89 protein-coding genes and 1 riboswitch (1 of these 90 running past the window's edge) are annotated in these 98173 nt (G+C 69.4%); of the genes, 56 read left to right on the top strand and 33 right to left on the bottom strand.

The window, feature by feature from the left end; translation table 11 throughout:
* Together JR065_RS08930 and JR065_RS08925 are read left to right on the top strand one after the other, a co-directional pair.
* A partial coding sequence (locus JR065_RS08930) for a hypothetical protein (protein ID WP_206233714.1) occupies positions 1-732 on the top strand: 732 nt, incomplete at its 5' end.
* Between the two features lie 2 nt (positions 733-734).
* Positions 735-3062, top strand: coding sequence for a CocE/NonD family hydrolase (locus JR065_RS08925; protein ID WP_343237258.1), 2328 nt, complete (start codon positions 735-737; stop codon positions 3060-3062).
* A 484-nt stretch (positions 3063-3546) separates the two neighbouring features.
* Here JR065_RS08925 and motB read toward each other — a convergent pair whose 3' ends face one another.
* The 4 genes from motB to msrB all read right to left on the bottom strand — a co-directional run bounded on the left by motB (position 3547) and on the right by msrB (position 7087).
* Entirely contained in the window at positions 3547-4812 is a 1266-nt protein-coding gene (motB, locus tag JR065_RS08920; RefSeq protein WP_206233712.1) for a flagellar motor protein MotB, read from the bottom strand.
* Positions 4813-4822: 10 nt separating this feature from the next.
* Positions 4823-5677, bottom strand: a complete 855-nt coding sequence (motA, locus tag JR065_RS08915; protein ID WP_206233710.1) for a flagellar motor stator protein MotA — start codon at positions 5675-5677, stop codon at positions 4823-4825.
* 147 nt (positions 5678-5824) lie between these two features.
* Positions 5825-6214 (bottom strand): MliC family protein, encoded by a 390-nt coding sequence (locus JR065_RS08910; protein ID WP_206233709.1) that lies wholly within the window; start codon positions 6212-6214, stop codon positions 5825-5827.
* A 408-nt stretch (positions 6215-6622) separates the two neighbouring features.
* Complete coding sequence (gene msrB, locus JR065_RS08905) at positions 6623-7087, bottom strand: peptide-methionine (R)-S-oxide reductase MsrB (protein WP_206233708.1); 465 nt, start codon at positions 7085-7087, stop codon at positions 6623-6625.
* 136 nt (positions 7088-7223) lie between these two features.
* On the opposite strand from msrB, the gene JR065_RS08900 reads away from it, so the two are divergent.
* Together JR065_RS08900 and JR065_RS08895 are read left to right on the top strand one after the other, a co-directional pair.
* Positions 7224-7658: a hypothetical protein gene (locus tag JR065_RS08900; RefSeq protein ID WP_206233707.1), complete on the top strand. Its 435-nt coding sequence runs from the start codon at positions 7224-7226 to the stop codon at positions 7656-7658.
* A gap of 121 nt (positions 7659-7779) precedes the next feature.
* Positions 7780-8157 (top strand): host attachment protein, encoded by a 378-nt coding sequence (locus JR065_RS08895; RefSeq protein ID WP_206233706.1) that lies wholly within the window; start codon positions 7780-7782, stop codon positions 8155-8157.
* A 230-nt stretch (positions 8158-8387) separates the two neighbouring features.
* Here JR065_RS08895 and JR065_RS08890 read toward each other — a convergent pair whose 3' ends face one another.
* Complete coding sequence (locus tag JR065_RS08890) at positions 8388-8867, bottom strand: AsnC family transcriptional regulator (RefSeq protein WP_145705095.1); 480 nt, start codon at positions 8865-8867, stop codon at positions 8388-8390.
* A gap of 146 nt (positions 8868-9013) precedes the next feature.
* Here JR065_RS08890 and JR065_RS08885 point away from each other — a divergent pair, with 146 nt between their 5' ends.
* Together JR065_RS08885 and alr are read left to right on the top strand one after the other, a co-directional pair.
* Complete coding sequence (locus JR065_RS08885; RefSeq protein WP_206233705.1) at positions 9014-10321, top strand: D-amino acid dehydrogenase; 1308 nt, start codon at positions 9014-9016, stop codon at positions 10319-10321.
* Positions 10300-11373, top strand: coding sequence for an alanine racemase (gene alr, locus JR065_RS08880; protein WP_206233703.1), 1074 nt, complete (start codon positions 10300-10302; stop codon positions 11371-11373). Before JR065_RS08885 ends, alr begins: the two co-directional genes overlap by 22 nt.
* 89 nt (positions 11374-11462) lie before the next feature.
* Here alr and JR065_RS08875 read toward each other — a convergent pair whose 3' ends face one another.
* Positions 11463-12032: a DUF3016 domain-containing protein gene (locus JR065_RS08875; RefSeq protein ID WP_206233702.1), complete on the bottom strand. Its 570-nt coding sequence runs from the start codon at positions 12030-12032 to the stop codon at positions 11463-11465.
* 194 nt (positions 12033-12226) lie between these two features.
* Between JR065_RS08875 and JR065_RS08870 the strand changes: the two genes are divergently transcribed.
* The 5 genes from JR065_RS08870 (at position 12227) to JR065_RS08850 (ending at position 16934) form a co-directional block, all read left to right on the top strand.
* Positions 12227-12697 carry a hypothetical protein gene (locus JR065_RS08870; protein ID WP_206233701.1) on the top strand — a complete coding sequence of 157 codons (471 nt, stop codon included), beginning with the start codon at positions 12227-12229 and terminating at the stop codon, positions 12695-12697.
* Between the two features lie 12 nt (positions 12698-12709).
* Positions 12710-12958, top strand: coding sequence for a hypothetical protein (locus JR065_RS08865; RefSeq protein WP_206233700.1), 249 nt, complete (start codon positions 12710-12712; stop codon positions 12956-12958).
* A 174-nt stretch (positions 12959-13132) separates the two neighbouring features.
* On the top strand, positions 13133-15133 hold the full coding sequence (locus tag JR065_RS08860) for a PAS domain-containing hybrid sensor histidine kinase/response regulator (RefSeq protein WP_206233699.1): 2001 nt from the start codon (positions 13133-13135) through the stop codon (positions 15131-15133).
* Between the two features lie 68 nt (positions 15134-15201).
* A complete protein-coding gene (locus tag JR065_RS08855; RefSeq protein WP_206233697.1) occupies positions 15202-15525 on the top strand; it encodes a DUF3247 family protein in 324 nt (107 codons plus the stop codon).
* Positions 15526-15599: 74 nt separating this feature from the next.
* Positions 15600-16934 carry a PQQ-dependent sugar dehydrogenase gene (locus JR065_RS08850; RefSeq protein WP_206233696.1) on the top strand — a complete coding sequence of 445 codons (1335 nt, stop codon included), beginning with the start codon at positions 15600-15602 and terminating at the stop codon, positions 16932-16934.
* 373 nt (positions 16935-17307) lie between these two features.
* On the opposite strand, the gene JR065_RS08845 is transcribed toward JR065_RS08850, so the two are convergent.
* Positions 17308-17571 carry a hypothetical protein gene (locus JR065_RS08845; RefSeq protein ID WP_206233695.1) on the bottom strand — a complete coding sequence of 88 codons (264 nt, stop codon included), beginning with the start codon at positions 17569-17571 and terminating at the stop codon, positions 17308-17310.
* 144 nt (positions 17572-17715) lie between these two features.
* Here JR065_RS08845 and JR065_RS08840 point away from each other — a divergent pair, with 144 nt between their 5' ends.
* Both JR065_RS08840 and JR065_RS08835 read left to right on the top strand, forming a co-directional pair.
* Entirely contained in the window at positions 17716-18789 is a 1074-nt protein-coding gene (locus tag JR065_RS08840) for a class I SAM-dependent methyltransferase (protein WP_206233694.1), read from the top strand.
* Positions 18786-19499, top strand: coding sequence for a pseudouridine synthase (locus JR065_RS08835; protein WP_206233693.1), 714 nt, complete (start codon positions 18786-18788; stop codon positions 19497-19499). The genes JR065_RS08840 and JR065_RS08835 overlap by 4 nt, the downstream gene beginning before the upstream one ends.
* Before the next feature lie 234 nt (positions 19500-19733).
* On the opposite strand, the gene JR065_RS08830 is transcribed toward JR065_RS08835, so the two are convergent.
* On the bottom strand, positions 19734-20291 hold the full coding sequence (locus JR065_RS08830) for a DUF1415 domain-containing protein (RefSeq protein WP_241093494.1): 558 nt from the start codon (positions 20289-20291) through the stop codon (positions 19734-19736).
* 75 nt (positions 20292-20366) lie between these two features.
* On the bottom strand, positions 20367-20849 hold the full coding sequence (locus tag JR065_RS08825) for a YajQ family cyclic di-GMP-binding protein (RefSeq protein ID WP_206233691.1): 483 nt from the start codon (positions 20847-20849) through the stop codon (positions 20367-20369).
* Between the two features lie 81 nt (positions 20850-20930).
* On the opposite strand from JR065_RS08825, the gene JR065_RS08820 reads away from it, so the two are divergent.
* From JR065_RS08820 to JR065_RS08800, 5 genes are all read left to right on the top strand, one after another.
* Positions 20931-21821, top strand: a complete 891-nt coding sequence (locus JR065_RS08820; RefSeq protein ID WP_206233690.1) for a DMT family transporter — start codon at positions 20931-20933, stop codon at positions 21819-21821.
* Between the two features lie 246 nt (positions 21822-22067).
* Positions 22068-23075 carry an ATP-binding cassette domain-containing protein gene (locus tag JR065_RS08815; protein WP_206233718.1) on the top strand — a complete coding sequence of 336 codons (1008 nt, stop codon included), beginning with the start codon at positions 22068-22070 and terminating at the stop codon, positions 23073-23075.
* Positions 23072-23767, top strand: a complete 696-nt coding sequence (locus JR065_RS08810) for a methionine ABC transporter permease (protein WP_206233689.1) — start codon at positions 23072-23074, stop codon at positions 23765-23767. The genes JR065_RS08815 and JR065_RS08810 overlap by 4 nt, the downstream gene beginning before the upstream one ends.
* 200 nt (positions 23768-23967) lie before the next feature.
* The gene (locus tag JR065_RS08805) at positions 23968-24774 is read left to right on the top strand and encodes a MetQ/NlpA family ABC transporter substrate-binding protein (protein ID WP_206233687.1); all 807 of its coding nucleotides are present in this window, start codon (positions 23968-23970) and stop codon (positions 24772-24774) included.
* Positions 24775-24794: 20 nt separating this feature from the next.
* A complete protein-coding gene (locus JR065_RS08800) occupies positions 24795-25358 on the top strand; it encodes a DUF1453 domain-containing protein (RefSeq protein ID WP_206233686.1) in 564 nt (187 codons plus the stop codon).
* Positions 25359-25442: 84 nt separating this feature from the next.
* On the opposite strand, the gene JR065_RS08795 is transcribed toward JR065_RS08800, so the two are convergent.
* Positions 25443-26075 carry an OmpW/AlkL family protein gene (locus tag JR065_RS08795; RefSeq protein ID WP_206233685.1) on the bottom strand — a complete coding sequence of 211 codons (633 nt, stop codon included), beginning with the start codon at positions 26073-26075 and terminating at the stop codon, positions 25443-25445.
* A 183-nt stretch (positions 26076-26258) separates the two neighbouring features.
* On the opposite strand from JR065_RS08795, the gene JR065_RS08790 reads away from it, so the two are divergent.
* Positions 26259-26840 (top strand): DNA-deoxyinosine glycosylase, encoded by a 582-nt coding sequence (locus JR065_RS08790; protein ID WP_206233684.1) that lies wholly within the window; start codon positions 26259-26261, stop codon positions 26838-26840.
* On the opposite strand, the gene JR065_RS08785 is transcribed toward JR065_RS08790, so the two are convergent.
* Positions 26802-27560, bottom strand: coding sequence for a hypothetical protein (locus JR065_RS08785; RefSeq protein WP_206233683.1), 759 nt, complete (start codon positions 27558-27560; stop codon positions 26802-26804). The genes JR065_RS08790 and JR065_RS08785 overlap by 39 nt on opposite strands.
* Before the next feature lie 264 nt (positions 27561-27824).
* On the opposite strand from JR065_RS08785, the gene aceF reads away from it, so the two are divergent.
* A complete protein-coding gene (gene aceF / locus JR065_RS08780) occupies positions 27825-29603 on the top strand; it encodes a dihydrolipoyllysine-residue acetyltransferase (RefSeq protein WP_206233682.1) in 1779 nt (592 codons plus the stop codon).
* Between the two features lie 132 nt (positions 29604-29735).
* Complete coding sequence (gene lpdA, locus JR065_RS08775; RefSeq protein WP_206233681.1) at positions 29736-31538, top strand: dihydrolipoyl dehydrogenase; 1803 nt, start codon at positions 29736-29738, stop codon at positions 31536-31538.
* 255 nt (positions 31539-31793) lie between these two features.
* Here lpdA and JR065_RS08770 read toward each other — a convergent pair whose 3' ends face one another.
* Complete coding sequence (locus JR065_RS08770) at positions 31794-32606, bottom strand: hypothetical protein (protein WP_206233680.1); 813 nt, start codon at positions 32604-32606, stop codon at positions 31794-31796.
* Between the two features lie 438 nt (positions 32607-33044).
* Here JR065_RS08770 and JR065_RS08765 point away from each other — a divergent pair, with 438 nt between their 5' ends.
* The 11 genes from JR065_RS08765 to JR065_RS08715 all read left to right on the top strand — a co-directional run bounded on the left by JR065_RS08765 (position 33045) and on the right by JR065_RS08715 (position 42020).
* Positions 33045-33410, top strand: coding sequence for an ATP synthase subunit I (locus JR065_RS08765; protein ID WP_206233678.1), 366 nt, complete (start codon positions 33045-33047; stop codon positions 33408-33410).
* Between the two features lie 24 nt (positions 33411-33434).
* A complete protein-coding gene (gene atpB, locus JR065_RS08760) occupies positions 33435-34229 on the top strand; it encodes a F0F1 ATP synthase subunit A (protein WP_206233677.1) in 795 nt (264 codons plus the stop codon).
* Positions 34230-34305: 76 nt separating this feature from the next.
* Positions 34306-34605 carry a F0F1 ATP synthase subunit C gene (gene atpE, locus JR065_RS08755; protein WP_206233676.1) on the top strand — a complete coding sequence of 100 codons (300 nt, stop codon included), beginning with the start codon at positions 34306-34308 and terminating at the stop codon, positions 34603-34605.
* A gap of 116 nt (positions 34606-34721) precedes the next feature.
* Positions 34722-35192 (top strand): F0F1 ATP synthase subunit B, encoded by a 471-nt coding sequence (locus JR065_RS08750; RefSeq protein WP_206233675.1) that lies wholly within the window; start codon positions 34722-34724, stop codon positions 35190-35192.
* A 1-nt stretch (position 35193) separates the two neighbouring features.
* The gene (locus JR065_RS08745; RefSeq protein ID WP_206233674.1) at positions 35194-35721 is read left to right on the top strand and encodes a F0F1 ATP synthase subunit delta; all 528 of its coding nucleotides are present in this window, start codon (positions 35194-35196) and stop codon (positions 35719-35721) included.
* A 147-nt stretch (positions 35722-35868) separates the two neighbouring features.
* Positions 35869-37416: a F0F1 ATP synthase subunit alpha gene (gene atpA, locus JR065_RS08740; RefSeq protein WP_206233673.1), complete on the top strand. Its 1548-nt coding sequence runs from the start codon at positions 35869-35871 to the stop codon at positions 37414-37416.
* Between the two features lie 138 nt (positions 37417-37554).
* A complete protein-coding gene (gene atpG, locus JR065_RS08735) occupies positions 37555-38418 on the top strand; it encodes a F0F1 ATP synthase subunit gamma (RefSeq protein ID WP_206233672.1) in 864 nt (287 codons plus the stop codon).
* 94 nt (positions 38419-38512) lie between these two features.
* Positions 38513-38890, top strand: coding sequence for a hypothetical protein (locus JR065_RS08730; protein ID WP_206233671.1), 378 nt, complete (start codon positions 38513-38515; stop codon positions 38888-38890).
* Positions 38891-39002: 112 nt separating this feature from the next.
* Positions 39003-40421 carry a F0F1 ATP synthase subunit beta gene (atpD, locus tag JR065_RS08725; protein ID WP_206233669.1) on the top strand — a complete coding sequence of 473 codons (1419 nt, stop codon included), beginning with the start codon at positions 39003-39005 and terminating at the stop codon, positions 40419-40421.
* Positions 40422-40592: 171 nt separating this feature from the next.
* Positions 40593-41015 (top strand): F0F1 ATP synthase subunit epsilon, encoded by a 423-nt coding sequence (locus JR065_RS08720; protein ID WP_206233668.1) that lies wholly within the window; start codon positions 40593-40595, stop codon positions 41013-41015.
* Positions 41016-41447: 432 nt separating this feature from the next.
* On the top strand, positions 41448-42020 hold the full coding sequence (locus JR065_RS08715) for a chorismate mutase (protein ID WP_206233667.1): 573 nt from the start codon (positions 41448-41450) through the stop codon (positions 42018-42020).
* Positions 42021-42060: 40 nt separating this feature from the next.
* Here JR065_RS08715 and JR065_RS08710 read toward each other — a convergent pair whose 3' ends face one another.
* A complete protein-coding gene (locus JR065_RS08710; protein ID WP_206233666.1) occupies positions 42061-42444 on the bottom strand; it encodes a GtrA family protein in 384 nt (127 codons plus the stop codon).
* Between the two features lie 128 nt (positions 42445-42572).
* On the opposite strand from JR065_RS08710, the gene glmU reads away from it, so the two are divergent.
* Together glmU and JR065_RS08700 are read left to right on the top strand one after the other, a co-directional pair.
* Positions 42573-43937: a bifunctional UDP-N-acetylglucosamine diphosphorylase/glucosamine-1-phosphate N-acetyltransferase GlmU gene (glmU, locus tag JR065_RS08705; protein WP_206233665.1), complete on the top strand. Its 1365-nt coding sequence runs from the start codon at positions 42573-42575 to the stop codon at positions 43935-43937.
* 196 nt (positions 43938-44133) lie between these two features.
* Positions 44134-45069: a right-handed parallel beta-helix repeat-containing protein gene (locus JR065_RS08700; RefSeq protein ID WP_241093493.1), complete on the top strand. Its 936-nt coding sequence runs from the start codon at positions 44134-44136 to the stop codon at positions 45067-45069.
* Between the two features lie 23 nt (positions 45070-45092).
* Here JR065_RS08700 and JR065_RS08695 read toward each other — a convergent pair whose 3' ends face one another.
* From JR065_RS08695 to JR065_RS08660, 8 genes are all read right to left on the bottom strand, one after another.
* Positions 45093-46448 (bottom strand): sensor histidine kinase, encoded by a 1356-nt coding sequence (locus JR065_RS08695; RefSeq protein ID WP_206233662.1) that lies wholly within the window; start codon positions 46446-46448, stop codon positions 45093-45095.
* Positions 46445-47782, bottom strand: a complete 1338-nt coding sequence (locus JR065_RS08690) for a sigma-54-dependent transcriptional regulator (RefSeq protein WP_206233661.1) — start codon at positions 47780-47782, stop codon at positions 46445-46447. Before JR065_RS08690 ends, JR065_RS08695 begins: the two co-directional genes overlap by 4 nt.
* A 157-nt stretch (positions 47783-47939) precedes the next feature.
* A complete protein-coding gene (locus tag JR065_RS08685) occupies positions 47940-49112 on the bottom strand; it encodes an FtsX-like permease family protein (RefSeq protein WP_206233660.1) in 1173 nt (390 codons plus the stop codon).
* Between the two features lie 16 nt (positions 49113-49128).
* On the bottom strand, positions 49129-50358 hold the full coding sequence (locus JR065_RS08680; protein WP_206233659.1) for an ABC transporter permease: 1230 nt from the start codon (positions 50356-50358) through the stop codon (positions 49129-49131).
* A 100-nt stretch (positions 50359-50458) separates the two neighbouring features.
* Positions 50459-51697 (bottom strand): ABC transporter permease, encoded by a 1239-nt coding sequence (locus JR065_RS08675; protein ID WP_206233658.1) that lies wholly within the window; start codon positions 51695-51697, stop codon positions 50459-50461.
* Positions 51698-51749: 52 nt separating this feature from the next.
* Positions 51750-53051, bottom strand: coding sequence for an ABC transporter permease (locus JR065_RS08670; RefSeq protein ID WP_206233657.1), 1302 nt, complete (start codon positions 53049-53051; stop codon positions 51750-51752).
* A gap of 10 nt (positions 53052-53061) precedes the next feature.
* Positions 53062-53790, bottom strand: a complete 729-nt coding sequence (locus tag JR065_RS08665; protein ID WP_206233656.1) for an ABC transporter ATP-binding protein — start codon at positions 53788-53790, stop codon at positions 53062-53064.
* Between the two features lie 164 nt (positions 53791-53954).
* Positions 53955-55226 carry an efflux RND transporter periplasmic adaptor subunit gene (locus JR065_RS08660; protein ID WP_206233655.1) on the bottom strand — a complete coding sequence of 424 codons (1272 nt, stop codon included), beginning with the start codon at positions 55224-55226 and terminating at the stop codon, positions 53955-53957.
* 206 nt (positions 55227-55432) lie between these two features.
* Here JR065_RS08660 and glmS point away from each other — a divergent pair, with 206 nt between their 5' ends.
* The 3 genes from glmS (at position 55433) to JR065_RS08645 (ending at position 58931) form a co-directional block, all read left to right on the top strand.
* The gene (gene glmS / locus JR065_RS08655) at positions 55433-57265 is read left to right on the top strand and encodes a glutamine--fructose-6-phosphate transaminase (isomerizing) (RefSeq protein WP_206233654.1); all 1833 of its coding nucleotides are present in this window, start codon (positions 55433-55435) and stop codon (positions 57263-57265) included.
* 465 nt (positions 57266-57730) lie between these two features.
* Positions 57731-58360, top strand: coding sequence for a hypothetical protein (locus tag JR065_RS08650; RefSeq protein WP_206233653.1), 630 nt, complete (start codon positions 57731-57733; stop codon positions 58358-58360).
* Between the two features lie 97 nt (positions 58361-58457).
* On the top strand, positions 58458-58931 hold the full coding sequence (locus JR065_RS08645; protein ID WP_206233652.1) for a hypothetical protein: 474 nt from the start codon (positions 58458-58460) through the stop codon (positions 58929-58931).
* Between the two features lie 66 nt (positions 58932-58997).
* Here the strand turns inward: JR065_RS08645 and JR065_RS08640 are convergent, their stop codons facing one another.
* The 3 genes from JR065_RS08640 to JR065_RS08630 form a co-directional block, all read right to left on the bottom strand.
* A complete protein-coding gene (locus tag JR065_RS08640) occupies positions 58998-60275 on the bottom strand; it encodes a copper resistance protein B (protein ID WP_206233651.1) in 1278 nt (425 codons plus the stop codon).
* The gene (locus tag JR065_RS08635; protein WP_206233650.1) at positions 60272-62098 is read right to left on the bottom strand and encodes a copper resistance system multicopper oxidase; all 1827 of its coding nucleotides are present in this window, start codon (positions 62096-62098) and stop codon (positions 60272-60274) included. Before JR065_RS08635 ends, JR065_RS08640 begins: the two co-directional genes overlap by 4 nt.
* A gap of 121 nt (positions 62099-62219) precedes the next feature.
* On the bottom strand, positions 62220-62627 hold the full coding sequence (locus tag JR065_RS08630; RefSeq protein WP_241093492.1) for a CopL family metal-binding regulatory protein: 408 nt from the start codon (positions 62625-62627) through the stop codon (positions 62220-62222).
* 143 nt (positions 62628-62770) lie between these two features.
* Between JR065_RS08630 and JR065_RS08625 the strand changes: the two genes are divergently transcribed.
* Positions 62771-63874, top strand: a complete 1104-nt coding sequence (locus tag JR065_RS08625; protein WP_206233648.1) for a PLP-dependent cysteine synthase family protein — start codon at positions 62771-62773, stop codon at positions 63872-63874.
* Positions 63875-63935: 61 nt separating this feature from the next.
* Positions 63936-65960: a M3 family metallopeptidase gene (locus tag JR065_RS08620; RefSeq protein ID WP_206233647.1), complete on the top strand. Its 2025-nt coding sequence runs from the start codon at positions 63936-63938 to the stop codon at positions 65958-65960.
* 264 nt (positions 65961-66224) lie between these two features.
* Here the strand turns inward: JR065_RS08620 and fabB are convergent, their stop codons facing one another.
* Both fabB and fabA read right to left on the bottom strand, forming a co-directional pair.
* Positions 66225-67436 carry a beta-ketoacyl-ACP synthase I gene (gene fabB, locus JR065_RS08615; RefSeq protein WP_206233646.1) on the bottom strand — a complete coding sequence of 404 codons (1212 nt, stop codon included), beginning with the start codon at positions 67434-67436 and terminating at the stop codon, positions 66225-66227.
* Positions 67436-67951 carry a 3-hydroxyacyl-[acyl-carrier-protein] dehydratase FabA gene (fabA, locus tag JR065_RS08610; protein WP_206233645.1) on the bottom strand — a complete coding sequence of 172 codons (516 nt, stop codon included), beginning with the start codon at positions 67949-67951 and terminating at the stop codon, positions 67436-67438. The genes fabB and fabA overlap by 1 nt, the downstream gene beginning before the upstream one ends.
* A gap of 209 nt (positions 67952-68160) precedes the next feature.
* Here fabA and dinB point away from each other — a divergent pair, with 209 nt between their 5' ends.
* The gene (gene dinB, locus JR065_RS08605; RefSeq protein WP_206233644.1) at positions 68161-69219 is read left to right on the top strand and encodes a DNA polymerase IV; all 1059 of its coding nucleotides are present in this window, start codon (positions 68161-68163) and stop codon (positions 69217-69219) included.
* Positions 69220-69297: 78 nt separating this feature from the next.
* Positions 69298-69951: a phosphoglycolate phosphatase gene (gene gph, locus JR065_RS08600; protein ID WP_206233643.1), complete on the top strand. Its 654-nt coding sequence runs from the start codon at positions 69298-69300 to the stop codon at positions 69949-69951.
* Positions 69952-70450: 499 nt separating this feature from the next.
* Here gph and btuB read toward each other — a convergent pair whose 3' ends face one another.
* The 3 genes from btuB to JR065_RS08585 all read right to left on the bottom strand — a co-directional run bounded on the left by btuB (position 70451) and on the right by JR065_RS08585 (position 73713).
* Positions 70451-72322 carry a TonB-dependent vitamin B12 receptor gene (btuB, locus tag JR065_RS08595; RefSeq protein ID WP_206233642.1) on the bottom strand — a complete coding sequence of 624 codons (1872 nt, stop codon included), beginning with the start codon at positions 72320-72322 and terminating at the stop codon, positions 70451-70453.
* A gap of 114 nt (positions 72323-72436) precedes the next feature.
* Positions 72437-72651, bottom strand: a riboswitch (cobalamin riboswitch).
* A gap of 184 nt (positions 72652-72835) precedes the next feature.
* Positions 72836-73234 (bottom strand): TfoX/Sxy family protein, encoded by a 399-nt coding sequence (locus JR065_RS08590; RefSeq protein WP_206233641.1) that lies wholly within the window; start codon positions 73232-73234, stop codon positions 72836-72838.
* On the bottom strand, positions 73231-73713 hold the full coding sequence (locus JR065_RS08585; RefSeq protein ID WP_206233640.1) for a GAF domain-containing protein: 483 nt from the start codon (positions 73711-73713) through the stop codon (positions 73231-73233). The genes JR065_RS08590 and JR065_RS08585 overlap by 4 nt, the downstream gene beginning before the upstream one ends.
* Positions 73714-73834: 121 nt before the next feature.
* Between JR065_RS08585 and bioD the strand changes: the two genes are divergently transcribed.
* Positions 73835-74518 carry a dethiobiotin synthase gene (gene bioD, locus JR065_RS08580; RefSeq protein ID WP_206233639.1) on the top strand — a complete coding sequence of 228 codons (684 nt, stop codon included), beginning with the start codon at positions 73835-73837 and terminating at the stop codon, positions 74516-74518.
* A 371-nt stretch (positions 74519-74889) separates the two neighbouring features.
* On the opposite strand, the gene JR065_RS08575 is transcribed toward bioD, so the two are convergent.
* Both JR065_RS08575 and queD read right to left on the bottom strand, forming a co-directional pair.
* Positions 74890-75264, bottom strand: a complete 375-nt coding sequence (locus tag JR065_RS08575; protein ID WP_206233638.1) for a phasin family protein — start codon at positions 75262-75264, stop codon at positions 74890-74892.
* A gap of 203 nt (positions 75265-75467) precedes the next feature.
* Complete coding sequence (queD, locus tag JR065_RS08570; protein WP_206233637.1) at positions 75468-75833, bottom strand: 6-carboxytetrahydropterin synthase QueD; 366 nt, start codon at positions 75831-75833, stop codon at positions 75468-75470.
* Positions 75834-75984: 151 nt separating this feature from the next.
* On the opposite strand from queD, the gene JR065_RS08565 reads away from it, so the two are divergent.
* The gene (locus JR065_RS08565) at positions 75985-78621 is read left to right on the top strand and encodes a TonB-dependent receptor plug domain-containing protein (RefSeq protein WP_343237257.1); all 2637 of its coding nucleotides are present in this window, start codon (positions 75985-75987) and stop codon (positions 78619-78621) included.
* Between the two features lie 32 nt (positions 78622-78653).
* On the top strand, positions 78654-80930 hold the full coding sequence (locus tag JR065_RS08560; RefSeq protein WP_241093491.1) for a transferrin receptor-like dimerization domain-containing protein: 2277 nt from the start codon (positions 78654-78656) through the stop codon (positions 80928-80930).
* Between the two features lie 245 nt (positions 80931-81175).
* Here the strand turns inward: JR065_RS08560 and JR065_RS08555 are convergent, their stop codons facing one another.
* Positions 81176-82534 carry a DEAD/DEAH box helicase gene (locus JR065_RS08555; RefSeq protein WP_185824478.1) on the bottom strand — a complete coding sequence of 453 codons (1359 nt, stop codon included), beginning with the start codon at positions 82532-82534 and terminating at the stop codon, positions 81176-81178.
* A gap of 355 nt (positions 82535-82889) precedes the next feature.
* On the opposite strand from JR065_RS08555, the gene JR065_RS08550 reads away from it, so the two are divergent.
* Both JR065_RS08550 and maiA read left to right on the top strand, forming a co-directional pair.
* A complete protein-coding gene (locus tag JR065_RS08550) occupies positions 82890-83879 on the top strand; it encodes a fumarylacetoacetate hydrolase family protein (RefSeq protein WP_206233634.1) in 990 nt (329 codons plus the stop codon).
* A gap of 89 nt (positions 83880-83968) precedes the next feature.
* Positions 83969-84637 carry a maleylacetoacetate isomerase gene (gene maiA, locus JR065_RS08545; protein WP_206233633.1) on the top strand — a complete coding sequence of 223 codons (669 nt, stop codon included), beginning with the start codon at positions 83969-83971 and terminating at the stop codon, positions 84635-84637.
* A gap of 105 nt (positions 84638-84742) precedes the next feature.
* On the opposite strand, the gene JR065_RS08540 is transcribed toward maiA, so the two are convergent.
* Positions 84743-85882 carry a PilT/PilU family type 4a pilus ATPase gene (locus tag JR065_RS08540; RefSeq protein ID WP_206233632.1) on the bottom strand — a complete coding sequence of 380 codons (1140 nt, stop codon included), beginning with the start codon at positions 85880-85882 and terminating at the stop codon, positions 84743-84745.
* Positions 85883-85981: 99 nt separating this feature from the next.
* Between JR065_RS08540 and JR065_RS08535 the strand changes: the two genes are divergently transcribed.
* The 10 genes from JR065_RS08535 to JR065_RS08490 form a co-directional block, all read left to right on the top strand.
* Positions 85982-86374 (top strand): DUF4398 domain-containing protein, encoded by a 393-nt coding sequence (locus tag JR065_RS08535; protein WP_206233631.1) that lies wholly within the window; start codon positions 85982-85984, stop codon positions 86372-86374.
* On the top strand, positions 86371-87273 hold the full coding sequence (locus tag JR065_RS08530; RefSeq protein WP_206233630.1) for an OmpA family protein: 903 nt from the start codon (positions 86371-86373) through the stop codon (positions 87271-87273). Before JR065_RS08535 ends, JR065_RS08530 begins: the two co-directional genes overlap by 4 nt.
* 339 nt (positions 87274-87612) lie before the next feature.
* Positions 87613-87834 (top strand): YdcH family protein, encoded by a 222-nt coding sequence (locus JR065_RS08525; protein ID WP_206233717.1) that lies wholly within the window; start codon positions 87613-87615, stop codon positions 87832-87834.
* Between the two features lie 214 nt (positions 87835-88048).
* The gene (locus JR065_RS08520) at positions 88049-89419 is read left to right on the top strand and encodes a pyridoxal-phosphate dependent enzyme (protein WP_206233629.1); all 1371 of its coding nucleotides are present in this window, start codon (positions 88049-88051) and stop codon (positions 89417-89419) included.
* Between the two features lie 80 nt (positions 89420-89499).
* Positions 89500-90723 carry a cystathionine gamma-synthase gene (locus JR065_RS08515; RefSeq protein WP_206233628.1) on the top strand — a complete coding sequence of 408 codons (1224 nt, stop codon included), beginning with the start codon at positions 89500-89502 and terminating at the stop codon, positions 90721-90723.
* 5 nt (positions 90724-90728) lie between these two features.
* The gene (locus JR065_RS08510; protein ID WP_206233627.1) at positions 90729-91571 is read left to right on the top strand and encodes an ABC transporter permease; all 843 of its coding nucleotides are present in this window, start codon (positions 90729-90731) and stop codon (positions 91569-91571) included.
* Positions 91561-92931: an ABC transporter ATP-binding protein gene (locus JR065_RS08505; protein WP_206233626.1), complete on the top strand. Its 1371-nt coding sequence runs from the start codon at positions 91561-91563 to the stop codon at positions 92929-92931. Before JR065_RS08510 ends, JR065_RS08505 begins: the two co-directional genes overlap by 11 nt.
* Positions 92932-92934: 3 nt before the next feature.
* Positions 92935-95370: a methyltransferase domain-containing protein gene (locus JR065_RS08500; RefSeq protein WP_206233625.1), complete on the top strand. Its 2436-nt coding sequence runs from the start codon at positions 92935-92937 to the stop codon at positions 95368-95370.
* A gap of 138 nt (positions 95371-95508) precedes the next feature.
* Positions 95509-96438 carry an NAD-dependent epimerase/dehydratase family protein gene (locus tag JR065_RS08495; RefSeq protein ID WP_206233624.1) on the top strand — a complete coding sequence of 310 codons (930 nt, stop codon included), beginning with the start codon at positions 95509-95511 and terminating at the stop codon, positions 96436-96438.
* Positions 96438-98173: the 5' portion of a glycosyltransferase gene (locus tag JR065_RS08490; protein ID WP_206233623.1), read on the top strand. Its footprint extends 313 nt past the window's final position; the window shows 1736 of its 2049 coding nt (coding positions 1-1736); its start codon is at positions 96438-96440; the stop codon falls past the right edge of the window. Before JR065_RS08495 ends, JR065_RS08490 begins: the two co-directional genes overlap by 1 nt.

Here is a 98173-nt window from a genome sequence, read left to right as displayed (position 1 = left end):
CCCCCCGCCATTCCCGCGCCTGCGGCCGCACCGTCGCCGCCGGCTCCGCCGCGCCCGCCGATGCCGCCGAAGGCGCCCCCGCCGCCGTCGCCCGGATCGGCATCGAACGTCACCATCTACTCGAGCGACCACCGCGACGGCTCGGTGATGCTCGAGGGCGGCCATGTCCACGTCTACGGCAGCAGCGACGACCTGCGCGAGGCGCGGCGCCTGCGCCGGGGCGGCGAAACGCTGTGGTGGTTCCGCCAGGGCGACCGGCGCTACGTGGTGCGCGACGCGGCGACGATCCAGAAACTCAAGGCGGCCTACGCGCCGGTGACGGCGCTGGCGCAGCAGCAGGGGCAACTGGGCGAGCAGCAGGGACGGCTCGGCGAACGCCAGGGCGCCATCGGCCAGCAGCAGGGCGAACTCGCGCAACGCCAGGCGGCGTTCGCGGCCGACGATGCGCGATTGGCGGCGGCCGACGCGGCGCGAGCGGCGAACGGGCAGGGCGGTGGGAGCGGCGAACGGCAGCGTTCGGCCGACGACGGCAAACGCGCCGACCTGGACCGGCGGATGGCGGAACTGGGGCGGCGCCAGGCCGAACTGGCAGCGCAGCAGGTGCCGCTCGCCCGGCAGCAACAGGCGCTGGCGCAGCGGCAGCAGGCGGCCGAGCTCGCGCTGCGCGGCGAACTGGCGCGCATCACCGCGCAGGCCGTGGCCCAGGGCACGGCGCAGCCGGTGCCGCATTGAGCGTGCATTCGCTTGGCGGGTGTAGCGCGCACGGGCCGCGCCTGTTCCCGAACCTGCTGCCGGCGCTGCTGAAACGCTTCGCCCTGACGCTGCTCGCGCTGTGCGCCTGTATCGTTGCCCACGCGCAGACGCTGCCGTGGCAGGCGCCGCACGATGCGACGCAGACCGACGCGGCGATCGCCGCGCTGGCCCAGGCGCTGCTGGCGCAGACCCCGGACGACGGCAGCGACGCCGCGCTGGCGCAGCGCTTCCGCCTGCAACTGGCCAGTGGCGATGCGCGTGCGGCCTTGGCGAGCCTGCAGCGGCTGAGCGCACTGCGCCGCGACGCCGCCTCGCCGCAGCGGCGCGCCGACGATCTGCTCTACCTGGTCCATGCGCGCGCATTGCTCGCCGCCGACTTCGAGCGCGGCTACCGCGACGCATTCGCTTCGACCTATGCCGCGCTCGACGATCGCGCCGCGGCGCTGGCGATGCGCGCGCTGAGCATCGATCCGGCGGAGCTGCGCCAGTCGCTGCAGCAGAGCCTGCAGGCGGCTGCCGCGCGCTCGTCGCTGCCGCGCGATACCGCGCTGGCCCTGGTGCGCCTGGCGGTGGCCGCGCGCGCCTTCGAACGCGCGGCTGCGCTGGTCCCGGCGCTGGTCGCGCAGGACGACGCGCGGCGCTACCTGATCCAGCGCGACGTGGTGGTGCCGCTGCGCGGAACCGACGCGGCGCTGTGCGCGCTGATCGTGCGCGGCCGCGGCGCCGCGCCGCCGCGCCAGCCGACCCTGCTCAACTTCACCATCTACGCCGATCCGGTGGCGAACTTGAACGAGGCGCGGCGCAGCGCGGCCAACGGCTACGCCGGCGTGATCGGCCTGAGCCGTGGCAAGGGCTGCGGGCGCGGCACGGTGACGCCCTACGAACACGACGGCGAGGACGCGGCGGCGCTGATCGACTGGATCGCCGCGCAGCCGTGGAGCGATGGCCGCGTCGGCATGTACGGCGGCAGCTACGAGGGCTTCACCCAGTGGGCCGCGGCCAAGCACCGGCCGCGCGCGCTCAAGGCGATGATGGCCTCGGTCAGCGCCGCGCCCGGCATCGACGTGCCGATGGAAGGCAACATCTTCTACAGCTTCGTCTACTACTGGCCGTTCTACGCCGCCAGCGGCAAGGGCCTGGACAACGCGGCGATGCAGGACCGCGCGCGCTGGTCGGCGATCTTCGCCAGCTGGTATGCGCAAGGCGGCGCGTACCGCGAACTGGACCGGCTCGGCGGCCCGCCCAATCCCTGGTTCCGGCGCTGGCTCGCGCATCCGGGCTACGACCGCTACTGGCAGGCGATGATCCCGTACCGCCGCCAGTTCGCCGCGATCGACCTGCCGGTGCTGACCACCACCGGCTACTACGACGACGCCCAGCCCGGCGCGCTGTACTACTTCCGCGAACACCACGCCTGGCGGCCCGGCGCGAACCACTACCTGCTGATCGGCCCGTACGATCACATCCGCGCGCAGCGCGGCACGGTCGGCCCGCTGGGCGAGGCACGCGGCACGCTGCGCGGCTACGCCACCGATGCGGCGGCGCAGCTGGATCTGGGCGAGCTGCGCTACCAGTGGTTCGACCATTGGTTCAAGGGCGCGCCGCGGCCGGCGCTGTTGCGCGACCGGGTCAACTACCAGGTGATGGGCGCGAACCGGTGGAAGCACGCGCCGAGCCTGCAGGCGATGGGCCGGCCGCAGCGCTTTTACCTCGACGCGCAGCGCGACGACGCCGGCCGCTACCGGCTCGCCACCGCGCCGCCGGCGCCGGGCGAGGTGGCGCAGCGTGTGGACCTGGCCGACCGCCGCGACGCCGGCCAGGACGCGGTGGGCGGGGACATCGTCGACCGCGAACTGGACCAGCACAATCGCCTGGTCTACGCCAGCGCGCCGTTCGCCACGCCGGTGGAGATCAGCGGCCTGTTCTCCGGGCGGCTGCAACTGGTCCTCAACAAGCGCGACGTGGACCTGAGCATCGCGCTGTACGAGCAGACCGCCGCCGGCGACTACGTGCAGTTGTCCTATCGGTTGCTGCGCGCGAGCTACCTGCACGACCGCAGCCGGCGCCGGCTGTTGCATGCGGGCGTGCCGCAAACGCTGGACTTCGCCGCCGAACGCCTGACCAGCCGGCGCCTGCAGGCCGGCAGCCGCCTGCTGGCGGTGGTCGGGCCGATCAAGCAGGCGCAGCTGCAGATCAACTACGGCAGCGGCAAGGACGTCAGCGAGGAGACCGTGGACGATGCCGGCGTGCCGCTGCAACTGCGCTGGTCCTCGCGCAGCTACCTGCAGATTCCGCTGGCGGTGCCGTAGGGCGCGTCCCGCACACTACGGTGCCGGCGATACCGAGGCGGGGAGCTGGTCTGCCCGAATCCCGCATCGATTCCGGCATCACTGCGTCTTGATCGGCAACGCCGCTGCGAAGGCGGCGCTCGCGTGCGCGCGTCGCGTCTCGTCGCCTGGAAGAATGTCATTGCTCGCCCGCGCACGAACGGCGCTACGTGCTGCGGGAAGGGAAGCGCGAGCACCGGATTTTGCAGTCAGCAAATGCTATGGGAGCGGCTTCAATCGCACGGGTTTGCCGGTAAAGCCCGTCGCGACTGAAGTCGCTCCCACAATGGCATCGTCCGCACCGAAGTGCTCCAGCGGCCGCTTCGCCGATCCGCGGCGGTCGATCGTGAACGGCTTCTGCAGCGAACGGGTTCGCTGGTGATTCGCGCCGAGCGTGCGGCCTGGACGTCAGGGCCGCTCCTTTCACGTTCGACCTGCGCCTGCGGGCCGTGCGACGGAATGCGCGCTAGCGCTGCACCGCGACGTCCGCGACGTCCGCGCCGGCGGCGGGCGCGGCTGGCGCCGCGACCGAAACGTTGCCGCTGCGCGATGGCGTGCCGGAGATGCGGTTGACCGCGCGGATGGCGTCCATCGCCGCGGCCGCGGCCGCTTCCGGGCTGGTCGTGCGCGGTGTCGCCACCGCGGCGGCAGGCGCCGCGGCGGACGGCGGCGTGCGCGCCGCAGGCGCGGGCGCGCCGGCGCCAGGCGCTGCCGCCGTTGCGGTCGCCGCCGTGGCCGCGGCGCGCTTGTCCGCCGCCGCCGCCGCCGGCGCCTGCGCCTGCGCCGCCGTCGCGCCGCTCAGGTCCGGCACCTTGGTGTCGGCATCGGTCTGCGGCGTGCCCAGCGCGACCGCCTGGTCGCTGCCGGCCAGCGCGGCGTCTTCGGCGTCCTTGGTCATCACCACGATGCTGATGCGGCGGTTGATCGGATTGTCCGGCACCTGCTTGTCGAACAGCACCGACGACGCCAGGCCGACCACCCGCGACACCTTCTCCGCACCCATGCCGCCGGTTTCCAGCTCGCGGCGCGCGGCGTTGGCGCGGTCGGCGCTCAGCTCCCAGTTGCTGTAGCCGTTGCGCCCGCTGTACAGCGTGGTGTCGGTGTGGCCGGTGATGCTGACCCGGTTGGGCACCTGGTTGATGAAGGCCGACAGCTCGTGCAGGATGCTGCGGGTATACGGCTTGAGCACCGCGCTGCCTAGGTCGAACATCGGCCGGTTCTCCTTGTCCACGATCTGGATGCGCAGGCCGTCCGGGGTCAGGTCCAGCAGCAGCTGGTCCTTGAACGGCTCCAGCGCCTGGCTCTTGTCGATCGCCTCCTTCAGTTCCTGCATCAGCGTTTCCAGGCGCTGCTTCTCCTTCTCGCGTTCGGCCGCCTTGTTCTCGGTATCGCCCTTCAGGCTGCGGCTGCCGAACGGATCCTTGTTGTCGCCGCGCTGCAGGTCCGATGCGCCGCCGAGCTTGATCATCGAGGTGCTGGCGCCGCCGGGGCCGGCCATGCCCGGGCTGGGCGCGGTGCTCTTGCCCGACAGCGGGCTGGGATTGCGGAAATATTCGGAGATCGCCGCGCGCTGCTCCTTGCTGGTGGCCGCGACCAGCCACATCACCAGGAAGAACGCCATCATCGCGGTGACGAAGTCGGCGAACGCCACCTTCCACGCGCCGCCGTGATGGCCGCCGCCCTGGACCTTCTTGACCCGACGGATGACGATCGTGGGCTTGGCTTCGGCCATGACCGCGGCCCTACTTGATCGTCTTCAGATGCTGCTCGAACTCCGAGAAGCCCGGGCGCACGTCCGACGGCAGCGTCTTGCGCGCGAATTCGAGCGCGATCTTCGGGTTGTAGCCGCGCAGGCAGGCCAGCAGCGCGGTCTTCACCGATTCGTAGATGCGGCTGTCCTGCTCGGCGCGCGCGCCCATCGCGGTGGCCAGCGGGGCGACGAAGCCATAGGCCAGCAGGATGCCGAGGAAGGTGCCCACCAGCGCCGCGGCCACGTGCGCGCCGACTTCCTCGATCGGCCCGCCGATCGAGCCCATGGTGATCACGATGCCCAGCACCGCCGCGACGATGCCGAAGCCGGGCAGGCCGTCGGCCACCGTAGTCAGCGCGTGCGCCGGCGCCAGCGCCTCGTGGTGGTGCTTCTCCAGTTCCAGCTCCAGCAGCGGCTCCAGTTCGTGCGGCTCGATGTTGCTGCCGATCATCAGGCGCAGGCAGTCGGTCATGAAGTCGAGCAGGTGATGGTCGGCCACCACCTTCGGGTAGTTGCCGAAGATCGCGCTCTCGCTCGGCTTCTCCACGTGGTCTTCCAGCGCCATGAAGCCGTCGCGGCGCGCCTTGTTGAGCAGCTCGTAGACCAGGGTCAGCACTTCCTTGTAGTCGGCGGCCTTGTACTTGGGCCCCTTGAACACGGCCAGCGCACCGACGAAGGTTTCCTTGACGGTCTTGGCCGGGGTGCTGACCAGGAACGCGCCGAGCGCCGCGCCGCCGATGATGACCAGCTCGAACGGCTGCCACAGTGCGCCCAGCTTGCCGTGCGAGGCGACATAGCCGCCCACGACGCTGAGGATCACCACAAGGAAGCCAACGATGATGAGCATGGCGGAAGCCGGTCGACGCGGAAGGGATATTCAAGTTTCGGCGCGCGCGCGGCTTTCTGAAGGGGCGGGCCGGCCGGCGGCGGGCGCCGAACGTGAATCGGCGGCCCTGTCGGCCGCCGATCCGGGGCATGGCGTGGCCGCGTCGCCTCAGCCGGTGACGCCGCTGGCCTGCTTGCTGCACTTGAGCGCCTCGCCCCCGGCCAGGGTCAGCGTGGCCTCGCCCTGGTGCTCCTGGAACGTGTTGCCCTGGGCATCGGCATAGCGCGCGCCGGATGCCGTTTCGGTGCTGTGCATGGACAGGCGCAGGCCATCGACGGCCAGCTGGACGCGCTCCTCGGCCGGTTCGAACACTGCCTCGACCGGTTTGTCGCCGCACAGCCAGCGCGTGGCCAGGCCATCGTCGGCGCTGGGCGTGGCGGCGGGGCGGTCGGTGGCGCCGGGTACGCCGGTGGGGATGGCCGGTGCCGCCGGACGCGGCGCCGGTGCCGTGGCCGGATCCGCCGCAGGTGCGCGCCGATCGCAACCGGCCACGCTCACGGCCGCGGCCAATGCGACGGCGAAAGATGTGGGTAAGTGACGAAACATGGCGACCTCTCTGGCTTCGGGAGAGGCCGTCCAGCCTAGGCGTGCCGACGTAGCGGCACGTGAACGGTGATTGCCATCCCGCCAGCGTTGACAGGCTAGGGCTTGTCAGCGCTATCGGAATAGGCCACGCCGCGCTTGGGCGCGTGCGGGGCAAGGAAGAGCGAGGGAGCTTATGCCGATAAGCGACCGAGCGATGACGCTGCACCGTGCGCGCCCAAGCGCGGCCCTTCGGGTTGCCATGTCCGGCGCCCAGGCGGCCGCGCGCGGCTTGGACAGGCGGCCAGCCTGCCGCGGCGCCACGCACGACCACCTGGACGCCGGACATGACAACGTGGCCTATTCCGATAGCGTTAACAGGCCCTAGGCCGGCTCGGTCTCGCCGCCGCCGCGGTGCAGCGGGTTGGGCAGCGCCTGTCCCTGCTCGGTGAAGCCTAGCGACACCGAATTCAGGCAATGCCGCTCGCCGCTGGGCGGCGGGCCATCAGGGAACACATGGCCCAGGTGGCTGTCGCAGCGCGCGCAGACGATCTCGGTGCGCACCATGCCGTAGCTGGTGTCGCGCAGTTCGCGCACGTGCTGGGGGTGGTAGGGGGCGAAGAAGCTGGGCCAGCCGGTGCCGGAGTCGAACTTGGCGCTGGAGCGGAACAGCGGCAGCCCGCACAGCCGGCAGGTGTAGACGCCTTCCAGCTTGTTGTCCAAAAACACGCCGCAGAACGGCGCCTCGGTGCCGTGCTGCAGCAGCACGCGCCGTTCCTCGTCGTTGAGGCCGGCGATCAGCTGTTCGCGTTCGCTGGGACTGGGAGGCGTGAGGTCGAATCGGCTCATGGCGGGCGGGCCTTCGATGGAGAGGGATGCGCTGAAGATGAGGGCGGGCGCGATGGCGATCAAGCCGCGCCGCGTTCACCGCATGCGCAGGTGCCGCGCGCTAGCCTGCGGTTCCACACAACGCTTCGGAACCGCCATGTCCGTTTCCCGCCTGTGGCTGCTGTCGCTGGTCCTGCTGGCGCCCATGGGCGCGGCGCAGAGCCTCGATCCGGCCCCCAGATCGCCGACCGCCACGCGCCAGGCCACCGCGCTGAAGCCGCCGCCGGCGCCCGCCGCCACGCCCGCGCCGCCGACTTCGCCGATGTCCAGCGGCGTCGGCCAGCGCGCGCAGCCGGCGCCGATCCCGCAGCAGGGGCCGGCGCAGCCGACGCCGTCGCCGCTCGGCAACACCGCGCCGTCGGCGGCCAAGCCGGCAGCGCCGGCGGTACGCACCCCGTCCAAGGTCTACGACCGCAGCGGGCGCCTGGTGCCCGGCGCGGTGCAGGTCGCGCCCAACCGGGTGCTGGATACGCGCACCGGGCGCTACTACAACACCTTGCCCAGCGGCGACGGCCAGCGCATCGCCGAGTAGGCCGCGCAGCGCGCGCGATGGCGCCGCCGCGATCCGTGGCCGCGATCCTCACGGGCCGCTGCCTAGACTCGACGGCCCAGGCACCGCCGGTGCCTGCGGGCAACCCGCATGAGGAGAACCGATGAGCAAGCTTCCCGACAACACCCTGGTGGTGGTCGCCGATGGCGTCAGCGCGCGCATGTTCCGTACCAACCTGGCAGGCGAGGCCAGCCTGCTGGAGCAGAAGGAAGTGCTGGCGCCCACGCCGATCGAGGGTGTCGAGGACGGCGACCGGCCGATGACCATGGACGAGGCCGGGTTCGTGCGCCAACTGGCCGAGCGGCTGTACCAGGACGCGCTGCGCGGCGACTACGCGCACCTGGTGCTGGTCGCCGATCCGCAGACCCTGGGCCAGCTGCGCCCTTTGCTGCACAAGGAAGTGCAAAAACGCGTGGTGTCGGAACTGGCCAAGAACCACGCGCACACCTCGCGCGACGATCTGGAAAAGCTGCTCGCATAACAAACCCAGCGCGCAGGCCGATGCGGCAGGGCGCTACGCATCGCGCCCACTTCCTTCTCCCTTCGGGAAAGGTGCCCGAAGGGCGGATGAGGGTACGGACATACCGGCGTGCCACCAAACGTCGCGCGCGTTTCGGGACGACAACGGCGTGCTTCCCGGCCCGCCACGTCCCAGTGCCGCCGTACCCTCACCCCTACCCCTCTCCCGCAGGGAGAGGGGAATCATCATGCTCAATCGGCGATCGGCAAGCTCAGCGTCTCCTTCACTTCCTCCATCACGATGTAGCTCTTGGACTCGCGCACGTGCGGCAGGGTCAGCAGCGTGCTGCCCAGCAGCTTGCGGTAGGACGCCATCTCGCTGATCCGCGCCTTGATCAGGTAGTCGAAGTCGCCGGAGACCAGGTGGCACTCCAGCACGTTCGGCAGCTTCAGCGCGGCGCGGCGGAACTCCTCGAAGATGTCGCCGGACTTGTAGGCCAGGCTGATCTCCACGAACACCAGCAGGCTGGCCTTGAGGTAGTGCGGGTCCAGGCGCGCGTAGTAGCCGGTGATCGCGCCATCGCGCTCGAGCCGGCGCACCCGCTCGGTGCACGGGGTGGTCGACAGGCCGACCCGCTCGCCGAGCTCGGTGAAGGAGATGCGGCCTTCCTGCTGCAGGATGCGCAGGATCTTGCGGTCGATCTTGTCCAGTTCGCGGGCACGTGCGGCCATGCGGCGGAATTCCGGGGTCGTTGACAGGGCATCTGCCTGCTGTCGGGAGAAAAATCGGGAAAAAATCCTGGATAGCGGCGCATATACTGCGCCGAAACGCATGCCTGGCGCTATCCAGCCAGGGATTGATCCGGTGGAGGCGAGCGATGCGGGTTCTGGTTCTCGGCAGCGGTGTGATCGGCACGACGACGGCGTGGTACCTGGCCCAGTCCGGCTGCGAGGTGACGGTGGTCGACCGTCAGCCCGGCCCGGGCCTGGAGACCAGCTACGCCAACGCCGGCCAGGTGTCGCCCGGCTACGCTTCGCCGTGGGCGGCGCCCGGGGTGCCGCTGAAGGCGCTGAAGTGGCTGTTCCAGCGCCATGCGCCGCTGGCGATCTCGCCCACCCTGGACCTGGCCCAGTACCGCTGGCTGCTGCAGATGCTGCGCAACTGCACCGCCGAGCGCTACGCGGTGAACAAGGCGCGCATGGTGCGGCTGTCCGAATACAGCCGCGACTGCCTGGATCAGCTGCGCGCCGACACCGGCATCGCCTACGAGGGCCGCCAACTCGGCACCACCCAGCTGTTCCGCACCCAGGCGCAGCTGGACGGCGCGGCCAAGGACATCGAGGTGCTGCAGCAGTACGGCGTGCCGTACGAACTGCTGGACCGGGACGGCATCGCGCGCGTGGAGCCGGCGCTGGCCGCCGCGCCGGCCACCCTGGTCGGCGCGCTGCGCCTGCCCAACGACCAGACCGGCGACTGCCGGCTGTTCACCCAGCGCCTGGCGGCGCTGGCCGCCGTGGCCGGCGTGCAGTTCCGCTACGGCGAGACGATCGACGGCCTGGTCGGCGACGGCGACCGCATCGGCGGCGTGCGCATCGGCGGTCGCATCGAGCGCGCCGACCGTTACGTGGTCGCGCTGGGAAGTTATTCTCCGCAGCTGCTCGCGCCGCTGGGCCTGCGTCTGCCGGTGTATCCGCTGAAGGGCTATTCGCTGACGCTGCCGATCCGCGACGCGGCGCAGGCCCCGACCTCCACGATCCTGGACGAAACCTACAAAGTGGCGATCACCCGCTTCGACGACCGCATCCGCGTCGGTGGCATGGCCGAACTGGCCGGCTTCGACCTGTCGCGCCCGGCGCGGCGCCGCGCCACGCTGGAAAAAGTGGTGAACGACCTGTACCCGCGCGGCGGCGACCTGGCCGCGGCCGAATTCTGGACCGGGCTGCGCCCGGCCACCCCCGACGGCACGCCGGTGGTCGGCGCCACCGGCTACCGCAACCTGTTCCTCAACACCGGCCACGGCACGCTGGGCTGGACCATGGCCTGCGGCTCCGGCCGCTATCTGGCCGACGTCATCGTCTCGCGCCAGCCGCAGATCAGCGGCGAGGGCCTGGACATCTCCCGTTATTCGCGCAGCGCCACGGCGCTGACCGCAGAGCCGACCTCGTGCGCCCAGCTCGCGCGCTGATCGATCTGGACGCGCTGCGCCACAACTACCGCCTGGCCAAACGGCTGGGCGGCGGCAAAGCGCTGGCGGTGGTCAAGGCCGACGCCTACGGCCACGGGGCGGTGGCCTGCGCGCGCGCGCTGGACGCCGAGGCCGACGGCTTCGCGGTGGCGTGCATCGAGGAAGCGCTGGAACTGCGCCAGGCCGGCATCGCCGCGCCGATCCTGCTGCTGGAAGGGTTCTTCGACGCCGCCGAACTGCCGCTGATCGTCGAGCACCGGCTGTGGTGCGCGGTGGCCTCGCCCTGGCAGGTGGAGGCGATCGCCGCCTACGCCGCGCCGCGGCCGCTGTGCCTGTGGCTGAAGCTGGACAGCGGCATGCACCGGCTCGGCCTGGCGCCGGACGCGTTCCGCGCCGCGCACGCGCGGCTGAGCGCGCTGCCGCAGGTGGAGCGGGTGGTGCTGATGAGCCATTTCGCGCGCGCCGACGAGCTGGACAGTGCGCGCACCGGCGAACAGCTGGAGGTGTTCCGGCAGGCCAGCGCCGGCCTGGCCGGCGAGACCAGCCTGTCCAATTCGCCGGCGCTGCTGGGCTGGCCGCAGGTGCGCAGCGACTGGGTGCGGCCCGGGCTGATGCTGTACGGCGCCGATCCGTTCGCGGCCGGCGCCGCGCTGCCGGGCACGCTGCGCCCGGTGATGACCCTGCAGTCGCAGGTCATCGCGGTGCGCGAACTGGCCGCCGGCGAGCCGGTCGGCTACGGCGCGCGCTTCGTCGCGCAGCGCCCGACCCGGGTCGGGGTGGTGGCGATGGGCTATGCCGACGGCTATCCGCAGTTCGCGCCGAACGGCACGCCGGTGCTGATCGACGGCGTGCCGGGCGAGCTGATCGGGCGGGTGTCGATGGACATGCTGACGGTGGACCTGACCGACCACCCGCAGGCCGGACATGGCAGCAACGTGCAACTGTGGGGTGCGCAGCCGCCGATCGACACCCTGGCCGCGCGCTGCGGTTCCAGCGCCTACCGGCTGCTGTGCGGGCTCAAGCGCGCCCCGCGGCAGTACCTGGGCGGCTGAGTCCGGAAGGCCTTCGTGCGCGCCGGCCGCCTGCGGCGCGTTCGCCGCCGCACCCTCGGGCACGGCGGCCGCGCGCCGCTGAGTTGGCCTCAGCGTTCGGCCACGTCGCGGCCTTCGCGGAACTGGCGGCGCAACCAGTCGTCGAGCATGCGCTTCTCGTAGCGCAGCGGATCGGTGCTCAAGCCCACCGAGCTGTTGAGCAGGTAGCTGCTGTCGCGCAGCTTGCGCTCGCCCTGGTCCAGCACCTGGCCATCGGCGCCGTACAGGGTGAAGTTGAAGCTGATCAGCGGCGGGTAGATGTCGCGCATCACCCGCACGTCGTCCCATTGGGTGCCGTGCCACGGCTCGTAGTCGCCGGCGCGCTTGATGTCGGTCAGCTCGATCTCCAGCCGCTGGCCGGGCGCCAGCTGCTTGGCGGCGCGGGTCTGCAGGTACTCGGCGATCTGCCGTACCCAGTCGCCGCGCTCGGCTTCCCAGCGGTTGCGGCTGTGGCGCAGCTCGGTGAACTTGGACGGATCGGTCCAGCGCACCTGCACCGGCCCGTCGCCTTCCACGCTGCGCGCGGCGGCCGGATCGGTGACGGTGCGGGTCGCCGCGGAGGCGCCGCCGGCCAGCAGGCAGGCCAGGGCCAGCGCCGTCCAGGCATATCGGATCTTCATGGCAGATCTCCGCAGTGGATGGGTCCACCAGTGTGTGCCTGTCGGCACGCGCCCGCAATCGCGTGCGCGCCGGCGGCGGCGGCCGTTTGCAACGATTCAGCCATCGCCCGTGTGACGGGCGGTTCACGCCGCCTCGCCGCGTGCTTCACGGCCCACGCGCCAGGATGCAGGCTGTCACAGCACCGGGGGACCAAATGAAGATGCCGCTGTATCACCATGCGCACGCGCAGTCGGATGTGCGCCTGCAGTTCATCGACTGGGCCAAGCAGAACGGGCACAGCCCGGCCAGCGGCGCGGCCAGCTTTGTCGATCAGCAGGCCGACCTGGACAGCGCGGCGCGGCACCTGAAGCTGCGTCCGGGCGAGGACGTGCGCCAGGAGCTGCGGCGCTATCTGGCCGCGCTCGGCGAACAGTCGGACGTCGCGGTGCAGTTCCCGCCGATCTACGCGTTCCGCAATCCGCAAGGGCAGTCGTTCCGCTATTCGCTGACGCTGGTGCTGGCCGAAAGCGGCGTGGAGTGGAAGGCGCGGGTGTGGAGCGGCACCGAGTACCTCGGCCTGATCACCGGGCGCGGCGCCGGCCCGCGCGCCAACTACAACCGACTGGCGCGGATGGCGGTGGAGCACGAACTGACCCGCGACATCCCGCGTTTCACCCTCGGCTAGGAGGCTCTTCGCATGGCGCACGTGCTGGCTCCAGAGGAATACGCGAGCGCCGAGGACTGCCGGCAGCAGTGCCGGCGGCTGGGCGTGGCGCGGGTGCGCGAGATGCTCGACGACCCGGCGCCGTCGTCGTGGCGGCAGGAGGCCGAACAATGGCTGGAAGAACAGACGCTGCACCGCGCGCGGCTGACGTTCTGGGCGGTGGTGGCGGGGATCGCGACCTCGCTGCTGGGGATCGTGCTGGTAGTCACTTTTTTCTGGTGAATCGCGCTGCAGCAGGCGCGCGCGGCCGCCGCGCGGCTTGACGCGGGCGGAACGGCTTAACAAGATGCCGGTCTCCAGCCTCGCCATCCTGCCTTGGGCAGGCTCATCACGCCGACGGGTCCGACAACGCGGCGTCTCGCCTCGCCCCAGGCAGCCTTCCGAGCAAACCGCCTTATGCATGTCAGTACCGAACCTTCCTCGCCGCCGCTGACGCGGGCGTCGGACCTGCACTATCGCGAGATCTTCGACAACATCGATTCGGGTTTCTGCGTCGTGGAGGTGCTGTTCGAACACGGGCGCGCGGTCGACTACGTATTCCTGGAGATCAACGCCGCGTTCGAGCGCGCCTCGGGATTGCGCGACGTGCTCGGCCGGCGCATGCGCGAGCTCTCGCCCACCCACGAGGAGCACTGGTTCCAGCTATACGGCGAGGTGGCGCTGAGCGGGCGCTCGATGCAGTTCGAGCATCACGCCGAGGCGCTGGGCCGGTGGTGGGCGGTCAATGCGTTCCGGGTCGGCGCGCCGGAACTGCGCCAGGTCGCGATCCAGTTCATGGACATCACCGGGCGCAAGCGCATCGAACGCGAGCTGGCCGAGAGCGAGGCGCGTTTCAGCGCGCTAGCCGAAGGCCTGCCGATGCCGGTGTGGGTACTCGACGCCACCGGCCAGCTGCGCTTCACCAACACCGCCTACGCCGAGTTCTTCGGCATCGACCTGGCCGCCGGCAGCGACAATCCCGGCTGGGGCGACGTGCTGCATCCGGAGGACGCGGGCGTGTTCGCGTTCGAGCTGCGCAATGCGCTGGACGAGCAGAAGAACCTGCGCGCGCTGGTGCGCGCGCGGCGCCACGACGGGCAATGGCGCTGGATCGAGATGACCGCGGTGCCGCGCTACTCGGCCGAGGGCGATTTCATCGGCTTGGCCGGCAGCAGCCCCGACGTCACCGAGCGCCGCGACATCGAGCTGGCGCGCGAGCAGCTGCTGGAAGCCGAGCGCAGCGCGCGCAACGCCGCCGAGAGCATGGCGCGGCTGAAGGACGAGTTCCTGGCCACGCTGTCGCACGAACTGCGCACCCCGCTGACCACGATCCTGGGCTGGAGCGACCTGCTGCTGCAGCGCCTGCCGCCCGGCGATCCCAGCAGCAAGGGCCTGTCGGTGATCGCCAGCAGCGCGCGCGCGCAGCAACGGCTGATCTCGGACATGCTGGACCTGAGCAGCATGCTGCTGGGCAAGGTGCAGCTGGAAGTGGAAACCCTGGACCTGACCGAACAGGTGCAGGAGGCGCTGCGCGCGCAGGAGCCGGCCGCCGAGGGCAAGGACCAGACCCTGACCCTGCTGCCGCCGCCGCGTCCGTGCCTGGTGCTCGGCGACGCCACCCGTTTGCAGCAGGTGTTCTGGAACCTGCTGTCCAACGCGATCAAGTTCACTCCGGCGCACGGCCACATCGAGATCGCGATCGACCTCGACGCCGACGGGGGGCACGTCACCGTGGAAGTGCGCGATTCCGGCGACGGCATCCCGGCCGAGTTCCTGCCGCATCTGTTCGGACGCTTCCGCCAGGCCGACAGCACCACCACGCGCCTGCACGGCGGCCTCGGCCTGGGCCTGGCGATCGTGCAGCAGCTGGTGGAGATGCACGGCGGCCAGGTCAGCGCCGCCAGCGAGGGCCGCGGCTGCGGCGCGGTGTTCAGCGTGCGCCTGCCGCTGCACGTGGCCGAACCGGGCAAGCGCCCGCTGCGCGAAGTGCGCGCGTTCGCGATGGCCGAGCAGGTGGTGGAGGCGCATGCGCTCAAGGGCATGCGCCTGCTGGCGGTGGAGGACCAACCGGACATGCTCGACTACCTGCGGCGGCTGCTCGAGGAGCAGGGCGCCGAGGTGATCGCCGCCGGCTCGGCCAGCGAGGCGCTGGCGGCGTTGGACGATGGCGGCCATGCGCGCATCGACGTGATGGTGACCGACATCGGCATGCCGGGCATGGACGGCTACGGCCTGATCCGCACCATCCGCGAGAACATGGGCCTGGACGCGCAGGAGCTGCCGGCGGTGGCGGTGACCGCGCTGGCGCGCGAGGACGACCGCCGCCGCGCCCTGCAGTCCGGCTTCCAGGAGCACCTGGCCAAGCCGTACAGCGTGGCGCAGCTGGTGTCGGCGGTACGTTTCGCGCGGCAGCGTTGACCGCGGTCTTGCCTGCGGGCTCACGCCGCCGGCGCTAGCGTGAGGGCTCCTCCACAGGAGTCCTTGCGATGACCAAGTATGCCAAGCACGTGTATACCGACCAGGCGCAGATCCAGGCGATCGAAGGCCTGATCCTGCAGCTGCCGGAGCAGTCCAACGTGCGCATCGAGCTCAACGACGGCAGCACCGTGCTGGGCACGGTGACGATGCGTCCGAGCATCCAGATGTACCGCGACGAGAACGAGCAGGAAGGCAGCAATGCGCTGGTGCGCATCGACGGGCTGGACGATCCCGCCGAGCACCACTACCTCTGGCTGGACGAGATCCGCAGCGTGCGGCAGCTGCCGGCGCGGCCGTGGGACCAGGATCCGCGCGGCGACCAGGCGTCTTGACGCATCTTTCACTCTTGCTGCGGCGCGGCTGGGCATCATCGCAGGTCCCCAGGCTCCTTGGACGCCCACCCAGCATGACCATTTCCTTCCCCAATCGCGCTCGCTGGGCGCTGTGTGCGCTCAGCGTTTCCCTGCTTGCCGCGTGCGGCGATACCGCCAAACACGCCATCGAAGAGGGAATGGGCCCCGACCCGGTGCTGCCCGAGCCGGTGAAGCGGATGATTCCGACGGTCAAGGTCGCCGAGGTCAAACGCTGGGCCGACGGCGCCGCGCCGGTGCCGGCGGCGGGGCTGGCGGTGCAGGCCTTCGCCCGCGACCTGGACCACCCGCGCTGGCTGTACGTGCTGCCCAACGGCGATGTGCTGGTCGCCGAGACGGCGGCGCCGCCGGCGCCGGAAAAGGAGAGCAGCGGCCTGCGCGACAAGATCCAGGCCTCGATGATGGAAAAGGCCGGCTCGACCGTGCCCAGCGCCAACCGCATCACCTTGCTGCGCGACGCCGACGGCGACGGCGTGGCCGAGGTGCGCACGCAGTTCCTCAAGGGCCTGTATTCGCCGTTCGGCATGGCGCTGGTCGGCGACCGCCTGTACGTGGCCAATGCCGACGCGCTGGTCAGCTTCCCCTACAAGGACGGCGACACCCAGATCAGCGCCACGCCCAGCTTCGTGGCCAACCTGCCCGGCGGCATCAACCACCACTGGACCAAGAGCCTGCTGGCCAGCCGCGACGGCAGCAAGCTCTATGTCGGCGTCGGTTCCAACAGCAACGTCGCCGAGAACGGCATGGAGGCCGAACTCAACCGCGCCGCGATCCTGGAAGTGGACGCGCAAAGCGGCGCGACCCGGGTCTTCGCCAGCGGCCTGCGCAACCCGGTGGGCATGGCCTGGCAGCCGGGCACCGACACGCTGTGGGTGGTGGTCAACGAGCGCGACGAGATCGGCAGCGACCTGGTGCCCGACTACCTGACCTCGGTGCGCGAAGGCGGCTTCTACGGCTGGCCGTACAGCTATTACGGCCAGCATGTGGACGAACGCGTGCAGCCGCAGAACGCCGAACTGGTGGCCAGCGCGATCAAGCCCGACTACGCGCTGGGCGCGCACACCGCCTCGCTCGGCCTGACCTTCTACGAAGGCGCGCTGTTGCCGCCGCAGTACCGCGGCGGTGCCTTCATCGGCCAGCACGGGTCGTGGAACCGCGACCCGCCGTCCGGCTACAAGGTGATCTATCTGCCGTTCGCCAACGGCAAGCCCAGCGGCAAGCCGCAGGACGTGCTGACCGGCTTCCTCGATGCCGAGGGGCGCGCGCAGGGCCGCCCGGTCGGGGTGGCCGCGGACAAGGCCGGCGCGCTGCTGGTGGCCGACGACGTCGGCAACATCGTGTGGCGGGTGACGCCGAAGACCGGGCCCTAGGCCCGGCTGGGCTGGTCGTGCCGCTGGCTAGGCTCGCCGGTCGCGCGCGACCGGCTGCCAGCGATGCGTTGCGATCGGCGGCATCCCCTGTCGCGACCTGCGCCGGCCGGTCATGAGTGCTACACGCTGCTCGGCCACGCCCACGGCTCATAGCATGCGTCGCGCCCGCGACGCTGACACCCAGCATCGGCAGCGCATCGACTCCGTCCAGCACGCGCGGCGCGCCACGCCCGATCCCGGCGTCGAACACGCCGCGCTCGCTGGCAGAGATCTCCGGCATGGTTACGCACGCTCGGCGCGGTAAGCACAGCAAAAGCCGGCCTAATGGGCCGGCTTTTGCACCTTGGGAGTCGCGCGGCCCCTGGGTCAGGGCTCAGTGCTCGACCGGCGCAGGCTCCACGCCGAAGCGGCGCGCGTAGCCGCGTTCGTTGAACACGCGCTGGATTTCGGCATCGGCCAGGTCCGGCGCGCCGTAGACCGCGTAGACGATGGTGCCGTCGTCGCCTTCGCCGACCTGGTGCAGACGGTAGCGGGGACGGCCGGTGCCGGTGTTTTCCGGGTAGTGCAGCGGCGGCTGGTTGCCTTCGAGGTCCACTTCGCTGTTGTCTACGACACCGCCGATGAACACTGCACGCATGATGCCTCTCCGCTGTTGGGTGACTTGCAGCCTAGGACCGCGCATGTTGCCGTCGCATCAATGATGCGTTGCGTAAGCGCAAAAACCGGACCGGTGCCGGGGTGCCGGTAGAATGCGCGTCCCACTCCGATCGATCCCGACCCGATGCCGGCTCCGCAAGACGCTCCGCTCGAAACCCTGTTCCTGCCGTTCGCGCAAGGCGCGCTGCGCTGGCCCGACGGCAAGGTGCTGTTCCTGCGCGCGCGCGACGGCTGGCCGCTGCGCCAGCACGCGCAGCCGGCGCAGCTGGTGTGCGAGCAGGGCTATCGCCCCTTCGCCGAGGCGCTGGAGCAGGCCGGCTGGCAGGTGCGCGCCGAGGACGCGGCCGACCACGACGATGCCGGCGGCTACGCCGTGGTGCTGGTGCTGCCGCCGCGGCAGCGCGAGGAGGCGCGCGCGTTGCTGGCCCGTGCGCTGACCCTGGCCGCGCCGGGCGGGGTGGTGGTGGCCTGCCAGGCCAACAACGAGGGCGCGCGTTCGGGCGAGGACGACCTGCAGCAGCTCGCCGGCCTCGGCGGCAAGCTGACCAAGCACCATTGCCGCGTGTACTGGACCGCGCCGCTGCACGGCGCTCACGACGCGGCGCTGCTGCAGCGCTGGGCCGCGCTGGACGCGCCGCGGCCGATCCTGGACGGGCGCTTCCACAGCCGGCCCGGCGTGTTCGCGTGGGACCGCATCGATCCGGCCTCGGCACTGCTGGCCGAACACCTGCCGGCCGACCTGTCCGGCGCCGGCGCGGACCTGGGCGCCGGCTACGGCTACCTGTCGGCGGAACTGCTCGCGCGTTGCCCCAGGATCGCCGCGCTGGACCTGTTCGAGGCCGACGCGCGCGCGCTGGCGCTGGCCCGGCGCAACCTGGCGCAGGCGGCGTCCACGGTGGCGCTGGGCTATCACTGGCACGACGTCACCGCCGGGCTGCCCGCGCAGTACGACTTCATCGTCAGCAATCCGCCGTTCCACGCGCCCGGGCGCATGGAGCGCCCGGACATCGGCCGCCGCTTCATCGCCGTGGCCGCGCAGGCGCTCAAGCCCGGCGGCCGCCTGTGGCTGGTGGCCAACCGCCACCTGCCATACGAGGCGGTGCTCGACGCGAGCTTCGGCCAGACCGAGGTGGTCGCCACCCGCGACGGCTTCAAGCTGATCCTGGCGGTGCGCGCGCGGGCGACGGTACGCCGATGAAGCTGGTCAAGCATCTGGCCAACCTGGGCTACGGCAGCCGCAAGCAGGTGACGATGATGTTCCGCGAAGGCCGCATCACCGACGCCGCCGGCGACGTGCTGTACGCCGACGACCAGGTCGGCCACGACACCATCCGCGTCGACGGGCAGCCGCTGGACCCGCCGCCCGGGCTGATCCTGGCGCTGCACAAGCCGGTCGGCTACACCTGCTCGACCAAGGACACCGGCCGCATCGTCTACGACCTGCTGCCGCCGCGTTTCCGCCTGCGCTCGCCGCTGCTGTCCACCGTGGGCCGGCTCGACCGGGACACCAGCGGCCTGCTGCTGATGACCGACGACGGCGCGCTGCTGCACCGCATAGTCTCGCCGAAATCGCATCTGGCCAAGGTGTACGAGGCGACGCTGGCCGAGGACCTGCGCGGCGACGAAGCGGCCCGCTTCGCCAGCGGCGCCCTGATGCTGGAGGCCGAAACCACGCCGCTGCTGCCGGTGGAGATGGAGGTGCTGGGCCCGCGCCAGGCGCGCGTCACCCTGTACGAAGGCCGCTACCACCAGGTGCGGCGCATGTTCGCCGCGGTCGGCAACCACGTGCAGGCGCTGCACCGCAGCCGCATCGGCGGCCTGGCGCTGGGCGAGCTGCCGGCAGGGCAATGGCGCGTGCTGGACGCGGCGGATCTGGTGCAGGTGTTTGGGGCGGGGATTCGGGATTAGGGATTGGCAACGGCGCGGGCTGCCAGATTGCACCAAAGCTTGCTTTTACCAATCCCGAATCCCCAATCACCAATCCCGGCTCTCGAGCACGCGCATCGGCGGCCTGGCGCTGGACGCGGCGGATCTGGCGCAGGCGTTTGGGGCCGGGATTAGGGATTAGGGATTCGGGATGGCAACGGCACGGGCTGCCAGATCGCACCGACCGCGCTTTTACCAATCCCGAATCCCCAATCCCTAATCCCGGCCCTCGAACAATCGCTTCCAGCCCTCCAGGCCCAGGTTTTCCAGCGTCTGCACGTTGCGCTCGACGATCACGTCCGGGTCCGGGAACGCGGCCACCGCGCGCTCGACGCTGTCCTCGCGCAGCAGGTGCAGGATCGGGTAGGGCGCGCGATTGGTGTAGTTGGCGATGTCGTCGGGGGCGGTGCCGGCGAACTGGTAGTGCGGGTGGAAGCTGGCCACCTGCAGGATGCCCTGCAGGTCCAGCGCCTCGACCACCGCGTCGGCGTTTTCCAGGAAATCGTTGTAGTCCAGGAAATCGCCGAGCACCTGCGGGTGGATCAGCAGCGTGGTGTCGATCCGCTCGGCGGGCGTGTCGCGCAGCAGCAGCAGTTCCTCGGCCAGCTCCTCGAGCAGCGCCTCGGACGTGGTCGCGTCGCTGAGCACGTAGCGCACCTGTTCCTTGGCGTGGACCGCCTTGGCGAACGGGCACAGGTTCAGCCCGATCACCGCGCGCTCCAGCCACAGGCGGGTCACGGCGATCGGGTCGGCGGCGGGATGCGGTTCGTCCAAGGCGGTTCCAGCGGGCAGGGGCGGACAGGCGGGGGGGCGGGGCGACGCGGCGAACGGCCGCATGCCGCCGCGGTGTCAGTCGCGGAAGTTCTCGAACTGCAGCGGCAGTTCGAAGTCGCTCTTGCGCAGCAGCGCCATCACGTCCTGCAGGTCGTCGCGCTTCTTGCCGCTGATACGCAGCTTGTCGCCGTTGATCTGCGCCTCGACCTTGAGCTTGGCGTCCTTGATCGCGGCGACGATCTTCTTGGCCAGCTTCTGCTCGATGCCCTGCTTGACCGTGACCTTCTGCCGCGCCCCGGCCAGGTTGGTCTCCACGTCGCCGAACTCCAGGCAGCGCACGTCGATGCCGCGCGCGATCAGCCGCGCGCGCAGGATGTCGGTCATCTGCTTGACCTGGAAGTCGCTCGGCGCCGACTGCTCGATGACCTGGTCGTCGAGTTCGAACTTCGCCTCCACGCCCTTGAAGTCGAAGCGCGTGGACAGTTCGCGATTGGCTTGGTCGACGGCGTTGGTCAGTTCGTGCTTGTCGACTTCGGAGACCACATCGAAGGAAGGCATGGCGCATACATCCAGGCAAAGACAGGCGCCCATTTTAACCGCAGCGGCTGCGCAAGGCGCTGCGGGCGGCGATAATGGCGCATGTCCCCGCGCACTTCCTCCCTGCCCGCCATCGGCTGCATGCTGCTGGCGGTGGCGTTCTTCTCGCTGATGGATGCCGGCATGAAGCTGCTGTCGGCGCACTACCCGCCGTTGCAGGTGACGATGCTGCGCGGCGCCGCGTCGCTGCCTTTCGTGCTGCTGTGGGTGCTGGCCGGGCCCGGCCTGCGCTCGCTGCGCCCGGTGCGCTGGTCGCTGCACCTGCTGCGCGGCGCGCTGGGGCTGGCGATGATCGGCTGCTTCGTCTACGCGCTCAAGCGCCTGCCGCTGTCCACCGCCTATGCGATCTACTTCGTCGCCCCGCTGCTGGTGACCGCGTTGTCGGTGCCGCTGCTGGGCGAGCACGTCGGGCCGCGGCGCTGGACCGCGATCGGCATCGGCCTGGTCGGCGTGCTGGTGGTGCTGCGTCCGGGCGTGGACGGCCTCGTCTCGCTGCCCGGGCTGATGGTGCTGCTGGCCGCCACCGCCTATGCGGTCGCCGCGATCAGCGTGCGCATGCTGACCCGCACCGACACGCCGCAGGCCATGGTGGTGTGGTTCCTGGCGATCATGGCGCTCGGCGCCGGGCTGCTGGCGCTGCCGGACTGGGTGCCGCTGCGCGCGCGCGACGGCTGGCTGATCGCCGGCATGGGCCTGGCCGGGGCGCTGGGCCAGGTGGCGCTGACCCGCGCGTTCCAGCTCGGCGAGGCCTCGCTGATCGCGCCGCTGGAATACACCGGGCTGGTGTGGGTGATCGCCTGGGACCTGCTGATCTGGCAGGTGCTGCCGGACCGGCCGACCTGGATCGGCGCGGCGATCATCGTCGGCAGCGGCCTGTACCTGCTGCGCCGCGAGCGCATCGTCGGCGCCGGTGGCCGCGCACCGGGCAAATAGACGCCTCCGTCGCGCGGGCCTGTCCGCGCGGCCCGTGGCGATGACGGCACGGCCGTGGCGCCCACGTCCCTCGGTCCCTGGCTACCGGTTTGCGGTGCGCCGCGACCAGGGAGGGCCGGAAATCGCCGCCAGCGACACAGCCGGCTTAGAACCAACCGGCATAAGGCCGTCGCGCGCCGGGCAGGCGGCCGGCGCGGCGCGCTGGTAGGCTGCACACCCCTTTGCCCCGTGTCGGTTCCGCCCTCGGTGATCGCGTTCCAGCAACTGCACAAGTCCTACCAGGTCGACGGCCGCGCGGTCGTCGCGCTGCACCCGCTCGACCTGGAGATCCGGGCCGGCGAGGTGTTCGGCATCATCGGCCATTCCGGCGCCGGCAAATCGACCCTGATCCGGCTGATCAACCGGCTCGAGGAACCCAGCGGCGGGCGGCTGCTGATCGACGGCGACGACGTCACCGCGCTCGACCGCGCCGGGCTGCGCACGCTGCGGCGGCGCATCGGCATGATCTTCCAGCACTTCAACCTGCTGTCCTCGCGCACCGTCGCCGGCAACGTCGCCTTCCCGCTGGAACTGGCCGGCGAGCCGCGCGCGCAGGTCGACGCGCGGGTGGCCGAACTGCTGGCCAGGGTCGGACTGGAGCAGCACGCCGGCAAGTACCCGGCGCAGCTGTCGGGCGGGCAGAAGCAGCGCGTGGGCATCGCTCGCGCGCTGGCCACGCGGCCGCAGATCCTGCTGTGCGACGAGGCCACCAGCGCGCTGGACCCGCAGACCACCGCCTCGGTGCTGAGCCTGCTGGCGCAGATCAACCGCGAGCTGGGCCTGACCATCGTGCTGATCACCCACGAGATGGACGTGATCCGCCGGGTCTGCGACCGGGTCGCGGTGCTCGACGCCGGGCATCTGGTCGAAAGCGGGCCGGTGACGGAGGTGTTCCTGCATCCGCAGCATCCGACCACGCGCCGCTTCGTGTCCGAGGCCGAACACGTCGACGAAGGCGAGCTGCACCGCGACTTCACCGCGGTGGCCGGGCGCATCGTGCGCCTGACCTTCGTCGGCGGCGATACCTACGCACCGCTGCTCGGGCGCATCGCGCGCGAGACTGCGGTGGACTACAACATCCTGTCCGGGCGCATCGACCGGATCAAGGACACCCCGTACGGCCAGCTCACCGTGGCGCTGGTCGGCGGCGACGTCGACGCGGCCCAGGCCGGGTTCGCCGCCGCCGGCGTGCACGTGCAGGAGTTGCGCCGATGAACCTTCTCGCCACCGCGGCCGGCGGCTTCTTCCAGAACCTCGATGCCGGTAAGTGGCGCGAGATCGGCGGCGCCACGTTCGACACCTTGCTGATGCTCGGCGGCTCGCTGCCGCTGACGCTGCTGATCGGGCTGCCGCTGGGCGTGCTGCTGTTCCTGACCGGGCCGCGGCAGACGCACCAGCGGCCGCTGCTGTACGGCGGGCTGGCGCTGGTGATCAACCTGCTGCGCTCGGTGCCCTTCATCATCCTGATGATCGCGATGATCCCGCTGACGCTGTGGGTGATGGGCACGTCGCTGGGCGTGCGCGGGGCGATCCTGCCGCTGGTGGTGGGCGCGGCGCCGTTCTATGCGCGGCTGGTGGAAACCGCGCTGCGCGAGGTGGACCGCGGCGTGGTCGAGGCCAGCCTGGCGATGGGCGCCACCACCTGGCAGCTGGTGGCGCGGGTGCTGCTGCCGGAAGCGCGCCCCGGGCTGATCGCCGGCGCCACGGTCACCACCATCGCCTTGATCGGGTTCACCGCGATGGGCGGCGCGATCGGTTCCGGCGGGCTCGGCGACCTGGCCTACCGCGACGGCTACCAGCGTTCGCACGCCGATGTGGCGCTGGTCACGGTCGCGGTGCTGCTGGTGCTGGTGCAGGGCCTGCAGATGCTCGGCGACCGCCTGGTCGCGTACTACAGCCGGCGCTGACCGCGCCGTATGCTCTGCAGGAGCGGCTTCAGCCGCGACCGCTGCACCGGCAACACCCGGTCGCGGCTGAAGCCGCTGCTACAAAAAAATCCGCGCCGTGGTCGCCATCGCGCGTTCGCGCACGCCGCGGCCCGGTCTGCTAGCTTGCTCGCATCGCGGCCCCGGGCCGCGCTTCTCCCTCACGTTTTCGGATCCTTGCCATGAACAGACTTCCGCTTCGTCTCCTGCTCGCCGCCGCCGCCGCGTTGGCCCTGGCCGCCTGCGGCAGGTCCGGGTCCGGCGCCGACAACGGGCGGCTCAGCGTGGCGGCCACGGCGGTGCCGCATGCGGAGATCCTGGAGGTGGTCAAGCCGATGCTGGCCAAGCAGGGCGTGGAGCTGGACGTGCACGTGTTCAACGACTACGTGCAGCCCAACGACCAGGTCGCGCAGAAGCTGATCGACGTGAACTACTTCCAGACCGAGCCGTACCTGGATGCGTACAACCGCGACCGCAAGACCGACCTGGTCATCGTCACCGGCGTGCATATCGAGCCGTTCGGCGCCTACTCGCGGCGCTACAAGTCGCTCGACGCGCTGCCGGAGAAGGCCTCGGTGGTCATCCCCAACGATCCGAGCAACAACAGCCGCGCGCTGATCCTGCTCGACAAGGCCGGGGTCATCAAGCTCAAGGATCCGAACAACAAGCTCGCCACGCTGCGCGACATCGCCGCCAATCCCAAGCAGCTGCAGTTCCGCGAACTGGACTCGGCGATGATGCCGCGCGTGCTCGAGCAGGTGGACCTGGCGCTGATCAACACCAACTACGCGCTCGACGCCGGGCTCAATCCGCAGCGCGACGCGCTGACGATCGAGGACAAGCAGTCGCCGTACGTCAACTTCCTGGTCGGCCGCCCCGACAACCGCGACGATCCGCGCGTGCAGAAGCTGGCCAAGGCGCTGACCAGCCCGGAGGTCAAGGCGTTCATCGCCAGCAAGTACCACGGCGCGGTGCTGCCGGCGTTCTGAGCGGCCACGGCGCGCGCCAGATGCCTGTGCTGCTGGCCATTCCGCTGGCCATCGTCATCGCGCTGGCGGTGACCGCGGTGCTGTTGCCGCTGTCGCTGCTGCAGCGCTTCCGCTACGGCACGTCGCGGCGCCAGGCGCGCGGGTGGCTGGCCGGGGTGCAGTTCTGGTCGGCGCTGGTGTCCAGCGCGTTGCTGCTCGGCTTCGCCGCGGTGGCCGGCCACTGGTGGCCGAACGCGGGAAGCTACGCGCTCGCCGGCTGGGGCGGCGGGCTGTTGCTGGGATGGCTCGGAATCGCCTCCAGCCGTTTCGAGCCCACCCCGCAGGGCCTCTACTACACGCCCAATCTGTGGCTGGTGCTGGCGTTGACGCTGATGGTGGTGGCGCGCATCGTCGCCGGCCTGGTGCAGGGCTGGCGGACATGGACGCAGGACGCGGCCTGGCCGTTGCACGGCTGGATGAGCCATGCCAGCCTGCTCGCCGCCGGCGCGCTGCTGCTCGGCTACGCCAGCGCTTACGCGTGGCTGCTGCGGCGCCGGGCGCGCCGTTTCGATCGCTACCGCGGCTACGACCGCTCGCCGCGGTAGCGCGCCGCAGGCGTCGCACGCGCGGCGCGCAAAAGAAAACGGGCCCGTTCGGGCCCGTTTTTTTGTCCGGCGGAAGCCGCGTGCTTAGAAGCGCGCGCCGACGCCGAAGCTCACCAGCCACGGATCCAGCTTCAGGTCCTGGCCGGTGCCGTTGCCGGCCACCTGCAGCTCCGGGCGCGAATGCATGTAGCGCGCGTCGGCCCGTGCGAACCAGGTCGAGTTGATGTTCAGGTCCACGCCGACGGTGCCGATCGCGCCCTTGGCGGTCTCCAGGCCCACGTGCTCGCCGCTGGCCGACAGGCCGCCGATCTTCTCGTTGCTGAAGTTGGACTCGTAGTAGCCCACGCCGACGAACGGACGGAACACGTTGTCCGCCTGGCCGAAGTGGTACTGGCCGCTCAGCGCCAGCGGCTGCTGCTCGACGGTGCCCACCTTGCCCACGCCGCTGGCGTTGACGCGGTGGTTGAACTTGTCGGCCGCGCCCCACAGTTCCAGCGCCCAGTTGTCGTTGATCAGCCAGCTGGCGCTGATGGTCGGCGCCGGGCCGCCGTCGATGTCCAGGCCATTGGCCGGCTTGGAATGGGGTTCGAGCAAGGTGGCGCTGCCGACCACGGCGAAGCGCTTGCCGGACGCGGTATCGGCATCCTGGGCGAAAGCGGCGGGCGCAAACGCAAGGGCGGATACAGCAGCCAGGCTCAGAATCTTAAAGGACCGCATTGGATGTTCTCCTCAGGTTTTTCTTATGGGGCCACCGAAGTGGGCGCGCACACCGTATCGATGAGAAGATGAATCGACGCCGACCTTCGCCGGACGAATGCAGCCGTTGTTCATGCTGCGCGGCCGAGTGCTTGAAATAACGGGGTTTTAATAAATTTCGCGATTCATCGAGGTGTGTCGCAGGTGACGACGCAAACGCTGTTGCAAGGCCTGCCGGCGCAGATCCGCGACGACTGCCGCGTGTTGATCCTCGGTTCGATGCCGGGCGAGCTGTCGCTGGAGCACGCGCGCTACTACGCGCATCCGCGCAACCGGTTCTGGCCGTTGCTCGGCGCGCTGTGCGGCTTCGATCCGGCGCTGGACTACGACGCGCGCCTGCGCGCGCTGCATGCCGCCGGCGTCGGCCTGTGGGACGTGATCGGGCAGTGCCGGCGCCGCGGCAGCCTGGATGCATCGATCGTGCGCGGCAGCGAAGTGGCCAATCCGTTGCCGCAGCGCATCGCGCACCTGCCGCAGCTGCGCCTGATCGCCTGCAACGGCGCCACCGCCGCGCTGGCCTTCCGCCGCTTCGTGCAACCGCAGCTCGGCGCTACCGCCGCGGCGATCGAACTGCTCGCGCTGCCGTCCACCAGTCCGGCCAACGCCTCGTTCTCGCTGCCGCGGTTGCAACAGGCGTGGTCGCCGCTGCGGGCGTACCTGGCGCCGTGCGCGCCGGCGCGGCCGGCGTCAGGCCTGCGCGCCCCGCGCCGGCGCACGCAGGCGTAGCCACAGGGTCTGCGCGAGCAGCGCCGCCGCCAGCGCCACCGCGATCCACGCCGCACTGCGCGCGCCCGGCAGCGGGCTGGCCGCCTGCTTGGCGTAGACCGCCGCCAGCGCCCACAGCGCCGCCGCGGCATAGGCCAGGTTGCCGCGCATCGCGCGGTTCAGGCCCAGCAGCAGCGCGCCGGCCAGCGCGAACAGCGCCAGGCTCCACGGCAGCATGCGCCCGGTCGGCAGCCAGCCATGCGCGACGATCACCTGGGCGGTGTTGAGGAACACCGCCAGCGACAGCCAGCCGGCGTGCAGCGACAGCGGCAGCCAGGCCCACAGCGCCTGCCGCGGTTCCGGCGCCGGGTCGCGCGACAGGCGCAACGCGGCCAGCGCCAGGCATGCCAGCGCGGCCCAGATCACCGCCAGCGCAGGCAGGAAGTGCTGCTGCGAGAACACCGGCATCCACAGCGCGGTCAGCGCGAAGCCGAACGCGGCCGGCCCGCGCGTTTCGGCCACCGCGCCACCGCGGCCGCGCCGTGGCGACAGCTGCCACAGACCGAAGCCGACATCGAGCAGGAAGATCACGCCCCAGATCGCGAACGCATAGCCGGCCGCGACGATCAGGGTCGGATAGCGGTCGGAGATCGCGCCGTTGGTCGGGCCGAACGCGCCGCGCTGCGAGAACCAGGCGACCACGGGCATCGCCAGCGACATCAGCAGCACGAGCAGGCGCATCGAAGGGCATCCGGAAAGCGTGCCGCGATGCTAGCCGCGCGTCGGTGAAGGCCCTGCGCCGGCGCCGGCGGCCCGCATCCGCCGCCTGGCGCGGACAATGCGCCTGCGTACAGTCGGCCGCGGCGCCCGCCGCCCGGCCGTTTGCGCCTGGCGCGGCGGCCGCGACGGCGGCGGCGCGGCACTTTTTGCCGGGCAAAGGTTGGCGCTACGGCTGCGGGCCGCCACAATAGGGGTTTCCCCTACTTAGTTGCCGGAGTTCCCCGCATGGCCGAAATCAAGGAAGCACTTGTCCCCGATATCGGTGACTACAGCGACGTCCCGGTGATCGAAGTGCTGGTGGCCGTCGGCGATACCGTCAGCAAGGACCAGAGCCTGGTGACGCTGGAGTCGGACAAGGCGACGATGGAAGTGCCGTCGCCATACGCCGGTGTGATCAAGGAACTGAAGGTCAAGGTCGGCGACAGCCTGTCCGAGGGCAAGGTGGTGGCGCTGATCGAGGTGGCCGGCGCCGGCGCCGATGCCGCCGCGCCGGCACCCGCCGCCGCCAAGGCCGCGCCCGCCCCGGCCAAGCAGGAAGCGGGCACGCAGGCGCCGGCCAAGCCCGAATCGGTCAAGCCCGCGCCGGCCTCGGCCGCGCCCGCCAGCGGCGGCGGCATCGTCGAAGCGCGCGTGCCGGACATCGGCGACTACAGCGAGGTGCCGGTGATCGAGGTGCTGGTCGCGGTCGGCGACACCGTCGCCAAGGACCAGAGCCTGGTGACGCTGGAGTCGGACAAGGCGACGATGGAAGTGCCCTCGTCGGTGGCCGGCGTGGTCAAGGAACTGAAGGTCAAGGTCGGCGACAGCCTGTCGGAAGGCAAGGTGGTGGCGCTGATCGAGGTGGCCGGCGCCAACGCCGACGCGCCGTCGGCGAACGCGGTCCAGCCCAGCGCCGAGACCGGCGGCGGCGTGGAGCCGGTGCCGGCCTCGTCCGCGCCGGACAAGCTGGCCCAGCGCGAGATCGCGCAGGTGCAGAGCTCGGCCCCGGCCAAGGCCGCCGCGGCCGGTGCGTCCGCCGGCACCCCGAGCAGCCCGCCGGTGGAGTTCAACGCCGACAGCGTGCTGCCGCAGAAGGTGCCCTACGCCAGCCCGGCGGTGCGCGTGTTCGCGCGGGAACTGGGCGTGGACCTGTTCCAGGTCACCGGCACCGAGCAGGGCGGCCGCATCACCAAGGACGACGTGCAGCGCTACGTCAAGGCCGCGCTGTCCGGCGGCGCGCCGGCCGCGTCGGCGGGCGGCGCGACCGCGGCAGGCGGCGGCAACGGGCTGAACCTGCTGCCGTGGCCGAAGGTCGACTTCGCCAAGTTCGGCGAGATCGAGACCCGGCCGCTGTCGCGGATCAAGAAGATCTCCGGCGCCAACCTGGCGCGCAACTGGGCGATGATCCCGCACGTCACCCAGTTCGAGCAGGCCGACGTCACCGACCTGGAAGCGCTGCGCGTGGCGCTGAACAAGGAGAACGAGAAGGCCGGCATCAAGCTGACCATGCTCGCGTTCCTGCTCAAGGCCAGCGCCGCGGCGCTGAAGCAGTTCCCCGACTTCAACGCCTCGCTGGACGCGGCCGGCGAGACCCTGACCCTGAAGAAGTACTTCCACATCGGCTTCGCCGCCGACACCCCCAATGGGCTGGTGGTGCCGGTGATCCGCGACGTGGACAAGAAGGGCGTGGTCGAGCTGGCGCGCGAAAGCGGCGAGCTGGCCAAGAAGGCGCGCGACGGCAAGCTCGGCCCGGCCGAGATGAGCGGCGGCTGCTTCTCGATCAGTTCGCTCGGCGGCATCGGCGGCACCGCGTTCACGCCGATCGTCAACGCGCCGGAAGTGGCGATCCTGGGCGTGTCCAAGTCGTCGATCCAGCCGGTCTGGAACGGCAAGGAATTCGCGCCCAAGCTGCTCCTGCCGCTGTCGCTGAGCTACGACCACCGGGTCATCGACGGCGCCGCGGCGGCGCGCTTCACCAGCTACCTGAGCCAGGTGCTGGCGGACATGCGCCGCGTGCTGCTGTAAGTCCTGCCGCAACGGCGCCGCGCCCGGCGCGGCCCGTGTTTTCCCCCACCTGCGTGCGCCGCGCCCTTGCGCGGCGCCGCCGAAGAACTGCAATCGCCCGCCGGCGCGCCGTCGGGCCACAGGAGAAGCCCCATGGCGGTCATTGAGGTCAAGGTCCCGGATATCGGCGACTACAGCGACGTTCCGGTCATCGAAGTGCTGGTCGCCGTCGGCGACACGGTCAAGAAGGACCAGGGCCTGCTGACGCTGGAATCGGACAAGGCCACGCTGGAGGTGCCCGCGGCGGCGGCCGGCGTGATCAAGGAGCTGAAGGTCAAGCTGGGCGACACCCTGTCCGAAGGCGCGGTGATCGCGCTGCTGGAAACCGAGGATGCCGCCGCCCCGGCCGCCGCGCCCGCCGCGGCCAAGGCCGAGGCGCCGGCGAGCAAGCCGCCGGTGGCGCCGTCGCATCGCGCCCCGGCCGAGCCGCCGGCGCCCAAGCCGGCGCTGGTGTCGGGCAAACCGGCGGACATCGAGTGCAAGATCGTGGTGCTCGGCGCCGGCCCCGGCGGCTACACCGCCGCGTTCCGCGCCGCCGACCTGGGCCTGGACACGGTGCTGATCGAGCGCTACGCCAGTCTCGGCGGCGTCTGCCTCAACGTCGGCTGCATCCCGTCCAAGGCGTTGCTGCATGCCGCCGCGGTGATCGACGAGGTGGCCCACGCCGGCGACTTCGGCGTGGATTTCGGCCAGCCGAAGATCACCCTGGACAAGTTGCGCGACTACAAGGAAAAGGTGGTCGGCAAGTTGACCGGCGGCCTGGCCAGCATGGCCAAGCAGCGCAAGGTGCGCACCGTGCAGGGCGTGGCCACGTTCGTGTCGCCGAACGAGCTGGAGATCGCCGGCGACGACGGCAAGACCCAGCTGCTGCGCTTCGAGCAATGCATCATCGCCGCCGGCTCGCAGGCGGTGAAGCTGCCGAACTTCCCGTGGGACGACGAGCGGGTGATGGACTCCACCGACGCGCTGGAACTGCAGGACATCCCCAAGACCCTGCTGGTGGTCGGCGGCGGCATCATCGGCCTGGAAATGGCCACCGTGTACAGCGCGCTGGGCAGCAAGGTGACCGTGGTCGAGTTCCTGGACCAGCTGATGCCGGGCGCCGACAAGGACCTGGTCAAGCCGCTGGCCGAGCGGCTGAAGAAGCAGGGCGTGGAGGTCCACCTCAAGACCAAGGCCGCCGACGTCAAGGCCGGCAAGGACGGCATCACCGTCGCGTTCGAGGCCGCCGCCGAGGGCGAGAAACCCACCCTGGGCGCGACCACCTACGACCGCGTGCTGGTCGCCGTCGGCCGCTCGCCCAACGGCAAGAAGATCGGCGCCGACAAGGCCGGGGTCAACGTCACCGAGCGCGGCTTCATCCCGGTGGACCGGCAGATGCGCAGCAACGTGCCGCACATCTTCGCCATCGGCGACATCGTCGGCAATCCGATGCTGGCGCACAAGGCCACCCACGAAGGCAAGCTGGCCGCCGAAGTGGCCGCGGGCGAAAAGAAGGAATGGGTGGCGCGGGTGATCCCGTCTGTGGCCTACACCAACCCGGAGATCGCCTGGGTCGGCGTCACCGAGACCGAGGCCAAGGCCAAGGGGCTGAAGGTCGGCGTGGCCAAGTTCCCGTGGGCGGCCAGCGGCCGCGCGATCGGCATCGGCCGTACCGAGGGCTTCACCAAGCTGATCTTCGACGAGGAAACGCACCGCATCATCGGCGGCGCCATCGTCGGCGTGCACGCCGGCGACCTGCTGGCCGAGATCGGCCTGGCGATCGAGATGGGCGCCGAGGCCGAGGACATCGGCCACACCATCCACGCCCATCCCACGCTGAGCGAATCGGTGGGCATGGCCGCGGAGGTGTACGACGGCACCATCACCGACCTGTACATCCCGAAGAAGAAATAGGCCGGCGCAACCCCGGCCAGCAAAGCCCCGGCACCTGCCGGGGTTTTGCGTTCATGCCCCGGCATGTCCCCGGCGATGCGACGGCGGCCTTAAATCGGCGGGGGCAAGCGCTGCGCGACGTCGGCCGCAACGGCCAAGGTGGCGAAGCACCACGATTTGGGTCGTTCCCCATTTCGACCGCTGAAACGACAGAACCCCGCATCGCTGCGGGGTTCTGCAAAACTTCCTTACGAGTCCCGAGTCCCGAGTTCCGGCTCAGAACGCGAAGGTGACGCCCGCCACCGGCCCCTTGAATTCCTGCTTCAGGCCGATGTTGCCGTCGTTGCCGGAGCGGTCCACGTCGAGCTTGAACCAGTCGTAGCCGGCGAAGATGCCGAAGTTCTTGGTGAAGCGGTACTCGGCGATCGCATTGGCGCGGCTCAGGTCGCCGTCGTAGTCGCCGAAATCGCCCCAGTCGGTGTTCATGTACTGGCCCTGCACGTTGAACAGCCAGTGCTCGCTGGGTTGCGCGGTGAAGCGCAGGCCGACCACCGGCGCGTAGCCGTCTTCCTTCTCGTCGGCGAAGGTGCCGGTGTACAGGTCGCCCAGGTCGGCATAGGCGTTGGCTTCGACCCTGGCCCACTCGGCGCCGATCTGCAGGCCGACGCTGAACTGGGGGGTGTCGACGACCGAATAGTCGTACACCAGGCTCGCCACCTGGTACTTGAGCTCGCCCTTGACGAAGCTGCCCGCCGGCACGGTGAAGTCGCCGTAGCTGACCGTCTCGCCCAGTTCCTCGCGGCGGTCCTTGTCGTACTTGAAGTAGTCGAAGATCAGGCGCTGGCGGGTGCTGATGCGGAACACGCCGTCCAGGCGCGGTTCCCATTCCTTGCCGCCGAAGTCGAAATCCTGCGAGCCGGACAGTTCCTCGCCGTTGATCGAGGTGCTGCCGCGCAGGGTGTTGTCGTTGTCGATGTTCATCGCACCCAGGCGCAGCGTGAAGCGGTCGTCGCTGTCTTCGGCGTGGGCGGGGAGGGCGTAGGCGGCGGCCAGGGCGCAGGGCAAGGCCAAGGCGAGCAAATGTTTCATGGGGCAATGGGCTCCGTCATCTCAGGGGGGCGTCGATGGCCAGTGCCACCGCGTGGCGCCACTATGGGAAAGACCGTGTCCACCATCCGTGAAAGTATGGAGCGCGCAAACGCGCGCTTTGTCCCAATATCGCCCGCAAAAGAAGAAGCCCCGGGGGGACCGGGGCTTCGTGGGCCTGCGTGCGCGCCGACGAGGATGTGCGCAGACCGTGACCGTGTGACCGTGGGCGGTGGCGGAAGTTCCGTCGCAAAGCGCTGCTGCGATGCACCAGCGCGCACGCCTGTGGCGGTGCCGGACGTGCTACCGTAAGCGGTTCACAGTCCCGCTGCCGCTGCCGCGACCTTTGGCGGTTGTCTCGGAAATTGTCCCGTTGCTATAATTCCGCGGCTCGACGGGGCGCATCGACGTCCTCACCCACCACCAACTGCAGGATTTTCTGTGCTGAACTCCGTTGACGCGGGTCGGCGACTGATGCTGCGCGCAGCGATTTACCCGCTGGTGGCGGTGGCAGTGGTCTCGCTGGCTTTCCTGCTGCTGGGGCCGAAATACGCCATTGGCGCCGCCGCTACCGGGCTGGCGACGGTGGCAGGGGGCTGGCTGGCGGCGCGGACCGCGCTGGGCGGTGGCGTGCAGCCGGCGGGATCGGCGATGGCGCGGCTGATCGTGGCGATGGTGCTGAAGTGGGTGTTGGTATTCGCGGTACTGCTGCTGGGCTTCGCCTGGTGGCGGCTGCCTCCTCTGGCCCTGTTGGCGGGTATCGCCACCGGGCTGATGTTCCAGGTTCTGGCTCTGGCCAGACGTTGATCGAATAAAAAAGGCTCAGGACTCATGGCGGGCGAGGCGTTAACCCCTACCTCCTACATCCAGCACCACCTGAAAAACCTCACCTTCCAGGTGCAGGAAGGCGGTTTCTGGCAAGTGCACGTCGACACCCTGGTGATGTCGGTGCTGATGGGCCTGCTGATGGTGTTCGGCTTCTGGCTGGCCACGCGCAAGGCCACCGCCGGCGTGCCGGGCAAGTGGCAGGCGTTCGTGGAGATCCTGCTGGAGTTCGTCGACCGCCAGGCCAAGGACACCTACCACGGCACCAGCAAGCTGGTGACCCCGATCGCGATCACGCTGTTCTTCTGGATCCTGATGATGAACCTCATCAAGATGATCCCGGCGGACTTCATCGCCATGCCGCTCGAACTGGCCGGCGTGCACTACTGGAAGCCGGTGCCCACCGCCGACGTCAACGCCACCTTGGGCATGTCGATCAGCGTGTTCTTCCTGATGCTGTTCTTCGGCCTGCGCTCCAAGGGCGTGGGCGGCTTCACCAAGGAATTCCTGACGGCGCCGTTCGGCAAGTGGATGCTGCCGTTCAATCTGATCCTCAACACCGTCGAATGGCTCAGCAAGCCGATTTCCCTGGCGATGCGACTGTTCGGCAACATGTTCGGCGGCGAGATCGTGTTCCTGCTGATCTGGGTGCTGGGCGGTGCCGGTATCTTCGGCGCCTTGGCCGGTGGCGCGTTCGGCTTCGGCTGGATGCTGTTCCACCTGCTGGTGATTCCGCTGCAGGCCTTCATCTTCATGATGCTGTCGATCGTGTATTTGAGCCTGTCGGAAGACAGCCACTGATAGGTTCCTGTTTCACGCGTCTTTTCACCTTCGTCCGATTCACCATCCTTAAGCAACTTTGTTCCTGGAGAAAACCATGTACTTCGCCGTCCTGACCAACCTCGCCCAAGTCCAGAGCTCCACCGTCCTCGCCGTCGGCATCATGATCGGCCTGGCCGCGCTGGGTGCCGGTCTCGGTCTGGCCATCATGGCCGGCAAGTTCCTGGAGTCGGCCGCGCGCCAGCCGGAACTGATCCCGGTGCTGCAGGTGCGCATGTTCATCACCGCCGGCCTGATCGACGCCGCGTTCATCATCAGCGTCGCGGTCGGCCTGCTGTTCGCGTTCGCCAACCCGATGGTCGGCGAATTCGTGTCGCGTCTGCCGCAGGGCGGTTGATCCGTTGAGACTGCGGGCGGCCGCATCGCGCGGCCGCCGCTGTGGATGAAGGTTCGGATGCGTCCGCCGTCGCGGCGGCGCATCCACACCCCGTCACCTTTGGCTGAGCGTACCCCATGAATATCGGTCTCACCCTCTTTGCCCAGGCGCTGGCCTTCGCCGGTCTGATCTGGATCGTCGCGACCAAGATCTGGCCGCCGCTGATGAAGGCCATCGAAGAGCGCCAACAGAAGATCGCCGAAGGCCTCGCCGCCGCCGATCGCAGCCAGAAGGATCTGGCGCAGGCGCAGGAAAAGGTCAACGAAGCGTTGAAGGACGCCCGCGTCAAGGCCAACGAGATCATCGACCAGGCCCACGCGCGCGCCAACCAGATCGTCGAGGCGGCCAAGAACGAGGCCATCGCCGAGGCCAACCGGCAGAAGGACCTGGCCCAGGCCGAGATCGATGCCGCCGCCAACCGCGCCCGCGAGGACCTGCGTCGCCAGGTGTCCGCGCTGGCGGTCAGCGGTGCCGAGAAGCTGCTCAAGCGCGAGATCGACGCCAGCGCCCACAAGGCGCTGCTGGACGAGCTGGCGGCGGAGATCTGAGATGAGCCAGTCCCTCACCCTGGCCCGTCCGTACGCGCGCGCCGCCTTCGCGGCCGCCAGCGACGCCGGCAAGCTCGCGCCGTGGTCGCAGGCGCTGGCGTTCTCGGCCCAGGTCGCGGCCGACCCGCGCGTGGCCGCGCTGCTGCACAACCCGCAGCTGCAGCGCGAGCAGGCGGTGACGCTGCTGGCGCCGGAAGCGGCCGACGAGCAGTACGGCCGCTTCCTGAGCCTGCTGGCCGAAGGGCAGCGGCTGTCGCTGCTGCCTGAGATCGCCGGCATGTACGATCAGCTGCGAGCGGAAGCCGAACGCGTGGTCAAGGCCAACGTGACCTCGGCCGCGGAGCTGAGCGAAGCGGAGGTGGCGTCGCTGAAGGTCGCGCTGAAGCAGCGCTTCGGCCGCGAGGTGGAGATCACCACCGCGGTGGACGCTTCGCTGATCGGCGGCGCGGTGATCGATGCCGGCGACGTGGTCATCGACGGTTCGCTGAAAGGCAAGCTGTCGCGCCTGCAATCCGCCCTGGCCCACTAAGAAGCGGGAATGGCGAATAGAGAGTAGAGAGTCCGGCAGCGGCGGCGACGCCACCTGCGGTTCCCCATTCCCCATTCCCGATTCTCAAAGAAGCTAACCAAAGTCGCCATCCGCCTTCGCGCGGTGGACGATCCGAAGGAAACCAAGATGGCAACCACGCTCAATCCCTCCGAAATCAGCGAACTGATCAAGAACCGCATCGAGCAGGTCAAGCTGGCCGCGGAGTCGCGCAACGAAGGCACCGTGACCAGCGTGTCCGACGGCATCGTGCGCATCTTCGGCCTGGCCGACGTGATGCAGGGCGAGATGATCGAACTGCCGAACGAGACCTACGCCCTGGCGCTGAACCTGGAGCGCGACTCGGTCGGCGCCGTGGTGCTCGGCGACTACGAGAACCTGCGCGAAGGCGACGTGGCCAAGACCACCGGCCGCATCCTCGAGGTGCCGGTGGGCAAGGAGCTGCTCGGCCGCGTGGTCAACGCGCTGGGCGAGCCGATCGACGGCAAGGGCCCGCTGGGCACCGTGCAGACCGCGCCGGTGGAGCGCGTGGCGCCGGGCGTGATCTGGCGCAAGTCGGTCGACCAGCCGGTGCAGACCGGCTACAAGTCGGTCGACGCGATGATCCCGATCGGCCGCGGCCAGCGCGAACTGGTGATCGGCGACCGCCAGACCGGCAAGACCGCGCTGGCGATCGATGCGGTGATCAACCAGAAGGGCACCGGCATCAAGTGCGTGTACGTGGCGATCGGGCAGAAGGCCTCGACCGTGGCCAACATCGTGCGCAGGCTGGAAGAGAACGGCGCGCTGGCGCACACCATCGTGGTCGCCGCGACCGCGTCCGAGTCGGCCGCGATGCAGTACATCAGCGCCTACGCCGGCTGCACCATGGGCGAGTACTTCATGGACCGCGGCGAAGACGCGCTGATCGTCTACGACGACCTGTCCAAGCAGGCCGTGGCCTACCGCCAGATCTCGCTGCTGCTCAAGCGCCCGCCGGGCCGCGAAGCCTACCCGGGCGACGTGTTCTACCTGCACAGCCGCCTGCTCGAGCGCGCCGCGCGCGTATCCGAGGACTACGTGGAGCAGTTCACCAAGGGCGAGGTCAAGGGCAAGACCGGCTCGCTGACCGCGCTGCCGATCATCGAGACCCAGGCCGGCGACGTGTCCGCGTTCGTGCCGACCAACGTGATCTCGATCACCGACGGGCAGATCTTCCTGGAAACCGACCTGTTCAACGCCGGCATCCGTCCGGCGGTGAACGCCGGCATCTCGGTGTCGCGCGTCGGCGGCGCCGCGCAGACCAAGATCATCAAGAAGCTCTCCGGCGGCATCCGCATCTCGCTGGCGCAGTACCGCGAGCTGGCGGCGTTCGCGCAGTTCGCCTCGGACCTGGACGAAGCCACCCGCAAGCAGCTCGAGCGCGGCCAGCGCGTCACCGAGCTGATGAAGCAGAAGCAGTACCTGCCGATGTCCATCGCCAACCAGGCGCTGTCGATCTATGCGGTCAACGAAGGCTTCCTGGACGACGTGCCGGTCAACAAGATCGGCGCCTTCGAGGAAGGCCTGCACGCGCATTTCGCCAACACCGCCGGCGAGCTGGTCGCCAAGGTCAACGAGACCGGCGACTGGAACGGCGAGATCGAAGCGGCGTTCAAGAAAGGCATCGGCGAGTACAAGAGCACGGGTAGCTGGTAAGCGAGCCGGGACTCGGGGCTCGGGACTCGGGACTCGCGAAAGCGGGTTCCAGTTCCGGGAAACGGGATCCGGAAAAGTAGAAACGATTCGTGAGCGGGCTTTTCCGCGTCCCGAGTCCCGAGTCCCGACGAGAAGAGAATGGCAGGCGGACGCGAAATCAAAACCAAGATCAAGAGCGTGCAGAACACCCGCAAGGTGACGCGCGCGCTCGAGATGGTCTCGGCCTCCAAGATCCGCAAGGCGCAGGATCGGATGAAGACCTCGCGCCCCTATGCGCAGGCGATGAAGCAGGTGATCGGCCATCTGGCGCAGGCCAGCACCGACTACCCGCATCCGTTCCTGGTGCAGCGCGACGAGGTCAAGCGCGTCGGCTACATCGTGATCTCCTCCGATCGCGGGCTGGCCGGCGGGCTCAACAACAACCTGTTCCGCAAGATGCTCGGCGAAGTGCGGCAGTGGCAGGACAAGGGCGCCGGCATCGACGTGGTCACCATCGGCCAGAAGGCGTCGGTGTTCTTCCGCCGCCTCAAGGTCGACATGATCGGCAGCGTCAGCCATCTGGGCGACGTGCCGCACGTGGAGCAGCTGGTCGGCGTGATCAAGGTGATGCTGGACGCGTTCACCGAGGGCAAGGTGGACCGCGTGTATCTGGTCTACAACCGCTTCGTCAACACGATGACGCAGAAGGCCAGCTTCGATCAGCTGCTGCCGTTGCCGGCGGCGGAGAACCAAGTCGCGCACCACGACTGGGACTACCTGTACGAGCCCGATGCGGCGACCGTGCTGGAGCACGTGATGACCCGCTACATCGAGTCGCTGGTGTACCAGGCGGTGCTGGAGAACGTGGCGTCTGAGCACGCCGCGCGCATGGTCGCGATGAAGGCGGCCAGCGACAACGCCAACAAGCTGATCAGCACGCTGCAGCTGGTCTATAACAAGGCGCGGCAGGCGGCGATCACCCAGGAAATTTCCGAGATCGTCGGCGGCGCGGCCGCGGTGTGAGGTTCGTCGGACTCGCCGCCGCGCACGGCGCTTCCGTTGTTGGAGCAACACGTTTCGCGCATCGGTCGCCACCTAAACTACCCAAGGAAATGGAATGAACAAGGTTCTGCTCTCGCTCGCGCTGTGTGCAACCCTGGCTGCATGCAAGAAGGAAGAGGCCGCCCCTGCCGCCGACACCGCGACTCCGGCACCGGCTGCCGAGGCCGCCGCTCCGGCCACGCCGGCAACCGATGCCGCTGCTGCCGCGCCGGTCGCCGCCGGTCTTCCGAAGGAATGCGAAGACTATCTGGCGCGCGCGAAGGCGTGCTTCGCCAAATCCGGCGGCAACGGCGCCGCTGCCGCGTTCCAGCAGGCGATCGACCAGTCCAAGGCACAGTGGGAAGCGATGGCCGACAAGAGCGCGCTGCCGGCGGCCTGCAAACAGGCCAGCGACCAGTTCGCGCAAACCGCTACGATGCTCAAGTGCGAGTGATGCGGTAAATCGGATTCCCGGCCGTAACCTGGCCGGGAATCTCTCCCGGATGTTGCGGAAAGCCGCCCGGTTTTCCAGAACACCCGAAAAACTTCGATAAGCGAGTAGTCACATGAACGCCATCAACACCCAGGGCAAGATCGTTCAGATCATCGGCGCGGTCGTCGACGTCGAATTCGCGCGCGCCGATGTGCCGAAGATCTACGACGCGCTGAAGGTCGAAAACACCGCCATCACGCTGGAAGTGCAGCAGCAGCTGGGCGACGGCATCGTGCGCACCATCGCGCTCGGCTCCACCGACGGCCTGAAGCGCAACCTGCTGGCGACCAACACCGGCCGCGCGATCTCGGTGCCGGTCGGCGCCGGCACGCTGGGCCGCATCATGGACGTGCTCGGCCGCCCGATCGACGAGGCCGGCGACGTGCAGGCCACCGACCATTGGGAGATCCACCGCGCCGCGCCGAGCTACGAAGACCAGTCCTCGGCTACCGAGCTGCTGGAAACCGGCATCAAGGTCATCGACCTGATGTGTCCGTTCGCCAAGGGCGGCAAGGTCGGCCTGTTCGGCGGCGCCGGCGTCGGCAAGACCGTCAACATGATGGAACTGATCAACAACATCGCCAAGGCGCACTCGGGCCTGTCGGTGTTCGCCGGCGTGGGCGAGCGCACCCGCGAGGGCAACGACTTCTACCACGAGATGAAGGACTCCAACGTCCTGGACAAGGTCGCGATGGTGTACGGCCAGATGAACGAGCCGCCGGGCAACCGCCTGCGCGTCGCGCTGACCGGCCTGACCATGGCCGAGTACTTCCGCGACGAGAAGGACGCCTCGGGCAAGGGCAAGGACGTGCTGCTGTTCGTCGACAACATCTACCGCTACACGCTGGCCGGTACCGAAGTGTCGGCGCTGCTGGGCCGCATGCCGTCGGCGGTGGGCTACCAGCCGACCCTGGCCGAGGAAATGGGCGTGCTGCAGGAGCGCATCACCTCGACCAAGACCGGCTCGATCACCTCGATCCAGGCCGTGTACGTGCCCGCCGACGACTACACCGACCCGTCGCCGGCCACCACCTTCGCCCACCTGGACTCCACCGTCGCGCTGTCGCGCAGCATCGCCTCGCTGGGCATCTACCCGGCCGTCGATCCGCTGGATTCGACCTCGCGCATGATGGATCCGAACGTGATCGGCCACGAGCACTACGACACCGCGCGTCGCGTGCAGATGACCCTGCAGAAGTACAAGGAACTGAAGGACATCATCGCGATCCTGGGCATGGACGAGCTGTCCGAAGAGGACAAGCAGGCCGTGTCGCGCGCGCGCAAGATCGAACGCTTCTTCAGCCAGCCGTTCCACGTGGCCGAAGTGTTCACCGGCTCGCCGGGCAAGTACGTGTCGCTGAAGGACACCATCCGCGGCTTCAAGGGCATCGTCGACGGCGAGTACGACCACCTGCCGGAGCAGGCGTTCTACATGGTCGGCAGCATCGAAGAAGCGGTCGAGAAGGCCAAGAAGATGGCCGAGAAGGCCTGATCCGGGTCCTGGCCGCGCTGCGGCCGGGATGCGGAAGTACCAATCGCAAATCGAGCATCGTCAGGGCGGATCGCTGGAGCGTCGAAGAACCGGGAACAGGAGGCGGCCGCCGAGCCGCTTTCCGAGTCCCGAGTCCCGAGTCCCGAGTCCCGCCCCACCCAGTGAGGCACCATGAGCACCATCCGTTGCGACATCGTCAGCGCCGAGCAGGAGATCTACCGCGGTGAGGCCACCCTGGTGGTCGCCACCGGCGAACTGGGCGAGCTGGGCATCGCGCCCAAGCACGCGCCGCTGATCACCCGGCTCAAGCCCGGCAAGGTGGTGGTCACCACCGCCAGCGGCGAGCAGCTGGATTTCGCCATTTCCGGCGGCATTCTCGAGGTGCAGCCGCAGGTCGTCACCGTGCTCGCCGACACCGCGATCCGCGCGCAGGACATCGACGAGGCGGCGGTGCGCAAGGCCAAGGACGAGGCCGAGCGGATGCTGGCCAACCGCGGCGAAGGCATGGACGTGGCCGAGGCGCAGGCCAAGCTGGCCGAGGTCACCGCGCAGCTGCAGGCGCTGGAGCGCCTGCGCAAGAACCTCAAGCACTGAACCGCGCGGCGCCGCAAGGCGCCTGCACGCGATACCGACGCCGGCGCATGCCGGCGTTTTTCGTTGCTCCGCCGGCATTGCGCCTGCCGCGGGCCCGGCCGCCGCGCCGGAGCGTGTCCGACGGTATCGGTGCGGTGGGCCCCGGGTCGTGGGCGGCCGGTCGGCCTCGTGCGGCCGTCGACAAGCGGCCACCGAATGCCCTGTCTATCGATGGACCGAGACCGCCCCGGTGGTCCTGCGCGGGGGCTTGGTGTGGAAGGAGGGAACGGGCGCCGTGGACGCCAAGGTGCGACGCGGCCTTGCCGTCGACGCCGCTCCGATACCTCGCCACGACAGGACGGGAACGCAGTGCAACGAAATCGCCCGCGGCCTTTGGCAAGATGGACGCGACCGGCGCGCACCCCGTGCGCCGACGGATGCCGGAACCGCCCGATGCGCAGCTCGCTTCCGAACAGAGTCGCCCACGCGATGGCCGCGCTGCTCGCTTGCGCCGCACTGTGCGGCTGCGCCGCGCCGGTGCGCGGCGACGGCCCGCTCGAGCCCCTGCTGGAGCGCATCGTCGAGCGCAACGCGATCGGCGACCAGGTCGCGCTGAGCAAGTGGGACAGCGGCAAGCCGGTCCTGGATGCGGCGCGCGAAGCCGCGGTGCTGGCTCGCGTGCGCGAGCAGGCGCGCGGGCACGGCCTGGATGCGGACGACGCGGCGCGCTTCTTCGCCGCGCAGATCGAGTCCAACAAGCTGGTGCAGTACCAGCTGCTCGATGGCTGGCGGCTGGGCGGCCGGGCGCCGGATCTGCCGCGTCCGGACCTGGCCGCGCTGCGCCTGCGCCTGGACCAGTTGCAGGGCGAGATGCTGGACGCGCTGCAACGCAGTGCGGCGCTGCGCGATGCCGCCGACTGCCGTGCCCGCACCGCGCATGCGGCGCAGGCCTACGCGCAGCGCCGGCGGCTGGACCCGGTGCATCGCGCCGCGCTGGTGCGCGGGCTGGGCGAATTCTGCCGCTGAAGCGGCGCCATCGCGCGGCCGCCACAAGCGCCGCGCCGCGTCAGCGGTAGACCACGTGCCGCCACAGGAAGAACGACAGCAGCGACAGCGCGCCTTCCACCAGCGGCTTGGCCAGCCATGCCATGCGCAGGCCCAATGCGTCGGCGCACAGCGTCACCAGCCAGGTGCTCAGCAGGGTCAGCCCGATCCACATCAGCATGAAGCGCCCGAAGCGGTGCCAGCCCAGGCGCGCGTCGTCCTCGCTGGCGAAGGTGATGCGGCCGTTGAGCCAGAAGCCGAGCAGCGCGCCGCTGATGCGCCCGAACAGGTTGCTCGGCGCGATCGGCATGCCCAGGTGGCTGGCGACGACGAACACGCTCCAGTCCAGCAGCAACTGCAGCATGCCGACCAGCGCGAATTGGCTGCCTTGGCGAAGTAGACTCATGGGCGTCCGTGGTGCGATGCGAATGCGGCATGCTACCGGCTGCGATGCTTAAACGGACGTTATGCCGGCGCCCGCCGCCGGCCCAGCCGCTAGAATCGCGCCCATCCCCCAGGAAACGGAACGCCCGCATGAGCCTGCCCCTGCATGTCGTGATCCTCGCCGCCGGCGAAGGCAAGCGAATGAAGTCCGTCAAGCCCAAGGTGCTGCAGCCGATCGCCGGGCGGCCGATGCTGGCGCATGTGGTGGACACCGCGCGCGCGCTGCAGCCGGAGGCGATCCATGTCGTCTACGGCCATGGCGGCGACGCGGTGCGCGCCGCGTTCGGCGACCAGCCGGACCTGGTCTGGGCCGAGCAGGCGCAGCAGCTGGGCACCGGCCATGCGGTGCAGCAGGCGATGGCCGAGGTGCCCGACGCGGCGACGGTGCTGGTGCTGTACGGCGACGTGCCGCTGATCCGCGCCGACACGCTGCTGCGGCTGCTGCATTCGCCGGGGCGGCTGGCGGTGCTGGTGGCCGAGCCGGAAGAGCCCGCCGGCTACGGCCGTATCGTGCGCGACGCCGAAGGCAAGGTCGCGGCGATCGTCGAGCACAAGGACGCCGACGACGAGCAGCGCCACATCCGCACCATCAACACCGGCATCGTCACCGCCGAGTCCACCGCGCTGCGGCGCTGGCTGACGCAGCTGCGCAACGACAATGCGCAGGGCGAGTACTACCTCACCGACGTGTTCGCCGCCGCCGCCGCCGAGTTCACCCCGGCCGAGATGGTGCTGGTGGCCGATCCGCTGGAGGCCGAGGGCGCCAACGATCCGTGGCAGCTGTCGCAGCTGGAGCGCGCCTGGCAGCAGCGCGCCGCGCGCGCGCTGTGCGTGCAGGGCGCGCACCTGCTCGATCCGAACCGCTTCGACCAGCGCGGCCGGGTGCGCGTGGGCCGCGACGTGCGCATCGACGTGGACGTGGTGCTGGAGGGCGACGTCGAACTCGGCGACGGGGTCAGCATCGGCCCGTTCGTGCGCTTGAAGGACGTGACCTTGGCCGCGGGCACCGAGGTGCGCGCGCACTGCGACCTGGAAGGCGTGGTCACCCAGGGCGCGGTGCAGATCGGCCCGTTCGCGCGGCTGCGCCCGGGCACGGTGCTGGCCGACGGCGTGCACATCGGCAACTTCGTCGAGACCAAGAAGGTCGTGCTCGGCGTCGGCAGCAAGGCCAACCACCTGACCTACCTGGGCGATGCGGTGATCGGCAGCGGGGTCAACATCGGCGCCGGCACCATCACCTGCAACTACGACGGCGTGAACAAGTGGCAGACCACGATCGGCGACCGCGTCTTCGTCGGCTCCAACAGCGCGCTGGTGGCGCCGGTGACGCTGGGCGACGGCGCCACCATCGGCGCCGGTTCGGTGATCACCCGCGACGCGCCGCCCGAGCAACTGAGCGTGGCGCGCGCGCGCCAATCCACGCTGGAAGGCTGGACGCGGCCGAAGAAGAAATAGCCCGCCGCAACGGACATCGCGTCCGCGCGCCGCGTCGGTACGCAACGCAGCCTTGCCCGGCTTGGGACCGGCGTCGCAGTGCCGCCGCGGGACCCGGGGTAAGGTGCGGCTACCGCCGGCGCGGCATGCCGACGGCAGCCAATCACTCGTGAGGTGCAGGATGCGGGCTCGACGCTGGACGATCGCGGTTCTCCTGATGCTGGCCTTCGCGATACCGGCGCTGGCGCAGGCCCAGGCCTATCGCCTGTACCTGGCCCCGGACGGCGACGATACCGCCACCGGCACCAGCGCGGCCGCGCCGCTGCAGAGCCTGTCCGCGGCGCACGCGCATCTGCTGGCCGCGCCGCCACCGCAGGACGCCAGCGCGGTGGAGATCGTGATCGCGCCCGGCACCTATCTGGGGCAGTCGGTGAACTGGACCTTCTTCAACGGCAAGCCGATCAGCCTGGTCGCCGCCGCCGGCGCCAGCGCGCGCCCGCTGTTCGACGGGCGCGGCGGCGGCACCTGGTTCACCCTGTACAAGGGCGCCAACCGGGCCACGCAGTTGCGCTTCGTCGGACTGAAGGTCAGCAACTACTGGATGGCGATAGACCTGGGCACCACCACCCTGGACAAGGGCGGCAACAGCGGCAACGAGATCCGCGACATGGTGTTCGCGCGCATCGGCGGGCTGCACGGCGTCGGCGAGCAGGCATACTCGTTCGCCGCGGTGCGGCTGCGCAATTCGCGCGACAACGTGATCGCGGACAACCAGTTCGTCTCGGTCGAGAACGACGAAGAAACTTCCGGCTACATCCACGCGCTGTACCTGTCGCAGCGTTCGTCGGGCAATCTGGTCCAGGGCAACACCTTCACCGACGTCAACGGCGACGTGATCCGCACGCGTGATGCGTCGGACGACACCGAGGTGCGCGGCAATACCTTCGTCCGCGCCGGCAAGTACGCGGCGTTCTCGGACTGGATCAAGGAGGCGGACGGGGAATGCCCTTCGCAGGGCGGCCTGTTCGTCGACAACACGGTGGGCGCGGGCTACTACGGCCAGATTCCGGCCACCCGCACCTGGGGCGCCGACGACGCCTGCGGTGCGTTGAACGCGCCGCGCATCACCGAAAGCGGCACCGTGCGCAACTGATCCGCACTGCGCCGCCGGGCGGGTCAGTCCGGCCGGCTCAGCGGCAGCTGCACTGCCACGCACAGCCCGCCCTCGTCGCGGTTCTGCAGCGACAGCCGGCCGCCATGCGCCTCGACGATCTCGCGGGTCAGCGCCAGGCCCAGGCCGGTGCCGTTGCGCTTGGTCGAATAGAACGGCATCAGCGCGTTCTGCAGCACCGCCTCGTTCATGCCGCCGCCGCGGTCGAGCACTTCCAGGCGCAGCCACTCCGGGCGCACCGACACGCGGATGCGCACGTCGTCCTGCGGCGTGTGCCCGTCGGGGCTGGACTCGTGCGCGTTCTTGATCAGGTTGAGCAGCGCCTGCTGCATCTGCGCCGGGTCCACGCGGCTGTGCAGGTCGGGCGCCTCCAGTTCCAGCGCGAACGGGATCTGCTGCTGCAGGCCGTCGAGGAACTGCGCCCATTGCACCGTCTGCAACTGCGGCTGCGGCAGCTTGGCGAAGCGCGCATAGCCGCGGATGAAGCCCTCCAGGTGCCGCGCGCGCTCCTCGATGGTGCCGAAGACCTCTTCCAGCCGCTCGGTCTTCTGTCTGCGCACCAGCTCGGCGCCCGAATGCGCCAGCGAGGCGATCGGCGCCAGCGAATTGTTCAGTTCGTGGCTGATCACCCGGATCACCTTCTTCCAGGTATGCACTTCCTGGCGGCGCAGCTCGGCGGTGAGCAGGCGGATCAGCAGCAGCTCGTGCGGGCGCCCGTTGAGCCGGAAGCGGCGCCGCGCCAGGTGGTAGACCTGCTCCTCGTCGGGGTCCTCGTCGTCGCCTTCGATGGTGAACAGGCTGTCTCCGCCGCGCGCGACGGCCTCGCGCAGCGGCTGCGGCATGTCCTCCAGCAGGTCGTCGATGCGCTGGCCTTCCAGCTTCCAGCCGCCGCGCAGCAGCTTGCGCGCGGCCAGGTTGGAGAACGCCACGCGGCGGATGCCGTCGCCGCCGGCGGCGGTCAGCAGCATCGCCACCGGGGTGTTCTGCACCATCGTGTCCAGCATCAGTTCGCGCTGCGCCAGGCCCTGGCGCTGCTCGCGCAGCACCTCGCCCAGTTCGCTGTGCGCCCTGACCATCTCGCCCAGTTCGTCGTTGCCGGACCAGTGCACGCCGAAGTTGTACTCGCCGTCGCGGTAGCTGCTGACGGTGCCGGCCAGGGCGCGGAACAGCGAGCGCATCGGCGCGGTGGCGCGGCGCAGCGTCCACCACATCAGGCCCAGCAGCAGCAGCGACGAGCTGGCGATCACCTCCCAGCCCCGGTCGATCCAGTAGGCCAGCAGCCACGGCGTCGCCGCCGCCAGGGCCAGCACCGGCAGCAGGCGCAGGAACAGCGAGAACGTGAACGAGCGGCGCAGCTTCATTCGCGCGGGATCCCGTAGCGGTCCATGCGCCGGTACAGCGCCTGCCGGCTCATGCCCAGGTCCGAGGCGGCCTGCGCGATCACGCCATGGGCGCGGCCGAGCGCCCCGACGATGCGCTCGCGGTCCGGTTCCTCGCCGGCGGCGGCGCGTTGCGGCGCCGGCTTGGGCAGGTTCAGGTCGACGGCCTCGATCTGCCGGCCGAGCGCCAGCAGTTCGGCGCGCTGGATCACATTGCGCAGCTCGCGCACGTTGCCCGGCCAGGCGTGGCGCAGCAGCGCGTGGCCGGCGCCGGCCGACAGCGGCTTGTCGCCGGACAGGAAATGCTCGGCCAGCGGCAGGATGTCGCCGGGCCGCTCGGCCAGCGCCGGCAACGCCAGCTCCACCGTGTTGAGCCGGTAGTACAGGTCCTCGCGGAAGCTGCCGTCGCGGATCATCGCGGTCAGGTCGGCGTTGGTCGCGCTGATCACCCGCACCTTGACCTTGCGCTCGCGGTTGGAGCCCAGCCGCTCGAAACGGCCGGTCTCCAGCACGCGCAGCAGCTTCATCTGCCCGGCCAACGAGAGGTTGCCGATCTCGTCGAGGAACAGCGTGCCGCCGTCGGCGGCTTCGAACTTGCCCTCGCGCGCCTTGTTGGCGCCGGTGTAGGCGCCGGCGTCGGCGCCGAACAGCTCGGCCTCGATCAGGTCGGCGGGGATCGCGCCGCAGTTCAGCGCCACGAACGGGCCCTGCTTCATCGGCGAGTTGGCCTGGATGATCTCGGCGATCTTCTCCTTGCCGCTGCCGTTGGGGCCGGTGATCAGCACCGGCAGTTCCGAACGCGCGACCTGGCAGGCCAGGGCGATCGCACGCTCGCTGGCCGGGTCGGCGAACACCGCGCCGCGCAGGTCGTAGCGCTGGATCAGCTGCTCGCGGTGGCGCCGCTCGCCGTCCATGCGCCGCTCCAGTTCGCGCCGCGCCTCGGACAGTTCCAGCAGGTTGTTGACCGTGGTCAGCAACTTGCGGTCGTCCCACGGCTTGGCCAGGTAGTCGGCCGCGCCGCTCTTGACCAGCTCCACCGCGCTGCTCAGGTGCGTCCAGGCGGTGAGCAGGATCACCGGCAGGTCGGGGTAGCGCGCGCGGATCGCGCCGAACAGCGCTTCGCCTTCCTCGCCGGAGGTGGTGTCGGCGCTGAAGTTCATGTCCTGCAGCACCAGGTCGATATCGCCCTCGGCCAGGCGCCGCAGTCCGCCCTCCGGGGTCTCTTCGTACACCGTGTCGATGTCGTGCAGCGAGAACAGCACTTCCAGCGCAGTGGCGACCGCGGGGTTGTCGTCGATGATCAGCAGGCAGGGCATCGGGAACCTTGTGGCATGGCCGGGACGGTGGCGAGGCAGGGCGGGCGAGGCGGCATCATCGCAGTCCTGGCGCGGCTTGTCGTGCGTGGCCTCGGGCGCGTCTTGCCGCGTGCGGCAATGCGTGCCGGGGCCGGTTTTCGTGCCGCGACCACGCGCGTCACCGGTACGCCGCGGGCGACAGCCGCGCCGCGCGGGCGGCCGGGCCGCGCATCGCCAGCCAGCCCGCGCCGAGCAACAGCAGCGCGGTCGCCAGCGCATACGGCGGCGGCGCAGACAGTGCCGCCGGATCGAGCAGCGCGCGCCGCAGCAGTGCGGTGGCGGCCACGCCCGCGGCGATGCCCAGCCCGCACAGCAGCAGGTTCTCGCGGCGCAGGTGCCAGCGGATCTGCGCCGCGCGCGCGCCGAGCGCGCGCCGCAGCGCGATCTGCCGGTAGCGCTGGCGCACCATCGCCTCGGTGAGGGCGTAGACGGCCGCGACGGTGCCCGCCAGCCACAGCGCCGCGCCGGCGGCCAGCAGGGCCAGCCGGTGGCGATGCGTGCGCAGCTGGCGACTGCGCACATCGCCGGCGCTGCTCAGCTCGTGCATCCGCCCCGGCGCGATCCGGTCCGCGTTCGCCTGCAGGCGTGCGCGGACCGGCGCGGCGTCGCCGGGTGCGACCCGCAGCGCATACAGCGTCGCGCCCTGGCCATGGATGCGCAACGGCAGGATGACGCTGTCCTCGTCGCCGTCGCCCGGCGCGCGCAGCCGCTCGACGATGCCGACCACGGTCGCGGGCGGTTCGTGGCCCAGGTGCACCGCCTGGCCCAGCGCATCGCCGCGGGGGAACATCCGCGCCGCCAGCGCCTGGGTCAGGATGATCCGCGGCGCGACCACCAGCGCGTCGGGCGAGTGGATGTCGCGATAGTCGTCGCCGGCGAAGTCGCGGCCCTGGCGCAGGCGCAGGCCCAGCGTCTCCAGCAGTCCGGGACCGCCGAGGTAGGCGGCCACCGGGAACTGCCCGCCGCCGCCGCCGGCACGCGGCCCGGCCAGCGTGTTCCAGCGCTCGGGCCCGAAGGGCAGCTGGTTGATCGCCGCCACGCTCATGATGCCGGGCACCGCGCGCAGCGCGGCCGCCTCGCGCTGCGCTGCGGCGGCGGACACGCGGCCGCTGAGCCGCAGCGTCAGCAGATGCGCCTCGTCGCCGATGCCGCTGGCCGCGTGCATGCGCGCGTGCGCCTGCCAGGCCAGCGTGCCCATCGCCAGCAGCAGCGGATAGCTGAGCGCCATCTGCACCACGATCAGCGTTGCCAGCAGCTTGTGCCCGCGCAGCGATACCAGGAACCGGTCCATGGGCGAACCGCTCCGCTCACGCGCTGCGCGTGGCCACCGCCGGCGGCACCGCGGCGGCGCGCAGGGCCGGCGCCAGCACGGCGACCTGGCCGAGCAGCCACAGCGCCGCCGCGCCCACCGGCAGGTACGACAGCGGCAGCCGCGGCAGTTCGTAGCGGCTCATCAGCCACAGGTTGATCGCATAGGCCAGCAGCATGCCGAGCACGATGCCGGCGCTGGCCAGCAGGAAGTTCTCGGTCTGGAAATAGCGCAGGATCTGCCGCCGGGTGGCGCCGAGCGCGCGGCGGATGCCGATCTGCCGGGTGCGTTGCTGCACCCAGAAGCTGGCCAGGCCGACGATGCCCAGCGCGGTGACCACCAGCAGCGCGACGGACACCGCGCCCAGCAGCCACACCATCGCGCGGTCGCCCTGGAAGTACCGGTCGCGGATTTCGCTGTAGGTCTGCTGGCGCGTCACCAGGCGGCTGCTGTCCACCTTCATCAGCGCCGCCACGCACGCGGCCAGCACCTCGCCGCGGCGTGCCGGATCGGCGACGCGGACCAGGTAGCGTCCGCGGGTGTACGGCAGCCGCCACGGCAGCAGGAACGCATAGGCCGCCTGGTTGGCGCCGTTGACGTCGGGATCGGGCCGGGCCAGCTGGTCGACCACGCCGACGATGCTCAGCGGCATTTCGCCCATGTAGACGGTCTTGCCCAACGGGTTCTGCCCGGGGAACATCTTCTCGGCCGTGGCGCGGCTGACGATGGTGGCCACGCGCCTGCCGCGCATCGCCTTGTCGTCGCGCGCGTCGGCCAGGTCGATGTACTCGTCGGCGGCGAAATCGCGCCCGGCGCCCAGGCGCAGGCCGAACGTGCGCAGCATGTCCTCGCCGCCGATGTAGCGCGCTGCATCGAGCGTGGGTTCCTCCTGGTCGGCGCTCAGCGACAGGCCGCTGTTGGAAGAGGAGCCCAGGAACGGCACCTGGTTGACGATGGTCGCGCTGCGCACGCCCGGCACGCCGCGCAGCGCGGCCAGGTCCTCGCGGGTATGCGCTTCCGGATTGGCCTGTTCGCCGATGCCGCTGAGCCTGATCGAAAGCAGTTCCGACTCGGCGATGCCGCTGGGCTGGTGCAGCGTCTCGATGCGATTGCCGATCAGGAACAGCGCGTTGCAGACGATGGCGCAGGCCAGCGCGATCTCCAGCACGATCAAGCTGGCCGCGGTGCGATGGCGGCCGAGCGTGGACAGGATGGGTCCGATTTCCATGGCGGGTTCCGTTGGCGTACGAAAGACGACGGCGTGGACGGCACCGACGCACTGCGGCCGCCGCGAGGTCCCGCGGCGGCCGCAGCTTCGGCGCGAAGGCTCAGGCGCTGCGCGTGGCCACCGCCGGCGGCACCGCGGCGGCCTTGCGCGCCGGCGCGAACACCGCGACCTGGCCGAGCAGCCACAGCACCACCGCGCCCACCGGCAGGTAGAACAGCGGCAGCCGCGGCAACTCGTACCTGCCCATCAGCCACAGGTTGATCGCGTAGGCCAGCAGCATGCCGAGCACGATGCCGGTGCTGGCCAGCAGGAAGTTCTCGGTCTGGAAGTAGCGCAGGATCTGCCCGCGGGTGGCGCCCAGCGCGCGGCGGATGCCGATCTGCTTGGTGCGCTGCTGGACCCAGAAGCTGGCCAGGCCGACGATGCCCAGCGCGGTGACCACCAGCAGCGCGATGCACACTGCGCCGAGCAGCCACACCATCGCACGGTCGCCCTGGAAGTACTCGTCGCGGATCTCGCTGTAGGTCTGCTGCTTGAGCACCAGGCGGCTGCTGTCCACCTTCATCAGCGCCGCCACCGCCGCTTGCAGGACCTCCGGGCGCCGCGCCGGGTCGCTGACGCGGATCACGTACTGGCCATCGGTGTAGGTCACACGCAGCGGCAGCAGCATCGAGTAGTTGATCTGGTCGCCGCCGTTGCCGCCGCCGCTGTTGGGATTCGGGCGCGCCAGCGTCTGCACGACGCCGACGATGCGGAACGGCGTATCGCCCATGTAGACGTTCTTGCCCACCGCGCTCTGGCCGGGGAACAGCTTGTCCGCGGTGGCCTGGGTGACGATCATCGCGGTGCCTTTCTCCTGCACCGTCTTGTCGTCCTGGGCCGCCTTCAGGTCGAGGTATTCGTCGGAAGTGAAGTCGCGCCCGGCCGCCAGCTGCACGCCGAGCGCCTGCAGCGTGCCCTCGCCGACCATGTACTGCGCGGCGTTGAGTGTGGGCCGTTCCTGCTCGGCGGTCAGCGCCAGGCTGCTGTTCCAGGAGTAGCGCACGAACGGCACCTGGTTGGTGACGATCGCATCGCGCACGCCGGGAACGTTGCGCAACGCCGCCAGGTCCTCGCGGGTACGCGCCTCGGCGTTGACCTGGGTGCCGATGCCGCCGAGCCTGATCGAGAGCAGCTCCGATTCGGCGATGCCGCTGGGCCGCTGCAGCGTCTCCATGCGATTGCCGATCAGGAACAGCGCGTTGCAGACGATGGCGCAGGCCAGCGCGATCTCGAGCACGATCAGCGCCGCGGCGGTCTTGTGCCGGCGCAGGGTGGAAAAGATGGGACGGATGTCCATGGCAGTAACCTTCGATGAGGGACCGTGCCCGCCGCGTGCGGCGGAAGCGAGGTCAGGACGATTTGAGCTGCAGCGCCGGCGCGACCTGGATCGCGCGCCAGGACGGCAGCAACCCGGCCAACAGGCTGGCCACCAGCGCCAGCACGAAGGTCAGCAACAGCATCTTCGGATCCAGATGCGCCAGCTTGGCGTAGTCGGCCGGCTGCTGCCGCACCGCCCACAGGCCCAGCATCGCCAGGCCCAGCCCGGCGATGCCGCCGGCCAGCCCGACCGTGCCGGCTTCGACCAGGCACTGGGCGAAGATCGCCCCGCGCGAGGCGCCCAGCGCGCGGCGCACGCCGATCTCGCCGCTGCGGCGCAGGAACTTGGCCAGCAGCAGGCCCACCGTGTTGAGCAGGCATACCAGCAGGAAGCCCATCGCCAGCCACAGCTGCAGGCGCACGTCGCCGGGCACCACCTCGTTGTGGTCCAGCCACTCCATCACGTTGCGCAGACGGGTGTTGGCCGGGCGTTCGAAGCGCCCGGCCGCGCGCTGCTGTTGCGAGTAGTTGTCCAGGTAGGCCTTGTAGTCGCCGGCCTGCGCCGGGCTTTCCAGTTCCACCCAGTACTGGATCCAGGTGCACGGCGCGTTGAGCGCGGTCTGATCGCCGTTGGAGGTGTTGCCGAAGCAGTTCATGCTGCCGTTGCGTTCCATCTTCAGGTCCATCGCCACCGAGAACGGCAAGTAGACCTGCTCGGCCGAGCCGTAGCTGTTGGTGATGTCGTAGAAGCGCGGATTGGCTTCCCACTTGTCGAGCACGCCGACGATGCGGAAGGTGTTCTTGTCCATGCGCATTTCGCGGCCGACGCTGTCGGCGCCGTCGAACAGCTTCTCGTTGAGCTCCTTGCTGATCACCGCCACGCGCTCGTGCCGCTCGTCTTCGCTGGCCGACCAAGCGTGGCCATAGAGGAACGGCGTGTCGAACATCGGGAAGAAGTCGGCCGAGGTGTAGCGCGCTTCGGACTTGAACGCGGTGAGGCCGCTCTTGGTCGGCTCGATCGCCAGGTCGCCGCCGGTCATCAGCGCCTGGCGCTTGGCGCGTTTCTCGCGCAGCAGCGCCTCGGCGTCGAAGCGGGTGACCTGGAAGTCCGGCTCCTCGCCCGGCTGGTAGCCGGCCTTCGGCTGCGGGTCCAGCTGCACGTAGAACAGCCGGTCGCTCTTGTGCGGGATCGGGTCGCCGGACAGCACGTAGAACACCGTCAGCGTGGTCATGCTGGCGCCGATGCCCAGCGCGATGGCCAGCACCATCAACGCGGTCAGCACCTTGTTGCGGCGGAAGCTGCGCAGGGCGAGATTGAAGTAGTAGCCGAACATGGGCGAGCCCTCAGGGATGGGTGGCGGCGGTGTCGGCCGCATCGGCGCGCGGCGAGGCCAGCACCGGCCCGCGTTCCAGGTCGGTGGCCTGGCCGTCGACGATGTGCACGTTGCGCTGCGCGCGCGCGGCCAGCTCCGGATCGTGGGTGACCATGACGATGGTCGAGCCCTGCGCGTTGATCTCCTCCAGCAGCTCCATCACCCCGCGCGCCATCTGCGAGTCGAGGTTGCCGGTGGGTTCGTCGGCCAGCAGCAGGCGCGGGCTGCCGGCCAATGCGCGAGCGATCGCCGCGCGCTGCTGCTGGCCGCCGGACAGCTCCGACGGGTAGTGCTTCATGCGCGAGGCCAGCCCGACCCGTCCCAGCGCCTCCTCGATGCGCTGCCGGCGCTCGGCCGCGGCCATGCCGCGATAGCGCAGCGGCACGTCGACGTTGTCGAACAGGTTGAGGTCCGGGATCAGGTTGAAGCCCTGGAAGATGAAGCCGATCTTCTGGTTGCGCATCCGCGAGCGCGCGTCGTCGTTGAGGCCGCTGACGTCCTGCCCATCGAGCACGTACTGGCCGCTGGTGAACGTCTCCAGCAAGCCGGCGATGTTGAGGAAGGTGGTCTTGCCGGAACCGGACGGCCCGGTGACGGCGACGAATTCGCCCTCGCGCACATGCAGGTCCAGCGAGCGCAGAGCGTGCGTCTCGACCTGTTCGGTGCGGAAGACCTTGGAGACGGAGCGCATTTCGAGCATGAAGTGGTTCCTTCGCTAGGAGTGATGTTGCCGGGACTCGGGACTGGGGACTCGGGACTCGAAAAGCTCACGCTTCGTTGTCCGTCTCCCCGCCGAAATTCAGTCGTTCTGCATCTTGCGTTTGCTTTTCCGAGTCCCCGGTCCCGAGTCCCGAGTCCCGACTTTTAATGCAACGTCACCTGCGCCGCATCGCCGAACTGCTCGCTGCCGGAGACCACCACGCGGTCGCCCGGTTGCAGGCCCGAGCGCACCTCGACCTCGCCCAGGCTGGTGACGCCCAGCTCCACCGGGCGGCGGATCGCCGAGTTGCCGGACATCACGTAGGCGTAGCGTCCGCCGGACTGTTCGACGAACGGGCCGCGCTCGACCTTGAGTACGTTGCGGCGCGTATCCAGCAGCACCCGCGCGCTCATGCGCTGGCTCTGGCGCAGCCCGGGCGGCTGCTTGTCGGTGAAGCGGATGCGCGCGTTGACCTCGCCGTTGACCACTTCCGGCGACACCGCCGAGATCGCGCCGGCGAACGGCTCGCCGGCGCCGCTGGTCAGCTGCGCCGGCATGCCGATCGCCAGGTCGCGGGCGAAGCTCTCGGGCACCTTGATCTCCAGTTCGAACTTGGACAGGTCGACCACGCCGAGCACCGGCGCGTTGGCGGCGATGTTGGTGTGCTGCGACACCTGCACCTGGCCGACCTGGCCGTCGAACGGCGCGCGCAGGGTCAGCAGGTCCACCTGCCGCTTCACCTCGGTGACCACCGCGCGCTGGCGCTCGGCCAGCAGGCGCTTGTTGCGCGCGTCCAGGCCGGCGCCCTGGGTCTGCAGGCCGGAGTCCTTCTGCGCATGGCTCATCGCGATTTCGGCCTTCTTCAGCGAATCCTGCGCCTGGGCCAGTTCCACCTGCGGCACCGCGCCGCCGTCGAAACCGCGCTGGTAGCGCTCCAGGTCGCGCGCGGCGGCCTGGCGCTCGATCTGCGCCTGGTCGACCAGCTTGCTGGCATTGGCCCGCGCCAGCACCGCGTCCAGGTCGGCGCGGCTGGCTTCCGCTTCCAGGCCGGCCAGGGTGGCCTCTTCCTGGGCCAGCTTGCTGCGCAGTTCGGGGCTGTCGATCTCGGCCAGCGCCTGGCCCTGCTTGACCACGTCGCCGGCCACCACCTTCAGGGTCACGGTGCCGCCGGAGATGGCGTACAGGGTCGGGCTGTTGGCCGCGATCAGGCGCCCGTCGGCGGAGATGTCGCGGACCAGGTCGCCGCGGCCGACTTCGGCGATGCGCACCCGTTGCGCGTCGAAGGAGCGGCTGCCGGCCAGCCAGCCGCGCGCGGCGAAGGCCACGCCGAGCAGCAGCGCCGCGCCGATCAGCGCCGGCCACAGCCAGCGGCGCCAGGCGGCGGTGGAGCGGGGGGAGGCAAGGACCTGGTCCTGGGCGGAGGTGTCGCGGATCATCGGGTAGTGCTTGGCTGCGGAAGTTGGTGAATCTTCAGCACACCGCGTGCCAACCATAACTTACTGAATTAATTGGATATCTCCGTGGACGATTGGGTGTCCGCGTGTCCGCGGACACGTGCGCGGACACCCTGTCCGCAACCGGTCAGGCGCAGGACAAGTGGCGGACACGGCTAGAATGGGCCTCTTTGGCAGCGGATTCGGCTATGTGCGGCATCGTGGGTGCGATCGCGGATCGCGATGTGGTTCCGGTCCTGATCGAGGGCCTGAAGCGGCTGGAATACCGCGGCTACGACTCCTCCGGCATCGCCGTGGTCAGCGCCGACGACGTGCGCCGGGTGCGCCGCACCGGGCGCGTGGCGGAGATGGAAGGCGCGGCGCTGGCCGAAGGCGTGCATGCGCAGCTGGGCATCGGCCATACCCGCTGGGCCACCCACGGCGGGGTCACCGAGGCCAACGCGCACCCGCACATCAGCCATGGCGACCTGGCGCTGGTGCACAACGGCATCATCGAGAACCACGAGCAGCAGCGCGAGCGCCTGCGCGCATTGGGCTATGCGTTCGAATCGCAGACCGACACCGAGGTCATCGCGCACCTGATCCACTACTACACCACCCAGGGCCGCGACCTGCTGACGGCGTTGCAGGCGGCGGTGAAGGAGCTGACCGGCGCCTACGCGCTGGCCGCGGTCAGCCGCTCGCGCCCGGACGTGCTGGTCTGCGCGCGGATGGGCTGCCCGCTGCTGATCGGCCTGGGCGAGGGCGAGAACTTCATCGCCTCCGACGTGTCGGCGGTGATCCAGGCCACGCGCCGGGTGATCTTCCTGGAGGAAGGCGACACCGCCGAACTGAGCCGCGACGCGGTACGCATCTACGACGCCGACGACGCGCCGGCCGCGCGCGAGGTGCATGTCTCCGACGTGTCGCTGGCATCGCTGGAGCTGGGCCCGTATCGCCACTTCATGCAGAAGGAGATCCACGAGCAGCCGCGCGCGCTGGCCGACACGCTGGAGGCGCTGTTCGACGCCGGCGGCTTCGACACTACGCTGTTCGGCGGCAACGCCGACGCGCTGCTGGGCGACATCGACGGCGTGCAGATCCTGGCCTGCGGCACCAGCTACTACGCCGGGCTGACCGCGCGCTACTGGATCGAGTCGATCGCCGGCGTGCCGTGCAGCGTGGAGATCGCCAGCGAGTACCGTTACCGCGCCGCCTACGCCAATCCGCGCCAGCTGATCGTCACCATCTCCCAGTCCGGCGAAACGCTGGACACGATGGAGGCGCTGAAATACGCCAAGTCGCTGGGCCACGCCAAGACCCTGTCGATCTGCAACGTGCCCGAGAGCGCGATCCCGCGCGCCAGCGCGCTGGTGCTGTACACCCGCGCCGGCGCCGAGATCGGCGTGGCCTCGACCAAGGCCTTCACCACGCAGCTGGCGGCGCTGTTCCAGCTCACCTGCGTGCTGGCCAAGCTGCGCGGGCGGCTGGGCGCCGAGCAGGAAGCCGACTACCTGGAGCAGCTGCGCTACCTGCCGGGCAGCGTGCAGCATGCGCTGAACCTGGAGCCGCAGATCGCGGTGTGGGCCGAGCGTTTCGCCGACAAGGCCAATGCGCTGTTCCTCGGCCGCGGCCTGCACTACCCGATCGCGCTGGAAGGCGCGCTCAAGCTCAAGGAGATCACCTACATCCATGCCGAAGGCTATCCGGCCGGCGAACTGAAGCACGGCCCGCTGGCGCTGGTGGATGCGAGCATGCCGGTGGTGGTGATCGCGCCCAACGACACGCTGCTGGAGAAGGTCAAGTCCAACATGCAGGAAGTGCGCGCGCGCGGCGGCGAGCTGTTCGTGTTCGCCGACCAGGACAGCCACTTCAGCGAGTCCGAAGGCGTGCACGTGATCCGCACGCCGCGCCACGCCGGACTGCTGAGCCCGGTGGTGCACACCATCCCGGTGCAGTTGCTCGCCTACCACACCGCGCTGGCGCGCGGCACCGACGTGGACAAGCCGCGCAACCTGGCCAAGTCGGTGACGGTGGAATAGCCGCGGCCCGCGCCCGGTGCGCCGGTGCGCCGGCGCGACCGCCTGAGGGGCGTCATCCCGCCTCCTTCGCGACGCGCGGGAGGCAACGGGCTCCGCCATACGGGAAGGACATTCCACGATATTGGAACGCATTGCAGACGGAGTGCCGGCTGGGCGCCTTGCGCCGGCTTTCGCATGGCGCTGCCACGCTGCCGCGCGGCCCGCTCCGGCGCCGTGCTGTCGGGATTTTCCCGAGCGCTGTCGGGAATCTGCCGATTGTCCATGCGCGCGCCTGATCCGATAGTGGCGGCACAAGGGCAGTAGGAAACACGTACCGAAGGATCGAAGCTCGGACACGGATCGTCGTGGCGCATGCTGCGCCAGCATGCGCATTGCGCTGCATCGCTCATCCGCTCTCCGGCTGACGCTTTGGCCCGTGGTTGCCTGCCGTGCTCGGCCGGCCCGCCACTTTCGAGGAGAGAACCCATGCACCCCCACTTGTCGCGCATCGGCCTTGGCCTGCTGCTGACGCTCGCCGCGTCGGCCGTTCGGGCCGATGCCGAAGCCCTCGCGCCGCTGCCGGCCGGCTACTCCGGCCATGGCGGCATGACCGTCTACAGCATCAAGCCGGAGGTCTACGCCTACCACTACGACCACGGCTTCAGCGGCGACGATGCAATGGGCTGGGACCCGCATCTGCAGTTCGTCTGGTCGCGGGTGGCTGCGGCCAAGGCCTGCGGCGCCGATGCGGTGCCCGAGACGGAGATCGTGGCGAAGCTGGTGGCGCGCTACGGCCAGTCCGACACCGTGCACGAGATGGTCGGGATCGGTTTCCATCAGGCGCAGATCGAAGCGGCGAAGGGCGCAGTTCTGCACCCCGACGCGGTTGGATCAGGTGCGGGCATTGCTGCCCCGGTTCGCCCAGGGGCAGTTCGATGGGGGCGCCGCTGCGGCGACGCCATCCGAAGCCGGCGCTGCCGCGGCAACGGGCGGGATCGTGCCGGGCGCACCGGCGGTGCCGACGATGTGAGCCAGTGCACGCAGCAGTTTCGCGCAGCGGCTGCCTGCGGTGTTCCCGGACCCGGCGGCGGCTGGTGGATCATGACGACCGCGTAAGGCCACGCGGCTGGCAGACGCCGGGTCTGTCTGCCAACGGTGTGGCCCAGCTTATGCATAAGCTCCTGGCGAGGGTTCCAACCACGCAGGAGGACATATGTACGAGTCTTTCAGACAGGGGGCGCCGGCCGAGTTGTGGCAGGCGTTGGTACGCGAAGCGGGGCAGCGGCTGGGCCGCCCGCTCGACGAATCGCGCGAGAGCTATCTGGTGTTCGTGCTGCTGCGCTACCAGCGCGACGAGCAGCTGCTGTCGCGGACCCAGGCGCTGGCGTGGCTGCATGCGCAGGACCAGGTCGGGCGCGCGCGCGCCGATGCGTTGCGCGAGGTCGGCGACGGCTGCCTGCTGATCGCCGGGCTGTTTCCCGGCGTGGCCGAGCGCCGCCGGGTCAGCGTCGACTACTTCATCGACCTGGGGCGCGGCGCCTACTACGAAGTGGCCGAGACCCGTGCCAGCGATGCGGGGCTGTTCGGGCAGCTGGCGCGCAGTTACCAGGAACTGGTGAAGACGCTGGGCGCGCTGCGCACGTTGCGGCAATGGACGGCACCGCGCGGCGCCATCCAGCCGGCGTGACCGCCGGTTCGATGGCCGGCCGCGGCCTGCGACGACGCAAGCTCGTCGCAGGCGCGTGCCACGGTGTCAGAACCACACGCGCACGCCGGCGACGATGCGCGTATCGCGCGCCGACTCGCCTTCGGCGCGACGGTAGTCCGCGCTGTCGCCGAAGCTGCGTTCGTGCACCAGGCCGACGTAGGGCGCGAAGCGGCGGGTGACCTCGTAGCGCAGCCGCAGGCCGGCTTCGACGCCGCCCAGGCCGCGGCCGATGCCGCGCTCGCGGTCCTCGCGCAGCGCCACGTCCGCTTCCAGCCGCGGTTGCAGGATCAGGCGGTTGCTCAGCAGCACGTCGTACTCGCCTTCCAGGCGCACGCTGGCGTCGTCGTCGCCGAGGTAGAGCGTGGCCGCCACCTCGAACTTGTACGGCGCCATGCCCTGCACGCCGAACGCGGCGGAACCGCGCGCCCGGCCCGGCTCGAAGTCCTGCTTCATGCCGACCAGCAGGTCCCACCACGGCGACACCGCGCGTCCGTACAGCACTTCCAGGTCGGCCGCTTCGGTGCGCCCACCGCCGCGTTCGCCTTCGCTGCGCAACCACAGGCGGTTGATGTCGCTGCCGTACCAGGCGCTGGCTTCCCAGGCCTGGCCGCTGCCGGAATCCGTGTCCCAGGCTTCCAGCCGGTCGAACAGCAGGTAGCCCACGCGCGGCGGCACGTGCGCCATCGGATGGCGCAGCGGCGCGAACGCGGCGGCGCGATCGGCGGCGGTGATCGGCGGGATCGGCACGCGCGGCAGCGCCGGCGCCGCGCTCGTGCAGGCGCACGATGCGCAGGCGTGCGCCGTTGCGTGGCCCATCGTCGCGTGCTCCGCGTGGGCCGGCGGCGGCGGACTGGCCGACGCCGGCGCCGCCTGCCCAGGCTCACGTGCCGCGCTGCCGTGGTCCATCTGCGCGTGGTTCATCGCGGCGTGATCCATCTGCGCATGGTCCATCCGTGCATGGTCGGTGGTGGCGTCGGTCGTCGGCACATCGCCGGATGCCGTGACCTGCGCCGGTCCGTGGCCCATCGCGGCATGGTCGACCGCGGCAGGCGCGTGTGCGGCGTGCGCCCCGCCGGCATGGGCCATGGCCGCGTCGCCGGCCGTGCCTGCGGTACCCGCATCCGTGGACGCGTTCGGCGGGCACGCGCAGGCCTCGGCCGCCGCAGTGCCGCGCGCATGCGGGCGATGCGCGGCATCCGTCGCCGGCGCCGGCGTTGCCGCGTGGTGCTGCGCGTGGTCGTGCTGCGCCTGCGCGGCGCCGTGCAGCGCCAGCAGCGCCAGTCCGCTGGCCAGGGCGAGCGCGATGGGCGAAGGGCGGTTCATGCGTCCACCCGCACTTCGCGCATCATCCCGCCTTCCATGTGGTACAGCAGGTGGCAGTGGTAGGCCCAGCGCCCCAGCGCGTCGGCGCGCACGCGGTAGCTGCGGCGCGTACCCGGCGGCATGTCCACGGTGTGCTTGCGCAACTGGAACCGCCCTTGCGCGTCTTCGACGTCGCTCCACATGCCGTGCAGGTGGATCGGGTGCTGCATCATCGTGTCGTTGACCAGCACGATGCGCAGCCGCTCGCCGTAGTTCAGCCGCAGCGGCTCGGCGCCGGCGAACGGGATGCCGTCGAACGACCAGGCGAACTTCTCCATGTTGCCGGTGAGGTGCAGCTCGATCTCGCGCCCGGGATCGCGCCCGTCCGGATCGTCGAACAGGCTGCGCATGTCGGCGTAGCACAGCACCCGGCGGCCGTTGTCGCGCAGGCCGATGCCCGGATCGTCGAGCCTGGGCGAGGTGGCCATCGACTGCATGTCCACCAGCGGATTGCCGCGTTCGCTGCGCGGGTGCGCCGGTGCGGCGCCCGCAGGCGCGGCGTGGCCCATCGCCGCGTGGTCCATCGCCTGGCCGCCGCCTGCCGGGGCTGCGCGATCCATGCCGGCCATGCCCATGCTGGCGCCGCAGCCGCCTTCCATGCCCTTCATCGCGCCCATGTCGTGCGCGGCGCCGTGGCCGCCGCCCATGTCGTGGCCCATGTCGCTCATGCTCAGCAGCGGCCGCGGGTCGCGCGCCGGCAGCGGCGCCTGCAGGCCGTCGCGCACGGCCAGCGTGCCGCAGGCGTAGCCGGTGCGGCCCATGTCCTGGGCGAAGATGGCGAAGGCGTCCTGGCCGCTGGGTTCGACCAGTACGTCGAAGGTCTCGGCCGCCGCGATACGGAATTCGTCCACCGTCACCGGATGGATGTACTGGCCGTCGGCGGCGACCACGGTCATCTTCAGCCCGGGAATGCGCACGTCGAAATACGTCATCGACGAGCCGTTGATGAAGCGCAGCAGCACCTTCTCGCCGGACCGGAACAGCCCGGTCCAGTTGCCGGCCGGCGCGGTGCCGTTGAGCAGGTAGGTATAGGTGTTGGCGTTGACGTCGGACAGGTCGGTCGGGGTCATTCGCATCCGCCCCCACATGCCGCGGTCGGCCAGGGTGTCGCGCAGGCCGTCGCGTCGCGCGTCGTGCAGGAAATCGCCGACGGTGCGCTGGTAGGTGTTGTCGTGGCTGGGCATCTTCTTCAGCCGCCGGAACAGCGCCGCCGGTTCCAGGTCGGTCCAGTCCGACAGCAGCACCACGTGCTCGCGGTCGTGGCGGTACGGCGGCGGCGCCAGCGGGTCGACGATCAGCGCGCCGTACAGGCCGGCCTGTTCCTGGAACATCGAATGGCTGTGGTACCAGTAGGTGCCGGACTGTTTGAGCTGGAAACGGTACTGGTAGGCCTCGCCGGGGGCGATGCCGTCGAAGCTCATGCCGGGCACGCCGTCCATGTCGGCCGGCAGCAGGATGCCGTGCCAGTGGATCGAACCGGGCTGGTCGCGCAGCGCATTGGCCACGCGCACGTTCACCGTGTCGCCTTCGCGCCAGCGCAGGATCGGCGCCGGCAGGCTGTGGTTGACGGTGATCGCGGTGCGGGTGCGGCCGGTGAAGTCGACCGGGGTGCGGCCGATGGTCAGGGTCAGGTCGGTGTCGCGCAGCACCGCCGGCGGCGCGGTGCCGCTGGCCAGCGCCGGGCGCCACAGGCCGGCGCCGGCGGCGACGCCGCCAAGCGCCAGGCCCTGCACGAAGCGGCGGCGGCTGAGCCCGGATGCGGGCGGGGAAGGGAATCGGGTCATCGGCAAGTCCTGGCGGCGGCGCGGGCGCGAAACGCCTGGCGCGCGGCCTGATCGCAAGAGGGGGCGCGCCGGCGGCAGGCGCCGGCGCACGCTGGGCGCGCGGGCAGCGGCCCGCGGCAGCTCAGCCGATCGGCGGACGGATCGGGCGGTACGGGGCCGGGCAGCCGCGCCCGTGCCGGCAGTGCGGGTTCAGCGCGGCGTGCGCGACGGCCACGCCGGGCGCGGCGGCGGCTAGCAGCGGCGCGCCGGCGTGCTGCAGGCAGTCGCAGCCGTTGCCGCAACAGTGCTTGAAGGCGCCGTCGTGGTCGGGTGCGGGCGCCTGCTGGTCGCGGTCGGATGCGTGCGCGGCGGCCATGGTGTCATGGCAGTCGGCGTGCGCCGCCATCGCTGCCGGCGTCGCCGGCGAGCCCGCCGCCTTCGCGCCGGCCGCCGGCGCCGCCATCGCCACCGACGCCCAGGCGCTGCCCACCGTGTTCACGGTCAGGCTCAGGCACAGCAGCAGCCGGAGGAGCGTGCGCAACCAGGGCATGGATCGAATCGTGGGCATCCGGGACGAGGCGAAAGGATAGCATCGGCCACTGTGGACCCGGGTCCAGGCCGGCGCATGCGCTGCGGGCGGACCTGCGCGGCAGCGTAGAATCGCGGTCTCGCCGCCAGGTCCCGCCCACGCCCATGTCGCATCGCGATTGGGTGGCCAACGCCATCCAGAAGATCGAAGCCGATTTCAACCGTTCGGCCGATACCCACCTGATCCCGCTCGACCTGCCCGGCTTTCCCGGCATCGACCTGTACTTCAAGGACGAGTCCAGCCACCCCACCGGCAGCCTCAAGCACCGCCTGGCGCGCTCGCTGTTCCTGTACGCGCTGACCAACGGCTGGCTGCGCGAAGGGCGGCCGGTGATCGAGGCCTCGAGCGGTTCCACCGCGGTGTCCGAGGCCTATTTCGCCCGCCTGCTGGGGCTGCCGTTCATCGCGGTGATGCCGGCCTCGACCTCGCCGGAGAAGATCGCCGCGATCGAGTTCCAGGGCGGCCGCTGCCATCTGATAGAGCGCGCCTGCGACCTGCACGCCGATTCGGTGCAGCTGGCGCGGGAGAGCGGCGGCCACTTCATGGACCAGTTCCTGTACGCCGAACGCGCCACCGACTGGCGCGCCAACAACAACATCGCCGAGTCGATCTTCCGGCAGATGCAGCAAGAGCCGCACCCGGTGCCGGAATGGATCGTGTGCAGCCCCGGCACCGGCGGCACCGCGGCCACGCTCGGCCGCTACGTGCGCTACCGCCGCCACGCCACCCGCATCCTGTGCGCCGATCCGGAAGTGTCGGTGTTCTTCGACGGCTACTGCGAGGCGCTGGCCGGACGCGCGCACGACGGCCTGGCGATCACCGGCGGCTCGCGCATCGAGGGCATCGGCCGCCCGCGGGTGGAATCGAGCTTCATCCCCAGCTGCGTGGACGCGATGGTCAAGGTGCCCGATGCGCTGAGCCTGGCGGCGATGCGCTACGTCAGCGCGCGGCTGGGCCGGCGCGTGGGCGGCTCCACCGGCACCAACTTCGTCGGCGTGCTGCAGGCGGCCGAGCGCATGCGCGAGCAGGGCACGCGCGGCGCCATCGTCACCATCCTGTGCGACAGCGGCGAGCGCTATGCGCACAGCTACTACCAGCCGGACTGGTACGTGCAGCGCGGCATCGACGTGACCGGCGCCGACGCGCAGCTGGCCGCGGCCGTGGCCGGCGAGGGCCTGCCGCCGCTGCCTTGTGCCGCGATGCCCTGATCGCCATATCCGTTGCATGGCCGGCGCCGCCGGCCGCCCCCACGCCTGCGAGAACGCCACGATGACCAATCCCCTGCTCGATTTTTCCGGCCTGCCGCACTTCGACGCCATCGCGCCCGAGCACGTCGGTCCGGCCATCGACCGCCTGCTGGCCGAGGCCGAGGCTGCGGTGAAGGCCGCCGAGCAGGTGCCAGTGCCGGACTGGGACAACTTCGTGGTGCCGCTGGACGACGCCACCGAGCGGCTGTGGCGCGCCTGGGGCCAGGTCAACCACCTGCAGGCCGTGGTCAACACGCCGGCGCTGCGCGAGGCCTACAACGCCAACCTGCCCAAGGTGACGCGCTTCTCCAGCGCGCTGGGGCAGAACCTGGCGCTGTTCGCGCAGTACCGCGCCATCGCCGCCTCGCCGGCCGCGGCCGGTTTCGATGCGGCGCGGCGCAAGGTGCTGGACAACGCGCTGCGCGACTTCCGCCTCGGCGGCGCCGAGCTGGGCGAGGCCGACAAGCAGCGCTTCGCGGCGATCCAGGAGGAACTGTCGGCGCTGTCGGCGAAGTTCTCGCAGAACGTGCTCGACGCCACCGATGCCTGGTCGTTGCCGATCGACGACCCCGCGCGCCTGTCCGGCCTGCCCGACGACGTGGTCGCCGCGGCGCGCGCGGCCGCCGAGAAGGACGGCCAGGCCGGCTGGAAGCTGACCCTGCAGATGCCGTGCTACCTGCCGGTGCTAATGTATGCCGACGACCGCGGGTTGCGCGAGACGCTGTACCGCGCCAACGCGATCCGCGCCTCGGAGTTCGGCGACGCCGCGCTCGACAACAGCGCGGCGATCGACCGCATCCTGGCGCTGCGCGGCGAACTGGCCGCGTTGCTCGGCTTCGCCAGCTACGCCGAATACTCGCTGGCGACGAAGATGGCGCAGAGCCCGGAGGAGGTGCTCGCGTTCCTGCGCGACCTGGCCGCGCGCGCCAAGCCCTACGCGCAGCGCGACCGCGCCGAACTGGAGGCCTACGCGCGCGAACACCTGGGCCTGGAAGCGCTGGAGGCCTGGGACCTGGCCTATGCCGGCGAGAAGCTCAAGCAGGCGCGCTACAGCTTCTCCGAGCAGGAGGTGAAGCCGTACTTCACCGAGCCCAAGGTGCTGGCCGGGCTGTTCGGCGTGATCCACGATCTCTATGGCCTGAGCGTGGAAGCCGACAGCGCGCCGGTATGGCATCCGGACGTGCGCTTGTTCCGCGTCGTCGATGCCGGCGGCCGCCTGGTCGGGCAGTTCTACCTCGACCTGTACGCGCGCGAAGGCAAGCGCGGCGGCGCGTGGATGGACGATGGCCGCAACCGCCGCGACCGCGCCGACGGCGTGCAGACCCCGCTGGTGTACCTGGTATGCAACTTCGGCCGCGGCGCCGACGGCAAGCCCGCCACCTTCACCCACAACGAAGTCACCACGCTGTTCCACGAGATGGGCCACGGCCTGCACCAGCTGCTGACCCAGGTCGGCGAGCTGGGCGTGGCCGGCATCAATGGCGTGGAGTGGGACGCGGTGGAGCTGCCCAGCCAGTTCATGGAGAACTTCTGCTGGGAATGGCCGCGGCTGCAGGCGATGACCGCGCACGTGGACAGCGGGCAGCCGCTGCCGCGCGCGTTGTTCGACAAGATGCTGGCGGCGAAGAACTACCAGAGCGGCATGTTCACCGTGCGCCAGCTGGAGTTCGCCTTGTTCGACATGCAGCTGCATCACCGGTTCGACGCGGCCGGCGACAGCGTGCTGCAACTGCTCGAACGCGTGCGCGACGAGGTGGCGGTGAACCGCCCGCCGGCCTGGAACCGCTTTCCGCACCAGTTCAGCCACATCTTCGCCGGCGGCTACGGCGCCGGCTACTACAGCTACAAGTGGGCCGAGGTGCTCAGCGCCGACGCCTACGCCGCGTTCGAGGAAGCGCCCGATCAGCTGGCCGACACCGGCGCGCGCTTCCTGCGCGAGATCCTCTCGCGCGGCGGCAGCCGTCCGGCGCTGGAGAACTTCACCGCCTTCCGCGGCCGCGCGCCGGACCTGGACGCGCTGCTGCGGCACAGCGGCATGGCGGGATAGGGGTTATGTTCGGGACTCGGGACTCGGGACTCGGGACTCGGGATTTTCGCAGGTTCTTCGCTTTGCGCTTTTCTGTAGGAGGGGCTTCAGCCCCGACGCCTTACCGGTAAGGCGTCGGGGCTGAAGCCCCTCCTACAGAAAGCCGTCGTGCCGAAGCTGCTGGAAAAGCGTCGCTTTTATTGAAAATAAATGGCACTTTTTTCATCAAATCGCTCGACAGCGATTTGCTCCGGGACATCATCCTGCCGTCCCGAGTCCCGGCCCTCAATCCACCTTGCCGAACACCAGCGCCGCGTTGGTGCCGCCGAAGCCGAAGCTGTTGGACATCACCGTGCGCAGCGCCGCGTCGCGGCTTTCGCGCACGATCGGGAAGCCCTCGGCGCGCGGGTCCAGCGTATCGATGTTGGCCGAGCCGGCGATGAAGCCATCGCGCATCATCAGCAGGCAGTAGATCGCCTCGTGCACGCTGGCCGCGCCGAGCGAATGCCCAGACAGCGCCTTGGTCGAGGACAGCGGCGGCACCGCGTCGCCGAACACCTCGCGCACCGCGCCCAGTTCGGTGACGTCGCCCAGCGGCGTGGAGGTGCCGTGCGTGTTGAGGTAGTCGATCGGCGCGTCCACGCCCTGCATCGCCATCCGCATGCAGCGCACCGCGCCTTCGCCGGACGGGGCGACCATGTCGGCGCCATCGGAGGTCACGCCGTAGCCGAGCAGTTCGGCATGGATGCGCGCGCCGCGCGCCACCGCGCGGTCGTAGTCCTCCAGCACCAGCATGCCGCCGCCGCCGGCGATGACGAAGCCGTCGCGCTCGGCGTCGTACGGGCGCGAGGCCGCCGCCGGACGGTCGTTGAAGCCGCTGGACAGCGCGCCCATCGCGTCGAACATCACGCTCATGGTCCAGTCCAGTTCCTCGCCGCCGCCGGCGAACATCACGTCCTGCTGGCCGTGGCGGATCAGGTCGGCGGCCGCGCCGATGCAATGCGCCGAGGTCGCGCACGCGGCCGACAGCGAATAGCTCACGCCCTTGATCTTGTACGCGGTGGCCAGGCTGGCCGACACCGCCGAGCACATGGTGCGCGGCACCATGTACGGGCCGACCTTGCGCACGCCGCGCTCGCGCATCAGGTCCGCCGCTTCCACCTGCCAGTGGCTGGAACCGCCGCCGGAACCGGCGATCAGCCCGGTGCGCACGTCGCTGATCGCGGCCTCGTCCAGGCCCGCATCGGCGATCGCGTCGCGCAGCGCCAGGTATGCGTACGCGGACGCATCGCCCATGAAACGCTTGAGCTTGCGGTCGATCTGCGCGTCCAGGTCGATCTCCACCGCGCCGCCCACCTGGCTGCGCATGCCGCGCTCGGCATAGTCGGGGATCGCACGGATGCCGGCGCGGCTGTCGCGCAGCGCGCGCGAGACCGTGTCCAGATCGTTGCCCAGGCACGAGGTGATGCCCATTCCGGTGACGACGACGCGGCGCATCAGAAGGCCTCCGTCGAGGTGAACAGGCCCACGCGCAGGTCCTTGGCGGTATAGATCTCGCGTCCGTCCACCGACATGCGCCCATCGGCCACCGCCATCACCAGCTTGCGGTTGATCACGCGGCTGATGTCGATCTCGTAGACCACCTGTTTGGCGCTGGGCAGCACCTGCCCGGTGAACTTCACCTCGCCCACGCCCAGCGCGCGGCCGCGCCCGGGCGCGCCGATCCAGGTCAGGAAGAAGCCGGTCAGCTGCCACATCGCATCCAGGCCCAGGCAGCCGGGCATCACCGGATCGCCGATGAAGTGGCAGTGGAAGAACCACAGGTCCGGGCGCACGTCGAGCTCGGCGCGGATCACGCCCTTGCCGTACGCGCCGCCGTCGTCGTCGATGACGGTGATGCGGTCGAACATCAGCATCGGATCGGTCGGCAGGCGGCCGGCTTCCGGCCCGAACAGTTCGCCGCGCGCGCTGGCGAGCAATTGCTCGCGTGAATACGAAGATTGGCGACTCATAGACGCGGTATTCCCAGGCGAGAGACAGTCGGAGGCGCGCAGAGTGCACGAGCCCGGCGCATTCAATCAAACGTTTTATCCGTACGCACGCGTAGCGTAGCCGGCGCATCGCTATCGCGCCGTGAGCGAGATCGAGCCGCGTTCGCCGGCGCATGCGCAGGCGTGGCTTATCATTCGCGCACCGTTCGCTGGCGTAGGGTGTGGCTTCGATGCGCAAGATCATTCACGTCGACATGGACGCGTTCTACGCGTCCGTGGAGCAGCGTGACGATCCCGCATTGCGCGGCAAGCCGGTGGTGGTGGCGTGGCGCGGCATGCGCTCGGTGGTGTGCGCCGCGTCCTACGAGGCGCGGGTGTTCGGCGTGCGCTCGGCGATGCCGGCGCTGCGCGCCGAGCGGCTGTGTCCGGACGCGATCTTCGTGCCGCCGGATTTCGCGCGCTACAAGGCGGTGTCGCGGCAGGTGCGCGACATCTTCCATCGCCATACCGACCTGGTCGAGCCGCTGTCGCTGGACGAGGCCTACCTGGACGTCACCGCGCCCAAGGGCGACGTCGCCACCGCCACCGAGATCGCGCAGATCATCCGCGCGCAGATCCGCGAGGAAACCTCGCTGACCGCGTCGGCCGGCATCGCCCCGAACAAGTTCCTGGCCAAGATCGCCTCGGACTGGCGCAAGCCCGACGGCCAGTTCGTGATCCGCCCGCATCGCGTGGAAGCGTTCCTGACCCCGCTGCCGGTGAGCAAGGTGCCGGGCGTGGGCAAGGTGATGCAGGCCAGGCTGGCCGAGCTGGGCGTGGTCACGGTCGGCGACCTGCGCGCGTTGCCGCTGGAGCAACTGCAGGCGCGCTTCGGCGCGTTCGGCCACAGCCTGTACCGGCGCGCGCGCGGCATCGACGAGCGCCCGGTGGAGGCCAACCAACTGGTGCAATCGATTTCCGCCGAGGACACCTTCGCCACCGACCTGCCGTTGTCGCAGCTGGGCCCGGCGATCGAGCGCATGGCCGAGAAGGCCTGGCTGGCCACGCGCAAGACCGAGCGCGTCGGCCATACCGTGGTGCTGAAACTGAAGACCGCGCAGTTCCGCATCCTCACCCGCAGCCATACGCCGGAGTCGCCGCCGCAGTCGCTGGAAGCGTTCACCCGGATCGCGCTGGGGCTGTGCGAACGCGTCGCGCTGCCGCCGGACACGCTGTACCGGCTGGTCGGCGTCGGCCTGTCCGGCTTCCGCGAACGCGGCGAGATCGAACTGCAGCACAGCCTGTTCTAGCGCGGCATGGGCGCGCTCGCCGGGATTGAGGCCGGGCCTGCGCCTACAATGCAGGCCGGCAACCGGCAGCGAGGCGACATGGACTATCCGTATGCAGTGGTCGTATTCGACCTGGACGGCACGCTGGTGGACAGCGGCGCGGACATCGCCGAATCGCTCAACCGCACGCTGGCCGATTTCGGCCTGCCCACCGTGCCCGAGGCGACGGTGCTCGGCTGGATCGGCGAAGGCGTGCGCAAGCTGGTGGAGTCCGCATGGCGGCATGCGCACGATCCCACGCCGGTCGATGCGGTGATGCCGACCTTCATGCGCCACTACGAGGCCTGCCTGCTGCGCAGCCCGCGCCTGTACCCGGGCGTGCGCGAGGCGCTGCCGGCGTTGCGCGCGCGCGGCACGACGCTGGCGTTGTGCACCAACAAGCCCGCCGCGCTGGTGGCACCGCTGCTGGATTACCTGGGCGTGGTGGACGAGTTCTCGGCGCTGCTCGGCGGCGACAGCCTGCCCGAACGCAAGCCCAGCGCGGCGCCGCTGCTGTACCTGGCGCAGCGTTTCGGGCAGGCGCCGTCGCGTTGCCTGATGGTGGGCGATTCGGGCACCGACCTGCAGGCCGCCCAGGCCGCCGGCATGCCGTGCGCGCTGGTGCGCTACGGCTATCCGCGCGACCTGGACCTGGCCAGCGCCGACACGGTGCTGCTGATGGACGACATGCGCGAGCTGCTGACGCTGGGTTGATGCGGGCCGTGGCGCATGCCGCACATGCCGCCGTCATTGCCGTCGGCGTGGCGATCGATCGCCCCCTGTAGGAGCGGCTTCAGCCGCGACGCTTTACCGGGAGAGCCCGGTCGCGGCTGAAGCCGCTCCTACAACGTCACGCAGGGGCGCGCAGCCGCCCGGTATGGCCGACGAAGCGCTCCCCGTGCAGCTGCAGGCACGAAAACCTGTGGGAGCGCTGCGCGAAGACGCAGGTGCCATGCGCATCCGAATTCGAATCCTGTAGGAGCGGCTTCAGCCGCGACCGGAGGGAAGCGGCAAAGCGTCGCGGCTGAAGCCGCTCCTACAGGGGCGCGCAGCCCGCCTGGTATCGCCGAAGCGCTCCCTGTGCAGCTGCAGGCAGGAACACCTGTGGGAGCGACTTCAGTCGCGACGCGCCTTGCCGGGGCCGCCCGCGGCGACTGAAACCGCTCCCCAAGTGAAGCGGGTCGCGCCAGAGGGCGCAGCCCGCTTCGTTTCCTCAGCGCGCCGCCGGCGCGTAGCGCAGGCTCAGCGCGTATTCGCGGCCGGGCTGGTTGTACCAGTTGACCGTCTCGTAGTCGCGGTCGAACACGTTGCTGGCCTTGGCCTGCAGCGTCCAGTCCGGCGCGAACGCGTATTCCACGCGCACATCCAGCGTGCCGTAGCCGGCCAGGCGCACGCGATTGGCCGCGTCGTCGTAGCGGCCGCCGCTGCCGAAGGCGGTCACCCCGAGCCTGACCGGGCCGAACGCGCGGTCCACGTCCAGCCGCGCAGTGTCGCGCGCGCGGCGCGCCAGCCAGTTGTCGCGGTTGCCGCCGTCGCTGCGGTTGCGCGGATCGGTGTGGCTCAGCTGCGCCGACAGTTCCCAGCCGCCCAGCGCCACGAACCCGGTCAGCTCGGCGCCGCGGATCCTCGCCTCGTCCACGTTCACCGGCAGGAACGTCGCCGCATCGTAGGAGATCAGCTGGTCCACGCGGGTCTCGTAGACGTTGAACGTCCAGTTCCACGCGTCGGCGTACTGCGCCACGCCGAGGTTGCCGCTCTTGGACTTCTCCGGCTTCAGCGCCGGGTTGCCGGAGAACGGGAAGTACAGGTCGTTGAAGGTCGGCGCCTTGAAGCCGGTGCCGACGCTGGCGGTGAGCTTCAGCCCGTGGTCCAGCGCCAGGCCCCAGCCCAGGCTGCCGGTGGTGTGCTCGCCGAACTGTTCGTTGTCGTCGCTGCGCACGCTGGCCTGCAGCTGCTGCGCGCCGAAGCGGCCCTGGTACTCGGCGAACACGCCGGTGTTGTCGCGTTCGTCGACGTCGAAGGCGGTGGTGCCGCTGACCTGCTCGCGCTGCCAGTCGGCGCCGGCGCTGAGCAGGTGGCCCTCGGCCAGGCCGAAATCGCCCTGCAGCGACGCGGTGTCGCGGCGGCTGTCGAAGGTGCTGACGAAGCTGCGCGCGCCGCCGCCGGCGTCGGCGTAGTAGCTGTCGGCCTGGTCGCGGTTGCGGCCCAGCTGCGCGGCCAGGTGCACGCGCTCGGACGGGGTCCAGTCGAGCTTGCCGCCGAGCACCTGCTGGTGGTTGTCGGCCTCGTTGCCGGCGAACAGGGCGTCGCCGTCGTACTGGTTGCGCGCGTCCACATCCAGCGCATGCGCCTCCACGCTCACGGTGTCGCTCAGCGCGTAGCCGCCGCGCGCGCTCAGCGAGGCGCTGCGGTAGCCGTCGCGGTCCGGCTCATCGACGAAGCAGCCGGCGAACAGCGTGGCCGAGCCGTCGCAGGCATTGATGCCGTCGGTCTTCTGGTAGCCGCCCTGCACCGACAGCCAGCCGCGCTCGCCGCGGTTGCTGAAGCCGGCGCTGGCCTCGCGCAGGCCATGGCTGCCTGCGCCCAGGCTCAGGTTCTGCTGCAGGCCCTGGCCGCCGCGGCGGGTGAAGATCTGGATCACGCCGCCGATCGCGTCCGAGCCGTACAGGCTCGAGCGCGGGCCGCGCACGATCTCGATGCGGTCGATCTGCGCCAGCGGCAAGTCCTGGAACGCGGCCAGGCCGGCGCTGGCCGAGCCCAGGCGCACGCCGTCGACCAGCACCAGCACGTGGTCCGATTCGCTGCCGCGCAGGTTCAGCGTGGTCAGCTTGCCCAGGCCGCCCTGGTTGGAGAGGCCGATACCGGCGCGGCCCTGCAGCAGCTGCGCCAGCGACGAGGCCTGGCTGCGGTCGATCTCGGCGCGGTCGATCACCTGCGCGGGCACCACGCTGTCCTCCACCGAGATCTGGGTGCGGGTGGCGGTGACCAGGACCTGGTCGAGATCGCTGGCGGCCTCGGCGTGTGCGGCGGCGGCGGGCAGGGACAGGGCGGACGCGATCGCGACCGAAAGCAGGCGGGACGACATGGGGCAGGCAACTCCGGCGCGCGAGCGCGCTGTAACGGCGAAGGAGTCGCGGACGAAAGGATGCGAGCGAACGGCGCCGACGCGGCACGGCACGCCGCGACGCCCTCCGCATCGCAACCAGTGGACTGCAAGGCCGGTCTCCGGGCTCGCGATCTGGGGTCCAGACCCCGGCTGCGACGCCTTCCCATGCTCGAGCACAGTGGCGCAGGTCGTCAGCGCGGATCGCTTACCGTTGCGGGGGCAGCGCCGGCCTTGTCGCAAGACGCACCGGCTTCCCGTTTCAACCGGCGGGACGAACCCGCGCGGTCACCTTGAAGCGGCGCGATTGTACGCGATCGGCCCGCGCGGTGGGATCGGGTGTCGGGGCAGACAGGGGGTGCGGGCCTGGAACGGGGGCGGGCGCCGCGAACGTGCCCTGTGCGGCGCGCGCAACGCCGCCGCTGCCACGACCATGGTCAGCCCAGGTTCGCACCCGAAGCCTGGTGTGCCCCGGGCAGGTGCCGGGGCCTGGACTCAATCGTCGTCGCGCTCGCCGCTGCCGCCGCCGGCATCGTCGTCGGCGTAGTCGGGGTAGGGCGAGTCGCTGCGATCGCCGTCGCGGTCGAAGTGGGTGGTCTCGACCGGGCCGGCCACCGGCAGCCCGCGCTGCGCCGGCAATTGCGCGGCGGCCGCTTCCAGTTCGCCGAGCAGCTGCGCGCGGCGCGCTTCCGGCAGTTCCTGCCAGTGGCAGCCGGTCAGCGCGCCTTCCAGCGAGTACAGCAGGTTGAGGCTGGGCTTGAAGCCGGCGCGTTTGACCTTCAGGAACGCGCCCACCGCGCCGGCGGCGGCCAGGTCCTCCTGCGTGCGCAGGCCGACCTGGCGCAGCCAGGCCGCGCTCTTGGGGCCGATGTTGCGCAGCTTGGCGGTGGTCATCGCAGCGCGTCGACGAAGACCTGGGCGATCGCTTCCAGGCCGCGCTGGTCGTCCTCGTCGAAGCGCGCCGGCACCGGGCTGTCCAGGTCGAACACGCCGACCAGTTCGTCGCCGCGCAGCAACGGCACCACCAGCTCCGAACGCGACGCCGAATCGCAGGCGATGTGCCCCGGGAAGGCGTCCACGTCGGCGATGCGCTGGGTCTGGCGGCGGCTGGCCGCCGCGCCGCATACGCCCTTGTCCAGCGGAATGCGCACGCAGGCCGGCAGGCCCTGGAACGGGCCGACCACCAGTTCCTTGCCGTCGTACAGGTAGAAGCCGACCCAGTTCAGTTGCGGCAGCGCGTGGTACACCAGCGCCGCCAAGTTGGCCGCGTTGGCGATGCGGTCCGGCTCGCCGTGGACCAGGGCGCGTGCCTGCGCCAGCAACTGGGCGTACTGTTCCGGCTTGCTGCCGGTGAGCGAAGAGGATGCGAACATCGGCCGAGTTTAGCAGCGCGATGCGACCGCCTGTATGGCCGGCGGCCTGACGCCGCGGCACGCGCCCGATATCCTGCGCGGTCCTGCCACGCGCGCCGTGGCGCGCCTAGGAACCATCGCGATGACGCTTCCCGCCTTCTACGTCACCGGCACCGATACCGGGATCGGCAAGACCGTGACCAGCTGTGCGCTGCTGCATGCGCTGCGCGCACGCGGACGGCGCGCGGTGGGCATGAAGCCGGTCGCCAGCGGCTGCGAACCCGGCGCGGCGGGCTGGCGCAACGAGGATGCGTTGGCGCTGCAGGCGGCCAGCGCGCCGGTGCCGGCGTACGCCGATGTCAATCCGTACGCGCTGCCGCTGCCGCTGGCGCCGGAGCTGGCCGCGGCCGATGCGGGCGTCAGCGTGGAACTGGCGCCGATCGCGGCGGCGTTCGCGCGCCTGCGCGCGCAGGCCGACATCGTGGTGGTGGAAGGCGTGGGCGGCTGGGCGGCGCCGCTGTCGGCGACGCTGGACCAGGCCGGGCTGGCGCGCGCGCTGCAGCTGCCGGTGCTGATGGTGGTCGGGCTGCGCCTGGGCTGCGTCAACCATGCGCGGCTCACCGCCGCGGCGATCGCCGCCGACGGCCTGCGCTGCATCGGCTGGGTCGGCAACGAGATCGATCCGGCGATGCAGCGCATCGACGACAACATGGCGATGCTGCGGGCGCGGCTGCCGATGCCGTGCTGGGGGCGCCTGCCGTACCGGGCCTCGCCCGATCCGGCGCTGCTGGCGGCGGAACTGGCGCCCGACGTGGAACTGCGTTGAGTGCCGTTCACGCGTGCGGTGGCGCTGCGGCGCCGATCGCGGCGAGTGCGCCAAGCCGGTTAGGCAATTGTGCTGCGGAGTATCGGCGCGACTGCGCACGGCCGGTCGCGGCAGGGCATGTACCCACGCATGGACGGGCCTCGTCTGCGCGCATGACCAGACCGGGTCGGCGCCAGCACACCTGCGGCGGACGCATCGCCGCCGCAGCGGCCGCTGGCGGCGGCAATTCCTCCGCGCAACGAAAACGCCAGGCAAAAAAAAGCCCGGTAGAGGGAGGGATCTACCGGGCCTGGGTTGCGCGGGGGGAGGGACCCGCGCGTGCCACTCGTCGGTCTGGCGGCGCAGCCGCGCAGACTTGATTCTGGTGCCGCTTACTTGGTCTTGGCTTTCGCCGGCGCGGCATGTTCCGAAGCGGCGTCGAACTGGCTCTTGGCGAGCTGGCCGATCGCTTCGGAGGCCTTCAGGCCGAGGCCGAACATTTCCTGGTTGGCCGTGGCCAGACGCTCGATGTTGTCGCGAGCGATCTGCAGGCCCTTCGGCCACAGCGACTGCACGCTGCCGAGGTCGCGGGCTTCGCTGAGCTCGCCGAGGAAGCCGGTGGTGGCGCTGACGTTCTTCTCGAAGGTCTTCAGCTGCACGCCGAACAGGCTCTCTGCGCTTTCCAGGGCCAGGCGGTTGGCGCGCGCAGCGGCGGCGGCGAACTGCTGGGTGTAGCTGCTGAACTGATCGTTGAACTGAGCGGACATGGTGCAACTCCGAAAGGATGTCGAACACGCTTTGTTGCGATGCAACATACTCGCTTTCTGCTGCGATGCAACAAAAATTTCTGAAGCCGCTCAGGTTTCGTTCAAACTGGTTTTCGGATCAGGCACTTAGCTGGAGTTTTCGGCACATGGAAAAGGCCCGCCGGGTCGTCCCGCGGGCCACGATTGCGCAGTTGGCGCCAGGCTCAGCCGGGGACGGGGCCGCGATAGCGGCAGCCGGAGGTGCAGGTCTCGTGCACCACCACTTCGCTCAGCAGCGGCAGCGACGGCTTGAGCCGTTCCCAGATCCACGTCGCCAGCCGCTCGCTGGTCGGGTTCTCCAGGCCTTCGATGTCGTTGAGGTAGTGGTGGTCGAGCCGTTCGTAGAGCGGGGCGAATGCCGCCTTGATGTCGCCGAAATCCATCACCCAGCCGCTGTGCGCGCCCGGTTCGCCGCTGACGTGCAACTCCACCCGGAACGAATGCCCGTGCAGGCGCGCGCATTTGTGCCCCGGCGGCACGTTCGGCAAGCGGTGCGCCGCTTCGAGGGTGAAGACTTTGAAGATATCCATGCGCGGCATTGTAGAGGGCGCGGCAACGGGCCGGACATTGCCGTGCGATCGCCGCGCATGTCACGCCGCGACATATTCGTATGCACTTATGTAATTTTCGTTAAGCCGGACGCGATGGCCCACTGGTGCGCCCCATCCCATGGACCTCCACGTGAAGCCGCAAGCGCCCGACCTGCTCGCCCTGAGCCTTCTTTCGATCCTGTCGCTCGCGCCTGCCGCCGCCGCGCAGTCCCGTGCCGGTGCCGACACCACGCTGGCCACGGTCAGCGTGACCGGCTCCAACATCAAGCGCAGCGACAGCGAGGGACCCAACCCGGTGCAGGTGATCGACCGGCAGCAGCTGGAGCGGTCCGGCAAGGTCACCGTCGCCGACGCGCTGCGCTCGATCTCCGCCAACACCGGCAACGCGACCAACGAGACCACCAACAACGGCTGGGCCTCCGGCTCGGCCGGCATCGGCCTGCGCGGGCTGTCGCAGAAGAACACGCTGGTGCTGCTCAACGGCCGGCGCCTGGCCAACTACGGTTTCCCGGCCAACGGGCTGGGCGACACCTTCGTCAACCTCAACGCCCTGCCGCTGGTGGCGGTGGAACGCATCGAAGTGCTCAAGGACGGCGCCTCGGCGGTGTACGGCTCCGATGCGGTGGCCGGCGTGGTCAACATCATCACCCGCCAGGATTTCCAGGGCGCCGAGCTCGGCCTCAGCGGCGGCAGCGCCGACCAGGGCGGGCTGGACACCCAGCGCGCCAAGTTCGTCGGCGGCATCGGCGAGCTGGACCGCGACGGCTACAACATCCTCTTCAGCATCGACGCCTACAACCGCGACCGGCTGGACCAGGACCAGCGCGCGTTGACCCGTTCGGGCATCTACAGCGACCTGCCCGGCGGGCGCTGGAACGGCTGGTCGGCCAAGGGCGCGCGCTATCTGGTCGGCGGCCGCTCGGTGCCGATGCTCGACGCGGCGGGCAACTGCCCCGACGGCACGGTGCTGACCGCCAGCGCACCGATCGACGGCCTGGCCGGCGATACCTGCGCGTTCAACCAGGCGCCCTACACCACGCTGATCCCCTCGACCAAGCGCTACCAGGCCTACAGCAACGCCACCTTCCGGCTCGGCGACACCCTCGAAGCGTTCGGCGAGGCGCTGTACAGCGAGGTCAAGGGCGTCTCGATCTTCGGCTCCAGTCCGTACTTCACCCTGGAGGGCGGGCGCTTCGCGCTGAACGCCAGCACCGGGTTGGCCGAGCCGGTCTCCAACCTGCTGCCGGCGTCCAGCCCGTACAACCCCTATGGCGTGGCGGTGCCGATCGAGTACACGTTCTTCGACCTGGGCCAGACGGTCAAGACCAACCGCTCGCAGTCCTACCGCTTCCTGGGCGGGGTGAGGGGCTCGACCGCGCGCTGGGAATGGGAGGCGGCCGCCTTCGCCGCGCGCAGCACCGAGCACGAGACCGTGTCCGGCGGCTTCGCCAACCGCTGGACCCTGGCCCAGGCGCTGGCCGACGGCAGCTACGACCTGCTCGATCCGGCGGCCACGCCGCAGGCGGTGATCGACGGCATCAACCTCAGCACCTTGCGTCCGGCGCGCTCGACCCTGCGTGGCGTCGACGTCAAGCTGTCCGGCAACCTGTTCGAGCTGCCGGCCGGCAGCGTCGGCTTCGCCGCCGGCGCCGAATGGCGGCAGGAGGAACTGGTCTCGCGCAACCCCTGGCAGATCGACGCCGGCCTGCAGATCCGCCCGGCGATCGCCGAGGTGGACGGCAAGCGCGAGGTGTCGGCGCTGTACGCGGAGGTCAACGTGCCGCTGCTGCAGTCGCTGGAGCTGCAGCTGGCCGGGCGCGGCGATCACTACAGCGATTTCGGCGATACGTTCTCGCCCAAGGTCAGCCTGCGCTGGCAGCCGATCGACGCGCTGCTGGTGCGCGCGGCGGCCTCGCGCGGGTTCCGCGCGCCGTCGCTGTCGGAGAACACGGCCAGCACCAACATCTCCTATGGCTCGGTGGTCGATCCCTACGATCCGGACCTGCCCGGCTCGCGGCAGAACCCGACCTTCTTCACCGTCGGCAACACCGGCCTGGACCCGGAACGCACGCGCAGCTACAACCTGGGCGTCGTGCTGTCGCCGTGGGCCGACACCAGCCTCAGCGTGGACTGGTACAAGATCGAGCTGGAGCACCTGATCGGCACCGACAACAGCGCCACCGTGGTGCAGGACAACGATCCGGCCGACGTGATCCGCGACGCGCGCGGCAAGCTGGTCGCGGTCTACAACCGCTACCAGAACCTGAGCGAGCTGAGCACCTCGGGCATCGACGTGGAGCTGCGCCAGCGCTGGCGCAGCGATGGGTTCGGCACGTTCGGGCTGAGCAGCGCCTACACCCATGTGCGCGACTACCGCCGCCCGACCGTGGTCGGCGGCCCGCTGCAGGATTACGCCGGCAGCAACCTGGGCCCGTCGCTGCCGCGCAACAAGGCCACCACCACGCTGGACTGGGCCCTGGGCGACGTCAGCGCGGCGCTGACCTGGTACTACACCGGCGGCTACGACCAGAAGGCCAGTGCCGCCGCCAGCGCGGTGCAGTCGCGGGTCGACCACTACGACCAGTTCGATCTGTACCTGGGCTACAGCGGCATCGACAAGCTGACGCTCTACGCCAAGATCGAGAACCTGGCCGACGAGGCGCCGCCGCACGACGCCTCCTTCCCCGGCATCCGCGCGCCCTACGATTTCACCCAGTACGACCTGCGCGGACGCTATTTCACCGTCGGTTTCGACTACCGTTTCTGAGTTCGCCCATGCCACGTTCAAGGAGTGTTTCGATGTCGCGTCGCCGTCGTATCGCCGGGCTGGTCCTGATCCTCGCCGTTTCCCCCGCGCTCGCGCAGCCGGCGCCGCCGCCTGGCTACGACGCCGCGGCCGCCGACGCGCAGCGCGCGCTGGAGGCGCGCTTCGATGCCGCGTTGCAGGGCGCCGACTACCGCGGCTGGCTCAAGCAGTGGTCCTCCGCGCCCAACCAGGTCGGCGCGCCGCACAACCTGGAGAACGCGCGCGACCTGCAGGCGCGGCTGCGCAGCTACGGCTGGGACGCACGGATCGAACAGTACGAGGTGCTGTGGCCCTCGCCCCGGAGCGCGGCGCTGGAACTGCTCGGCGCGCAGCCCTACGTGGCCCGGCTGAAGGAGCCGCCGCTGCCGGGCGACAGCACCTCGACGCAGACCCAGGACGTGCTGCCGCCGTACGTGATCTACGGCGGCAACGGCGATGTCACCGCCGATCTGGTCTACGTCAACTACGGCATCGCCGAGGACTACGAGGCGCTGGCGCGCAACGGCGTGGACGTGCGCGGCAAGATCGTCATCGCCCGCTACGGCAAGGGCTGGCGCGGGCTCAAGCCGCGCCTGGCGCAGGAGCACGGCGCGATCGGCGCGATCATCTACTCCGATCCGCGCGACGACGGCTATTTCCAGGACCTGCCGTATCCGGACGGTCCGGCGCGCAACCAGTGGAGCGTGCAGCGCGGCTCGGTGGCCAACTTCGCGATCCATCCCGGCGACCCGCTGACCCCGGGCGTAGGCGCGACCGCCGGCGCCAAGCGCCTGCCGATCGAGCAGGCGCGCAGCGTGCTGAAAATCCCGACGTTGCCGATCAGCTGGGGCGACGCGCAACCGCTGCTGGCGGCACTGCGCGGCCCGGTGGCGCCGGAGGACTGGCGCGGCGCGCTGCCGATCACCTACCGCATCGGCGGCGATGGCGCGGCGCGCGTGCACCTGAAGGTCGACGCGGACTGGAGCGGGCGCAAGACCCTGTACAACGTCATCGCCACGCTTCGCGGCAGCGAATACCCGGACCAATGGGTGGTGCGCGGCAACCATCGCGACGGCTGGGTGTTCGGCGCCGCCGATCCGTTGTCCGGCACCGCCGCGCTGCTGGCCGAGGCCAAGGCGATCGGCGAACTGGCGCGGCAGGGCCAGCGGCCCAGGCGCACCCTGGTCTACGCCAGCTGGGACGGCGAGGAGGCCGGCCTGCTCGGCTCCACCGAATGGGCCGAGCAGCACGCCGACGAACTGCGGCGCAAGGCGGTGCTGTACGTCAACACCGACGGCAACGGCCGCGGCTTCCTCACCGCCGGCGGCAGCCATGCGCTGCAGCGGCTGGTCAACGGCGTGGCCGGCGAGCTGCGCGATCCCGACAGCGGCGCCAGCGTGCTCGACCGGCAGCGCGCCCGCGCTCGCCTGGACGCGTTGGCGCCCAGCGCCAAGCCGGCGCAGAAGGACATCGCCAAGAAGGTCGCGGCCGGCGAGGACGTGCCGCTCAAGGCGCTGGGCTCGGGCAGCGACTACAGCCCGTTCCTGCAGCACCTGGGATTGGCCACGCTGGACCTGGGCTACGGCGGGCAGGGCGGCGGCACCGGCGTCTACCACTCCCTCTACGACTCCTACGACTACTTCGCGCGCTTCATCGACCCGGATTTCCGCTACCTGCCGCTGCTGTCGCAGACGGTCGGCCGCACCGTGCTGCGGGTGGCCAATGCGCCGGTGCTGCCGCATCGCTTCGGCGATTTCGCCGACGCGGTGGCCGGCTACGCCCAGGAGCTCAGGCAGCAGGCCGACAGCGACCGCGAGGCCGCGCAGACCCAGGCCGAGCTGTTGCGCACCGGTGCCTACCGCATCGCCGACAACCCCAATCGTCCGCTGCAGCCGCCGGTGCCCAAGCAGGCGGTGCCGGCGATCGATTTCTCCGCGCTGGACCAGGCCGTCGCCCGGCTTCAGGCCAGCAGCCAGCGCTACGACGCGGCGCTGGCCGCGCGCGGCGGCACGCTGGACGCGGCGGTGCGGCGGCAGCTCAACGCTTCGCTGCAGCGCATCGACCAGAGCCTGTTGGCGGAGGACGGGCTGGTGGGCCGCCCGTGGTACCGCAACCTGATCTACGCGCCGGGACTGGCGACCGGCTACGAGGTCAAGACCCTGCCGGGCATCCGCGAAGCGCTGGAAGACCAGCGCTGGGACGACCTGCGCAGCTACATCGCGCGCACCGCGTCGGTGCTCGACGCCTACCGCGCGCAGATCGACCGCAACACCGCGCTGATCGGCGGTTAGGGATTCACTCTGGGCTCGGTTGTTCGAGCATGGCGGAGCGGCGGGAGGCGACGGATGTTGTAGGCCGCGTCCGCCGCCGCTTCGCAACGCGGTCGAAGTGGAAGGGCCCACTGCAAACCGGCCTGCTGAAAAACAGAAAGGAGCGCATTTCGCGCTCCTTTCTGTGTGGCTTGCCGACGCTCGAACCATCGGCCGACCGGTAGCGGCCTGGTGGGCCGCTTGTGCCTGCTGCGATCGCGCCGACTTCAGCGCGCGGCGCTGGGCTGGCCGCCGCTGCGACGGCGCTCGCCCTGGCGGCGTGCGCCACCCGGCTGGGTGCCGCCGGCCGGCTTGGCCCCGGCATGCGCGTGCGGACGCGGCGCATCGCCGTGCGGGCGGCGCGCATGGGTGCTCTTGCGCGGCGGACGCTGGCCGCCCGGGCGCTCGTCGGCCGGGTTGTTGTTGCCCCAGCGGATCGGCGTGGACGGCTCGAAGCCCGGCACGTCGCGGATGTCCATCTCGCGCTTGAGCATGCGCGAGATCGCGCGCAGCAGCTTGGCCTCGTCCTGCGCCACCAGCGACACCGCCTCGCCCTGCGAACCGTTGCGGCCGGTGCGGCCGATGCGGTGCACGTAGTCCTCGGCGACCATCGGCAGGTCGTAGTTGATGACCTTCGGCAACTGGTCGATGTCGATGCCGCGCGCGGCGATGTCGGTCGCCACCAGCACGGTGATGCGGCCGGCCTTGAAGTCGCTCAGCGCGCGCAGGCGCTGGCCCTGGCTCTTGTTGCCGTGGATCGCGGCGGTCTTCAGCCCGGACTTGTCCAGGAACATGGTCAGCTTGTCGGCACCGTGCTTGGTGCGCGCGAACACCAGCGTCTGCATGCGCGAATCGGCGGCCAGCAGGTGCAACAGCAGTTCGCGCTTGCGCGTGCCATCGACCGGGTGCACGCGGTGGGTGATGGTGTCGGCCACGGTATTGCTCGGGGTGGCCTGGATTTCCTGCGGGTTGTGCATGAACTCGCGCGCCAGCTGCTTGATGCCTTCCTCGAAGGTCGCCGAGAACAGCAGGGTCTGCCGGTTCTGCTTGGGCAGCTTGGCCAGGATGCGCTTGATCGAGGGCAAAAAGCCCATGTCGAGCATGCGATCGGCCTCGTCCAGCACCAGGATCTCGATGCCCGACAGGTCCACGCTGCGGCGCTCGAGGTGATCGAGCAGGCGGCCCGGGCAGGCGATCAGCAGGTCCACGCCGCGACGCAGCGCGTCGAGCTGGTTGCCCATGCCGACGCCGCCGTAGATGGTGGTGCTGGGGATGCGCAGGTACTTGCTGTAGCCGCGCAGGCTGTCGTGCACCTGCGTGGCCAGCTCGCGGGTCGGGGTCAGGATCAGCGCGCGCGGCTTGCGTGCGCCATTGCCCACCGGCTGCGGCGAGGTGCCCAGGTGCTGCAGCAACGGCAGGCCGAACGCGGCGGTCTTGCCGGTGCCGGTCTGCGCCCCGGCCATCAGGTCGTGGCCGGCCAGCGCCAGCGGGATCGCCTGCAACTGGATCGGGGTGGGGGTTTCGTAGCCCTGCTCGGCCAACGCGCGCAGCAGGAAGGGCGCCAGGCCCAGGGATTCAAACGACATGGAAAAGCTCCAGAAAAAGTATTGGAACGCAGGTCCGTGGACATGCGTTGCGGATCGATCGATCGGCTTACTCGGAGCGTTCCCGTGAACCGCGCTGCGAGAATGGAGACAGCCGGCGCCGGAGCGCAGACTGGAATGCATGACGAGAAGGCGTCGGAGGGGGCGGGCGACCGGAGGGGGGCTCCTGGTGCGCCGGCGATCCCTGAGGGAAACGGACGGCCGCTGGCAGACCCGGCGAAGTCTACGCGAAAACACGCATTCAGGCAAAGCTGGTCGCCCACGGCACTGTTGCACTTGTAACTATATGCGCCGCAGCTCTTACAATCGGCGCCTCACGCATCGGGAGTGGCTGGCTATGAAGGTGGGTTCCCTGAAGGAAGGCGGCCGCGACGGCACGCTGATCGTCGTGTCCGGCGACCTGCGCCGTGCGGTGCGCGCGACCGGCATCGCGCCGACCCTGCAGCGCGCGCTGGAGGACTGGTCGAACCTGGCGCCGCGCCTGAACGCGCTGTCCGAGTCGCTCAACGACGGCAGCGCCGACGGCCAGTTCGAGCTGGACCTCGCCGCGCTGGCGGCGCCGTTGCCGCGCGCCTACGAGTTCGTCGACGGCAGCGCCTACCTGCCGCACGTGGAGCGGGTCCGGCGCGCGCGCGGCGCCGAGGTGCCGGAGAGCTTCTATACCGATCCGCTGATGTACCAGGCGGTCAGCGCCGGCTTCTACGGCCCGCGCGACGCGGTCAAGGTGGTCAGCGAGGACTACGGCATCGACCTGGAGGCGGAGATCGTGGTGGTCACCGACGACGTGCCGATGGCGGTGAGCGCCGAACAGGCCGCCGCGCACATCCAGCTGGTCGGGCTGGTCAACGACGTGTCGCTGCGCAACCTGATCCCGGCCGAGCTGGCCAAGGGCTTCGGCTTCGTGCAGTCCAAGCCGCGCTCGGCGCTGTCGCCGGTGTTCGTCACCCCCGACGAACTGGGCGATGCCTGGCGCGGCAACAAGCTGCACCTGCCGCTGCTGACCCACATCAACGGCCGCTGGTTCGGCGCGCCGGAGGCGGGCGAGGACATGCAGTTCGACTTCGCCCAACTGGTCGCGCACGCGGCCAGGACCCGGCCGCTGTCGGCCGGCACCGTGGTCGGTTCCGGCACCATCGCCAACCAGGACACCTCGCGCGGCGCGTCGTGCTTCGCCGAGCAGCGCACGGTGGAGACGTTGCGCGACGGGCAGCCGAGCACGCCGTTCATGAGTTTCGGCGACGTGGTCCGGATCGAGATGCTGGACCGTGATGGAGTAAGCATCTTCGGCGCGATCGAGCAGCGCATCGAGCAGCAGCCGCGGCCCTGACCCGGCCGGCGGCGGCGCGCAGGCGACCGGCGGCGCGGCGGGCACGCCGGCGGCCGGTATCTTGATCGTTTCTGGCCAGGAGGGCGGTGGTGGAAGACGCTTTGCAGCTGTACACGTACTGGCGCTCCAGCGCCGCCTACCGGGTGCGCATCGGCCTGAACCTGAAGGGCCTGGCCTACCAGCCGCTGCCGGTGCACCTGGTGCGCGACGGCGGCCAGCAGCACTCGCCGGAGTACGCGCGGCTCAATCCGCAGGAACTGGTGCCGACGCTGTGCCACGACGGCCAGCCGATCCGCCAGTCGCTGGCGATCCTGGAATACCTGGACGAACGCTGGCCCGAGCCGCCGCTACTGCCCGACGCGGCGATCGACCGCGCCCGCGTACGCTCGCTCGCGCAACTGGTCGCCTGCGACATCCATCCGCTCAACAACCTGCGCGTGGGCCAGTTCTTCGAGGGCGTGTGGAACGTGCCGCAGTCCGAGCGCGAGGAATGGATGCTGCACTGGATCGCGCTGGGCTTCGATGCGCTGGAACAGCTGCTGGCCGAATCGCCCGACACCGGCACCTACTGCCACGGCGGACAGCCGGGCCTGGCCGACTGCTGCCTGGTGCCGCAGGTGTTCAACGCGCGCCGCTTCGGCGTGGACATGGACGCCTATCCGACCATCGCCCGGATCGAGCAGGCCTGCCTGGCGCTGCCGGCGTTCGACGGCGCGCGCCCGGAGAACCAGCCGGACGCGCCGGCGCAAGGCGCCTGAGTGCCTCTGCCTTGATGTAGGAGCGGCTTCAGCCGCGACAAGCATCCCTGGTAAGGCTCTGTCGCGGCTGAAGCCGCTCCTACAAGGGCGACGCGGCGGGCGCCTTCAGCCGAAGCCGTGGGTGATCCGCGGCGAACTGGCGCCGCCGGCCTCGTAGTCGGCGTAGGGGTCGTGCTCGCCCGTGGCGCCTTCGGACAGGCGGAACTTCAGCGCCAGGCCGTCGCGCGAGTCGGCCGCGCGCAGCGCTTCCTCCTGCTCGATCTGGCCCTGCTTGACCATCCGGAACAGGCACTGGTCGAAGGTCTCCATGCCTTCCTCAAGCGAGTCCTCCATCGCCGCCTTGATCTCGTGCACCTGGCCGCGGCGCAGCAGGTCGCGGATCATCGGCGTGTTCAGCAGCACCTCGGTGGCCGGACGCCGGCGCTCGTTCTTGTCCTTGACCAGGCGCTGCGAGATCACCGCGCGCAGGTTCAGCGCCAGGTTCATCAGCACGTTCTTGTGCGCGCTCTCGGGGAAGAAGTTGAGGATGCGCTCGATGGTCTGGTCGGCGTTGTTGGAGTGCAGCGTGGCCAGGCACAGGTGTCCGGTCTCGGCGAAGGCGATCGCCGCCTCCATCGTCGTGGCGTCCAGGATCTCGCCGATCAGGATCACGTCCGGCGCCTCGCGCATCGCGTTCTTCAGCGCGTTGTGGAAGGCATGGGTGTCCAGGCCGACTTCGCGCTGGTTGACGATCGACATCTTGTGCTTGTGCAGGTACTCGATCGGGTCCTCGATGGTGAGGATGTGCCCGGTGGTGGTGCTGTTGCGGTGGTCGATCATCGACGCCAGCGAGGTGGACTTGCCCGAGCCGGTGGAGCCGACCACCAGCACCAGCCCGCGCGGGGTCATGATCACGTCCTTGAGCACCTGCGGCAGGTGCAGTTCCTCGATGCTGGGGATCTTGCTGCGGATGGCGCGGATCACCATGCCGACCTCGCCGCGCTGCTTGAACACGTTGACCCGGAAGCGCCCGGCGTCGTGCAGGGCGATGGCCATGTTCAGCTCCAGCTCGCGCTCGAACTGCGGCACCTGGCCCTCGTCCATCAGCGAGTAGGCGATCTTCTTGACCATGCCGGGCGGCAGCCCGGTGGCGCCGAGCGGATACAGCTTGCCTTCGATCTTGATATAGACCGGTGCTCCCGTGGTCAGGAACATGTCCGAGGCGTTCTTTTCGGTCATCAGCTTCAGGAAGTAGCCGATATCCATGCGCAATGGTTCCCCAACGATCCGCGGCAGCCCGTTGCAAGCGCGCCGCAGGCTTCCGACAATGGCCGCGCTCGACGTCTCCGCCTACGGCCCCCCTTAATGAAAACTAGCTTCGCACAAATCCGCCGTCCGCTGTACGTGACGGCGTGCGCATTGGCGCTGTTTGCCTCCTCCGGCGCCTATGCCCAGGTCGCCCCGCCGGAGCTGCTGACCGCGCAGCAGGCGGTCCAGCGCGCGATCCAGGCCGACGCCGACCAGTACGCGCCGGACCTGATCGCCGGCGCCCGCCAGGGCCTGGAACAGGCCCAGCAGGCGGCGCTGGACCGGCGCCAGCGCAAGACCGCCCCGCAGCTGGCGCTGCGGGTGGCGGCCGATGCCGACCTGGCGCGGGCGCGCAGCGAGGAGGCGGTGGCCAACGCCCAGCTGCAGCAGCGCAAGGCCGAGGTGGCCGACCTGCAACGCACCCTGGGCACCGGGGAGGCGCGTCCATGAGCCGCGCCGTGCATCTGCGCAGCCGGCTTGCCGTCGCCGTGTTGCTGGCCGCGGTCGCCGTCCCGGCCTTCGCCGCCGAGGACGACCCGCAGGTCGCTGCGCTCAACCAGCGCCTGCTGGCGCTGCAGGCCGATCCGTTGGCCGCCGAGGTGGCCGCCTACGAGCGCCTGCAGGCGCAGCAGGCGGTGGCCGCGTTCGCCGCGGCCAGGCGCAAGGAGCAGGACGATGCGCGCTATATCGCCGAGCGTCGCGTCGAGATCGCCGAAACCAGCGCGCGTGCCGAGCTGGCGCGGCGCGAGGTCGCGCGCCTGGAGCGGGAGCGCAGCGAGCTGCTGGTCGAGGCCAGTCGCCGCGAGGCGTCCCGGGCGCGCCAGGAAGCCGAGCGGCTGCGGGTGCAGGCGCAGATCCAGGCCGAGGAGGCCGAGCGGCTGCGCCAGGCGGCCGAAGCCGAGACCCTGGCGCGGCAGGACGCCGAGCTGGCGCTGACCAGCGTGGCCGGGCAGCAGACCGCCCGGCTCAGCGCGGCGCAGCAGAAGTCGGCCAAGCTGGCGCGCGAGGAGGCCGAGCTGGTGGCCGGCGCCAAGCTGCCGGGATCGCGTTTCGAGGCGCGCGGGGAGGTCTTCACCCTGGCCGGCGGCGCGTTCGCCGCGGGCAAGTCGGCGCTGTCCGCCGACGCGGCCGGACAGGCCAAGGCGTTGGCGCAGTACCTGCAGATCGGCAGCAAGGGCCGGGTGCGGATCGAGGCCTACGACAGCGACGCTGGCGTGGCGCAGAAACGTGCCGACGCGATCCGCGACGCGCTGGTCGCCGGCGGCGTGCCGGCCAGCCGGCTGCAGGCGGCCGGCAAGAAGGGCGCCTCGACCAAGGCGCGGTCTGCCGAGGTGGTGGTCGCGCCCTGATCGCCACGCCGTTCCTCAGGCTTCGTGGCGCCGCTTAACGCGGTTTTTCTGTGGGCCTGAGCGGTGCGCAACTGAATGCGGGAAAGCGGCCCTGGTTCTCTTGCCGGATCCGAAAGGGAGGCGTAGGGTCGGTAGTCCAGGTGGCATCCGCCATCTGGTCCTACGGAGAGCCGGGCCGATGACGCAGTGGCACGCACCGAAGCCGAAGTCCCCCTTGCCGCAAGGCTCGGGCGTCTCGGCCGGGCTGCTGGCGACGGTTCGCGCTGCTCCGCTCCCAGGCAACGCCCCGTGCCGTTCCGGCCGGGGCGTTCTTGTATCCAGCTGAAGGAGGCTATCCGTATGTTCGAAGGGCAACCGCAGACCGAAATCGACGCGCTGATCAAGTCCGATCCGGAGTTCAAGCAGCTCTACCAACGGCACAAGACCTTGGACAAGAAATGCATGGACGCCGAACTCGGCGTATTGCCGATCGACGATCTCACCCTGTCCCAGATGAAGCGGGAAAAGCTCGCGGCCAAGGAGAAGCTGTTGCGACTCTACGACGAGCAGAAGCCTCACTGATCCTCATCTCCCCCGCCGGTTCACTTGTCGCGGGCGGTGGCGGCCTCCTCGTCGGCCTGCCACCGTCCGCGCCATCCATCCCCCCAACCCCCCAAAAGCCGCGGATCGCGGCTTTTTTGTTGGACGGTTTTCCGGGTTTGTCTGACATTCCCGCGCATACCACGGATAATCGCCGGTCCAGCCGCTGGTTCGGCGCGACCGTTACTGTGATCCGATGGCCATCCATTCCTCCGTACTCGACCTGATCGGCGAGACCCCGATCGTCAAGGCCAGCAAGCTCGACGCTGGCGTGTGCGAACTGTTCCTGAAGCTGGAAAGCGCCAATCCCGGCGGTTCGATCAAGGACCGCATCGGCCTGTCGATGATCGAGGCCGCCGAGCGCCGCGGCGAGCTCAAGCCTGGCGCGGTGCTGGTCGAAGGCACCGCCGGCAACACCGGCATCGGCCTGGCGCTGGTCGCCCAGCAGAAGGGCTACAAGCTGATCCTGGTGGTGCCGGACAAGATGAGCCGGGAGAAGATCTTCAACCTCAAGGCGATGGGCGCCGAGGTGGTGCTGACCCGCTCGGACGTGGCCAAGGGCCACCCGGAGTACTACCAGGACCTGGCCGCGCGCATCGCCGCCGAGACCCCGGGGGCCTATTTCGTCAACCAGTTCGGCAACCCGGACAACCCGGCCGCGCACGAGTTCGGCACCGGCCCGGAGATCCTGCGGCAGATGGACGGCAAGCTCGACGCCATCGTGTTCGGCTGCGGCAGCTCCGGCACCATGACCGGCCTGTCGCGCGCCTTCGCCCAGGCCGCGCCGGGCGTGGAGCTGGTGCTGGCCGACCCGGTGGGCTCGATCCTGACCCAGTACATCGAGGAAGGCACGGTCAGCGAGAAGTCCGGCAGCTGGCTGGTGGAAGGCATCGGCGAGGATTTCCTGCCGGCGATCTCCGATTTCTCGCGGGTCAAGAAGGCCTATTCGATCAGCGACGCCGAGAGCTTCCACACCGCGCGCGAACTGCTGGCCAAGGAGGGCATCCTCGGCGGCTCCTCGACCGGCACCCTGCTGGCCGCGGCGCTGAAGTACTGCCGCGCGCAGACCGAGCCCAAGCGGGTGCTGGTGTTCGTCTGCGACACCGGCAACAAGTACCTGTCGAAGATGTACAACGACTACTGGATGCTGGACAACGGCTTCCTGGAGCGCCCGCAGCACGGCGACCTGCGCGACCTGATCCTGCGCCCGTACAGCCAGCGCGACACCGTGGTGGTCGGCCCCAACGACCTGCTGACCACCGCCTACCAGCGCATGAAGCTGTACGACGTGTCGCAGCTGCCGGTGATGGAGGGCGACCAGCTGGTCGGCATCGTCGACGAAAGCGACGTGCTGCTGCACGTGTACGGTGACGAGGCGCGGTTCCGCGACCCGGTGTCCACGGCGATGGTCAGCAAGCTCGACCGGCTGGACGTGAAGTCGCCGATCGAGGCGCTGCTGCCGGTGTTCGACCGCGGCCAAGTGGCGATCGTGATGGACGGCGGCGCCTTCCTCGGCCTGATCACCCGCATCGACCTGCTGAACTACCTGCGGCGCCGGGTGCAGTAGCCGGCGCCGGCGCGCGTCCCGGTGAATGGGACGGTTCAGACCTCACTGCTAGAATCACGCCCCTTCCACGGGAACCCCCTATGACGGACAACGCGTCAAAACCCAATGGCGACGGCCGCGCGCTGTCGCTGGCGACCCTGGCGATCCATGGCGGCCAGCATCCGGACCCGTCCACGGGCGCGGTGATGCCGCCGATCTATGCGACGTCCACCTACGCGCAGTCCAGCCCCGGCGAACACCAGGGCTTCGAGTACTCGCGTACCCACAACCCGACCCGCTTCGCCTACGAGCGCTGCGTGGCGGCGCTGGAGGGCGGCAGTCGCGGCTTCGCGTTCGCCTCGGGCATGGCCGCCACTTCCACGGTGATGGAACTGCTCGACAGCGGCGACCACGTGGTGGCGATGGACGACCTGTACGGCGGCAGCTACCGGCTGTTCGAGCGCGTGCGCAAGCGCAGCGCCGCGCTGGAATTCAGCTTCGTCGACCTGACCGATCCGGCGGCCTTCGAAGCGGCGATCGGGCCCAAGACCAAGATGGTGTGGATCGAGACCCCCACCAACCCGATGCTGAAGATCGTCGACATCGCCGCGATCGCGGCGATCGCGCGCAGCCGCGGCCTGCGGGTGGTGGTCGACAACACCTTCGCCTCGCCGATGCTGCAGCGTCCGCTGCAGCTGGGCGCGGACATCGTCGTGCACTCGGCGACCAAGTACCTCAACGGCCACTCGGACATGGTCGGCGGCATCGCCGTGGTCGGCGACAATGCCGAACTGGCCGAGCAACTGGCGTTCCTGCAGAACTCGGTGGGCGGCGTGCAGGGCCCGTTCGACAGCTTCCTGGCGCTGCGCGGGCTCAAGACCCTGCCGCTGCGCATGCGCGCGCACTGCGACAACGCGCTGGCGCTGGCGCGATGGCTGCAGACCCATCCGGCGGTGGAGAAGGTGATCTATCCCGGCCTGGCCTCGCATCCGCAGCACGCCCTGGCGCAGCGGCAGATGTCCGGCTTCGGCGGCATCGTCTCGATCGTGCTCAAGGGCGGCTTCGAGGCGGCCAAGCGCTTCTGCGAACGCACCGAGCTGTTCACCCTGGCCGAATCCCTCGGCGGCGTGGAAAGCCTGGTCAACCATCCGGCGGTGATGACCCACGCCTCCATCCCGGTGGCTCGCCGCGAGCAGCTCGGCATCAGCGATGGGTTGGTGCGGTTGAGCGTGGGGGTGGAGGCGGTGGGGGATTTGCGGGTGGATCTGGAGCGGGCATTGGCTGGCCAGCCGGGAGTCCGCGGCCAGGCTTCCACGGAGTCCTGAAACGCATGTCCGCACAAGTCCATGCGCGAAACCGCGTATCCGCCAGTCCGCTCGCCTTGGTCCGGTCGCTGGTGAGAAACCGCCAGCTCCTGCGCCAGTTGATCCTGCGCGAGGTGATCGGTCGCTACCGTGGTTCCTTCCTTGGCACAGCTTGGTCGTTCTTCAACCCGTTGCTGATGCTGACGGTGTACACCTTCGTCTTCACTACCGTCATGAAGGTGCGTTGGGTTGGCGAAGGCCCGGTGGACAAGGTGAACTTTGCGGTGCTGGCTTTCGTCGGCTTGGCGGTGCACGGGTTTTTTTCCGAGTGCCTTAACAAGGCACCGACTCTGATCATCGCCAACGTGAATTTCGTCAAGAAGGTCATCTTCCCGTTGGACGCGCTCATTTGGGTGCTGATCGGCTCGGCACTGTTCCACCTGGCTATCAGCATGCTGGTGCTATTGATTGCGCAGATCGTGTTGGGTGTCGGCGTGCCGTGGACTGCGGTGCTGTTCCCATTAGTCATGTTGCCTCTGATCCTGATGATGACCGGCGTGTCGTGGCTGTTGGCGTCGTCCGGGGTCTACCTGCGCGATATCTCGCAAGTCACCGGTGTGCTTTCCAGCGTCATGCTGTTTCTCTCGCCGGTGTTCTACCCGGCCGCGTCGCTGCCGGAGTGGGTGCGCCCTTGGATGTATCTCAATCCATTGACCTACATCATCGAAGATAGTCGCAGTGTGCTGGTTTTCGGGCAGTTGCCACGTCTGCCGCAGTGGAGTCTGGCGATGGCGGTCGGGCTGGCGGTGATGATGTTCGGATATGCCTGGTTTCAGAAAACGCGCAAGGGTTTCGCCGATGTCCTCTGACGAGATCGTTGTCCACGTCGAGTCGGTGTCGAAGCGCTACGAGATGTACGACACGCCTCGCGACCGAATGAAGCAGTTCGTCCTGCCGCGCCTGCGTCGCGCGGCCGGCCTAGGCCAGCGTGAGTACTTTCGCGAGTTCTGGGCTCTGCGCGACGTTAATTTCGACGTCCGCCGCGGCGAGTCGGTCGGCATTCTGGGCCGCAATGGCAGTGGCAAGAGCACCTTGTTGCAGATCGTGACGGGCACGCTGGCGCCGACTGAGGGGCGTGTCGAGGTGAAAGGGCGCGTAGCCGCGCTGCTCGAACTCGGGTCGGGCTTCAACCCCGAGTTCAGCGGTCGCGAGAATGTCTATCTCAACGCTGCCCTGCTGGGGTTTACTGCCGACGAGATCGACCGCAAGTTCGATGCCATCGCGGCGTTCGCTGACATCGGCGATCATCTCGACCAGCCGGTCAAGACCTACTCCAGTGGCATGCTGGTGCGCCTGGCATTCGCGGTGCAGGTGCAGGTCGAACCGGACATCTTGATCGTGGACGAAGCGTTGGCCGTCGGCGATGCGCTGTTCCAGAAGCGTTGCTTCCAGCGGATCGAGAAGCTGGTATCCGACGGCATGTCCTTGCTATTTGTCTCGCATGATCAGGAGAGCGTCCGGACGTTGACCAGCCGCTGCCTGCTGTTGAGTAACGGGAGGCAGCTGGACTGGGGTGCGTCGGCCAATGTGGTGCTGAATTACCGCAGGCTCTTGCATGACGAAGAAGCGGCCTACTTTAGTAGTCTGACCGAAATGCTGAAGAGCGAAGAGTCGGGGCAGACCGATATGGCGCAGGCGCCGGTTGCGTCAATGATCGGTTCGGACCGGTTGACCTTCGGCGACGGTGGAGTACGCATCCTTAGTGTCACGACCCTTGCGGCAGACGGCACCGGTGTCAGCGTGTTCTATCCCGGCGAACGGCTGCGCATCAAGGTGGTCTGCGAGTCGCAGATCACCACGGACAAGTTGTCTGTGGGCGTGCGCATCCGCAACAAGGAAGGCGTCAAGCTCTACTCCTGGGGCACTTTGAATCAGGACATGCAGCGCATGGCGGAGAATCCCTCCGCCGAAACTTTCTGGCGGCGCCAGATTCACGCAGGCGAACGTTTCGAGGTCGAACTCGAATGCGACTGCGTGCTGGGCGTCAATCTGTACGAAGTGCAAGCGTCGGTGTCCCATGAAGACACCCCCGACTATTTGGCGCAGCGGATGCTGCACTGGGTGGACGAGGCAGCGTTCTTTCAGGTGCTGATGCGGAAGGAGGAGTACTTCTTTGGCGGTGTCATCGATCTGCGCATGAATGCCACTTGGCGCCGGCAAGGAAACTAATCTATGGCGGTGAAGAGAATGAAAGCAAGAGGCGCTAGTCCGGCCCGGTCGAATGAACGCAGCGCTGGGCTCGCCAATGCCGTTGTCACGGCATGCGGTCTGGCCAAGGTGCTCGACGTTGGTTCAGGCGCAGGGCGATTGACCGAGGCCTTGCTGCGCCAGGGCGTCGATGCGAGCGGACTCGAACTCGATGGCGCGCTCGTCGACGATGCCAATGCAAGAATGCCCGGCCGCTTCGTCCAAGGAGATGTCCGGGCGATGCCCTTCGGCGATGGCCAGTTCGATGTCGTCGTGTCCGATGGCTGCCTTGAATGCATGGATGAGGACGGCGTGCGCACGGCATTGGCGGAAATCCGCCGCGTATGCAGTCGCGACGCCATCTTGCGGTTTGCCTCGGCATCCATCGATGAGAATGGCGTCGCGCGGACCCGCGCCTGGTGGGAGCGGCTCTGTTTTGCCGCCGGTTTTCGCAAGCATCCGCGCTACTACCGGCTCAATCCCTACGACTCGCTCAACCATGAGAACGGCGACATCCTCGTGGCGCTCGAACGCATCCCCGATGCCGCGCTGGCCGCCTATCCGCTGTCTGCGCTGGAAGAGGAGCGCGGCCTGCACATGGACATGTTGCGCGATACCGGTGAGCGCTCCGACGCGCATGTGATCCGCTATCAGTGGGCCTGCGATTTCATCCGCCCCAATGACCGCGTGCTCGACGCAGCCTGCGGCCTCGGCTATGGCGGTCACGTCGTCCGCGCGCTGACCCGTGCCTCCAGCGTCACCGGGATCGATGGCAGCGAGTATGCCGTCGACTATGCCAACCTCTGCTATGCAGGCGATCGGTCGCGCGGTGCCTACGTATGTGGCTACCTGCCTCAGGCGCTGCACGCCTACCCGGATGCCAGCTTCGATACGGTGATTTCTTTCGAGACGCTGGAGCACGTTGCGGATCCGCAAGGTCTGCTCAAGGAGTTCGAGCGCGTGCTGACACCGGGCGGGCGGGTGATCGTCAGCGTGCCCAACGACTGGAGCGACGAAAGTGGCGAGGACCCCAATCCTTACCACCTGCACGTGTACGACCTCGACCGTCTGCGCACGGAGATCTCCAACGATTTCGATGTGGAAGCTGCGTACGTGCAGTCGGCTAGCCAGGCCAAGGTCGTCGGTCAACGCTTCGTCTGGGAAAGGAAGCAACGCGAGCTGTATTCCGTCGACCCGCAGACTCGAGAGCCCTGGAGCGCGGAATGGTGGCTAATGGTGGGGATGAAGTCGCCCTTTGCCGCCGCCACGTACGAAGAACGTGTATTCGACCACGTCGCAGCGTCCGGCCATCCTTCAGTGCAATACGCCGAGGAATACGCCAACCCGTGGCTGGGCCTATCCATGATCACGATTGGCCAACGTGCCTCTTCTGCAGCGCTACGCGGGCGATATGCTGCCAATGTGCTGAAGCAGGCGGCTGCCGGGTCCGCTGACGAAGGTGCCGCGCTGTGCGTGCAGGCTTATGCGCTGCTGGAATCGGCGCTGCCGTCATCGACGACCGTCGACGCGCTGTTGGGGCGGATCGACAACTACATTCAGGCCCCGGGCGAAGGGCGGATGGTTCTGCGCTGGCGCGTGTCGCTCGCCTACGTCAAGGCAGCGGTGCTGCGCGCTCAGGGGAAGCTCGACGCGGCCATCGATGCATTCGTTGCCTGCGCCCGGATCGACGCAGGAGCCTTCGGCGTACACTTGCTGACCAAGACGACCGCCTCGTGGTTCGAGGCGGGGCGGCTGGCCCTGGCGCTAGGCAGAGTGGAGCAGGCGCGTGATCTTTGGCTGCAGGGGCTGGAGGTGGGGCGCCGCCTGCTATCGGTGAGCCTGGACGACGTGCTGTTGCTGCCGGAGCATCCGAATCTCTTCAACCACGGGGACGGTATCCGCGAATACGCGCTAGCTTGGGACAATCTGGCGCGCTGCGCCAATGGCATCCATTTGCTGGCCGCGGGAGGCGAGATCGACGTTCGTGCGCTGGATGCGAGTTTCGCCAACGAATACGAAATCGTTACCCGTGATCAGGCAGAAGGTCGCGCACAGCTACGCTACCGCGATGTTGAACTCGGCGCGCTGCGATCAGAGTTGCATGATCGCACCTTGCGGCTGGAAAGCGCCGCTGCCGATCTGGTTAGTCGTACTGATGAATTGGTTAGCGTGCGAGAAATCCTCGTTGATCGTACGCGGCGGCTGGAAGACGTCAGTGCGCAGCTTTCGGAGCGAACCAGGCGTCTGGAGGAATCCGAGGCACGGACGCGGGCGTTGCAGGCCGAGCTCGACGAACTGCGGTCCTTGCTTGCCGAACGCACCGATGCATTGGATCTGGCTAGCCGGGAATTGATCGATCGGACCGGACGGCTGGAAGCAGCTTGCGCTGAACTGGCTAATCGGGAGCCAAAACTGGTGTAAGTCGTTGAGCTTGGCAAGCCGCGTGTGTGACGATGTTGCCATGGTCGCCTCAGGGCGACCAGCGCGGCGTATGGGGATTGCTTATATTTCGCCGTCCGCAGCTGTGGATGCGTTTTGAATTGGTATAGAGGGAATGGCATGAAGCAGGAAGACAAGATCGTAGTGACCGGTGCGCGGGGCCTGTTCGGCTCTGCGATGGTCGAACACCTCCGCGCACTGGGTTACCGGAACGTCGTGCCCGTGGGTCGCGAGGAATGCGACCTGGTCGACCTTCCCGCAACGCGCCGCTATTTCGAGAAGATCGCGCCGCAGTATGTATTCCATGGCGCGGGTCGTGTCTACGGCATCATGGGAAATATGAAGAACAAGGCGCTGTCGTTCTACGACAACATCCTGATCAACACCAGCGTGGTGGACGCGGCGCAGAAGGCCGGCGTGCGCAAGATCGCCGTGATGGGAACCGGCGCGGTGTACCCGTATCCTCCGCCGGCGCAGCCCTTCACCGAAGACATGATCTTCATGGGCGAACCGCACAAGTCCGAAGATTCCTACTCGCATGCCAAGCGCGCCATGCTAGGCATGCTGCGTGCCTACGGCGAAAGCTACGGGCTGGACTGGGCCTATATCGTGTCCTGCAATCTGTTCGGGCCGCGCGACCGCTTTGACGCCGAGCATGGGCACGTGATCCCGTCGCTCATCAAGCGTTTCCAAGAAGCCAAGCGCGCTGGTGGCCGCGTCGCTGTGTGGGGGGACGGTACCGCGCAGCGCGACTTCCTGTTCGTGGAAGACGCCGCCAAGGCCGCGCTGCTGGCGATGGATAACGTCCAAGGCCCGGTCAACATCGGCAGCGGCAACGTCTACACCATCCGCGAGATGGTCGAGGCGCTGACGGAGGTGTCTGGCATGCAGGGTCGCGTGGACTGGGACCTGAGCAAGCCTAACGGTCGCGAATATCTCGGTTATGACCTCAGCAAGATCAACGCGACTGGTTTCCGCAGCGACAACACGCTGAAGGAGGGTCTGCAGAAGACGTGGGACTGGTACATCGCCCATGAAGGTGTGCTGTGATGTCGTCAGCGGTGCCACGGGTCCTGGTGATCTCCCAGTGGCCTAAGATCAAGAACGCCGAGTACGAACTCATCGAGAAAATGAGGAAGACCGGCTATCCCATCACCGTGGTTGACTTCCTGGGGTTCGACGTCGCCACCGGAAAGTGCATCAACGATGTACATCTGCCTGACAAGTACGACTTCGCCATTTCGTTCCACTACGACACGCCGAAGTTCCTGAATCTGCGCACGTTCCTATGGGTGGCCAATCCGCTGGAATTCATGCATTTCCAGTCCAACTACCGGATCAACCTGATCCAGCATCTGCGCGCTTACGATGGTTATCTGTTCAACGGCTCGGCATTGCTGAAGGAACATATCCGCCAGGTGCTGGGCAGCGAGTGGCAGGACAAGGGCCTGTCGTTGATCGGCTCTGCCTCGCGCAGCGCGCTGGTGCCGCCGCATCCGCTGGGCGGCGCGGCAGTGGCCGCAGAAGCTTCCAAGGTCTTCTACTGCGGTGTGAACTGGGAGCGCGGCAGCGGCAAGTCCGGCCGTGCCCAGGGTCTGCTAGATGTGCTGCAGGAGCGCGGCATCGCTGACTTCTATGGGCCGCGCAAGCTGGAAGGCATCGATCCGTGGGCCGGCTTCACCTCTTACCGCGGTGAGATCCCATTCGACGGCGTCAGCATGTTCGAAACCATGCGACAGTACGGCGCGGTGCTGGCGGTCTCTTCGCCCGCGCACCTGAAGTCGCGCACGGCCTCCGGCCGTGTGTTCGAAGGCCTAGTGTCAGGTACGCCGGTCATCTCCGATCGCAACCCGCATGTCATCGAGCAGTTCGGGGATCTGGTGTATTACTTCTCCGGGGAGACCGAGCAGGAGCGCGCCAACGCCATCCAAGCGGCGCTGAACCAGATCCTGGCTGATCCCGAGGAGGCGAATCGGCGCGTTCGCGCAGCGCAGAAGCTGATCGCCGAAGAGTACTCGTTCGAAACCAAGCTCGACGCGACTCTGGCGGCGATCAAAGAGGAACATCATTCTGCATTGGCTGCTGCCGATGCTGGTGTCGTCGTGGACGTGGTCTTGATCGACCACGATCCGTGGAGCAAGCAGGACGATGCCAGTGATGAGCAGGTGTTCCCGAACCTGACCCATATCCTGCGCGCTGCGGCGGAACTCCAGAGCCAGTCGCGCCATCGCGTCCGCATCATCGTCCGCAGCCCGCGTTGGCGCGAGAACGCGCCGACCGATAAGCCGACCAACGTCGAATTCAGCTTCTCGCCTCCACAGAGTGACGAGGGCGAGTGGAACAAGCAGCGTTTGGGTGCCAAGCTGTTCGACGCTTCCGGCCTGGTTGAGGGTGACTATGCTGTATTCTTCAACCAGCTTGACTTCCCGCAATACGACTACTTCGAGAAGGCGCTCGACTGGTCGCTGAACGCCGCACGCGAGAATCGGCCAACCGTGTTCGTGGCTGGCTTCTTCGTCAATGCATTCAAGGCAGAAGCTCCAGCGAGCGCTAATGGCATCCTGCGCAACAGCAGTTCGGTTGGCCTGTACCGCTGGACCCAGGACAGCATCGCCGAGCATCAGCTCGGCACGCTGTTTTTCAGTCGCCAAGCGCTTGTGGCGCTGGATCTGTCGACACTGGTCCGGTTTGACATCCTGCTGGCACTCACCCTTGTGCTGCGTGCAAACGACGCGGATGTCGAGTTGCATCGTTCGCGTCACCTCACATTGCGCGAGAGCGAGGG

This window comes from Xanthomonas sp. (assembly GCF_017163755.1).
In the GTDB taxonomy this organism is placed as follows: domain Bacteria; phylum Pseudomonadota; class Gammaproteobacteria; order Xanthomonadales; family Xanthomonadaceae; genus Xanthomonas_A.
Note: the sequence above shows the minus strand (reverse complement) of the source record. Positions and strands in the feature narration are given on the sequence as shown.

Excerpts from the sequence above, each read along its gene's own strand:
- fabB (WP_206233646.1), bottom strand. The coding sequence starts at position 67,436 with ATGCGCCGCGTCGTCGTCACCGGAATGGGCATCACCTCGTGCCTGGGC.
- JR065_RS08620 (WP_206233647.1), top strand. The coding sequence starts at position 63,936 with ATGACCAATCCCCTGCTCGATTTTTCCGGCCTGCCGCACTTCGACGCC.
- JR065_RS08845 (WP_206233695.1), bottom strand. The coding sequence starts at position 17,571 with ATGCGTGCAGTGTTCATCGGCGGTGTCGTAGACAACAGCGAAGTGGAC.
- JR065_RS08540 (WP_206233632.1), bottom strand. The coding sequence starts at position 85,882 with ATGGATATCGGCTACTTCCTGAAGCTGATGACCGAAAAGAACGCCTCG.
- JR065_RS08850 (WP_206233696.1), top strand. The coding sequence starts at position 15,600 with ATGACCATTTCCTTCCCCAATCGCGCTCGCTGGGCGCTGTGTGCGCTC.
- JR065_RS08635 (WP_206233650.1), bottom strand. The coding sequence starts at position 62,098 with ATGACCCGATTCCCTTCCCCGCCCGCATCCGGGCTCAGCCGCCGCCGC.
- JR065_RS08515 (WP_206233628.1), top strand. The coding sequence starts at position 89,500 with ATGACGGACAACGCGTCAAAACCCAATGGCGACGGCCGCGCGCTGTCG.
- JR065_RS08500 (WP_206233625.1), top strand. The coding sequence starts at position 92,935 with ATGGCGGTGAAGAGAATGAAAGCAAGAGGCGCTAGTCCGGCCCGGTCG.
- JR065_RS08795 (WP_206233685.1), bottom strand. The coding sequence starts at position 26,075 with ATGCGGTCCTTTAAGATTCTGAGCCTGGCTGCTGTATCCGCCCTTGCG.
- JR065_RS08820 (WP_206233690.1), top strand. The coding sequence starts at position 20,931 with ATGTCCCCGCGCACTTCCTCCCTGCCCGCCATCGGCTGCATGCTGCTG.
- JR065_RS08550 (WP_206233634.1), top strand. The coding sequence starts at position 82,890 with ATGAAGGTGGGTTCCCTGAAGGAAGGCGGCCGCGACGGCACGCTGATC.
- JR065_RS08895 (WP_206233706.1), top strand. The coding sequence starts at position 7,780 with ATGAGCAAGCTTCCCGACAACACCCTGGTGGTGGTCGCCGATGGCGTC.
- JR065_RS08855 (WP_206233697.1), top strand. The coding sequence starts at position 15,202 with ATGACCAAGTATGCCAAGCACGTGTATACCGACCAGGCGCAGATCCAG.
- JR065_RS08875 (WP_206233702.1), bottom strand. The coding sequence starts at position 12,032 with ATGAAGATCCGATATGCCTGGACGGCGCTGGCCCTGGCCTGCCTGCTG.
- JR065_RS08860 (WP_206233699.1), top strand. The coding sequence starts at position 13,133 with ATGCATGTCAGTACCGAACCTTCCTCGCCGCCGCTGACGCGGGCGTCG.
- msrB (WP_206233708.1), bottom strand. The coding sequence starts at position 7,087 with ATGAGCCGATTCGACCTCACGCCTCCCAGTCCCAGCGAACGCGAACAG.
- aceF (WP_206233682.1), top strand. The coding sequence starts at position 27,825 with ATGGCCGAAATCAAGGAAGCACTTGTCCCCGATATCGGTGACTACAGC.
- fabA (WP_206233645.1), bottom strand. The coding sequence starts at position 67,951 with ATGAGTCGCCAATCTTCGTATTCACGCGAGCAATTGCTCGCCAGCGCG.
- JR065_RS08560 (WP_241093491.1), top strand. The coding sequence starts at position 78,654 with ATGTCGCGTCGCCGTCGTATCGCCGGGCTGGTCCTGATCCTCGCCGTT.
- JR065_RS08785 (WP_206233683.1), bottom strand. The coding sequence starts at position 27,560 with ATGCGCCTGCTCGTGCTGCTGATGTCGCTGGCGATGCCCGTGGTCGCC.
- JR065_RS08520 (WP_206233629.1), top strand. The coding sequence starts at position 88,049 with ATGGCCATCCATTCCTCCGTACTCGACCTGATCGGCGAGACCCCGATC.
- atpB (WP_206233677.1), top strand. The coding sequence starts at position 33,435 with ATGGCGGGCGAGGCGTTAACCCCTACCTCCTACATCCAGCACCACCTG.
- JR065_RS08670 (WP_206233657.1), bottom strand. The coding sequence starts at position 53,051 with ATGTTCGGCTACTACTTCAATCTCGCCCTGCGCAGCTTCCGCCGCAAC.
- JR065_RS08885 (WP_206233705.1), top strand. The coding sequence starts at position 9,014 with ATGCGGGTTCTGGTTCTCGGCAGCGGTGTGATCGGCACGACGACGGCG.
- JR065_RS08810 (WP_206233689.1), top strand. The coding sequence starts at position 23,072 with ATGAACCTTCTCGCCACCGCGGCCGGCGGCTTCTTCCAGAACCTCGAT.
- JR065_RS08555 (WP_185824478.1), bottom strand. The coding sequence starts at position 82,534 with ATGTCGTTTGAATCCCTGGGCCTGGCGCCCTTCCTGCTGCGCGCGTTG.
- JR065_RS08685 (WP_206233660.1), bottom strand. The coding sequence starts at position 49,112 with ATGGACCGGTTCCTGGTATCGCTGCGCGGGCACAAGCTGCTGGCAACG.
- JR065_RS08730 (WP_206233671.1), top strand. The coding sequence starts at position 38,513 with ATGAACAAGGTTCTGCTCTCGCTCGCGCTGTGTGCAACCCTGGCTGCA.
- JR065_RS08890 (WP_145705095.1), bottom strand. The coding sequence starts at position 8,867 with ATGGCCGCACGTGCCCGCGAACTGGACAAGATCGACCGCAAGATCCTG.
- motA (WP_206233710.1), bottom strand. The coding sequence starts at position 5,677 with ATGCTCATCATCGTTGGCTTCCTTGTGGTGATCCTCAGCGTCGTGGGC.
- JR065_RS08720 (WP_206233668.1), top strand. The coding sequence starts at position 40,593 with ATGAGCACCATCCGTTGCGACATCGTCAGCGCCGAGCAGGAGATCTAC.
- glmU (WP_206233665.1), top strand. The coding sequence starts at position 42,573 with ATGAGCCTGCCCCTGCATGTCGTGATCCTCGCCGCCGGCGAAGGCAAG.
- JR065_RS08715 (WP_206233667.1), top strand. The coding sequence starts at position 41,448 with ATGCGCAGCTCGCTTCCGAACAGAGTCGCCCACGCGATGGCCGCGCTG.
- JR065_RS08575 (WP_206233638.1), bottom strand. The coding sequence starts at position 75,264 with ATGTCCGCTCAGTTCAACGATCAGTTCAGCAGCTACACCCAGCAGTTC.
- bioD (WP_206233639.1), top strand. The coding sequence starts at position 73,835 with ATGACGCTTCCCGCCTTCTACGTCACCGGCACCGATACCGGGATCGGC.
- JR065_RS08870 (WP_206233701.1), top strand. The coding sequence starts at position 12,227 with ATGAAGATGCCGCTGTATCACCATGCGCACGCGCAGTCGGATGTGCGC.
- lpdA (WP_206233681.1), top strand. The coding sequence starts at position 29,736 with ATGGCGGTCATTGAGGTCAAGGTCCCGGATATCGGCGACTACAGCGAC.
- JR065_RS08505 (WP_206233626.1), top strand. The coding sequence starts at position 91,561 with ATGTCCTCTGACGAGATCGTTGTCCACGTCGAGTCGGTGTCGAAGCGC.
- atpA (WP_206233673.1), top strand. The coding sequence starts at position 35,869 with ATGGCAACCACGCTCAATCCCTCCGAAATCAGCGAACTGATCAAGAAC.
- JR065_RS08805 (WP_206233687.1), top strand. The coding sequence starts at position 23,968 with ATGAACAGACTTCCGCTTCGTCTCCTGCTCGCCGCCGCCGCCGCGTTG.
- atpE (WP_206233676.1), top strand. The coding sequence starts at position 34,306 with ATGTACTTCGCCGTCCTGACCAACCTCGCCCAAGTCCAGAGCTCCACC.
- JR065_RS08585 (WP_206233640.1), bottom strand. The coding sequence starts at position 73,713 with ATGTTCGCATCCTCTTCGCTCACCGGCAGCAAGCCGGAACAGTACGCC.
- queD (WP_206233637.1), bottom strand. The coding sequence starts at position 75,833 with ATGGATATCTTCAAAGTCTTCACCCTCGAAGCGGCGCACCGCTTGCCG.
- JR065_RS08530 (WP_206233630.1), top strand. The coding sequence starts at position 86,371 with ATGAGCCGCGCCGTGCATCTGCGCAGCCGGCTTGCCGTCGCCGTGTTG.
- JR065_RS08700 (WP_241093493.1), top strand. The coding sequence starts at position 44,134 with ATGCTGGCCTTCGCGATACCGGCGCTGGCGCAGGCCCAGGCCTATCGC.
- JR065_RS08840 (WP_206233694.1), top strand. The coding sequence starts at position 17,716 with ATGCCGGCTCCGCAAGACGCTCCGCTCGAAACCCTGTTCCTGCCGTTC.
- JR065_RS08535 (WP_206233631.1), top strand. The coding sequence starts at position 85,982 with ATGAAAACTAGCTTCGCACAAATCCGCCGTCCGCTGTACGTGACGGCG.
- JR065_RS08675 (WP_206233658.1), bottom strand. The coding sequence starts at position 51,697 with ATGGACATCCGTCCCATCTTTTCCACCCTGCGCCGGCACAAGACCGCC.
- JR065_RS08640 (WP_206233651.1), bottom strand. The coding sequence starts at position 60,275 with ATGAACCGCCCTTCGCCCATCGCGCTCGCCCTGGCCAGCGGACTGGCG.
- JR065_RS08645 (WP_206233652.1), top strand. The coding sequence starts at position 58,458 with ATGTACGAGTCTTTCAGACAGGGGGCGCCGGCCGAGTTGTGGCAGGCG.
- dinB (WP_206233644.1), top strand. The coding sequence starts at position 68,161 with ATGCGCAAGATCATTCACGTCGACATGGACGCGTTCTACGCGTCCGTG.
- JR065_RS08690 (WP_206233661.1), bottom strand. The coding sequence starts at position 47,782 with ATGCCCTGCCTGCTGATCATCGACGACAACCCCGCGGTCGCCACTGCG.
- btuB (WP_206233642.1), bottom strand. The coding sequence starts at position 72,322 with ATGTCGTCCCGCCTGCTTTCGGTCGCGATCGCGTCCGCCCTGTCCCTG.
- JR065_RS08680 (WP_206233659.1), bottom strand. The coding sequence starts at position 50,358 with ATGGAAATCGGACCCATCCTGTCCACGCTCGGCCGCCATCGCACCGCG.
- JR065_RS08770 (WP_206233680.1), bottom strand. The coding sequence starts at position 32,606 with ATGAAACATTTGCTCGCCTTGGCCTTGCCCTGCGCCCTGGCCGCCGCC.
- JR065_RS08825 (WP_206233691.1), bottom strand. The coding sequence starts at position 20,849 with ATGCCTTCCTTCGATGTGGTCTCCGAAGTCGACAAGCACGAACTGACC.
- JR065_RS08510 (WP_206233627.1), top strand. The coding sequence starts at position 90,729 with ATGTCCGCACAAGTCCATGCGCGAAACCGCGTATCCGCCAGTCCGCTC.
- JR065_RS08750 (WP_206233675.1), top strand. The coding sequence starts at position 34,722 with ATGAATATCGGTCTCACCCTCTTTGCCCAGGCGCTGGCCTTCGCCGGT.
- JR065_RS08630 (WP_241093492.1), bottom strand. The coding sequence starts at position 62,627 with ATGCCCTGGTTGCGCACGCTCCTCCGGCTGCTGCTGTGCCTGAGCCTG.
- JR065_RS08650 (WP_206233653.1), top strand. The coding sequence starts at position 57,731 with ATGCACCCCCACTTGTCGCGCATCGGCCTTGGCCTGCTGCTGACGCTC.
- JR065_RS08665 (WP_206233656.1), bottom strand. The coding sequence starts at position 53,790 with ATGCTCGAAATGCGCTCCGTCTCCAAGGTCTTCCGCACCGAACAGGTC.
- JR065_RS08865 (WP_206233700.1), top strand. The coding sequence starts at position 12,710 with ATGGCGCACGTGCTGGCTCCAGAGGAATACGCGAGCGCCGAGGACTGC.
- JR065_RS08590 (WP_206233641.1), bottom strand. The coding sequence starts at position 73,234 with ATGACCACCGCCAAGCTGCGCAACATCGGCCCCAAGAGCGCGGCCTGG.
- JR065_RS08625 (WP_206233648.1), top strand. The coding sequence starts at position 62,771 with ATGTCGCATCGCGATTGGGTGGCCAACGCCATCCAGAAGATCGAAGCC.
- JR065_RS08900 (WP_206233707.1), top strand. The coding sequence starts at position 7,224 with ATGTCCGTTTCCCGCCTGTGGCTGCTGTCGCTGGTCCTGCTGGCGCCC.
- JR065_RS08525 (WP_206233717.1), top strand. The coding sequence starts at position 87,613 with ATGTTCGAAGGGCAACCGCAGACCGAAATCGACGCGCTGATCAAGTCC.
- atpD (WP_206233669.1), top strand. The coding sequence starts at position 39,003 with ATGAACGCCATCAACACCCAGGGCAAGATCGTTCAGATCATCGGCGCG.
- glmS (WP_206233654.1), top strand. The coding sequence starts at position 55,433 with ATGTGCGGCATCGTGGGTGCGATCGCGGATCGCGATGTGGTTCCGGTC.
- JR065_RS08695 (WP_206233662.1), bottom strand. The coding sequence starts at position 46,448 with ATGAAGCTGCGCCGCTCGTTCACGTTCTCGCTGTTCCTGCGCCTGCTG.
- JR065_RS08710 (WP_206233666.1), bottom strand. The coding sequence starts at position 42,444 with ATGAGTCTACTTCGCCAAGGCAGCCAATTCGCGCTGGTCGGCATGCTG.
- atpG (WP_206233672.1), top strand. The coding sequence starts at position 37,555 with ATGGCAGGCGGACGCGAAATCAAAACCAAGATCAAGAGCGTGCAGAAC.
- motB (WP_206233712.1), bottom strand. The coding sequence starts at position 4,812 with ATGGCCGAAGCCAAGCCCACGATCGTCATCCGTCGGGTCAAGAAGGTC.
- JR065_RS08495 (WP_206233624.1), top strand. The coding sequence starts at position 95,509 with ATGAAGCAGGAAGACAAGATCGTAGTGACCGGTGCGCGGGGCCTGTTC.
- JR065_RS08800 (WP_206233686.1), top strand. The coding sequence starts at position 24,795 with ATGCCTGTGCTGCTGGCCATTCCGCTGGCCATCGTCATCGCGCTGGCG.
- JR065_RS08835 (WP_206233693.1), top strand. The coding sequence starts at position 18,786 with ATGAAGCTGGTCAAGCATCTGGCCAACCTGGGCTACGGCAGCCGCAAG.
- JR065_RS08745 (WP_206233674.1), top strand. The coding sequence starts at position 35,194 with ATGAGCCAGTCCCTCACCCTGGCCCGTCCGTACGCGCGCGCCGCCTTC.
- gph (WP_206233643.1), top strand. The coding sequence starts at position 69,298 with ATGGACTATCCGTATGCAGTGGTCGTATTCGACCTGGACGGCACGCTG.
- JR065_RS08660 (WP_206233655.1), bottom strand. The coding sequence starts at position 55,226 with ATGATCCGCGACACCTCCGCCCAGGACCAGGTCCTTGCCTCCCCCCGC.